Source organism: Mumia sp. zg.B53 (assembly GCF_019550935.1).
Classification (GTDB): Bacteria; Actinomycetota; Actinomycetes; order Propionibacteriales; family Nocardioidaceae; genus Mumia.
In genome coordinates, this window is sequence record NZ_JAHWCK010000001.1 from 1 (window position 1) to 115343 (window position 115343).

102 protein-coding genes (1 of these 102 running past the window's edge) are annotated in these 115343 nt (G+C 68.7%); 60 read left to right on the forward strand and 42 right to left on the reverse strand.

Annotation, left to right across the window (positions count from 1 at the left end; all coding sequences use genetic code 11):
- Window positions 1-179 precede the first annotated feature (179 nt).
- Together KV102_RS00005 and KV102_RS00010 are read left to right on the forward strand one after the other, a co-directional pair.
- Window positions 180-1457: a hypothetical protein gene (locus tag KV102_RS00005; RefSeq protein WP_220344909.1), complete on the forward strand. Its 1278-nt coding sequence runs from the start codon at window positions 180-182 to the stop codon at window positions 1455-1457.
- Window positions 1454-2686, forward strand: coding sequence for a hypothetical protein (locus KV102_RS00010; protein ID WP_220344910.1), 1233 nt, complete (start codon window positions 1454-1456; stop codon window positions 2684-2686). Before KV102_RS00005 ends, KV102_RS00010 begins: the two co-directional genes overlap by 4 nt.
- Window positions 2687-2712: 26 nt before the next feature.
- On the opposite strand, the gene KV102_RS00015 is transcribed toward KV102_RS00010, so the two are convergent.
- Genes KV102_RS00015 through KV102_RS00025 form a run of 3 tightly spaced genes read right to left on the reverse strand, consistent with a single transcriptional unit; the run spans window position 2713 to window position 4744 of the window.
- Complete coding sequence (locus KV102_RS00015; protein ID WP_304610783.1) at window positions 2713-3327, reverse strand: sugar O-acetyltransferase; 615 nt, start codon at window positions 3325-3327, stop codon at window positions 2713-2715.
- 56 nt (window positions 3328-3383) lie between these two features.
- A complete protein-coding gene (locus KV102_RS00020; protein ID WP_220344911.1) occupies window positions 3384-4124 on the reverse strand; it encodes a hypothetical protein in 741 nt (246 codons plus the stop codon).
- Window positions 4125-4174: 50 nt separating this feature from the next.
- Window positions 4175-4744 (reverse strand): DUF6318 family protein, encoded by a 570-nt coding sequence (locus tag KV102_RS00025; protein ID WP_220344912.1) that lies wholly within the window; start codon window positions 4742-4744, stop codon window positions 4175-4177.
- 101 nt (window positions 4745-4845) lie between these two features.
- Between KV102_RS00025 and KV102_RS00030 the strand changes: the two genes are divergently transcribed.
- Both KV102_RS00030 and KV102_RS00035 read left to right on the forward strand, forming a co-directional pair.
- Window positions 4846-5256, forward strand: coding sequence for an MmcQ/YjbR family DNA-binding protein (locus KV102_RS00030; protein ID WP_220344913.1), 411 nt, complete (start codon window positions 4846-4848; stop codon window positions 5254-5256).
- A 25-nt stretch (window positions 5257-5281) separates the two neighbouring features.
- A complete protein-coding gene (locus KV102_RS00035; RefSeq protein ID WP_220344914.1) occupies window positions 5282-6016 on the forward strand; it encodes a M50 family metallopeptidase in 735 nt (244 codons plus the stop codon).
- Window positions 6017-6023: 7 nt separating this feature from the next.
- Here the strand turns inward: KV102_RS00035 and KV102_RS00040 are convergent, their stop codons facing one another.
- A complete protein-coding gene (locus KV102_RS00040) occupies window positions 6024-6905 on the reverse strand; it encodes an NAD(P)-dependent oxidoreductase (RefSeq protein ID WP_220344915.1) in 882 nt (293 codons plus the stop codon).
- Window positions 6902-7795: an NAD(P)-dependent oxidoreductase gene (locus KV102_RS00045; RefSeq protein WP_220344916.1), complete on the reverse strand. Its 894-nt coding sequence runs from the start codon at window positions 7793-7795 to the stop codon at window positions 6902-6904. The genes KV102_RS00040 and KV102_RS00045 overlap by 4 nt, the downstream gene beginning before the upstream one ends.
- 112 nt (window positions 7796-7907) lie before the next feature.
- Here KV102_RS00045 and KV102_RS00050 point away from each other — a divergent pair, with 112 nt between their 5' ends.
- From KV102_RS00050 to KV102_RS00065, 4 genes are all read left to right on the forward strand, one after another.
- Window positions 7908-8282 carry a helix-turn-helix domain-containing protein gene (locus KV102_RS00050; RefSeq protein ID WP_304610784.1) on the forward strand — a complete coding sequence of 125 codons (375 nt, stop codon included), beginning with the start codon at window positions 7908-7910 and terminating at the stop codon, window positions 8280-8282.
- 114 nt (window positions 8283-8396) lie between these two features.
- On the forward strand, window positions 8397-8636 hold the full coding sequence (locus KV102_RS00055) for a DUF6343 family protein (RefSeq protein ID WP_220344917.1): 240 nt from the start codon (window positions 8397-8399) through the stop codon (window positions 8634-8636).
- Between the two features lie 234 nt (window positions 8637-8870).
- The gene (gene nrdR / locus KV102_RS00060) at window positions 8871-9359 is read left to right on the forward strand and encodes a transcriptional regulator NrdR (RefSeq protein ID WP_220341425.1); all 489 of its coding nucleotides are present in this window, start codon (window positions 8871-8873) and stop codon (window positions 9357-9359) included.
- Window positions 9360-9404: 45 nt separating this feature from the next.
- Window positions 9405-12341, forward strand: coding sequence for a vitamin B12-dependent ribonucleotide reductase (locus KV102_RS00065; protein WP_220344918.1), 2937 nt, complete (start codon window positions 9405-9407; stop codon window positions 12339-12341).
- Window positions 12342-12444: 103 nt separating this feature from the next.
- Here KV102_RS00065 and KV102_RS00070 read toward each other — a convergent pair whose 3' ends face one another.
- Window positions 12445-13068 carry a LysE family translocator gene (locus KV102_RS00070; RefSeq protein ID WP_220344919.1) on the reverse strand — a complete coding sequence of 208 codons (624 nt, stop codon included), beginning with the start codon at window positions 13066-13068 and terminating at the stop codon, window positions 12445-12447.
- An 81-nt stretch (window positions 13069-13149) separates the two neighbouring features.
- On the opposite strand from KV102_RS00070, the gene KV102_RS00075 reads away from it, so the two are divergent.
- From KV102_RS00075 to KV102_RS00090, 4 genes are all read left to right on the forward strand, one after another.
- Entirely contained in the window at window positions 13150-13602 is a 453-nt protein-coding gene (locus KV102_RS00075; protein ID WP_220344920.1) for an Lrp/AsnC family transcriptional regulator, read from the forward strand.
- Between the two features lie 518 nt (window positions 13603-14120).
- Entirely contained in the window at window positions 14121-15641 is a 1521-nt protein-coding gene (locus tag KV102_RS00080) for an ATP-binding protein (protein ID WP_220344921.1), read from the forward strand.
- Complete coding sequence (locus KV102_RS00085; protein WP_220344922.1) at window positions 15638-16630, forward strand: PD-(D/E)XK motif protein; 993 nt, start codon at window positions 15638-15640, stop codon at window positions 16628-16630. The genes KV102_RS00080 and KV102_RS00085 overlap by 4 nt, the downstream gene beginning before the upstream one ends.
- A gap of 92 nt (window positions 16631-16722) precedes the next feature.
- Entirely contained in the window at window positions 16723-19572 is a 2850-nt protein-coding gene (locus KV102_RS00090; RefSeq protein WP_220344923.1) for a Z1 domain-containing protein, read from the forward strand.
- 445 nt (window positions 19573-20017) lie between these two features.
- On the opposite strand, the gene KV102_RS00095 is transcribed toward KV102_RS00090, so the two are convergent.
- A complete protein-coding gene (locus KV102_RS00095) occupies window positions 20018-21172 on the reverse strand; it encodes a NaeI family type II restriction endonuclease (RefSeq protein ID WP_220344924.1) in 1155 nt (384 codons plus the stop codon).
- 40 nt (window positions 21173-21212) lie between these two features.
- Window positions 21213-22352: a DNA cytosine methyltransferase gene (locus tag KV102_RS00100; RefSeq protein ID WP_220344925.1), complete on the reverse strand. Its 1140-nt coding sequence runs from the start codon at window positions 22350-22352 to the stop codon at window positions 21213-21215.
- A gap of 210 nt (window positions 22353-22562) precedes the next feature.
- On the opposite strand from KV102_RS00100, the gene KV102_RS00105 reads away from it, so the two are divergent.
- Entirely contained in the window at window positions 22563-23018 is a 456-nt protein-coding gene (locus KV102_RS00105) for a very short patch repair endonuclease (RefSeq protein WP_220344926.1), read from the forward strand.
- Between the two features lie 237 nt (window positions 23019-23255).
- Window positions 23256-24560, forward strand: a complete 1305-nt coding sequence (locus KV102_RS00110; protein ID WP_255560540.1) for a restriction endonuclease — start codon at window positions 23256-23258, stop codon at window positions 24558-24560.
- A gap of 623 nt (window positions 24561-25183) precedes the next feature.
- Here the strand turns inward: KV102_RS00110 and KV102_RS00115 are convergent.
- Window positions 25184-26497 carry an RNA polymerase sigma factor RpoD/SigA gene (locus tag KV102_RS00115; protein WP_220344928.1) on the reverse strand — a complete coding sequence of 438 codons (1314 nt, stop codon included), beginning with the start codon at window positions 26495-26497 and terminating at the stop codon, window positions 25184-25186.
- A gap of 91 nt (window positions 26498-26588) precedes the next feature.
- Here KV102_RS00115 and KV102_RS00120 point away from each other — a divergent pair, with 91 nt between their 5' ends.
- From KV102_RS00120 to KV102_RS00145, 6 genes are all read left to right on the forward strand, one after another.
- The gene (locus KV102_RS00120) at window positions 26589-28205 is read left to right on the forward strand and encodes a nuclease-related domain-containing DEAD/DEAH box helicase (protein ID WP_220344929.1); all 1617 of its coding nucleotides are present in this window, start codon (window positions 26589-26591) and stop codon (window positions 28203-28205) included.
- On the forward strand, window positions 28202-31444 hold the full coding sequence (locus tag KV102_RS00125) for a helicase-related protein (protein WP_220344930.1): 3243 nt from the start codon (window positions 28202-28204) through the stop codon (window positions 31442-31444). The genes KV102_RS00120 and KV102_RS00125 overlap by 4 nt, the downstream gene beginning before the upstream one ends.
- Window positions 31444-33318 (forward strand): DUF1998 domain-containing protein, encoded by a 1875-nt coding sequence (gene drmB, locus KV102_RS00130; RefSeq protein WP_220344931.1) that lies wholly within the window; start codon window positions 31444-31446, stop codon window positions 33316-33318. Before KV102_RS00125 ends, drmB begins: the two co-directional genes overlap by 1 nt.
- Window positions 33315-34415, forward strand: coding sequence for an AAA family ATPase (locus KV102_RS00135; protein WP_220344932.1), 1101 nt, complete (start codon window positions 33315-33317; stop codon window positions 34413-34415). Before drmB ends, KV102_RS00135 begins: the two co-directional genes overlap by 4 nt.
- Window positions 34412-35968 carry a hypothetical protein gene (locus KV102_RS00140; protein ID WP_220344933.1) on the forward strand — a complete coding sequence of 519 codons (1557 nt, stop codon included), beginning with the start codon at window positions 34412-34414 and terminating at the stop codon, window positions 35966-35968. The genes KV102_RS00135 and KV102_RS00140 overlap by 4 nt, the downstream gene beginning before the upstream one ends.
- Before the next feature lie 1578 nt (window positions 35969-37546).
- Window positions 37547-37735: a hypothetical protein gene (locus KV102_RS00145; RefSeq protein WP_220344934.1), complete on the forward strand. Its 189-nt coding sequence runs from the start codon at window positions 37547-37549 to the stop codon at window positions 37733-37735.
- A 39-nt stretch (window positions 37736-37774) separates the two neighbouring features.
- On the opposite strand, the gene KV102_RS00150 is transcribed toward KV102_RS00145, so the two are convergent.
- Window positions 37775-38320, reverse strand: a complete 546-nt coding sequence (locus KV102_RS00150) for a CGNR zinc finger domain-containing protein (RefSeq protein ID WP_220344935.1) — start codon at window positions 38318-38320, stop codon at window positions 37775-37777.
- Between the two features lie 26 nt (window positions 38321-38346).
- Between KV102_RS00150 and KV102_RS00155 the strand changes: the two genes are divergently transcribed.
- A complete protein-coding gene (locus tag KV102_RS00155; RefSeq protein ID WP_220344936.1) occupies window positions 38347-38559 on the forward strand; it encodes a hypothetical protein in 213 nt (70 codons plus the stop codon).
- A 60-nt stretch (window positions 38560-38619) separates the two neighbouring features.
- On the forward strand, window positions 38620-38964 hold the full coding sequence (locus KV102_RS00160) for a YciI family protein (protein WP_220344937.1): 345 nt from the start codon (window positions 38620-38622) through the stop codon (window positions 38962-38964).
- Window positions 38965-38993: 29 nt separating this feature from the next.
- Here the strand turns inward: KV102_RS00160 and KV102_RS00165 are convergent, their stop codons facing one another.
- Window positions 38994-39785 (reverse strand): hypothetical protein, encoded by a 792-nt coding sequence (locus tag KV102_RS00165; protein ID WP_220344938.1) that lies wholly within the window; start codon window positions 39783-39785, stop codon window positions 38994-38996.
- Window positions 39786-39968: 183 nt separating this feature from the next.
- Between KV102_RS00165 and KV102_RS00170 the strand changes: the two genes are divergently transcribed.
- From KV102_RS00170 to KV102_RS00180, 3 genes are read left to right on the forward strand one after another with little or no spacing between them, the layout of a single operon-like run.
- Window positions 39969-40940 carry a hypothetical protein gene (locus tag KV102_RS00170; protein ID WP_220344939.1) on the forward strand — a complete coding sequence of 324 codons (972 nt, stop codon included), beginning with the start codon at window positions 39969-39971 and terminating at the stop codon, window positions 40938-40940.
- A 35-nt stretch (window positions 40941-40975) separates the two neighbouring features.
- Complete coding sequence (gene ppk2 / locus KV102_RS00175) at window positions 40976-41797, forward strand: polyphosphate kinase 2 (protein ID WP_220341452.1); 822 nt, start codon at window positions 40976-40978, stop codon at window positions 41795-41797.
- 60 nt (window positions 41798-41857) lie between these two features.
- Entirely contained in the window at window positions 41858-42439 is a 582-nt protein-coding gene (locus tag KV102_RS00180) for a GNAT family N-acetyltransferase (RefSeq protein WP_220344940.1), read from the forward strand.
- A 3-nt stretch (window positions 42440-42442) separates the two neighbouring features.
- On the opposite strand, the gene KV102_RS00185 is transcribed toward KV102_RS00180, so the two are convergent.
- From KV102_RS00185 to KV102_RS00195, 3 genes are read right to left on the reverse strand one after another with little or no spacing between them, the layout of a single operon-like run.
- Window positions 42443-42871, reverse strand: a complete 429-nt coding sequence (locus KV102_RS00185) for a hypothetical protein (protein ID WP_220344941.1) — start codon at window positions 42869-42871, stop codon at window positions 42443-42445.
- Window positions 42872-42904: 33 nt separating this feature from the next.
- Complete coding sequence (locus tag KV102_RS00190) at window positions 42905-43843, reverse strand: hypothetical protein (RefSeq protein WP_220344942.1); 939 nt, start codon at window positions 43841-43843, stop codon at window positions 42905-42907.
- Complete coding sequence (locus tag KV102_RS00195; RefSeq protein WP_308290185.1) at window positions 43840-44178, reverse strand: PadR family transcriptional regulator; 339 nt, start codon at window positions 44176-44178, stop codon at window positions 43840-43842. Before KV102_RS00195 ends, KV102_RS00190 begins: the two co-directional genes overlap by 4 nt.
- A 159-nt stretch (window positions 44179-44337) precedes the next feature.
- On the opposite strand from KV102_RS00195, the gene KV102_RS00200 reads away from it, so the two are divergent.
- Complete coding sequence (locus tag KV102_RS00200; protein WP_220344944.1) at window positions 44338-45417, forward strand: HIRAN domain-containing protein; 1080 nt, start codon at window positions 44338-44340, stop codon at window positions 45415-45417.
- A 32-nt stretch (window positions 45418-45449) separates the two neighbouring features.
- Here KV102_RS00200 and KV102_RS00205 read toward each other — a convergent pair whose 3' ends face one another.
- Window positions 45450-45971: a GNAT family N-acetyltransferase gene (locus KV102_RS00205; RefSeq protein WP_220344945.1), complete on the reverse strand. Its 522-nt coding sequence runs from the start codon at window positions 45969-45971 to the stop codon at window positions 45450-45452.
- A gap of 41 nt (window positions 45972-46012) precedes the next feature.
- Window positions 46013-49441, reverse strand: coding sequence for a helicase-related protein (locus tag KV102_RS00210; protein ID WP_220344946.1), 3429 nt, complete (start codon window positions 49439-49441; stop codon window positions 46013-46015).
- A gap of 135 nt (window positions 49442-49576) precedes the next feature.
- Here KV102_RS00210 and KV102_RS00215 point away from each other — a divergent pair, with 135 nt between their 5' ends.
- Window positions 49577-52240, forward strand: a complete 2664-nt coding sequence (locus tag KV102_RS00215; protein WP_220344947.1) for a DEAD/DEAH box helicase — start codon at window positions 49577-49579, stop codon at window positions 52238-52240.
- 74 nt (window positions 52241-52314) lie between these two features.
- On the opposite strand, the gene KV102_RS00220 is transcribed toward KV102_RS00215, so the two are convergent.
- The gene (locus KV102_RS00220; protein WP_220344948.1) at window positions 52315-55716 is read right to left on the reverse strand and encodes a M14 family zinc carboxypeptidase; all 3402 of its coding nucleotides are present in this window, start codon (window positions 55714-55716) and stop codon (window positions 52315-52317) included.
- Between the two features lie 158 nt (window positions 55717-55874).
- Between KV102_RS00220 and KV102_RS00225 the strand changes: the two genes are divergently transcribed.
- The 18 genes from KV102_RS00225 to KV102_RS00310 all read left to right on the forward strand — a co-directional run bounded on the left by KV102_RS00225 (window position 55875) and on the right by KV102_RS00310 (window position 74015).
- On the forward strand, window positions 55875-56972 hold the full coding sequence (locus KV102_RS00225; RefSeq protein WP_220344949.1) for an NAD(P)H-binding protein: 1098 nt from the start codon (window positions 55875-55877) through the stop codon (window positions 56970-56972).
- A gap of 69 nt (window positions 56973-57041) precedes the next feature.
- Complete coding sequence (locus KV102_RS00230) at window positions 57042-57617, forward strand: dihydrofolate reductase family protein (protein ID WP_220344950.1); 576 nt, start codon at window positions 57042-57044, stop codon at window positions 57615-57617.
- Window positions 57618-57679: 62 nt separating this feature from the next.
- Complete coding sequence (locus KV102_RS00235) at window positions 57680-58609, forward strand: MurR/RpiR family transcriptional regulator (RefSeq protein WP_220344951.1); 930 nt, start codon at window positions 57680-57682, stop codon at window positions 58607-58609.
- A gap of 13 nt (window positions 58610-58622) precedes the next feature.
- A complete protein-coding gene (locus tag KV102_RS00240) occupies window positions 58623-60554 on the forward strand; it encodes a hypothetical protein (protein WP_220344952.1) in 1932 nt (643 codons plus the stop codon).
- Between the two features lie 89 nt (window positions 60555-60643).
- The gene (locus KV102_RS00245) at window positions 60644-61309 is read left to right on the forward strand and encodes an excalibur calcium-binding domain-containing protein (RefSeq protein WP_220344953.1); all 666 of its coding nucleotides are present in this window, start codon (window positions 60644-60646) and stop codon (window positions 61307-61309) included.
- A 42-nt stretch (window positions 61310-61351) separates the two neighbouring features.
- The gene (locus KV102_RS00250) at window positions 61352-62101 is read left to right on the forward strand and encodes a VOC family protein (RefSeq protein WP_220344954.1); all 750 of its coding nucleotides are present in this window, start codon (window positions 61352-61354) and stop codon (window positions 62099-62101) included.
- 203 nt (window positions 62102-62304) lie between these two features.
- Window positions 62305-63468, forward strand: coding sequence for a substrate-binding domain-containing protein (locus KV102_RS00255; RefSeq protein ID WP_220346212.1), 1164 nt, complete (start codon window positions 62305-62307; stop codon window positions 63466-63468).
- A 30-nt stretch (window positions 63469-63498) separates the two neighbouring features.
- A complete protein-coding gene (locus KV102_RS00260; RefSeq protein ID WP_220346213.1) occupies window positions 63499-64083 on the forward strand; it encodes an ABC transporter ATP-binding protein in 585 nt (194 codons plus the stop codon).
- The gene (locus KV102_RS00265; RefSeq protein ID WP_220344955.1) at window positions 64080-64814 is read left to right on the forward strand and encodes an ABC transporter ATP-binding protein; all 735 of its coding nucleotides are present in this window, start codon (window positions 64080-64082) and stop codon (window positions 64812-64814) included. Before KV102_RS00260 ends, KV102_RS00265 begins: the two co-directional genes overlap by 4 nt.
- Entirely contained in the window at window positions 64811-65686 is an 876-nt protein-coding gene (locus KV102_RS00270) for a branched-chain amino acid ABC transporter permease (protein WP_220344956.1), read from the forward strand. Before KV102_RS00265 ends, KV102_RS00270 begins: the two co-directional genes overlap by 4 nt.
- A complete protein-coding gene (locus tag KV102_RS00275; RefSeq protein ID WP_220344957.1) occupies window positions 65683-66759 on the forward strand; it encodes a branched-chain amino acid ABC transporter permease in 1077 nt (358 codons plus the stop codon). Before KV102_RS00270 ends, KV102_RS00275 begins: the two co-directional genes overlap by 4 nt.
- On the forward strand, window positions 66756-68333 hold the full coding sequence (locus tag KV102_RS00280; RefSeq protein WP_220344958.1) for a class I adenylate-forming enzyme family protein: 1578 nt from the start codon (window positions 66756-66758) through the stop codon (window positions 68331-68333). Before KV102_RS00275 ends, KV102_RS00280 begins: the two co-directional genes overlap by 4 nt.
- The gene (locus KV102_RS00285) at window positions 68330-69001 is read left to right on the forward strand and encodes a TetR/AcrR family transcriptional regulator (RefSeq protein WP_220344959.1); all 672 of its coding nucleotides are present in this window, start codon (window positions 68330-68332) and stop codon (window positions 68999-69001) included. Before KV102_RS00280 ends, KV102_RS00285 begins: the two co-directional genes overlap by 4 nt.
- Complete coding sequence (locus KV102_RS00290) at window positions 68998-69750, forward strand: 3-hydroxybutyrate dehydrogenase (protein ID WP_220344960.1); 753 nt, start codon at window positions 68998-69000, stop codon at window positions 69748-69750. The genes KV102_RS00285 and KV102_RS00290 overlap by 4 nt, the downstream gene beginning before the upstream one ends.
- Window positions 69747-70685 carry an alpha/beta hydrolase gene (locus KV102_RS00295; RefSeq protein WP_220344961.1) on the forward strand — a complete coding sequence of 313 codons (939 nt, stop codon included), beginning with the start codon at window positions 69747-69749 and terminating at the stop codon, window positions 70683-70685. Before KV102_RS00290 ends, KV102_RS00295 begins: the two co-directional genes overlap by 4 nt.
- 42 nt (window positions 70686-70727) lie before the next feature.
- Window positions 70728-72755: a sulfatase gene (locus tag KV102_RS00300; protein ID WP_220344962.1), complete on the forward strand. Its 2028-nt coding sequence runs from the start codon at window positions 70728-70730 to the stop codon at window positions 72753-72755.
- Between the two features lie 94 nt (window positions 72756-72849).
- Window positions 72850-73134, forward strand: a complete 285-nt coding sequence (locus tag KV102_RS00305; protein WP_220341472.1) for a Fe-S cluster assembly protein HesB — start codon at window positions 72850-72852, stop codon at window positions 73132-73134.
- A gap of 569 nt (window positions 73135-73703) precedes the next feature.
- A complete protein-coding gene (locus tag KV102_RS00310; RefSeq protein ID WP_220346214.1) occupies window positions 73704-74015 on the forward strand; it encodes a pentapeptide repeat-containing protein in 312 nt (103 codons plus the stop codon).
- Between the two features lie 117 nt (window positions 74016-74132).
- Here the strand turns inward: KV102_RS00310 and KV102_RS00315 are convergent, their stop codons facing one another.
- The 3 genes from KV102_RS00315 to KV102_RS00325 all read right to left on the reverse strand — a co-directional run bounded on the left by KV102_RS00315 (window position 74133) and on the right by KV102_RS00325 (window position 78007).
- Window positions 74133-74537 (reverse strand): hypothetical protein, encoded by a 405-nt coding sequence (locus KV102_RS00315; protein ID WP_220344963.1) that lies wholly within the window; start codon window positions 74535-74537, stop codon window positions 74133-74135.
- 653 nt (window positions 74538-75190) lie between these two features.
- Window positions 75191-75877 (reverse strand): hypothetical protein, encoded by a 687-nt coding sequence (locus tag KV102_RS00320; protein ID WP_220344964.1) that lies wholly within the window; start codon window positions 75875-75877, stop codon window positions 75191-75193.
- 225 nt (window positions 75878-76102) lie between these two features.
- On the reverse strand, window positions 76103-78007 hold the full coding sequence (locus KV102_RS00325) for a hypothetical protein (protein WP_220344965.1): 1905 nt from the start codon (window positions 78005-78007) through the stop codon (window positions 76103-76105).
- Window positions 78008-78479: 472 nt separating this feature from the next.
- Here KV102_RS00325 and KV102_RS00330 point away from each other — a divergent pair, with 472 nt between their 5' ends.
- The gene (locus KV102_RS00330; RefSeq protein WP_220344966.1) at window positions 78480-79175 is read left to right on the forward strand and encodes a peptidoglycan DD-metalloendopeptidase family protein; all 696 of its coding nucleotides are present in this window, start codon (window positions 78480-78482) and stop codon (window positions 79173-79175) included.
- Window positions 79176-79378: 203 nt separating this feature from the next.
- On the opposite strand, the gene KV102_RS00335 is transcribed toward KV102_RS00330, so the two are convergent.
- Window positions 79379-79993 carry a hypothetical protein gene (locus KV102_RS00335; RefSeq protein ID WP_220344967.1) on the reverse strand — a complete coding sequence of 205 codons (615 nt, stop codon included), beginning with the start codon at window positions 79991-79993 and terminating at the stop codon, window positions 79379-79381.
- A gap of 108 nt (window positions 79994-80101) precedes the next feature.
- Entirely contained in the window at window positions 80102-80377 is a 276-nt protein-coding gene (locus KV102_RS00340) for a hypothetical protein (RefSeq protein ID WP_220344968.1), read from the reverse strand.
- A 74-nt stretch (window positions 80378-80451) separates the two neighbouring features.
- Between KV102_RS00340 and KV102_RS00345 the strand changes: the two genes are divergently transcribed.
- A complete protein-coding gene (locus tag KV102_RS00345; RefSeq protein WP_220344969.1) occupies window positions 80452-80658 on the forward strand; it encodes a hypothetical protein in 207 nt (68 codons plus the stop codon).
- A 38-nt stretch (window positions 80659-80696) separates the two neighbouring features.
- Here KV102_RS00345 and KV102_RS19700 read toward each other — a convergent pair whose 3' ends face one another.
- Window positions 80697-81581, reverse strand: coding sequence for a zinc-ribbon domain-containing protein (locus tag KV102_RS19700; protein ID WP_374197333.1), 885 nt, complete (start codon window positions 81579-81581; stop codon window positions 80697-80699).
- 164 nt (window positions 81582-81745) lie between these two features.
- On the opposite strand from KV102_RS19700, the gene KV102_RS00355 reads away from it, so the two are divergent.
- From KV102_RS00355 to KV102_RS00380, 6 genes are all read left to right on the forward strand, one after another.
- Window positions 81746-82450, forward strand: a complete 705-nt coding sequence (locus KV102_RS00355) for a M15 family metallopeptidase (RefSeq protein WP_220344971.1) — start codon at window positions 81746-81748, stop codon at window positions 82448-82450.
- A 233-nt stretch (window positions 82451-82683) separates the two neighbouring features.
- Entirely contained in the window at window positions 82684-82887 is a 204-nt protein-coding gene (locus KV102_RS00360; protein WP_255560541.1) for a DUF6112 family protein, read from the forward strand.
- 32 nt (window positions 82888-82919) lie between these two features.
- The gene (locus KV102_RS00365; RefSeq protein WP_220344972.1) at window positions 82920-83225 is read left to right on the forward strand and encodes a DUF6112 family protein; all 306 of its coding nucleotides are present in this window, start codon (window positions 82920-82922) and stop codon (window positions 83223-83225) included.
- 32 nt (window positions 83226-83257) lie between these two features.
- Window positions 83258-84535 (forward strand): conjugal transfer protein TrbL, encoded by a 1278-nt coding sequence (locus KV102_RS00370; RefSeq protein ID WP_308290187.1) that lies wholly within the window; start codon window positions 83258-83260, stop codon window positions 84533-84535.
- A gap of 6 nt (window positions 84536-84541) precedes the next feature.
- Window positions 84542-85234 carry an SCO6880 family protein gene (locus KV102_RS00375; protein WP_220344974.1) on the forward strand — a complete coding sequence of 231 codons (693 nt, stop codon included), beginning with the start codon at window positions 84542-84544 and terminating at the stop codon, window positions 85232-85234.
- A 156-nt stretch (window positions 85235-85390) separates the two neighbouring features.
- Complete coding sequence (locus KV102_RS00380) at window positions 85391-86074, forward strand: TIGR00266 family protein (protein WP_220341474.1); 684 nt, start codon at window positions 85391-85393, stop codon at window positions 86072-86074.
- Between the two features lie 7 nt (window positions 86075-86081).
- On the opposite strand, the gene KV102_RS00385 is transcribed toward KV102_RS00380, so the two are convergent.
- Window positions 86082-86465: a hypothetical protein gene (locus tag KV102_RS00385; RefSeq protein ID WP_220344975.1), complete on the reverse strand. Its 384-nt coding sequence runs from the start codon at window positions 86463-86465 to the stop codon at window positions 86082-86084.
- A 38-nt stretch (window positions 86466-86503) separates the two neighbouring features.
- Window positions 86504-87469 carry a hypothetical protein gene (locus KV102_RS00390; protein WP_220344976.1) on the reverse strand — a complete coding sequence of 322 codons (966 nt, stop codon included), beginning with the start codon at window positions 87467-87469 and terminating at the stop codon, window positions 86504-86506.
- A gap of 144 nt (window positions 87470-87613) precedes the next feature.
- Between KV102_RS00390 and KV102_RS00395 the strand changes: the two genes are divergently transcribed.
- The gene (locus tag KV102_RS00395; RefSeq protein WP_220341477.1) at window positions 87614-88351 is read left to right on the forward strand and encodes a D-Ala-D-Ala carboxypeptidase family metallohydrolase; all 738 of its coding nucleotides are present in this window, start codon (window positions 87614-87616) and stop codon (window positions 88349-88351) included.
- Window positions 88352-88399: 48 nt separating this feature from the next.
- Here the strand turns inward: KV102_RS00395 and KV102_RS00400 are convergent, their stop codons facing one another.
- Together KV102_RS00400 and KV102_RS00405 are read right to left on the reverse strand one after the other, a co-directional pair.
- Window positions 88400-88789 (reverse strand): PIN domain-containing protein, encoded by a 390-nt coding sequence (locus tag KV102_RS00400; protein ID WP_220344977.1) that lies wholly within the window; start codon window positions 88787-88789, stop codon window positions 88400-88402.
- On the reverse strand, window positions 88786-89070 hold the full coding sequence (locus KV102_RS00405; RefSeq protein ID WP_220344978.1) for a type II toxin-antitoxin system Phd/YefM family antitoxin: 285 nt from the start codon (window positions 89068-89070) through the stop codon (window positions 88786-88788). The genes KV102_RS00400 and KV102_RS00405 overlap by 4 nt, the downstream gene beginning before the upstream one ends.
- Before the next feature lie 153 nt (window positions 89071-89223).
- Here KV102_RS00405 and KV102_RS00410 point away from each other — a divergent pair, with 153 nt between their 5' ends.
- Window positions 89224-89997, forward strand: a complete 774-nt coding sequence (locus KV102_RS00410; protein ID WP_220344979.1) for a hypothetical protein — start codon at window positions 89224-89226, stop codon at window positions 89995-89997.
- A 27-nt stretch (window positions 89998-90024) separates the two neighbouring features.
- Here KV102_RS00410 and KV102_RS00415 read toward each other — a convergent pair whose 3' ends face one another.
- From KV102_RS00415 to KV102_RS00475, 13 genes are all read right to left on the reverse strand, one after another.
- Window positions 90025-93318, reverse strand: a complete 3294-nt coding sequence (locus KV102_RS00415) for an exodeoxyribonuclease V subunit beta (RefSeq protein ID WP_220344980.1) — start codon at window positions 93316-93318, stop codon at window positions 90025-90027.
- Window positions 93315-96437, reverse strand: coding sequence for a PD-(D/E)XK nuclease family protein (locus KV102_RS00420; protein WP_220344981.1), 3123 nt, complete (start codon window positions 96435-96437; stop codon window positions 93315-93317). Before KV102_RS00420 ends, KV102_RS00415 begins: the two co-directional genes overlap by 4 nt.
- Before the next feature lie 59 nt (window positions 96438-96496).
- Window positions 96497-97066, reverse strand: coding sequence for a hypothetical protein (locus KV102_RS00425; protein ID WP_220344982.1), 570 nt, complete (start codon window positions 97064-97066; stop codon window positions 96497-96499).
- Complete coding sequence (locus KV102_RS00430) at window positions 97063-98277, reverse strand: heparan-alpha-glucosaminide N-acetyltransferase domain-containing protein (RefSeq protein WP_220344983.1); 1215 nt, start codon at window positions 98275-98277, stop codon at window positions 97063-97065. The genes KV102_RS00425 and KV102_RS00430 overlap by 4 nt, the downstream gene beginning before the upstream one ends.
- 75 nt (window positions 98278-98352) lie before the next feature.
- Window positions 98353-99204: a fumarylacetoacetate hydrolase family protein gene (locus tag KV102_RS00435; RefSeq protein ID WP_220344984.1), complete on the reverse strand. Its 852-nt coding sequence runs from the start codon at window positions 99202-99204 to the stop codon at window positions 98353-98355.
- 13 nt (window positions 99205-99217) lie between these two features.
- Complete coding sequence (locus tag KV102_RS00440) at window positions 99218-100123, reverse strand: dihydrodipicolinate synthase family protein (RefSeq protein ID WP_220344985.1); 906 nt, start codon at window positions 100121-100123, stop codon at window positions 99218-99220.
- Window positions 100120-101343: an L-2-hydroxyglutarate oxidase gene (gene lhgO, locus KV102_RS00445; protein WP_220344986.1), complete on the reverse strand. Its 1224-nt coding sequence runs from the start codon at window positions 101341-101343 to the stop codon at window positions 100120-100122. Before lhgO ends, KV102_RS00440 begins: the two co-directional genes overlap by 4 nt.
- Window positions 101340-102086: a glucosamine-6-phosphate deaminase gene (locus tag KV102_RS00450; RefSeq protein ID WP_301021790.1), complete on the reverse strand. Its 747-nt coding sequence runs from the start codon at window positions 102084-102086 to the stop codon at window positions 101340-101342. The genes lhgO and KV102_RS00450 overlap by 4 nt, the downstream gene beginning before the upstream one ends.
- Complete coding sequence (locus KV102_RS00455) at window positions 102083-104917, reverse strand: sugar-binding protein (protein ID WP_220344987.1); 2835 nt, start codon at window positions 104915-104917, stop codon at window positions 102083-102085. Before KV102_RS00455 ends, KV102_RS00450 begins: the two co-directional genes overlap by 4 nt.
- Window positions 104918-104965: 48 nt before the next feature.
- On the reverse strand, window positions 104966-105775 hold the full coding sequence (locus KV102_RS00460; protein WP_220341489.1) for a carbohydrate ABC transporter permease: 810 nt from the start codon (window positions 105773-105775) through the stop codon (window positions 104966-104968).
- Window positions 105772-106725: a sugar ABC transporter permease gene (locus KV102_RS00465; RefSeq protein WP_308290188.1), complete on the reverse strand. Its 954-nt coding sequence runs from the start codon at window positions 106723-106725 to the stop codon at window positions 105772-105774. The genes KV102_RS00460 and KV102_RS00465 overlap by 4 nt, the downstream gene beginning before the upstream one ends.
- Window positions 106722-108089 carry an ABC transporter substrate-binding protein gene (locus tag KV102_RS00470; RefSeq protein WP_220344988.1) on the reverse strand — a complete coding sequence of 456 codons (1368 nt, stop codon included), beginning with the start codon at window positions 108087-108089 and terminating at the stop codon, window positions 106722-106724. The genes KV102_RS00465 and KV102_RS00470 overlap by 4 nt, the downstream gene beginning before the upstream one ends.
- A gap of 14 nt (window positions 108090-108103) precedes the next feature.
- Window positions 108104-109261: a carbohydrate kinase family protein gene (locus tag KV102_RS00475; RefSeq protein ID WP_220344989.1), complete on the reverse strand. Its 1158-nt coding sequence runs from the start codon at window positions 109259-109261 to the stop codon at window positions 108104-108106.
- 38 nt (window positions 109262-109299) lie between these two features.
- Here KV102_RS00475 and KV102_RS00480 point away from each other — a divergent pair, with 38 nt between their 5' ends.
- From KV102_RS00480 to KV102_RS00490, 3 genes are all read left to right on the forward strand, one after another.
- Window positions 109300-110112 carry a DeoR/GlpR family DNA-binding transcription regulator gene (locus tag KV102_RS00480; protein WP_301022015.1) on the forward strand — a complete coding sequence of 271 codons (813 nt, stop codon included), beginning with the start codon at window positions 109300-109302 and terminating at the stop codon, window positions 110110-110112.
- Entirely contained in the window at window positions 110109-111446 is a 1338-nt protein-coding gene (locus tag KV102_RS00485) for a 6-phospho-beta-glucosidase (RefSeq protein WP_220344990.1), read from the forward strand. Before KV102_RS00480 ends, KV102_RS00485 begins: the two co-directional genes overlap by 4 nt.
- Before the next feature lie 104 nt (window positions 111447-111550).
- Window positions 111551-112063 carry a hypothetical protein gene (locus tag KV102_RS00490; protein WP_220344991.1) on the forward strand — a complete coding sequence of 171 codons (513 nt, stop codon included), beginning with the start codon at window positions 111551-111553 and terminating at the stop codon, window positions 112061-112063.
- A 74-nt stretch (window positions 112064-112137) separates the two neighbouring features.
- On the opposite strand, the gene KV102_RS00495 is transcribed toward KV102_RS00490, so the two are convergent.
- Window positions 112138-112488 carry a DUF4352 domain-containing protein gene (locus KV102_RS00495; RefSeq protein WP_220341495.1) on the reverse strand — a complete coding sequence of 117 codons (351 nt, stop codon included), beginning with the start codon at window positions 112486-112488 and terminating at the stop codon, window positions 112138-112140.
- A 238-nt stretch (window positions 112489-112726) separates the two neighbouring features.
- Here KV102_RS00495 and pepE point away from each other — a divergent pair, with 238 nt between their 5' ends.
- Window positions 112727-113446 carry a dipeptidase PepE gene (gene pepE / locus KV102_RS00500; protein WP_220344992.1) on the forward strand — a complete coding sequence of 240 codons (720 nt, stop codon included), beginning with the start codon at window positions 112727-112729 and terminating at the stop codon, window positions 113444-113446.
- 56 nt (window positions 113447-113502) lie between these two features.
- Here the strand turns inward: pepE and KV102_RS00505 are convergent, their stop codons facing one another.
- Complete coding sequence (locus tag KV102_RS00505; protein WP_220344993.1) at window positions 113503-113988, reverse strand: nucleoside deaminase; 486 nt, start codon at window positions 113986-113988, stop codon at window positions 113503-113505.
- A 106-nt stretch (window positions 113989-114094) separates the two neighbouring features.
- Here KV102_RS00505 and KV102_RS00510 point away from each other — a divergent pair, with 106 nt between their 5' ends.
- Window positions 114095-115343: the 5' portion of a flavin monoamine oxidase family protein gene (locus tag KV102_RS00510; RefSeq protein ID WP_220341498.1), read on the forward strand. Its footprint extends 347 nt past the window's final position; the window shows 1249 of its 1596 coding nt (coding positions 1-1249); it begins with the start codon at window positions 114095-114097; its stop codon lies off the right edge, out of view.

Sequence of the window (115343 nt, forward strand, 5' to 3'; positions counted from 1 at the left end):
AAGGGCTCGAAGGTGCTCAAGCGGGTGACGCTCAAGCCGGGCCGGCGGTCGTACACGGTGCGGAAGTCGGCGCTGCGTCGCGGGAAGCTCACGGTGACGGTACGGGCGAAGACAGCGAAGGGCTGGAGCCCGAAGGCCGTCAAGCGTTTTCGGGTTCGGTAGAGGGGAGAAGCGAGATGATGAGGACCACACGAGTGGTGACCGTGGCAGTGACCGCGGTCGCGATGACAGGGGCAGCACTTCTCGGCGCGACGTCAGCGTCCGCGGACACCGTCGACTACGGGCCTGACCGGGTGATCCGGCCGGTGCCTGGGTTCAACTCCGCGGCGGGTCTCGCCGCGCGGTCCGACGGGACGGTGTATCTCGCCGACTTCCGACCAGGCGCAGACGCCGTCTGGATCTTCGGGCCGTCAGCCGACGGGGTGCAGCGCCGTACGCGGACCATCGCCGGAGCGAAGGCGGCTCTCGGAGAGGTCGCCGACGTCGGCGTCGACGCGGCAGGACTCGTCTACGTCCTGTCCGAGGACGACCGCGTGTCGGTGTTCCGGAGAGGTGCGTACGGCGACGTCGCTCCGATCCGAACCTTCGACACCGGCGAGTTCTCGAGTCACCTTGCGGTGTCGCGAGACGGCAAGGTCGCCGTCGCCCACGATGCCCTGGGTGAGGTTGCCGTGTACGCGGCGGGTGCCTCGGCCGGTGCGACTCCCGCGCAACTCATCACCGGCCCGCGGACCGGGCTGGGCGAAGGTGTGACGGAGCTGGCGTTCACGTCGACCGGTGCACTGTGGGTCGATGCCGACGACGTCCTGCGCGCCTTCGCGGCCGGGGCGACAGGCGACACGCCGCCGCTGCGGAGCCTGACTCCCGTCACGGGCGCCGCCGGCGGGGTCAGCGACGTCGCGGTCGATGCCAAGAACCGCCTCTACGTGGCGCAGTCCTACGACGGCTTGGGCGGCAGCGGGACGGTCGTGAACGTCTTCCCGGCCGACGCGCGTGGTGAGATCCGCCCGATCCGGTCGCTGGAGGGCTCGCGTTCCCGGTTGAGCACCGTCGAGACCGGGGCGCAGATCGCGGTCGACGGACGGGGAGAGCTGGCCGTCACCGGGTATCCGCGTGACGACGTGCTGGTGTTCCGGACGTTGTTTCCGGGGCGTCCGTCGGTGGTGCGGTCGGTGCGGGTCACGGGGAAGGCGTCGGCGAAGAAGCGGACGGTGCGGTGGAGGAAGCCGGCTGATGACGGTGGCCGCGACGTCCGCTCGTACAAGGTGGTGTTCCGTAAGGGCTCGAAGGTGCTCAAGCGGGTGACGCTCAAGCCGGGCCGGCGGTCGTACACGGTGCGGAAGTCGGCGCTGCGTCGCGGGAAGCTCACGGTGACGGTACGGGCGAAGACAGCGAAGGGCTGGAGCCCGAAGGCCGTCAAGAAGTTCCGGTTCGGTAGGGGGAGGGAAGACGAATGAGGACAAGACGATCGATCGCCGCCGCGGGGAGCATCGTGCTCGTCGCGGGCGGTGTGACCATGGCAGGAGCGAGCGCCGCGGACGCAGACACCGTCGACTACGGCCCGGGCCGGGTCATCGGTGGCTCGCGCGCCCAGGTCGAGAACGCTCAGGCGGTGGGGATCGCTCCCGACGCGACGACGTTCGTCGCCCGGGCGCTCTCCGACCGCGTACGCGTCTTCGGTCCCCGTGCAGACGGCAACGTCAGTCCGTCTCACGTCGTGGCTCCGGGGCCCGCAGGAGACGAGGTGGACATCGACCTGGCGTCGGATGGCTCGGGCAACACCTACATGCTCAGGTCCATCATCGAGGGCGAGGCGAACGTCCTCACGTATGGCCCGCGCTTCTCGGGGACGAACCCTCTGAGGCGCCTTTGGGTTCCGACCTACTCCCGAGCGTTGGCCGTCTCGCCGAGGGGTGATCTGGTCGTGGCCACGGCGAACGAGCTGTGGTTGTACCCGCCGGGGGCCACGGACCAGGAGGACGTCGGTGTCATCCTCGTGGACCAGGTCCCCGGGCAGCCTGCGGGCGGCGTGCGGGACGTCGCTGTCGACCGTCGGGGCTGGATCTGGGCGGCGACTGCCAACGGCGTGCTCGGGTTCGCGCCCGGCGCGACGGGCGACGTCGCTCCGGCCGCGCGTATCTGGGGGTCTCGTACGGGCCTCAGGGCGCCGCGCCACGTCGACGTCGACGCGGCGAACCGGGTGTACGTCACAGATGCGGCACGCCGGAGCATCAGCGCATTCGCACCGACGGCGAACGGCAACGTCCGCCCGCTGCGGGTGCTGCGCGGCACGAAGGCGAGCATCAACCCGCGTGAGGCGGCCGTCGCACTGAACGGTCGGATCGTCACGACCCGTGGGTCGCGGGCGATCCAGGTGTTCTCGACGATGTTCCCGAAGCGACCCTCGGCCGTGCGCTCGGTGCGGGTCACCGGGAAGACACGCGCGGCGAAGCGGAAGGTGCGCTGGGCCAAGCCCGCCGACAATGGCGGTGGAGCGGTGCAGAAGTACAAGCTGGTATTCCGCAAGGGCTCCAAGGTGGTCAAGCGAGTGACGCTGAAGCCGGGACGGCGGTCGTACACGGTGAAGAAGTCGGCCTTGCGCCGCGGGAAGCTCACCGTGACGGTCCGTGCGAAGAACATCAGCGGCTGGAGCCCGAAGGCCGTCAAGAAGTTCCGCGTGCGCTGAGCGCCATCGCCGGCGTCGTCCGCGAGTCAGAGCTCGCGGACGACGCGGGCCGGCGTGCCTGCCGCGAGGACCCCGGCGGGGAGGTCTCGCGTGACGACCGAGCCCGCGGCGACGACGGTGTCGCGGCCGATAATGACGCCGGGGCAGACGATGACGCCCCCGCCGAGCCACACGTTGTCGCCGATCACGATCGGAGCAGCCGACTCCCACTTGCCGCGCCGCGGGCCGGGCTCGAGCGGGTGCGTCGCCGCGAGCAGCTGGACGTACGGGCCGATCTGCACGTCGTCACCGATCGTGACGGTCGCGACGTCGAGGATCACGAGCCCAAAGTTCGCGAAGGTCCGTGCTCCGATCGTCGTGTGGTGCCCGTAGTCGACGTGCAGCGGTGGCCGGATCACACTGTCCTCGCCGAACCCTCCGAACAGCTCCGACAGGAGCTCGCGTCGCCGCTCGCGGTCGGTGGGGTCAGCCGTGTTGGTCGCGTGCGTGAGGCGTAGAGCGCGTTCGTGGTCGCGGATGAGCTGCGGGTCGTCGGCGACGTAGAGGTCGCCGGCGAGCATCCGTTCGCGCATCGAGGGTTCGCGGTGATCGGTCGGGTCGGTCATGTCGGAAGGGTGGGACGGGTCGGTCGGCGCGGTCATGCGGACCACCGTACGAGGCAGCGGTCGGCACCGTCGTGGCGTTCGTCCGTTCTGGGTTAGTCGATGAGCACGGGCACGGCCTCGTGCGTCGTGAGCGCTACGGGCACGCCATCGGTGGTGATCGTCTGCCCGAGCGTCTGGGTCGGGCCGCCGCTGACGGCGTAGCTGATCGTGAAGGTGACGTCGACGCGAGGGCGGTGGGTGCGGTCGGCCTTTGCGTATCGGTGGGTGACGTCCAGAGCTGGGTAGGGGCGACCCGGGCCCGTGGTGGCGGTCGTCGCGCCGTCGCCGAAGTGCCAGGTGTATCGGCTCGCGGTCCCTGTCACGTGTACGCGCTGGCCGAGGATCGTCACTGTCCGGTCGAACGCCGGCGGCACGGTCGAGAACACGGTGTCCAGGTTGACGAGGGTACGGTCGGCGGGCTGGATGCTCAGCGACGCCTTCGGTAGGGGTAGGCGACGGACTTCGCGAAGCACATCGCCGGGCGTGATGACCGGCGCGACGGAGCCGGCTCCGCCCGGTTGCCCGCCCCGGCAGATCGTCCCCGAAAGCTGCCACTCGCCACCCGGTTCCCGACGCCACACGTTGAATCGGATCTGTTCAGGAGGACAGGTGTAGGCGGCGCTGCAGGTCGCGTCCGTGCCGGCGCCGGGGGTGCAGGTGGGTTCGTAGCGGTACTCGGTTGCCGGGGCAGCCTGCCCCGGTGATCCGTCACCGGAGCCGTCCGGATTCGAAGCGTCGCCACCGCGCTGTTCACGGTCCTCAATAGCAACGTGATCATGCGGATCGTTAGGCATGACGTCAGGCGGGCCAGCAAGCGCGAGTGCGAGAAGTAGCGGGCCGAGACTCATCGCGGAGTATCTTGCTCGCTGAGCAGGTCCACGGCCCATTGGGCGTTCACCCAGTTCAGTCGGTAGATGTCGTGATAGGTCGATGCCTTGACCCTCTGATGTGGAGCGTTTTCTGAGACGCGATAGCGATGTGAAGCGGTCAAGACGTCTACCGTGACGTGGAAGTCACCCTTCACCAATTGGCTGCTCGTGACTCTGGGCCTCCAGCCTGGGCTCTCAGACGTGCCGCCGTCCCGATAGATGGTTTCGTACCGTTCAACAAGCCGCGCACATGCTCCGCAGTTGTTCGTTGCCGCCGCAGCGAGTGCTCCCGTGTCCCCGCTGACTGCGGCGTAGTTAATGAGCGAGACGTAGTACTCGACGAAAGCGGCGGCGCCTTGGGCGCTGTGCTCTTGAGCCTCGGGCGGGATCGTCGGCGGAGCGAGCGTCGGGGTGGGGGAGGGCGTCGCGCGCGGAGAGGCAGAGGACGGCGGATCGCTCGGGTCACCGCCGGCCGGGTCGCCTCCCGTGCACCCCGCAACCGCAAGCAGGACAAGGCCGGCGAGGGCCGCCCGGGCGTACGTCATGGCGAGAAACGTAGTGGCACCGCGGGTTCACACGGAAGGCGTCGTCCCACGGCTTGTGGAAGACCCGTGCGGTGTCCCCGGCAGGTGGTTGACTTCGGTTCATGGCGCACCCGGTGATGTTCAGCGACGACGACCCCGGCCTGGCCGAGCTGCGTGAGATCTGCCTCGCCTTCCCGGGTGTGGAGGAGCGCGTCTCGCACGGCCGGCCGACGTTCCGGTGCGGCAAGATCTTCGCCGCGTTCGGAGGCTCCGAAAAGCTGCGCCCGGGTGAGCACCGCCAGGTGCCCAGTGCGCTCATCGTCAAGGTCGACGAGTCCGAGCTCCCTGCGCTCGACGACGACGAGCGGTTCTTCGTCCCGGCCTACTACGGCCCGTTCGGCTGGCGCGCGCTCGACCTCGCCGCAGCGGATGTCGACTGGAGCGAGGTCAGGGAGCTCGTCGACGCCTCGTTCCGGCTCATCGCCCCCAAGCGCCGCGTCGCGGAGGCCGACGCCCGCTCTCAGGAGGCGTGAAGGCACAACGCCTAGGGTTCGGAAGGTGACCTCCGACGACTTCTCGTCGCGCCTCGCGACCGTGGACCCCGCCGCCTACACCTCGGCGGACCTTCTGGTGTGGGTCCTTGCGCTCGCCCTGGCCGTCGCCGCAGTCGCCAACCCGCTGTGGCGCCGTACGAGCGTGGTCGTCACCGTCGCGCACGAGCTCGGGCACGCGTTGGGCGGAGTGTTCGCCGGCCGCAAGCTGACCGCGCTCCGCGTACGCCTCGACGCATCCGGCGTCACCCACACCCGCGGCAAGGCCAGCGGCTTCGGCATGGTCGTGTGCGCGTGGGCGGGCTACCCGGCGCCGGCGATCGCGGGACTGCTCGCCGTGCTCGTGGCGGTGAAGGGGTGGGCGGCGCCGGGCCTGTTCGTGATGGCCGTCGTGTTCGTCGGCTGCCTGCTGTGGGCGCGCAGCGCATTCACCGTGCTCGTGCTGCTTGCGTGCGCAGGCGCCTCCGCCGCCCTGTGGTGGTGGGCTCCGCCCGTCGTCCAGAGCGGCGCCGCCGTGGGCGTCGGTGCGTTCCTGCTCCTCGGCGGCCTCCGTACTCTCGCCGACACCTGGCGCAGCCGCGCCTGGCACCGCAGCCGCGGTGAGTCCGACGCGGTGGCGCTCGCGCTCCTCACGCGGATCCCGGCCACCATCTGGCTGGCGTCGTTCTGGCTCGCGACGGCAGCATGCGCCGGGGGAGCGGCGTGGATGCTCGTCGACACCGTCGAGCGCGTCGTCGGCTGAGGCGGGGTCAGCGAGACCTCATCACCTCGATGATGCTCGTCCAGCCGTCCTTGCCGTGCCCGGCGGCGATGGCCCGCTCGTAGTACGAGAGGACCGCCCGCGGCAGCGCGGTGTCGACCCCTGCGGACTCGCTCGCCCCGAGGATGTGCGCCGCCGTCGCGCCCATCATCGTCGCCGTGCTGAGGTCACCCGGATGGACACCGTCGTCGAACGCGGCGGCGCCGGTCTCGCTCAAGCCGGTCATCGCGTCGGTGGTCGCCAGCGTGACGAGAGCGTCAGGGAGGAACTCGGCGGCGCTGACCCCGGCCGTGCCGACCAGCGTCACCGCGTGCGCGATCCCGGACAGCGCGGTGAGGAAGACGTCGAGGTGCGCCTGGTAAAGCAGCTGCGCAGCACCCGGATCCTCGCCGACGTAGCGGGGCGTGCCCAGCAGCCCGAGCGTCTTCTCGTACGAGGCGAAGACGTCGGCGGGTCCGCTGTAGTAGACGTACGCGTCCTCGCCGCCCAGCATCGGAGGCGGCACCATGACGCCTCCCACGAGGAACACCGCCCCGTGCGCCTGGGCCCACCGGGCTGCCTCGTGCGTGGCGTCGGGAGTGTCCGAGCTGAGGTTGACGAGTGTCCGTCCGGCGAGCGCGTCGGATTCGCCTCCGAGGATCGCGTCCATCGCCGCGTAGTCGGTCAGGCTCAGCACGACGAGCTCGCTGGCCACCAGGGCGTCCGCCGGTGTCTCGGCCCGTCGCGCACCCTCGGCGACGAGGGCGTCGGCCCGCGACCGCGTACGGTTCCAGACCGTCACCTCGCGGCCGGCGGCGAGGAACAGGCGCGCCATCGCCTGTCCCATCGGACCGAGCCCGATGACGGTGACCTTCTCCTCCGCCGCGCTCATCGTGCCGCTCCCGTCGGGGCCGGGTGAGCGATGCTCTCGTACAGCCGGGCGAACCCGTCCTTGCCGTGACCCTCGTCGATCTGCCGTCGGATCAGTCCCTGGACCACCGCCACGACGTCCGGCGCGACACCGGCGTCGACGCTCGCCCGGACCATGCCCGACAGGTCGGAGAACGCGAGGCTCTGCTGCCCCGCGCCACCGTAGTCGCGACCGTCGACCACCGCGGCGTACTCCCGGAACGACGGGACCATCGCCGAGACGAACGGCACGGCACTCTCCGCGAACGCGCTCGCCGAGATCCCGGCGGTCGTGACCATCGCCGCGCCGTGGAGGAAGCCCGCGAACATCGTGTACATGCCGGCGAGCAGGGCCAGGTCGTACAGCGCCGCGACTCCCGGGTCCTCGCCGAGGTACGGGCTTGCGCCCCAGGTCTCGAGCACGGCGCGGTGCTCCTCGTACGCGGCAGGCGACCCGCTGTAGAGGATCTGCGCGCCCTCGCGGCCGATCATCGGCGGCGTGGCCATGATGCCGCCGTCGAGGTACGCCGCGCCGTGGGCGTCGGCCCAGGCGGCAAGTGCCCGCGACTCCTCCGGGGTGGTCGTCGTGACGTTCACGAGGGCACCGCCGGAGAGCGCGTCCGCGACCGGCTCGAGGACCTCGCGCATCGAGGCGGCGTCGAGCAGGCACACGACCACGAGCGACGAGGCGGTCACGGCGTCGCGGACGGACGTGGCTTCGATGGTGCGGTCGGGATCGAGGTCGTCGGTGCGGCCGGGCGTACGGTTCCACACCGTGACGGGGTGGCCCGCGGCGGCAAGCGTGGTCGCGAGAGCGCGACCCATGTCCCCGAGGCCGAGTACGGTCACGGGGGAGTGGTTGGTGGAAGTCATGCCTTCCACGATCGCGGCCGAGGCTGCCTCGCGGAAGAACGCACTTCGATGTGAGGTTCTTACCTTCACGTAAGCGGTGCGCCGGCCGACGCACCGAACGACGGGGGACCCGATGACTGGCAGCACGGTGGAGACAGCGAAGCCCGACACCCGACGACGCGGACCGTACGTCTGCGGGCTCGACGCCGCGATGGACGTCGTCAGCGGCAAGTGGAAGGCCCTCATCCTCTGGGAGCTCCACGCCCACGGCACCCGGCGCTACGCCGAGATCCGGCGCGGCCTGCCCGGGGTGAGCGACAAGGTACTCGCACAGCAGCTGCGCGAGATGGAGACCGACGGGCTGCTGCACCGCGAGGTGTTCCCGGAGGTGCCGCCGCGCGTGGAGTACTCGTTGACCGAGCACGGGGTCTCGCTCAACGCGGCCCTGTCCTCGCTCGGCGACTGGGGCAGGACGCGCATCGCGAGACTCGAGGCGGAGACGGTCTGAGCAGTCGTCCTGGCCCCTCGTTTGCCCAGGTCAGAGCGTTGTTTGGGGACGCGTACGAGGGATGGATCGGGGCACCCCTGGTGTTGTACAGGTAACACCGAAGGAGGGTCCCTCATGCACACCGGCTCGGAGCCCAAGAAGGCGCTCAGCGCGTACGGCATGCGGCTCGCCCTGTCCCTGGGCGGGTTCGTCGTCTTCGCCGCGCTCGCGCTGTGGGGACTGCTGCTCCCTGATGCCCCCGACGTGATGGTCGTCCTCGGCCTGGCGTCGGCCGTGATCGCGGTCGTCGCCCTCGTGGACACGGCGGTCATCGTCCGCAAGATGCGCAGCCGCAGGTCGCGTCGCCCCGCGTGACCATGCGACACGCCGCGCCGTACCCGCCAAACACCGTCTGACCTGCAACGACAGAAATGTCGGTCCGCGGAGTGAAGATAAGTTGCATGGGCTTGCGGCGGACGCGTACGGTAGCCACTACATCTAGTACTTACACGGATGTAGTTATCCACATCTAGTCCACAAGGACCAGTGGCGAACCCCACAGAAGACTGGTGGTTCTCCACATTCCGTCCACAGCGAGAGGAGCTCGGGATGCACTGCCCGTACTGCCGGCACACCGACACCCGAGTCCTCGACAGCCGTGTCGCCGACGACGGCGGAGCGATCCGTCGTCGCCGGAGCTGCACCGCGTGCAACAAGCGCTTCACGACCGTCGAGCAGATCCAGCTCACGGTGTGCAAGCGCTCGGGTGCCACGGAGCCGTTCTCGCGCGACAAGGCCGTGAGTGGAGTGCGCAAGGCGTGCAAGGGCCGCCCTGTGGACGAGGACGACCTGGCGCGACTCGGCCAGCAGGTCGAGCACGCGCTGCGTGCGGCCGGGGGAGCGGAGGTGAGCTCGCACGAGGTGGGGCTCGCCGTGCTCGAGCCCCTCAAGGCGCTCGACAAGGTCGCCTATCTGCGGTTCGCCAGCGTCTACAAGAACTTCACCGACGTGTCGGACTTCGCGGACGAGATCGCGACGCTGATGGTGGCCGACGCCAACCACGAGCTCGCCGCGGAGCAGCACTCCGCCGGCAGCTGAGACTCACCAACACATTCACGGGGACACGGGGAGAAGGGGCACACGATGACGGAGACGGTCAGTGGACCGAGCGGGGCTGCGCGCGGGCGCAAAGCCACCAAGCGTGCAGGCAAGGGCCTCACGATCAACCGGGTCTACACGACGGAGGGCGTGCACCCGTACGACGAGGTGACGTGGGAGCGTCGCGACGTCGTGCAGACCAACTGGAAGACCGGAGCCACGGTCTTCGAGCAGCGCGGGGTGGAGTTCCCCGACTTCTGGAGCGTCAACGCCTCCACGATCGTCACCACGAAATACTTCCGTGGCGCCGTCGGCAGCGACACCCGTGAGCAGAGCCTCAAGCAGCTCCTCGACCGTGTCGTCCTGACGTACGCGAAGGCCGGCAAGGACAACGGCTACTTCGCGACGGACGTCGACGCCGAGATCTTCGAGCACGAGCTCACCTACATGCTTCTTCACCAGGTCTTCAGCTTCAACAGCCCGGTGTGGTTCAACGTCGGCACGTCGAGCCCGCAGCAGGTCTCGGCCTGCTTCATCCTCGCCGTCGACGACTCTATGGACTCGATCCTCAACTGGTACAAGGAAGAGGGTCTGATCTTCAAGGGCGGCTCGGGCGCCGGCCTCAACCTCTCCCGCATCCGCTCCAGCAAGGAGCTGCTGCACTCCTCGGGCGGTACGGCGTCGGGTCCGGTGTCGTTCATGCGCGGCGCCGACGCGTCCGCGGGCACCATCAAGTCGGGCGGCGCGACGCGTCGTGCGGCCAAGATGGTCGTGCTCGACGTCGACCACCCCGACATCGAGGAGTTCGTGCAGACGAAGGCGCGCGAGGAGGACAAGATCCGTGTCCTCCGTGACGCCGGCTTCGACATGGACCTCGGCGGGCACGACATCTCGTCGGTGCAGTACCAGAACGCCAACAACTCGGTCCGCGTGACCGACGAGTTCATGCGTGCGGTCGAGGAGGGCTCGGAGTTCGGGCTGCGTGCTCGCACGACCGGCGAGGTCATCGAGACCATCGACGCCAAGAAGCTCTTCAAGGACATCGCGCAGGCGGCCTGGGAGTGTGCCGACCCGGGCATCCAGTACGACTCGACGATCAACGACTGGCACACGACGCCGGAGACGGGCCGGATCACCGCGTCCAACCCGTGCTCCGAATACATGCACCTCGACAACTCGTCGTGCAACCTGGCGTCGCTGAACCTGCTGAAGTTCCTGCAGGACGACGGCTCGTTCGACGTCGACACGTTCGTGAAGTCCGTCGAGCTGATCATCACCGCGATGGACATCTCGATCACGTTCGCCGACTTCCCGACCGAGGCGATCGGTGACACGACGCGCAAGTTCCGTCAGCTCGGCATCGGCTACGCCAACCTCGGTGCGCTCCTCATGGCGTCGGGTCTCGCGTACGACTCCGACGGCGGCCGTGCGTTCGCCTCGGCGATCACGTCGCTGATGACGGGCACCTCGTACCGTCGCTCGGCGGAGCTCGCCGGTGTCGTCGGCCCGTACGAGGGCTACGCCCAGAACGCTGAGCCGCACGCTCGCGTGATGCGCAAGCACCAGGCCGCCAACGACGCGGTCCGCACGATGCACGCGATGGACATCGCCGTGCACCGTGAGGCCACGAAGCAGTGGGCACAGGGCATCGAGATCGGCACGAAGCAGGGCTGGCGCAACGCTCAGGCGTCGGTGCTGGCTCCGACCGGCACGATCGGCTTCATGATGGACTGCGACACGACCGGCATCGAGCCGGACTTCTCGCTGGTCAAGTTCAAGAAGCTCGTCGGTGGCGGCTCGATGCAGATCGTCAACCAGACGATCCCGGTCGCGCTCAAGAAGCTCGGCTACACCAACGAGACGATCGAGGCGATCGTCGAGTACATCGCCGAGCACGGTCACGTCATCGACGCGCCGGGCCTGAAGCCTGAGCACTACGAGGTCTTCGACTGCGCGATGGGGGAGCGGTCCATCAAGCCGATGGGTCACGTCCGGATGATGGCGGCGGCGCAGCCGTTCCTGTCGGGCGCCATCTCCAAGACGGTCAACATGCCGGAGGCGGCCACGGTCGAGGAGATCGAGGACATCTACTTCCAGGGCTGGAAGCTCGGCCTCAAGGCGCTCGCGGTCTATCGCGACAACTGCAAGGTCGGTCAGCCGCTCTCGTCCGGCAAGGGCGAGAACAAGGGTGTCGACTCCAACGCCGCCAAGCCGGCCGAGGTCGTCGAGACCGTCAAGACGGTCGTCGTCGAGAAGCCGATCCGCAAGCGTCTCCCCAAGACGCGGCCGTCGCTGACGACGTCGTTCACGGTGGGTGGCGCCGAGGGCTACATGACCTCGGGCTCGTACCCGGACGACGGTCTCGGCGAGGTGTTCCTCAAGCTCGGCAAGCAGGGCTCGACGCTGGCTGGTGTGATGGATGCGTTCTCGATCGCGGTGTCGATCGGTCTGCAGTACGGGGTGCCGCTCGAGACGTACGTCCAGAAGTTCACGAACCTGAAGTTCGAGCCGGCCGGTCTGACCGACGACCCGGACGTGCGGATGGCGCAGTCGATCATGGACTACATCTTCCGCAGGCTCGCGCTGGACTACCTGCCGTTTGAGGTGCGGTCGCAGATGGGCATCCACTCGGCCGACGAGCGCCAGCGCCAGCTCGATACCGGGTCTTACGCGCCGGTGGAGGAGGAGGTCTCGGAGTCGGAGTCGCTGAAGACGAAGCCGTCCGAGTCGGCTCCTGCCGTCACCGCTGCGGCGGAGGCGGAGATCGAGCGTGAGGCGCAGGTCGACGCGGCCGATGCGGAGATCGTGGCCGAGTCGGCTCGTCCGGCGCCGAAGCAGGCGCACACGAGTGCGGAGCTGCTGCAGGTGATCTCGGGTACGGAGGTCGACGCGCCGCTGTGCTTCACCTGCGGCACGAAGATGCGGCCTGCGGGCTCGTGCCACGTGTGTGAGGGCTGCGGAGCGACGAGCGGTTGCAGCTGAGGCATGACTGAGTGAGTGGGGCGGTCCCGTACGGGGCCGCCCCACTTGCTTTTTGCTACCGCAGTGCCCATCGCGGCTGCGCTCGCGTCGGTGCCGGGCCGTGTCAGTGCGTGAGGAGACGCTCGGCGAGGAGCGCGATGCCGACCACGACCATCGCGACTCCCGACACGCGCGTGAGGACGCGCGAGGCGGCCGGTCGCGCGCCGAGCACGGCGCGGGCGCCGAGGCCGAGGGCCGTGTAGAAGAGGCCGCAGGTGGCGACGAACGGGAGGCCCAGGGTGCCGAGCTGTACGGGTGCCGACCACGTCCCTCGGGGGTCGGTGAACTGCGGGAGCATCGCGAGGAAGAGCAGGAGGCCCTTGGGGTTGAGCCCGCTGACTCCCATGCCGCGCAGCATCCAGCCGCGCCAGCCGCCCCTCGGCACAGAAGCGGGGGAGGCCTGCGCGGCGCCGGGGTCGGAGAGCACTCGCCAGCCGAGGTAGATCAGATAGGCGGCTCCGACGAAGGTCAGGACGTCCAGGACGGGCGGGGTCTGCGTGACGAGTGTGCCGACGCCGGCGGCGACGAAGCCGGTCAGGACGACGTAGCCGAGCATGAGGCCGCCGACGGCAGGGAGGACGACGCGGTCGCGGATCCCCGAGGCGAGCGTGAATGCCCAGTCGGGGCCGGGGACGGCGATCAGGGCGAGCGTCATCACCCAGAAGGCGAGGACCAGGCTCATGCTCATCAGTCGAAAGTACGCCGGAAATGTCCGAACGTGTTCCTGTCTCTTCCCTCAGAACGGGGGAGTGGTGGAATGATCTTGCCGATGGACTCCATAGACCGGAAGATTCTTGCGGTGATGCAGACGGACGGGCGTCAGAGCGTCACCGAGCTGGCGGTCGAGATCGGCCTGACGGTGTCTCCGACCCACCGCCGGCTGCGGGACCTTGAGCGGACCGGCGCCATCCGCGGTTACCGCGCCGTCATCGACCCGGTCGCGCTCGGGTTGACGTTCGAGGCCCTCGTCTTCGTCACGATGAAGCAGGAGGACCGGGACACGCTCCTCGGCTTCGAGGCGGCCGTGCAGGAGATCCCGAACGTCGTCTTGGCGCAACGCCTGTTCGGGGACCCCGACTACATGCTTCGGGTGGTGACCACGGACCTCGCGGCGTACGCGCAGCTAGAGGACGACGTCCTCTCCGCGATGCCCGGAGTGCTCCGCATCAACTCGACGCTGGTCATGAAGCACGTCGTTAGCGACAGGCCGCTCCCGGCGTAGGGAGTGTGGCTCGGCGCGTGGCAGTACTGAAAGTGACAGGCCCAGGCCTCGTGAGGACCACGCCGCACAGCTGGCCACACGGTGGTCGTGAGCACCGAGGAGAGTGTCCGGTGTCAGCGGCTCCAGCGGCTCCAGTTCGGCGCGCACACGCCGGCGCCCGGGCTGTACGTCCGGGAGGGGAGACGCGAAGCCCGCCGCTTGTGACGCGTGCTTCGAGCGTTGGGATGCGGCGATCGCGGCTGGATAAGCGATCGAGGGCACCGGCCGGAACGCACGTTCGCTCCTTGTGACGAATAGCGGTACTACTCCGTTGGGAAGGCGCCCGATCCCATCCCGGGTAGAGTGAATGAGGTGATCGAACAGGTCGTTCGACCTTCCTTGTCGGCCCGGAGCGCGGACCTCACGTTGTCAGTAGCCCGCGCCCGGCAAAGCGTCGGGTACGCAGGATCCCTCGTACGAGGGATTTCTCAGAGCGGCAAAGTTCCTCTTTCTGACCCCAGCTATCTAATGGTCGTCGGATGGTGACCGCGTCGGACGACGTCGTCGAGCGAATCACATTGGCTCCCGACGCCGGACTCGTCAAGAGCCTTGGTGCGAACCACACACTAGAGTCAGCGATTGCCGACCTCGTCGACAACAGTATCGACGCCGGGGCAGCCCGAGTCTCGATCCGGCTCCTAACTCGCAACGATCGCCTGAGCCAGGTGGAGGTCCTGGACAACGGTAAGGGCATGGACGCCGCAACCATCAACTCGGCGATGACCATCGGCCGGCGGCGGGACTACGCCCAGGGAGATCTCGGACACTTCGGGATGGGATTAAAGGCGGCCTCATTCGGGCATTGCGACGCCCTCACCGTGTGGTCCATGAGCGACAGTGCCACCCCGGTCGGTCGGCGAATTCGGCGCGTCGACTTCTCCAAGGATTTCACGTGCGAAGTGTTGTCTTCCGATGCGGCAACTAAACACACGTCCCACCGAGAGGCCATCCTCGGCTCGCGGAAGGGAACGTCGATCGTGTGGACCGTCATTCGCAACGCATACCGAGGACGAAATCAAGTCGAGGCGCGTAGCTGGTTGGCAGCTCGTAACGAGGCGCTCCGATCGCACCTTGGCGTAACGTTCCACCGCTTGCTCGCGGCCAATCGACTCGAGATTGACGTGCTGGTCGACGAACTCGGGGAAGCACTTACCGAGCCAGGAGTCCCGATCTTGCCGATCGATCCGTTCGGGTACGCGGTCTCCGGGCATCCCGAGTACCCCAAGGACCTAACCGCTAAGGCGGGAGAGACGCGGGTAAAGCTGACGTGCCATATCTGGCCAGCCAAGGTCGACGTCACGGGATTCCGCATTGGCAACAAGAGGGGCGAGCAGTTCCAGGGGTTCTATATCTACCGGAACGATCGGCTGCTGCAGGTTGGCGGCTGGTGCGACACCGCGACGCCGACGCGTGCGCGTCAGCTCGCGCGCGTAGTGTTGGACGACACGAAAGCCATCGGTCCGTTCCTGACTATGAACCCCGAGAAGAGCGGGTTGAAGTTCGAGCCTGCCTTCCACGACGCGATCAATAGGGCCGAGGCTGCGGACGGCACGACCTTCTCGACTTTCCTCCAGGATGCGGAGGCGGTGTACACAGAGGCCAACAAGCGGAAGCGTCGGCGCAAGCCCGCTATCAAACCTGGCAAGGGCATGGCGCCCCCGGTTCGCAAGCGCATCGGGTCCGAACTGGCGTTTCTCGGCGGAGATGCACTAGATCTCAAATGGAGGCGTATGCCGGTCGGTGATTTTCTCGAGGTGGATCATTCCAGCAAGACCTTGTGGCTCAACAATCGTTATCGGGAATTGTTCGCCCCCGATCGCGGGAGCCTGAACGATGCCCCGGTTCTCAAAGCGCTGCTTTATCTGTTGACTCACCACGTGTTCGAGGGCCAGCACCTCGGGGCGCGGGATAAGGATGAGATTGCCCTTTGGAAAAGCGTCTTGGGGGCGGCTGTTGTCACCGAGGAACAAATGCGTGGCGGCCGAGGTGCCAGCATATGACGGTTTCGCCTGACGATGCTCGACATCTGACCGTCGCGACCCTGGATGAGTTGTGGAACAGCGGTTCACCCATGGTGTTGCCCATTCGGGGCGAGCCAGCCTGCCGACTACGGCTCGACCCCAAGAACCGTCTCATCACGTTGGTGACGCCATACGAGAGCCCTGAGCCGGATGTCGCAAATCTGAAGAATATCGGCTTCTGCGGGGTCTCAGACGGGGAGGATGAATTCGCCGAACTCACTGTCCGGATCGAGGACAGCGTGCACGGGGCTTACGCGCTTTTCGCAACCGTCGTCGATGGGCTTCAGATCGATAAAATGCCCCTTGCGGCAGCTGTCGCCGCGGGCCTGGCTCGTCATCGGCACGTACTTGCGAGCCGTGGCCCCATGAGCACCGAGAAGGAAGTCGGGCTGCTGGGAGAGTTGCTCTTTCTGGAGTTCCTCATCCATCAGATCGGTGCGGGGCCTGCCACAGCCGCTTGGCAGGGACCACTGTCGGAGGAGCACGACTTCACATTCGACTCGGTACACGTCGAGGTGAAGACAACGAGCAGCGACCGCCGCCGTCACGTAATCCACGGCCTCGATCAGCTTGTGCCTCTGAATGGGGTTCCACTTAGTGTGTTGTCGATTCAGCTCACCAGAACTACCCCGCAGAGCGGCCGAACGCTCTCCCAGGTCGTCGCCCACATTCTGAAGACAGCGCGTGGCCATCGGGTCGCCGTCGAGACGAGGTTGACGAGCGTTGGGTGGCAGGCCGATGACGCGGACTTGTACCCGACCTTCTGGACCCTTCGCTCCCAGCCGCGCGCCTACAGTGTCACGGGCGACTTTCCCGCAATAACCCCAGACTTGATAAGTCCCGTCGTACCCAACTTCCCACTTCTGTCGGACGTCTCCTACACAGTGGACCTGACCGACCTGCACTACGACAGCCTTCCTGACCCCATGCGTGAGTACGTGGAGTCAAAGATGGGCCAGCAAGCATGATTGGTCAACGCCCGGTATGGGCGGACGCTTTCGCGAATGCATTCGGTGCTCTGAAAAACCAGCAGCCAGCGCCGCTCGGTCCGCTGTTGACCGTGCTGGCTGGCACGCCGGTCGGCGATGCAGAGGTCGCCGCATTTATCCAGCAGGCAGATGAGAACGATGCGGCCCTGACCCAAGCCCGCATGGCACTGGCGAAATGGGACAACCAGGATGAGGACCGGGAGCGGGACGGTGTTGCGGGGTCGCCTCGCACGCAGGAACGCCGAGCCTCGATCTACGCGAGGCTCGAACTCTCGGCCGATGTTGCGGCCGCGTTCACGGCGAGGGTCGAAGTCTTCGAGGTCCCCGCGATCGTGATCTCTAAGGTGTTCGAGCCTTGGTACCCGATAGAGCGGAAGCTGCGGAGCGATGTCTACTGGGACGACTATGAGTCGTACCTCCGCGATGTGAAGAAGTGGCCGGCTTCCTCCATCTCATCGCTGGAGGAAACGACGACTGAGGTGGTCGAACGGCTCAGCCGTCCGACGCGGCTCGAGGCAAAGCAAACCAAAGGGCTGGTCGTCGGCTACGTCCAGAGCGGGAAAACTGCGAACTTTACGGGCGTCGTCGCCAAAGCGATCGACGTTGGCTACAGGCTCGTTATTGTCCTCACCGGCACCATCGAGATCCTGCGCGCCCAGACCCAGCGGCGCCTGGATATGGAGCTCATGGGTGTCGAGAACATCCTGGCTGGCCAGGACCCGAACGATCCCGCCGTGGCGAAGGAGCTCGACTACCAGCAGGACGATGAGTGGAGGGCAGGACGCTTCGTCAAGCATGGTGAGTCTCTTAACCTGCCGGGCGTCGTGGAGATTTCCCGCATGACGAGTCACCGGAGCGACTACAACCGCCTCCCCCAAGCGATGACCAGGCTGAGGTTCGCGCGCAAAAACAAGCAGAAGCCTCTCAATGCCGAAGAAAACCTCTTCCACTCAGATGCCTACGTAGCGGTCATCAAGAAGCACCCCACGCCGCTGAGAAAGCTGATCCAAGACCTGAAGCCGCTTAAGAACGACCTCGCCGAGTTGCCGGTCCTGATCATCGACGACGAATCCGACCAGGCATCGGTCGACACTACGAATCCGGCCAAGTGGAAGAAGGGGTCGGCCGAGCACCGCAGGCGGACGACGATCAACAGGCTCATCACCGAGATTCTAGCGATCTGCCCGCGTGCGCAGTACGTCGGATACACGGCGACCCCGTTCGCGAACGTCTTCATCGATCCCGACGACGAACGCGACCTATTCCCAGCAGACTTCGTTCTGTCCCTCCACCGCCCGCCCGGTTACATGGGCGTGCAGGAGTTCCACGACGTCGGCAAGCGCTGGGACGATGAGAGGAAGACTGTCGCCAATTCCAACGAACTGGCGCACGTCCGGTCGCTCGTCGGCGATGCCGACACCGACCCTGGCGGACGTATCGAAGAACTGCAGGGAGCACTCGACGCGTGGGTTCTCTCGGGCGCAGTAAAGAAGTACCGCGAGGCCAACTCAGACCTCGAGTATCGGCATCACACGATGCTCGTGCACGAGTCGGTCAAGCGGGATGACCACGCCGACACGGCCGCCGACGTCCGTTCGATCTGGCGTAAAGCCAAGTTCAACTCGTCAGAGGGTTTCGTGCGCCTGAAGAAGCTTTATGATAATGACTTCTTGCCTGTCATGGAGGCACGTGCGACTGGCGCACCGATTCCAACTTTCTTCGACGAATTGAGGCCTTTTATCGGAAGGGCGCTCGCCGAGATCACTATTGACGGTGACCCTGTGCTCATTGTCAACTCTGACAAGGAGATACAAGCACAGCAGAAGAAGCTCGACTTCGAGGCGGACAAGGTTTGGAGAATCCTTGTCGGAGGTGCGCAGCTCAGTCGAGGGTTTACCGTTGAGGGTCTCACGATCTCCTACTTCCGCCGTAAGGCCGGACAAGCCGACACGCTCATGCAGGCGGGTCGTTGGTTCGGCTTCCGTTCCGGCTATCAGGATCTCGTGCGGCTCTATATTCGTCGGGATGCCCATGTTGATCTCTATGAGGCATTCGAGGCACTCTTGATGGACGAGGAGGCGTTCCGGGCAGAACTCAACCAGTATGCAGGGTTTGATGACAATGGCATGCCACTGTTGGAGCCTCGCCACATCCCGCCACTCGTGAGTCAACACCTTCCGTGGCTCAAGCCGACCGCTCGGAACAAAATGTGGAACGCGGTCATCGCGAGCAAAGCGCCAGCCGACGTCCAAGACTTGTATGGCCTGCCGGAACGCGGAAGCGAAGAGAATAGGTCTAACTTCGACGGTGTCGTTGTGCCGCTCCTAGAACACGCGACCAAGGAGGTGAGGCTTCCATACGAGCTTGACGGGAAGTCGGGGTTCCAGCGCGCCCGGGTGGGTCTTATCGGAGCCGCCGAGTTCATCTTCCTCTTCAACAAGCTTGCGTGGAACACCGATTATGACGCCAACATCAACGCCTTCCGCGAGTTCATCGAGCGAGCCACCCGCGACGAGAAGATCACCGACTGGGCGGTTGTATGGCCATGGCCCAACGATGGCGGACGTATGATCGATGTCCCGGAACTTGGCGGAGATGTTCCGATTGTCAAGCGGAAGCGTCGCGCTGGCCGGGCCGACTTCGTCGGCTCGGATCGCAAACATCGTGCCGCTGCGAGGCCCATCGCTCGCGGCGGGGCGGAAGCCCAACTGGGCGCGTCCTCGACAAGGGGCGTCGTCCTGGTATCAATCGTCCCGGACCGGGAGCCAGACGATGCGACGGAACCGGTCGAGCGCAAAGACTTGGTCGGATTGATATCGATCGCCGTACCGGCCAAGGCAGTTCCCCGAAACCATCTGATCCAATGGACGGTTATCAACTCTGCCAAGCCACACGATGTGGCGGTGGATCAGCCTGTCTGATGGCGCCCCGGAACGGGCGCGACCAACCGACAGCGGGTGAAGAAGGTCGCCGCTCTCGTGCCAGTGCGCGGGCGAAACAGTTAGCAGCTGCGGCAATCATGCCTGATTTGGTGCCAGCACTGGCTGGTTGATGGGGAAGGCAGCGGCGCCAAGCAGATTGGCGACGCTGCGATTTCTGCGCTCGCTGCTCGAACACTCGTCAGACTGTCCCGAACCCGGCGTTCTCCTCTTGCACGCGGCGACTGCGGCCCCCTACGCACGCGCACGCCGGGGGCGGGGGACCCGAGTGCCTCCACGTCGTCGCGGCGAGAGCTAGTCGCTCGCGCACTTGTCCGTGTACCTAATCGGATGCTGCTCACGCTAAGACCGCGGCGAGCCTGCCTGGTCGGCCCGGCTTTCGTTGCCGCGCTTGCTTTCACGCCGGTGCTGGCGCGCTTCAGCAGATTCAGGTCCAGAACGCGTCGAGACGCTGCGGTAGCTTCGGCGCTGCGACGACGGGCTCGTCTGGTTGAGCCCTCGCCCACCGTTGCTCTGCCACGCTGAAGAATGGACGACTATCGGTCGCCTCCACTGGCACCACTCGGGTGGCGATCCACTCGCCTTTGACCGGAACCGGCAGGCGCAGCGCCTTCGCTACGTGCGGGTGTGATTCTTGGTGCCCGAGAACCAGCAGCCCTTCATCGCGAAGGTTCAGCCGTGCGTCGCGGGCGCGCTTGGGAGCATCGTCCTGCTGAGCCACTGTGAGTACAGTCTGCCGACTGACAATCGACTCCTGAACTTCACGGAAGAGCTGGTTGACGCGCGCTTGACCTGAGCGGGGAAACGAGAAGATGCGATCTCGCGCTGGTGTGCTCAGATGCAGCAGCAGGTTTCTCGGAAGGTCGTTCTGACGGCCGCCCCACAGCCAGTAGATGCTGGCCGCCGACGCGTCCGCCAGCCTTCGCTTGTTGTCCCGGTTGTACGCCCGCCCGACTTCGCCGGTCATCTTGTCGGTCCGCCAGCGAAGAAGGTCGTCGGTGATCGTGATGAGTCCGGCAGCCCATCTGCTGGTGTCGTCGTTGAGCCAGGTCAAAAGCGCTGCGTGGTCCGCCTTGCCCTGTCGACCCTCATGATCCGCGCAGCGGTACATCTCCATCGGGATCTCCCAACCGCCGAGATCCTTCGAGAACTTGCAGTCGACATCTCTGCCCGCGATTCGCCAGTCGAGGTCGTCACCATCTGCGAAGTCGAACTCTTTTGTCAGGTTCACCTCTACCGCCGTGCCGAGGTAGGTCTTCTCAGTCTTGGAGAGCTGCTGGTAGGCCCATCGTCCCGTTCGCTGACCGTCGAGCAGTTCGTCAAGTGAGTCGCGCAGGGCCCAACGAAACCGCTCGCGTGCGTCGGGCGCCGTCTCGAACCACTCGATGATCTCTGTCAGCGGCCTCGGCACGCTTAAGCTTCGGCCGCTGTGGATAGTCCATGCGGCCGGGGCCTTACCCATGGGCGCCCTCGGCGCGGCGTGGGTGCGGAAGAGGTTCCGGCGGCGACGGATCGCCCGCGCACGCGAGTCCTGTGTCGGTGTTTTCGGGTGATCCTCGAGGGCAAGGGTGTCCTGATTCACGAGGGCAGTCTGTCAGTCGGTGAGCGGCTCCGTGCGATCCTCAGTCAATAAACGGGCGGACCTGCTTGGCGATCGCGCGGGCCAGTCCCGAGGGGACGGCGTTTCCGATCTGCTTCGCTATCGCGGTCTTCGTCCCCATCCACAGGTAGTCCTTCGGGAAGTCCTGGATTAGGGAAGCCTCGTAGTGGGTGATGACTCGGTCGACCGACTTCTTGGGATCACCCTTGATGTATTGCGGGTCACCGTCGCGCCTCTGGCGGGCAGGCGCCCACTGCGGGTGGAGGTATGCGCCCTTCTCGGGTTTGAAGAACTCGGTGCGAATCGTTAGCGACGGCGCATCCCAACGCATGCGCCCCATGACGTCAGTAGTTCCTGTCGGCTTCTCGCGCCAGCACCGGGGGAGTAACTCGACCGGCACGTCGAAGCGACCACCGCCCGGCGGCACGTACGAGTATCGATCGAGCGACAACTGGTTAGGATTGCGGCGGAAGTGGATGTCGAGTCCTTTGAAGATCCCGGGCATGGGATCACCGAAGAATTCGGTCACGGATTCGGGCAGTTCGGTTGATTCCGGGCGAGCGGGGAGTCCTTCGATAACGTCGCGAACCGTTCTCCACGGCAGCAGGCCCGAACCCGGCTCGGGCACTCGCGCGTGTGTAGGGCTAGGCAGATCGATCCTGCCGACTCGCGACCCGATGACGATGGTCCGACGACGTCGTTGGGATACGCCGTAGTCAGCGGAGTTCAGGACGCCATATGTGATCTCGTAGTCGTTAAGAGTGCCGTGATCGACCTCCTCGACGAGCATTTGGAATTCTGGGGATTTCGAGAATCGGTCAACGTTCTCGATCACAAAGACCTGTGGCTTCGCCGTCCGAATAAACCGGATGTACTCGCGCCAAAGCTGGTTTCGCGGGTCGTCCAGCCTTTTCAAACCAAGGTTGGAGAAACCCTGGCACGGCGGGCCGCCGATCATCAGGTCAGCGCGCGGGATCTGGCGTTCCTCGACCGCGGCGATGTCGCCGGCGATCACATGATCCTCGCCCCAGTTGGCGGCGTACGTCGCAGCGGCGTACCGGTCCCACTCGACGGCGAGTACCGGCTTGAAGCCTTCGTCGTGGAAACCGACGGTCATGCCCCCGCATCCCGCGAAGAGGTCGATCATAGTCGGCTTGGTCATGGTACGTAGCGTAAGGTCCAGCACGGACCGTTTTCGACAGCAACGCCGTGACGTGGCTCGAGCGGCCCGAGAGTTGGATCTGGAGCTCCTTCGTCAGGCTTCTTGGCTTGGCGGTCTGTGTGAGGGCCGCTGGCGTCGAGGCTCCGCAGTCGAGGCTGGCACTGGCCACGGCGTCCCATCGGCACACGTGCAATCTCAACGGAGTTGACGATGCCTGATTCGCCCTCCTGGGCCACCTCCGAGGCTACGCGTCGGTCGATGAAGGGCAATCGCGGGCGCGACACGGGGCCTGAGCTTGCAGTGAGGCGGATCATCCACGCACGTGGGCTCCGGTACCAGGTGGACGCCCGGCCCCTTCCCGAGTTGAATCGACGCGCCGATTTGGTCTTCTCGCGGGTCAAGGTGGCGGTATTCATCGACGGGTGCTTCTGGCACGGCTGCCCGGCGCACCACACCGTGGCGAAAGCGAACGCGAGCTACTGGGCCGAGAAAATCGCGAACAACCGCCGGCGAGACCTCGACACGGCGGAACAATTGCGTGAACAGGGATGGCTCGTCCTTCGCTTCTGGGAGCACCAGCCTGCTAGCGAGGTCGCGGACGTGATCGTCGGAGCCGTGAAGGAACGAGGGACATCAGGGGGGCACTGTGCGAAACGGACGCGGTGACTCAGACGCACACGACTTCGAAGTTCCCGTCAAGACGTCCAAAGCTGCCTGGCGAGGGGCGAGGGGCGAGGGGCGAGGGGCGACGCTCGGACACCGCCTGGTGTGCAAGGCATTCTCCCGAGGTGATCGATAGTTTGTAACCCTTACCACGAGAACCAACTGGAGGAAGCTGTGACGGATCGGTCGCGCGTAGACATTGTGTGGCCGCGTATGTCAGGCGAACCGAGCCCTCGGTACTTGTTCATCCACGACGAACTGCGATACGCCCGCAAGGCGAACCAGATCGATGTCGAACACGACGGTATCCTTAACTACCACTGGCTGATGAGCCCGGGGGATCTGGGCCGCCCGATGGTGATGCTCGAGGCAGGCATCAACTCGCCAGCCCAGGTGGCAGGCCCGGACGGCAGTAGACGAGCGCTCATCGCCATCCGATCGAGCCCTTGGAAGGCGGGCCACGAAACAAACCCATGGCACGACGAGTTCGACCTCGACCACGGTCACGTCAGGTACTTCGGAGACCACAAGCCCGGAACTGTCGGTCTGCCAGGCGCGACGAAGGGAAACCGGCTCCTACTCGAAGCCGCGCAGTTCCATGCCGGCACCAGTCGTGACGAACGGCTCCTCGCCCCGCCACTGCTGTTGTTTCGCAGCGTCACGGTGCATCGAGCGGGACGCGCTGTAGTCAAGGGACACGTGGAGTTTTGCGGCGCTGCGATCATCGAACGCCTCGAGCACGTTGTTCAGCGCGACCCGGAGACAGGGCGAAGCTTTCCGAACCTGGCGCTCGACCTGGCTGTGGTCTCCGGTGGCGAGTTCGACGGCCTCGACCTGCGGTGGATTGACGACCGACGCGATCCTGGGCTCACGGCTGAGCAGACACTGCGACATGCTCCCGAAGCCTGGGCTCGTTGGGTGAAGCAAGGTCGGATCGCATTGCCGGGAGTCCGTCGGCGCGTTCTTGCAAGTTCAGTGAGATCGAGCAAGGAGCAGCAGCCTCCACTGGGCAGCCCAGAGGAGGAGGTTCTGCAGCATGTGTACTCCTTCTATGACGGCCGCAAACATGCATTCGAGCTGCTCGCATCGAGGGTCGCCGCCGAGGTGCTCCGCGAGTCCGGCGCTCGGTACAAGGAGGGTTGGCTTTCGAGGTCCTCAGGCGATGGAGGAGTCGACTTCATTGGACGCATCGACTTGGGCTCGCTCGCGGCGAGCACACCTGTCGTCGTGCTCGGCCAGGCGAAATGCATTCTGCCGACCTCATCGATCTCTCCCGAACAGGTCGCACGCGTGGTCGCACGACTTCGCCGAGGCTGGATCGGCGTCTACGTCACGAGCGGGTCGTTCTCACGGCAGGCCCAGATCGAGATCATCGATGATCAGTACCCGGTCGTGTTGATTTCCGGTGGCACGCTCGCGACCACAGTCCGACAGTTAGCGCAGGCCAACTACGACGGCGATCTCAGCGCCCTGCTGGAGTCCACAGTCGACGGGTACGGGAGCGCGGTCACGCATCGCAGGCCCGAGGAAGTCCTGTCGATGTAGTCGCGTGAGTCGCCTCGCGAGCCGGGCGCACACACCAGAACTCGGCGCCTGTGCGACTGGCCTCGCGACGCGGATCTGGTGGAATCGTTCCACGACCTCGACGAACTCCGGGCTCCTCCGCAACAGGTGGGCGATCACGAGTGAGTCCGCGCGCAGTCCAGCGGACGCCGGGCTGCCATCACATATCCCGCGTGTCGCTATCGACTGCGAGAATCCTGAGTTGTCGGCGTCGATGCGCATTGGAGGCTAATAACGCGGTGGGCAGCGTTTCACCGAGGACTACTACGACCGTGGCGTCGACCCGCACACGGTCGAGTGACCGCGCGCCGCCAGCTGTGATGTGCGGGCACCATGGTCGAGGTCGTTGACCACACGGTCTGAGGTGTCCATGGGTGAAGGCCTCCCGGTTTCTTCACTCCGCTCAGTCACGATGGTGGGTCTGTGATCTCGGGTGGCGAACGACTCAGAACTGTCTAACGCGCACGTGCCGTCTGATCGTCGCGGGCGGTCGTCCCAGAGGAGCGCGTCCTTCTTCTACCCTTGGCGCGACGAGGGGCTGATGCTTCACCGCTGCCTGCAGTCGATCTGACGTGAAGAACTTCTTCATCGAGTGACACACGAGCCTAGACCGAGCTTCGGAAGGTTCCTTTGGGCTCCGGCTCGCCCCCGCCCTCCGCCTCCGCGGCTCCGCCGTCCGCTGGCTTCCCCTTGGGGCGCGGCCGTTTGCCCCCGCCGTAGAAGAACGGCTCCAAAACCTGGCTGCGCGAGCGGTGCTTGAGCTTGTCGAGGGCTTTGGACTGGATCTGGCGAATGCGCTCCCGCGTGACGCCGTAGACCTTGCCAATCTCCTCCAGGGTCATCTGTTCGCCTGTGGTCAGTCCGAAGCGCATCGCGATGACGCCGGCCTCGCGGTCGCTGAGTGTGTCGAGGACTACGCTCAGCTCCTCCTGGAGCAGCAGGTGCTCGACCAGGTGGGCGGGGTCGAGCTCCGGGTCGGCCGTGTCGAGCACGTCCGCCAACGTCGCCTCGCCATCGCCGATCTTCATGTCGAGCGACGGCAGATCGGGCGGGCCGAGCCGCAGGCATTCGAGCACTTGCTCCTCTTGTAGTTCGCAGGCTCGCGCCAGCTGGTAGATGCTCGGCGGGACGCCGCCAACCATCAGGCGCGTCCGAACGCCCCAGACCTTGTTCAGCCTGTCGACCATGTGGACAGGCAGCCGTATCAGCCTCGCCTCGTTGGCGAGGCCGCGCGTGATCGACTGCCGGATCCACCACGTCGCGTAGGTTGAAAACTTGTTGCCCCGGGCGGGGTCGAACAGTTCGACGGCGCGGACGAGGCCGGTCATGCCGTGCTGGACGAGGTCGTCATAGCTCATGCCGGTCTGTGGGTACCTCTTCGCGATTGAGTGCACCAGGCGCTGGTTGTGCAGGAACAGGCACTCCGCCGCCGCGCGTGCCTCGCCGGTCAGGGAGGCGAGCTCACCTTGCTCCAGAGGTCGACCTTCGCGGCCCCGGATGAGGAGGGCAAGGCCCACCTCTTGCTGGGCCGTTAGGAGGATCGCGGCGTGGTTCGCGATACAACGATCTGCCGTGATACGGCTCCGGGCGGCCTTCACCGCTAGCTGACGCTCGCTCCAGTCGAGGGGCTCACTCGGCCCTGCTTCAGGGACGGGAGGACCGTCTTCTCGGTTCTCCTCGGGCTCCCCATTGCGGGGCTGCTCAGGAGCGATCGGCGCGGCCGCGGGCAGGGCCCTGACCTGGTCCTCATCGATCCGGATCTTCGCCTTGGCGAGCAGTCGCTCGACCTCTGGCCGGATCGCGTCGGGAGGTATCTCCAGGGCTCGTAGCACTCGCTCGAGACGCGTGCGGCGGATGACTCCATCGCGCACGAAGGGTCGAAGGCGCATAAGGACGCGGGACAGGTAGTTAGTTTCCATCCCGGCCTCTTCCTTTCCGAAACGTCCCCAGCGGCGGACTCATACCGGCATTATTAGCGTCAGACGAACGTTAGGGAGCAGATCATTGCGGATGGTGCCGACAGAACTCGGGACAGAGGAGATCACGACCTCGGAGCGCCGGGTATTTGAGGGCTTGGCGAGCAGCCCACTCAGTGGGGCTGCATTGCACTCGCTGAACCTGCCGGACCACGAATACAAGCTGACGGCCGAGCTGGACTTTGTGTTGATCCTCGATGACCTGATCCTCGCGGTCGAGGTCAAGGGCGGGCAGGTCTCCTGCCGTGATGGCTTGTGGACGTACAGCGACCGAGCCGGTCACCGGCGGACGTCGCGCGAGGGCCCGTTCAAGCAGGTTCAGACTGCGATGTATGCCCTGCGGGAGCGCCTGAAGGAGCGTCTTGGTGTCGAGATCGACGATGTGGCGTTCGGCTATCTCGTCGTCACGCCCGACGTGGATCTTGCGAGCAGCTTCGAGTGGGACGACGAGACCTACTGCGGCAGAGGTCCGTTCAACCGTGGCATCGGGAAGGCGATCGACCGAGCGCGCAAGTACTGGCTCGGCAAGCAGGCGAACAAGTTCCCGATCGGCAAGGAACTACACGCTCGGCTCATGCAGGATCTGCGGCCGTCGTTCGACCGCTCGCCGCTTCTCGACGCTCGGGCGAACCTGATCGACGCAGCGATGGTTCGCCTGACCGATGAGCAGTACGCCCGCCTCGACCTGATCAGCGAGGAGCCCCGGGTCATCTGCAGCGGTGGAGCAGGAACCGGCAAGACCTTCCTCGCGGCTGAGGTGGCCCGACGGCAGGCGCTACTCGGTCATCGCGTGCTCTTCACCTGCCGCAGCGAGGTCCTGGCGGCGTTCGCCACCCGCACGCTGGAAGGCACAGCGGTCGAGGTAAAGGCGGCCTCGAAACTGGGCGATGTAACTCCGTACGACGTGCTGGTGATTGACGAGGCGCAAGACCTCATGACCTTCGACATCTTGGAGGACCTGGAGCATGCTGTTGTCGGCGGCTGGGCCGACGGTCGCTGGACGATGTTCCTCGACCAGAACAGCCAGGCCCACCTCTACGGCGACTTCGATCCGGACGCCCTGGCCTACGTCCAGTCGTTTGGACCGGTGAAGCCGAGCCTGAAGTTCAACTGTCGGAACACTCGCGAGATTGCCTTCCAGACTCGGGCCTACACCGGCGCCGACACCGGGGTGGCAACCGCTGGCACCGGTCCTGAGGTCGCCTTTGTCGCGGTCGATGACCAGCAGGCCGAGCTGGCGGCCCTTGAGAAGCACCTGCGCTCCCTCGCGGAGCAAGAGGTAGCCCCCGAGCACATCACGATCGTGTCGCTGCGTGGTGAGTGGGGGACCTCGGTCGCCAAGGGTCTGCGCGCTGCTCGGAAGGGACGACTCACACAGATGTCGCCCGCTCTCGCATCGGTGTGGCCAGGGGGCGGCATGACTTGGTCGTCGGCGATGGACATCAAGGGGATGGAAAACCGCTTCGTCTGCGTGATCGACATCGACTCAGTCACCACCGAGACCGAGCTGGACCTGCTCTACGTCGCCCTCAGCCGACCGCGGGCCGGACTCTGGGTGGCGACCTCGCCACACGTAAAGGAACAGCTCGGCGAGCTGTTCAAGCAGCACCTCGATGGTGCGATGGATGCATACAAGAAGGCAGCCGTATGACCGACCTGACTCAGACCAGAGACGACTTCGTGGCCTACGTCAGGCGACAACTGGTCGGCCCCTTTGATGGGCCGGCGGAGATCATCTTCGATCCGCCGAACCGTCGCTACCTCATGGGTATCCTGTTCCCGCGTCAGGTCGCCTTCGAGGGCTACGTCGAAGCAGAGGGAGAGGAGCGCGACGAGACCTCAGCCACCGACACCGGTGAAGAGAGTCAGTTCAGCGACGACCCCGTCTCGGCGGCCAACGACTTCCTGCCGGCTTCTCAGGGGCTGTCCTTCTTCACGACGGCGCCGGAGCTCACGGTGCGAGCTCGCGCTGCGGAGTACGAGACGCTCAGCGGTGCCGTCGCCGAGGAGGCGCTCAACGAGCTGTCGGTTCAGGGCCGGGCGACGGAGGAACTCGAGGAAGAGGATCCACGCCAGAAGATCAAGGGCTCCTCGAAGATCTGGCGTCGTCACCAGTTGGATGAGGCGACCGTCAAGGTGAGCGCCACCGACAAGGAGCCCAACAAGGTCTGGGGCGACAAGGCAGAGGTGCACGTCCGCTGGCGCAGCTACCCGCATGGCTCGCTGGTCACGATCACGCTGGTCAACGCACGCAAGGCGGATGACGAGCGGCCGGAGCGCCACTGGGATGAAATGCTCATGCAGGTGGAGTTCGACGTGACGGTGCCGGCTGGGTTCCAGGTGCTGGAGTACCCGAGCGTTGCACTGGCGTCTCATGACCCGGAGGAGGACGAGCTCCGCCTGATCCACCGCGACGCCAAGGTCTACGCGATTGGGCATGGTTGCTCCCCTGAGTGGTCGACCACTGACGGCGTCGTGTCCTCGGTGCGCTCCGAGGTGATGCCGTCGCACGTCGTGCCGCGGGTCAGTGCCGACGGTGACGCTGCACAGGCGTTAGACGTCGCCTGGCTGGCCGACGAGGCGATCTCGGCGGATGTCCTGCAAGCCGAGCTGAACGCCTTCATCGATCCGTACGAAGACTGGATCGGCAAGGTCAAGAAGAGGGCAGCCGGACTCGATGGTCGCTATCAGGGAGCCACCACCCCGATCATTCAGCGTCTGGAGCGTGCGCTGGAGCGCATGCGCGACGGGGCCCGCGTCTTCACGGACCATCCAGATCGGGTCAAGGTGCTCCAAGCATTCCGTCTGGCCAATCGCGCCATGCTGTTCCAGATGCGCCACAGCCAGAAGGACATGGCGGGCTCCCGCCGACCGCTTGGCGCGGCTCCCGACATGCCCACGGCCTACGGGCCGGGCGCGAGCTGGCGACCTTTCCAGCTCGGCTTCTTCCTGACGACGCTGCGTGGGCTGGTCGACGACCAACACGACGATCGCGAGGTCGTCGACCTGATCTGGTTCCCGACTGGTGGAGGCAAGACCGAGGCGTATCTGCTCGTCGCGGCGTTCGAGATCTTCCGACGCCGCTTGGTGCTCGGTGACACGGGCGGTGGCACTGCTGTCGTCAGTCGGTACACGCTGTCGCTGTTGACCGCCGACCAGTTCAAGCGCACCGCTTCCACCACGGCTGCGTGCGAGTACCTGCGCCGCCAGCGCTCCGATCTGGGCGACGAGCCGATCTCGGTCGGACTCTGGGTCGGCGAAGCGACATCGCCCAACCGGTACGCCAAGGCACGTGAGCGCTTCGAGGAATTGCGGGATGCAGGCGAGACGGACGAGCGGTTCCTGCTCGACCGCTGTCCCTGGTGCGGCACTGAGATCGTCCCGCGCGAGCACCATGAGAACGACGCCCTCTACGGAATCACGTCGACCGACCGCTCGTTCGCGTTCAACTGCCCGTCGACCAAGTGCGAGTTCCACGAGCAGATCCCAGTGCAGGTCATCGACGACGGGCTATACGACGCGCCCCCAACGTTCCTGCTGGGGACGGTCGACAAGTTCGCGCAGCTCGCGTGGGTGCCCGAGTCCGGGGTGCTGTTCGGTCGCAGCGCAGGCAACCGCCCACCGACCCTGATCATCCAGGACGAGTTGCACCTGTTGACCGGACCGCTCGGCACCACCGTCGGTCTGTATGAGGCGGCGATTAATCTGCTGTGTGAGGTCGATGACCATCCGCCGAAGGTCATCTCCAGTACGGCGACGATCCGGCGCGCCTCCGCGCAGATCATGGGCCTCTTCGGGCGGCGGGTCGACCTCTTCCCGCCGTCGGGCATCGACGCCGACGACTCCTATTTCGCCCGTGCCGACGAGAAGACACCGGGGCGGCTCTACGTTGGCATGATGGCGCAGGGCCACACCTCTGACACTGCCGTCGTGCACACCGGCACGGCGCTGCTGCAGGCGCCGGTGGATCTTGGTCTGACAGGGGACGCCCAAGACGCCTACTGGACGTTGGTGGCCTACCACAGCTCGCTCCGCGAGCTCGGCCGTACCGTGACCATCGCGCGCGACGACATCAATGCCCGGCTGGGCAGCCTGGTCGTCGGCAGGCCCCGCCGAGAGTACGACGTCGAAGAGTTGTCGTCGTCCGTGCCGCGTGCCTTGCAGCCCCGCCTGTTGGAGCGCCTCAATCTGCCGGTTTCGAGCGGCTCGGTGATCGACTTCCTTGCCAGCACCAACATGTTGTCGGTCGGTGTCGACGTGCCGCGTCTCGGTCTGATGCTCGTGAACGGGCAACCCAAGGCGACAGCCGAGTACATCCAGGCCACCAGCCGAGTCGGTCGCTCGACGGCCCCGGGTCTGGTCTTCGGGCTGTTCCGCTCAACCAAGCCGCGCGATCGCTCGCACTATGAGAACTTCCGTGCCTTCCACTCGGCGCTGTATCGCCACGTGGAGCCCACGAGCGTGACGCCGTACTCGCCGCCGTCGCGTGACCGCGCTCTCCACGCCGCACTGGTCATCCTGGCCCGCCATCGCCTGGGCATGCAGTCGGACGGGAGCGCGGGCAAGATCCTGGACCGACGGACCGAGGTCGAGGACATGGCCGCCAAGCTGGTCGACGTCGTCGAACGCGTCGAGCCGCGTGAGAAGCAGGGCGCCAAGCAGTACCTCGACCACTTCATCGAGGACTGGGTCGAGCGCGCTGAACGGGCTGACGAGGAGAGCAAGCTCCTGTACTACAAGCCCAACGGCAAGGGTCAGATCAACCTGATTCGTCAGTTCAACACCAAAGCGGTCGGCTGGCAGACGCTCGGATCGATGCGCAACGTGGACATGGAGTCGCTCATCGAGGTCGCGCGCAGCGGCGGCGGCGCGGCCGCCAAGGGGGATTGATGCAACGCAAGATTCGGCAGTCGCAGACCATCGTCCCGTTCGGTGTCGGCGCCATCTTCGATTTCCAGGGTGAGTCGCTCGTCGCGTGTGACACCTTCCGCTGGGGTCCGCGCGGTGAACGGATCCAGAGTGATCGACTGGCCGCTGTCCTCGGTGTCTCGGAGTTCCGCGCCGCCCCGGCCGTCGCCAGTAATGCCTGGGCTGCTCCGTCCGCAGGTGTGCCTTACGCCCGCTTCCCAGCGTGGCTGTTCTGCCAGAAGTGCCGACGCATGACCCGCTGGACGCGGGCGCTCGAGCAATCGGACAAGGCGCCGACTTGCGGAAGCTGTCCCGGCAAGAAGCAGCTGGTGCCCATGCGCTGGATCCAGATCTGTCCGAACGGGCACATGGACGATCTGGACTGGAAGCGATGGGCGCACTCACGCAACACCAACCCCGAAGCGCGGCAGTGTCAGAAGGACAACCTCTTCTTCGAATCCGTCGCGGGCAAGGGAGCCGGTGGTCTCGACACGCTCCAGGTCCACTGCCACAGCTGCCACAGCCGACGGAACCTGATGGGCATCACGAGCAAGGGATCGCTCAAGTCGATCGGCGTGACCTGTATCGGCCGGCAGCCCTGGCAGCGCTGGGACGAGCGCGCGGACTGCGACGAGGTCCCGCTCGCAGTCCAGCGAGGCGCTTCCAACGTCTACTTCCCACTGGTGCACTCGTCGATCGAGATCCCCAACGCCTCACGGGCAGACTCCCAGAGCGAGAAGGCCCTCGCGATCAAGGCGGACGACTTCTTCCGGCCTCTGCTGGGTGTCAACGAGGACGCTCCGATGTTCGACATGATGGTCGAGACCCTGGTCAAGTCGCACGACGTCACGCCTGAGTACGTCAAGGGCCTGGTCCGTGACGAGAAACAGCGTGAGGCCGGCAAGGCCACCACGGTCGAGGCGACGCCGGGTGACCTCCTGGGAGAGGAATGGGCGGCCTTCCTGACAGAGCTCGACAACTCCGACGACCCGCACTTCCGTACCCGGCACGTCGACCTGGTGCAGACGGCCAAGACCAAGGTCACCTCGGTCCTGGCGGATCGAGTCGACAAGGTGGTGTTGGCCGACCGCCTTCGCGAGGTGCGAGCCCTCGAAGGGTTCCACCGGGTCACCCCGGCGGGTAGCGACAAGCTGGTGCCCGTGGCGCTCAACCACAAGGCCACGGTCGACTGGCTGCCCGCCATCGACGTGCGCGGCGAAGGCATCTTCCTTTCGCTGGACGAGGGGCGTCTGGCCGTCTGGGAAGAACAGGACACAGTTCGTAATCGCGTCCTGGAGCTGGAGAAGCGGCTCAATGCGTCGTTCATGGAACCGCGACTGCGTGAGCGGACCGGTCCGATCCTGGCGCCCCGGTACGTCCTGCTGCACACATTCGCCCACCTTTTGATTCGTCGGCTCGCGTTCGAGTCCGGCTATGCCGCCACAAGTCTCCGCGAGCGCATCTACGCGCGGAGTGCGGTGGAGCCAGGCGGCACTTCCAAGCAGGCCGGCATTCTGATCTACACCGCCGCCGGGGACTCGGAAGGCACGCTGGGCGGTCTGGTGCGCCAAGGCGAGCCGCCGCAGTTGCAGAGCACCATGCTGGAAGCCCTGCAGGACGCCATGTGGTGTTCTTCCGATCCGCTCTGCAGCGAGAACCTTGCCGCGACCTTCGCCAGCCTAAACTTCGCGGCCTGCCACGCCTGCACACTGGTCGCAGAGACGAGCTGCGAAAGCGGCAACTACCTCCTCGACCGGGTCCTCGTCGTCGGGAGCGACAAGGTGCCTGGCTTCTTCCAGGAGCTGCTCGACGCAGCCGTCGAAGCAGCCGGAGAAGGGATCCGAGGGATCTCGTGAGACTGCCAGCCTTCGAGGACCTCTCCAAAGAGCAAGACCTCATCTACAACCTCGACCTCGACGGCAACTACGTCGTCTCGGGGCCACCTGGCACCGGCAAGTCGATCATGGCGCTCTACCGAGCTCAGGTACTGACGTTTGACGAGCGCGAGCCGGCCCTGCTCATGTACAACAACGTGCTCCAGCAATACACCGCGCAGGCGGCCGACACCCTCGAAGTCGCCGGCTTCGTGCGGACCTTTCACAGCTGGATCTGGCGTTTCTGGCGCGAGCACTTCAAGCAGCAGCCACCGACGCTGGAGGGCAACTCCTACGCGCACGACTGGGCCGAGATGACCAGCCAGTTCTTCGCGGCGTCACCAGCCCTCGGCACCCTCGCCGACCTCCTGGTCGACGAGGGACAGGATCTGTCGCTCGGATTCTTCAGGCTGACGCGATTCTTCACCAAGAACATCACCGTCTTCGCTGACGAAAACCAACAGTTGTCTGACCAGAACACAACTCTCGACGAGATTGCGAAGGCCATCGGTGCGGACGAACAGCTCGAGTTGAAGCGGAACTACCGCAACACCGCTGAGATCGCTGCCGTCGCAGCCAAGTTCTACTCAGGCACACCCACGGGCATCCCGGAGATGCCCAGCCGGCACGGTGAGAAGCCGACCCTGAGTCGCTACGACGCGGATGCCGATCTGGCCGATTTCGTCGCTCGCTACGCCAAGGCGCGCAGCAACCTCACTATCGGCATCGCCTGCGAGAACAAGCGGATGCAGTACCGACTCCTGCGCCTCCTCGAGGAGCGCAAGCTTCCGGTGCCGGTGCAGATGTACGCCTCGGGCAACAGTCAGCACAAGACGCTCAGTTTCGATCACCCCGCCGTTACCATCCTGAACTTCCGTTCGCTCAAAGGTCTGGAATTCGACACGCTCTTCGTGCCGGAGCTGCAGCAGCACTCCGCTGATCCGACGTCGGCGGCAACGAGGATGATGTTCTACGTGGTGATATCCCGCGCCCGGGACGAACTGCATCTCTCTTACAGCGGGAATGGGGGACTCCCGCCAATCCTGAGCGACGTGAAAGGCCTGGTGCGCGAACTGTGACCGAGGACGATCAGCTTCCATTCGACGGTCCGAGCGATGATCAGCAGAGCCAAGCCACACTCGACGCCGCGAAGACGCCCGATGGAGCGGAGGCTATGTCGAGCGCCAGCGATGGTGACGACTCCGTCGACGACTCGTCGGACCCAACGGCCCGGGCGCTCGAAGATCCGGTAGCTGAGCCACGCGACGAGCCGCTCACGGTCGAGGAGCGCGAAGTCGCGGCGGAGCCATCAGCGCCCGGGGCTGGCCTGGTTGAGACGAACGAGTCATCGCCTGCTGGGGCCGCGCCCGTAAGCGAACCTGTCGCCCCTGCTCCGACGCTGTACCTCCTGACCAACCGCATGAACCTCAACGCCATCCTGAGTTCTCGGCTCGTCGCGCCCCGTGAGTCGTTCCAGAAGTACTACACCGACCTGCTGCAGCAGACCCCCGGCTGGGTTCCGCTACTTCGTGAGGCGCCGACCTCTGTGCAGATCGAAGCGGTAACCACCGAACGCGGCGCGGGAGCCCCGGTCATAGTCGAGTTCCCGCGCGACGTGGCCGGAAAGTTGCGGCTGGACGCCCCGGTCGTCTTCGTGCCCGCGGTCGCCCTCTCAAGGGCTGTTGCGATTCACCTCCCGTCCGAGCGCGACCTACGCGAACACCGAGCCCGGGGCTATAGCAACGTTCACGCACACGACGAGCTGCTGCGAGTGACTCCTGAGCTGTTTGCCTCGGAGACAGTAGATACGCAGGCCCTTATTCCGCCCAAGGCTGCTCCAGCAGTGGATTGGCGCCGCATTGACCGAATCCGTGGAGCCGTTAACGCTGCGGTCAGAGCTGCGAGCTCCGGCGAGCAGTTGGCCCTGGTGGCGGCGCTGGTGGGTGCCCCGAAGTTGCCAGCCGCAATGACTGTGCCACCGTGGCTCGCGTGGTCCGAAGTCGATGATCACAATGCTCGTGTTATTCGACCTCAGCCCGACAGAGCGGTGCCGGACCATACTGTTTTCCGAGCCGCCTATGAAGTACTGGGCGAACGAGACGTAACAGAGGCGTGGAGCCCTAATGCGGTGCTCGACGCAGTAGAAGCGCGAGTCCGCAAGGCCGACTTGGCCGACGACGCAACCGACGCAATGATCCGGAATCTTGGCCGAGTCCGTTCGATCGTCAATGTCGAGGTCGACTTCGAGCCGTTTCGCCCATCGGCTCGGGCGCTTGTCAGTGCCAAGGCGCTACTCCTCGTACTGCTCCGTCAGGAACTCGATCAACTGCTCGCGTGGTCGGACGAGGAGACCGGCGCCGACGATGCCACCCGAGTCGTGGCAGCTGTGCTTGCTGGCCGGCTTCGCGGTCTGTCGCGAGAGTCGACCGAGCTCCGCTCGCTGGAGCTGGACGACCTGACCGCGTCCTGGGCCGTACATGTCGCTCGCGGAAGGCCCGCGTTACTCGGAAAGGCCCATTTCGTAGCCAATAGCCGCGGAACTTCGCTGCAGATCGATGGCACCGAGGTGGCCACGCAGAGCGCCCTGCTGCCGGACCTGCTGTCCAAGTATCAAAAAGACCGCCGATGCTAAGAAGGAAGCGACCCGCATAAAGGTATCTTGGGCGATGGGATGGCCTGTCGAGCACCGTGTTCAGGTACCCGCAGGCGCTGCGATCGAGATGGGTGACGAATTCATTACTATCAGTTCTTCAGACCAGGTTGTAATGGAGGTTGCCGTGGACGAGCGCGCGTTCGTTCGTCGTCTGGGGTTACTGACAGGTGGGGAGCGTCGCCGCGCCGCCGAGGCATTCGGAGCTCGACCGTGAGTCATTCCCCTTCCAGTCGGGCTGGCTGCGTCCAGGCGAGCCGGCCAATGTCGGTGGAGTACTGCACAGTGTGCTGGAATGCTGGCCGGATATTTTGGGCAGGACTGTAAGCCCTGATGAGTGCGCTCCGCTGTAATGTCAAAACAGCGGAGCACACTCAACGGTTTGATGTCCGATCCCAAGCGCCGCGGTGAGCGCTCCGCTATCGATCGGTGTTGACTACGCGCTGCCTAGGAAAAGCGCGGATAGCTCGCGGCCTGCTGCCGACGATGGTCCCGCGTGGCCGCGCATGTCGAAGCGAGAGTTAGCGCCGCGCCACCGCAGGCTAACTGGATCAACGGCAACGGCGGCGGTCACTGCGGTCGAACGCTGCAATCATCACCGTCTAGCCGCGGGTCGTCACGGCGACGGCGCCATGGTTGTCGCGCGTGTGAACCGGCGCCTCCTGAGCGCGTCAGGTGGCCGCACACCTTCTTCGTCATGTCGGTGTGCACCGGAGTCCGGCGGCGGTCGCACGCTCCGCCCAGACGCTCTGGGTTCGTCGAACTCGCCGGTGAACACCACCAGGTCAGCGACGGTCAGACGCAGTTCCGAAGTCACCGGACCGCGCATCGCGCGTGCAAGCGATTCCGCGTCCGTACCCGCCGGCAGGTTGAGCGGCGTCACGATCGTCGCGAACTCGGCCCGCTCGTCAGTCAGGACGTGGTCCGCGAGCGCAACTCGAGCGAGCGCGTCGAGTTGGTCGCGGTGGAGGCGCTCAGTGTCCGCGGCAGTCAACCCAAGTGAATCCGCGAGCGCACCTAGGGCGGCGGATCTCGTCGGCGCTGAGGTAGCGGTCGGCGGGGGCGGCGGCGAGGACCGCCAAGTTAGGTTTCGCGACCCTCGGAGTCCGAGGCGCGGCGGGTAGTCGCCACCCCGCCACCAGACCGCCGCCCCCGCCTCCCGAAACGGTCATTGCCCGAGTTGCGCGTGAAGCGGTCGAGAACGCTTTGCGTCACAAGCTGCCCCACGACGAGGTGATGGCTCGTTCAGCGATCGAGCTCCAGGACACGAGGGCTGGCTGTGATCGAGGAAGTGGCCCAGGGGTTCGGCAGTGGCACGGGCGTCGCGCTTGCAGAGTGCCAACCCCCGAGCGGAATGCCGGCGGCGGCGCAGCACTCAGCGAGTGATCGGCCGGCGCCGGGGAGCTTCGACGCGGTGACCGTAAGAAATGCCTAACAGGCTGACAAGCCGCGCGCGTTTCAACGCGTGGTCTTTCATAAGCAACGCGAAGTCTTGACCGTGGCGCTCGAGCGTCACTAGCGTCCGGTGTGCGAAATGTTCACCGCGCAGTTGGGGTTGGCATGACACGTCGCCGGGTGCTGATCCTGACCGTCCTTGCGGTGGTGATTGCGGTGTTCGGCACGTGGCTCGTGCTGTTCCTCACCCGCGGGGAGACGTCGTCGGCTTCTCGGTCCATCACGTTGGCTGAGAAGGCGGGTGCCCTTGCTTTCATCGACGAGGCGATCGTGACGACGACCTCAGGCGAGTGATGGCAACCCCTGAGGCTGGTCGGGTGGCGGCGTTGTCCGCTACCCAGCTGCGGTGAGGGCACGGGCGCGGTGGCGGCGTACGGCTGCGCGGTTGGCGCAGCGGACTGAGCAGTAGCGCTGGCGGCCGTTGCGGGTGACGTCGACGACGACGTTGGTGCAGGGATCGTCGGGAGCGGTGCCGGCTTCGCAGCGGCCCAGCCGGTGCATGCCGCGGGTGGTCAGGTGCAGTGCCGTGCCGACGCTGATGACGGCACGGAGCACATGGGGGAGCGACTCGTTGTCGTCGCGGTAGTGCAGGTGCCAGCCTTCGTCGTCGTGGTCGGTGAGTCTCGGGTAGGCGGCGGCGACCGCCATCTGCTCATTGAGCAGGCGGGCGCGTTCAGTCGGCTCGGTGGCGTCGACGATCGCCAGCCAGTCGTCGATGACGCGGCGGGCCCCCGCATGGTCGTCGGGCCCCACGGGGAAGGTCATCGTCATGCCCAGCTCGCGGGCCCGTGCGGCGATGCCGTCACGGTCGTCGGGCCAGTCGTTGGCGAGTGAGGCGGCCAGCAGCACCGCGTACTCGCCGTAAGGGTTGAGATGCATAAGACCATTACACCACCGTGGGCCCTATGAGCACATGCCACCGCACAGACACCACGGCGCAGGCTCCGGTCAGCACCCACGAGCACGCCTGGCTGACGGAGTCCCAGCACGCCACCTCCGATGGGACGGTTCGCTACGTCCGGTGCCCGGAGTGCGGCGCGCGGCGGGTCGATCTCCAGCGCCACCCGGACACGCCGCCGGCCGGGACGAGCCGCGTGGTCGACGCGCGCCACCGATGACTTTTGCAACCCCACGCCGTCTTCTCACCACCTGAAGAACCGACGAAGTGGAGCCTGGGGATGGCGCGTTATCTGATCTCGTTCGCCGACGGCACGATGAACCTCTCGCCAGACGAGCTCGCGCAAGCCGCCATCGACTCGCACGCCGTGGTCGACGAGGCGAAGCAGGCGGGGGTGTGGGTCTTCGGCGGCGGCATCGACAGCGGTGAAGTCTCGGGGGTGACCGTCTCCACCGACGGTCGGGCCGTCCCGATCACCGAGCCCGCACGCCGACCGCCCGTCGGAGGGTTCTCCATCGTGGACGTCGCCTCGTACGAGGAGGCGTGCGGGTGGGCCGCCAAGATCGCCGCTGGGTGTCGCTGCGAGCAGGAGGTGTGGGAGTTGATGCCGGACGACGCGATGTAACCGCCGCGTCGCGGGGTGCGTGTCATCCCTCAGGCAGAGTCGTCCATCACGCTTCCGAGGCGACTCACAGCAGTCGAGACAAGACCCGCGAACTGCTGTGGGTCGGAGGGGCCAAGATCGATCAGCGAGACGTACGCGAGGTTGTTGCCCATCCGTACGAACGCCCATCGAAACGTGATCGGGAACCGAACGTCGCGATATATTGCTTTCCCGCGGACGAGGACGTTCAGCTGCTGATCAACGCCGTCAATGGTCATGTCTGTATTCGTCGTCACCTTCCCCTTCAGCGTCACCCCCTCCTCAGAGATCGCGAGCTTCCGGCACTCCGCGAAGGCGTTGGCCATCTGGTCGAGCATCTTCTCGGCGACATCAGGGGTCGACAGCGACGTCACACTGTTGTCGATCTCGCTCGAGCTGATGTCACCGGCCTTCTCGAAGGCAACCTCGACCTCCGGAGCGTCTCCCTCCGGCTCTTCGATCGTGTCGAGTTTCTTGAGGCAGCCGATGTCGCTGGGATCTGAGCCTTCTGAGTCTTCGGACCCATCCGACGTGTCCGCTCTGGTCTTGCGATATCTCGCGCCGACATCCGCGCGAGTCAGGAGCGCGGTCTTGAGCTGTGCCTTCGTCAGGGCCGCAACCTTCTCCTCGGGCTCCCCGCTCTGGCTCGGGTCGCTCGCGTTGGGGTCGCCCTGAGTTTGACCGCTTGGTTTCGCGTCGCTCGTGTTCTGGTCACTGCCGTCACACGCGGCGACCAGGCACAGCGCGGCGCAGACCATGGCGAGAAGCCACGGCGATCGCGTGCGGTTCGATGAGCGGTGCATGGCAGGCAGCGTCGCACGACAGAGGGTCTCGACCGACAATCCAGATCACCCTCGCGCCCCTCAGGTGACCCCGCGCGCTGCTAGACATGTGCCGTCCCCGGTGCTGATGGCCTCGTCCGCGAAGGAGACGCGATGCTCGACGAACCGCGCACTGACCCTTCGGCCGATCCACGGAGTACGGCCATGATCGTTCGAGGGGTCATCGCCGCACTCGTGCTCGTCATCGCCGTGTTCGTCGCTCGCAGCGTCATCAACGCGACCCAGTTCTCGCCGACGGGACCCGTCGAGGACTACATGGCGGCGCTCGGTCGTGGTGACGCCGAGGCCGCGCTCGCGATCGCGGAGTCGGAGCTGCCCTTCTCGGAGCAGGCCCTGCTGAGCAACGAGGTGTACGAGAAGGTCGAGGGACGTCCGGACGACGTCGAGGTCCGGACTGTTCGGCGCGACGGTGACGCGGCCGTGGTCGAGGCGTCCTGGGAGCTCGACGGAAGCACCGTCGAGCAGGAGTTCAGCGTCGTCCGCGACGGCAGCAGCTATGGGATCTTCGACCGGTGGAAGCTGAGCCCGCCCGAGGTCCCCGTCGTCGACCTCACGAACTCGATGGACGGAGGCACGCCTGCTGTCGTGGTGAACGGCGTCGAGATGAAAATGCCCGACCCTGACTCGCCGCGGTTCGCCGCGCTCCCCGGGATGTGGGAGGTGACCCTGCCCGACCGAGCACCGTTGGTCACTGCGCCGACGATCAGGGCGCCTGTCGGGGGCGTCGCGCAGGAAGGACTGCCGGTCTACGTCACCGACACGCTGGAGTACACGATGACGCCCGCCGCACTCGACGCGGCAGAGGGCCTTGCCCGGGCCGAGCTCGACACGTGTCTTGCCAGCCGGAAGCCCGATCCGCCGGGCTGCCCGTTCCGAGACGTGAACGCCCAGGTCGCTGGTGCGCCCCGGGTGACCTGGACCTTGACCACAACGCCGACGATCACCGCCACGGCGTACGACTCGACCACGATCCGTGTGGCGGTGGCGGACGGCATGGCAACGACCAGAGGTGGGGAGGCACAGCCCGATGCGGGCGCGGCGGGCATCGACTACACCGTCGAGTACACGATGAAGGACGGCCGCCTGGTCAAGACTGAAAACTTCGGGGCTTCCTGAGCGCCATCGAAGGCCACCAGCGCTAGTGTCCCGTCATGAGCGCCGCAGCGAAGAAGCATCCCAAACTCGACAAGAAGGTGTACGAGGCCGAGCTCGCCCGGCTGCAGATCGAGCTGGTGAAGCTCCAGGAGTGGGTGCGCCACAGCGGGGCGCGCATTGTCATCCTCTTCGAGGGCCGCGACGCCGCCGGCAAGGGCGGCACGATCAAGCGCGTCGCCGAAAACCTCAACCCGCGCGTCGCGCGCATCGCCGCGCTCCCCGCACCGACCGAGCGCGAGAGGACGCAGTGGTACTTCCAGCGCTACGTCCCGCACCTGCCCGCAGCGGGGGAGATGGTGCTGTTCGACCGCTCTTGGTACAACCGCGCAGGAGTCGAGCACGTGATGGGCTACTGCACCGAGGAGCAGTACGCGCTGTTCATGCGGCAGGCGCCGACGTTCGAGCAGATGCTGATCGACGACGGGATCCTGCTGCGCAAGTACTGGTTCTCGGTGTCCGACGAGGAGCAGCTCAAGCGGTTCCAGTCGCGGGCCGCCGATCCGATCCGACGGTGGAAGCTGAGTCCGACCGACATCGAGTCGATCAACCGGTGGGAGGACTACTCGCGGGCCAAGGACGAGATGATGGCCTACACCGACACGGTGACGAGCCCGTGGTTCGTGATCGAGTCCGACAGCAAGAAGCGCGCACGGCTCAACATGATCGCCCACTTCCTGTCCACCATCCCGTACACCGACGTCGAGCCTCCCGGCATCGAGATCCCCGACCGGCCGGCCGCCACCAGCTCGTACGAGCGACCGCCGCGGGAGCGGGCGACGTACGTGCCGGACCACGTCGCTGACGTGCTCGAGAGCTGACCCTCGCCGTCCCCCGCAGAGGGGTGCGCGTGTCGGTGGGTCGTTCTACGCTCGTGGGCCATGGGGATCGAGGTGCGACCGGCCACGTCGTTCGAGGACGTGGCGACGATGGTGGGGCCGAAGCGCCCTGACGCCAACGTGTGCTGGTGCCTGAGCTACCGGCTCACGACGTCGAAGGAGAACCAGTCGCTCGCCGGCCCCGCCCGGGGTGAGCGGGTGCGCGACCTGGTCAAGGAGGACCCGCCGCCGGGTGTCCTGGCGTACGACGGGGACGAGGTCGTCGGGTGGGCGGGCGTGCACCCGCGTGCCGACACGAGCTTCGCGGGCAACCGCAGGATCCCGCACGTCGACGACCTCGACGTGTGGTCGCTGTGGTGCGTGCGGGTGCGGCCGGGCCACCGCGGCCAGGGCATCGTGCGCCCATTGATCGAGGGCGCCGTCGACTTCGCCCGCAATCACGGCGCGCCGGCGGTCGAGGCCTATCCGGTCGACAACGGCGGCGCGAAGGTCGACCTCACGATGGCGTACGTCGGCACGCTCGCGATGTTCGAAGGAGCGGGCTTCGAGAAGGTGGCCGACACGGACTCGGTCCTCAACGGCTTCCCCCGCGTCCTCGTACGCCGCGACCTGCGTTCCTCGTGATGCTCAGCGCGATGGCTGCGACGGTGCGCGCGTCGCGAGATACACGGGCCGCACGCGCCTCCTCGCCACCGCCCCGAGCACCGCGAACGCGGCGAGCAGCAGGACCAGCGGCAGGTTCCGACCGATGCCGAGCCACCCTGACCCCACGGAGTACGCCGCCCAGGCGTTGACAGCGACGAACCCCCCGAGGCCGACGCGCCCCACCGCCCAGCCCCGAGCGGTCCTCGTGCCGACTGGCAGGACGAACACGATGCCCAAGCACGCCGCGCCAGCCGCGCTCAGTGCGGCAGTGAACCATCCCGCGTGCCAGAGTCCGAGTTCGATGATCAGCCAGCCGAAGTAGACGGTCCACGCCATGGCGACGAGCCCTTCGATGAACGCCACCCCGCTCAACAGGTAGAGGAGGCGTCGCGTGGTGCGGTCCAGGTCCATGGCCGTCATCGTCGCACCCGAAAGGTTCCCTCCTCAGCGACTGGCGCGCCGCGCCTTGAGGACACCGTCGATGACGTCCCACGCGGTGACGACGAGCACGCCGACGAGGATCCCCTGTGTCACCTGGTCGAGTGTCGAGGTATCCCACCCGAGACGATCGACCAGCTCGGGGTTGAGGAAGTCGCCGCTCTTGAGGACCGGCACGGTCACCGCAGCGAAGGCCACGCCGAGCGCCGCGTTGATGCCGGCCGCCGTCCATGTCCAGCCCTTGACGTGCACCCAGAGGGTGAACACGATCTCGAGCGCGATCAGGCCGAGCACGATCGGGATCCACGACCCCCACAGAGCCGGGTCGAGTGCCGGGATGCGCTCGCCGTCGATACGGACCGGCGAGTTTGTCTGCTGCCCGATCAGCAGGAACGCCATGACGGCCAGGAACACAAGGCTCGCGATCGTCTCCGCGTACGGCCGGCCGGAACGGGTCGCGGCCGCGGCCGGCAGCTTGTCCACGGTCCAGCGCTCGGTCACCTCGCTCTCACCGACGCCTGACCATTCCACGACGGCGAAGACAGCCGTGACCCAGAATGCGACTTGGATGGCGGCGCCGATCATGACGCCGAATGCGCCGATCAGCGTCGTGGCGATGTTGTCGTCGGACGTGACGCCGCTGATGATGTGCACCGTACCGACGATCGGGAGGACGATCACGAGCACCAGCACGAGGAGGCGCAGCCATGGCATGAAGAGCCGCGGACCGATCAGACGCGGCTCCCGACCGGTGTACTCCACCGCGACGAGCAACGGATCGCCCATCTCCTCCAGCACCTCGCGCTCGGCGTCGGTGGAGTCGCCGCGCGCCGCGACCGTGTCGGTGATGCGCTCGCGCAGCTCCGCCTCGACCTCGCGCCGGGTCTGCCCCGGCAGCCACCGAGTGGCGGCGCGGACGTAGCTGTCGGTCAGGGCGGTGGTCATGGGGTGCCTCCGGTCGTGAAGCGCGAGAGCGCGGTGTCGATGTCGTGCCAGGCGGTGACGAGGATGTCGGCGAGCCGGTCGCCGTCGTCACTGGTGCGGTAGAACTTCCGGGGCCTGGCTTCCTCGGTGTTCCACTCGCTGGTGAGCAGGCCGTGCTTCTCCAGGCGGCGCAGCAGCGGATAGAGGGTGTTGCCGTCGACCGCGATGCCCGCCTCGCTGAGCGACTCGAGCAGGCCGTAGCCGTAGCCGGGTTGTCGCAGGGAGAGCAGGCTCGCGAGCACGACCGTGCCGCGGCGCAGCTCCTGCAGGTGCTGTTGGATCAGTTCATCGTCCACACGTTGCACTATACAGTACGACACACACTATGCGCACGTCACACGTCACTGTCCAACGCTCGGCCACCAGACTGCCGCGGAGACTGACGGCCCTGACCGGGTCCGGCGTGTGCAGCTGTTTTTCTGCGGCGTGAGCCGTCAGCCTGCCAAGATCGCGGGATGACGCTGACTCCGTTCGACCTCTGGGGAACCATCACCTGGCCGAACACGGAGGTCGTCGGCGAGTCGAATCACGAGCGCGAGCTGCGCTCACTGTTCCCCGGGCGGGTGCGCGAGAGCGGCGCGGAGCTCGAGGGGAAGGCGACGCTCGTAAGCGAGCCGCGAAACGCGCACGATCCCAGCGCTGTCGCAGTCTTTGTCAACGGTGCAAAGGTGGGCTATCTCTCCCGCGACGAGGCTAGGCGCTACCAGCCGGTGGTCGTCGAAGCCGAGAGCCGAGGGCTGGCGCCTTCGGTCGTCTGCCGCGTTTGGGGCGCTGAGTGGGACGACATCTCTTATGATCGTCGCGGCCGCGAGGTGTCTCGGAAGGTGTTCCGCGGAAGCGTCACGGTCGCTCTTGACCAACCACACCTCTGCCTTCCGCTCAACCAGTCACCGGCGGGCGCAGAGCTGATTCCTCGAGGACGTGCCGTCCAGGTCACCGGCGAAGAGAACCATATGGACTGGCTCAGCCGCTACGTTCGTGACGACGGCGCGTGCTGGACGTACGCCGAGCTTCGAGAGGTAATGGAGGAACGCCCGCGGTCGAGCGTCGAGTTGATCGAGGTGACGATCGACGGCGAGCCCGTCGGTCGTCTGACTCCTGGGATGAGCAGTGACTATCTGCCGACCGTCCGTCACCTGGCAAAGAATGGGCGTGGCACGGCGGTACGGGCGATGGTCAAGGGCAACCGCCTCAAGATGGATGTCGTGCTCTACGCGATGCGCGCGGCCGACCTTCCCGACGCCTGGGTCGACTCCCTCTCGGCTGACTCGAAGCCGCAGTCGGCACCTGTTAAGACGCCTGTTGTGGAGGAGGCCCGCATCGAGCGCGTGGGGGTTGCATCGTCGACGGCGGGGGCTGAATCAGCCCCATCGGCTCCGCATCGGGCCATCCCTCCGAAGCCGAGTCGGATTCGCTTCAACCCGGCTCCGGGTTGGCCCTCGGCTCCCGCCACCTGGGAGCCTTGGCCTGGCTGGGAACCCGAGGCCGCTTGGCCGCCAGCACCGAACGGCTGGGTGTTCTGGGTCGCGGAGTGAGGCTGAGAGCGTGACAACGCCACGCCCCAGGCTCAGAGCGTGATCCAGTAGCGCCGCTTCACGCCGACGTGATTCTCGAAGACACCGCCCTGACTCTCGATGGTGCGGGCCGAGGCGGTGTTCGACTCGTCGCAGGTCACGAGTACGCGATCGAGCTGACGCTCGCGGGCCCGGTCGAGGACGAGCCCGAGGGCGCGCGACGCATGACCCTGCCGGCGGCGGCTCGGGCGTACGGAGTAGCCGATGTGGCCGCCCTCCGTACGGAGGACGTCGGTCGCGAGCGAGTGACGCAGCGCCATGAAGCCGATCACGGTCTCGGCGGGGTCGGTGATCCAGTAGGTGTCGCAGTGGACCAGGCCTTCGGGCAACGTCCGGCTGGCGTCGGCCTCGGCGGCGGCGATCTCCAGGAGGGCATCGAAGCTCGCACGGTCAGGGCCGAACCCGTCGACCTTCCATGAGCCGGAGCCATCCAACCCGTCCCCGTCGAACTCGGTCACGCACTCGGCCCAGGAGTCGTACAGCGCGGGGGAGGGGATGGTCAACGCTGTCGTCATCGGGGTATTGAAGCAGAGCACCGCACCGCCGCACGTGCGCTTTAGTGCGGCTCGCGCCCCTTCGCCCACATCTTGTCCCAGCTCCCGCGGTGCCCGGTGGTCTCGAAGCCGCCCAGGTCCACGCCGGCGAAGGGGTCGTCGAGATAGCGGACCTCGTCGTACGCCGCGCCGCGTGGATCGACGCGCACCATCGCGAGCCGATAACGCGGCGCCGCGTTCTTGCCCGTCACGACCTCGTTGTGCGTCACGAAGAAGTCGTCGGCGCCCGCGATCCGCGCCTTGACCTCGATGCGGAGCGTGTCGCCGTTCGGCTCGGTGCTGAGGACGTCGTATCCGGGGTTGTTGAACGCCTGCTCCTCCGGTGACCTCCCCAGCCGGCGTTCGCACGCGAGGACGAGATCGACGCCGCGTCGCTCGACCTCCTTCGTGGCGACGGCGTGCATCGGCGCGTGGCGGGGGAGGTCGCCGTCCACGAACCCGAGCGGGAGAACGAGCGCGGCGGTGACGATGCGAGGCGGCTTCGTGGACATCGTGGCCTGCTTGTCGAGGGTGGCGAGGCGGCGTTCGAGTCTCGCCTGCAGCTCGTGAGCCTTGCGGCGCAGACTGTCCGACGACTCCGCGGGCCTCTCGCCGACGCTCTCGCTCTGCGCGGCCAGGAAGGCATCACGCTCGAGCCGCTCACACTCGCTCTCGAGACGTCCACTGACCAGCATCCTCGCCCGGGCGAGGTCACGGGCCCGGGCGGGCTGCACCTCGGCGAGGTACGAGGGGAGCTGGTGGGCGATGATCCAGCTCATCGCCTTGGCTTCGGCGTCGACGAGCCACGGCCAGCGGCGCGCGCTCAAGGTGTCGGCCGTCGGAGGTGCGGCGACGCAGTCCAGGTACGGGGCCGGCCCGGCGCCCGTCACGACGCCCAGCTCGTCGACGTAGGCGTATCCGAACCGCCGCGCGACAGAGCCGCCCGTGCCGTCGACGATCTCCTCCACGACCCCGACGAGCAGCTGGGGTCGGTCCAGCGTTGCCGACACGAGTACCGTCCCGCGCTCCAGACAGCCGCTGAGCAGGGTGATCGACTCGGCCATCACCGCGTCGTGGAGCGGATGACCGGGAGCCAGCAGGTCTGCTCGCTCGAGACCGTCCCCCTCCATGCAGGCGAGGTCGAACGTGACGCGGTGGTAGCGCGACGAGATCGGTCCGTGCCCGCTGCTGCGGACCTGCGCCGGCACGTGCGCGATCTCGTACCGGCCCGGCTCCCGGCGCGTGATGCGCCCACCAAGGCGGGTGAACGCGGCGGTGAACGCCAGCTCGATGTAGTGCGGCTGGAGTCGGCGTGCCCGGGCCTCGTCCATCTGCCGTCGCATGGCCGCGACGTCGGCCTCCGTGAGGGAGTTGTCGGCGAGCGCCTGCTCCGCGAGGATCTCCGCGATCCCGTCGGCGACTCGGTGGTCGATGACCTCCTCCATGCTGGCGCGCACCGCAGGATCCTCGCCGTACCGGATGGCGTTCATCAGGAGATCGCGCAGCGGTGTCTCGTCGAAGGCGGCGCCGAGGACGTCGAAGACCTTGCCGCCGTACGCCTTGCGCTGCTCGTCGACCTTGTCGAGGAGGCGCTGGAAGACCTGCCCCTCCCGGGTGTTGCTGGCGACGAGGTTCCAGAGGTGGCAGACCTCCGTCTGGCCGATGCGGTGGATGCGTCCGAAGCGCTGCTCGAGACGGTTCGGGTTCCACGGGAGGTCGTAGTTGACCATCAGATGGGCGGCGTGGAGGTTCAGGCCCTCGCCGGCGGCGTCGGTCGCGAGAAGGACCTGCGCGCGGCTGTTGGTCGTGAACTCCTCGGTGATGCGCCGCCGCTCCGACCGCGGCACGCCGCCGTGGATGGCGAGGACGGCGTCCGGCCTGCCGAACAGCGCAGTGATGCGGCGTTCGAGGAAGGCCAGGGTGTCGCGGTGCTCGGTGAAGATGATGAGCTTTCGCGGACGTCCGTCCGGCGCGGTGGCGAGCGTCTCGGTCTCGAGGATCGTGCGCAGCTCGCTCCACTTGCGGTCGATGTCGGCGTCACGCACCTGCTGTGCGGCGCGCGTGAGTCCGGCGAGCTCGACCAGCTCGGCGTCGAGCTCGACGATGGTGCGGGACGCGGTCGCGGCGTCGACCAGCTCGTCCTCCAGCTCCTCGATCTCGGCGGCCGCGTACTCCTCGTCGTCGGGGATGTCAGGCAGGTCGCCGATGTCGATCTCGACACCCGCCTCGAGCGCGTCCGCGAGGATCTCCTCCTTGCGGCGTTCGAGGCGCGCAGTACGGCGGACGAGGGACTGGTAGATCGCCTCGGAGCTCGACGCGAGGCGCCGCTGCAGCACCGTGAGCGCGAAGCCGACGGTGGTCCGGCGCTTGCCCTCGAGCCGGTCGGCGCGGTTCATCCCGTCGCGCACGTAGGCGGTGACGTCCTCGTACAGGTCGCGCTCGAGCGACGTCAGCGCGTACGGGACGGTCTCGGCGATCCGCTCGGGGAAGAGTCGCTTGCCCTCGAAGCTGAGCAGGTCCTCCTTGACCATGCGCCGCATGAGGCCGGAGGTGTCGCCGGAGTGGGTGCCCTTGCGGAACCTGCCCTCGAACCGGTCGCGGTCGAGCAGCGTCAGGAAGAGCTGGAAGTCCTCCTCATTGCCCGAGTGCGGGGTCGCCGTCATGAGGAGGAAGTGGCGCGTCGTGCGTGCGAGGCGCTCGCCGAGGAGGAACCGCTTGGTCTTGTGGACCTTGCCGCCGAAGTAGCGGGCACCCATCCTGTGCGCCTCGTCGACGACGACGAGGTCCCACTCGGTGTCGACCAGCTGGCGCTGGAGGCCCTCGTTGCGCGCGAGGTGGTCCATCCGTGCGATGAGCAGCGGGTGCCGCTCGAACACGTTGCCGGCGCCGTACGCGTCGACCGCCTGCGGCGTGAGCAGGTCGAAGCACAACCCGAACTTGAGGAACAGCTCGTCCTGCCACTGCTCGACGAGCCCGCCCGGCACCACGATGAGGCACCGCCTGACGTCGTCACGGAGCAGGAGCTCCTTGATGTAGAGGCCCGCCATGATCGTCTTGCCGGCGCCGGGGTCGTCGGCGAGCAGGAAGCGCAGCGGCGTGCGCGGGAGCATCTCGCCGTACACGGCACGGATCTGGTGGGGGAGCGGCTGCACGTCGCTGGTCGCGACCGCGAGCATCGGGTCGAAGAGACCGGCGAGCGTGATGCGCTGCGCCTCGGCGACGATCGCGAAGTCGGAGGCGGGCGCGTCGAACGGGCGTCCTCCGGCCTCCGCGGACCCGAGCGCGGCCTCGTCGTCGCGGAAGAGCACGCGCTGGGCGAGGCCGCCGGAGCCGAGCTTGTAGGTCACCTCGAGCGCGTCGCCGCCGTGCCACTGCGCCGCGAGGACGAGCACTGCCTCACCAGGCACCAGACCGGCGAGGCGTACGCCGGCGGTGACCTCTTCGAGCGTCAACGACCATGTCCTTCCCGAGAGTGGCAGCCGCCTGACTCTAGCCAGCACCGCTGACACGAACGGGGCCGTCGGACCGTCCGCGCGCGTCACTAGCCTTGCGTCGGGAACCCGCCGACGCACGAGCCGTGAGAGGTCATGAACCGAGACGAACGCAAGCAGCTGCGCGCCCTCGTGAGCGACGTCGAGCGGTGGGGTGCGGCCGCCGACGCCGTCACGCGCCGGCGCGAGGAGATCGACGTGCAGGTGCGCGCGTACGTCGACGACCTCCGTTCGCGTGTGGTCACGGTCGCCTATGACGGCCGCGCCGCGTGGCGGGCGATCCCGCTGACGCGCGCCGACGCTCGGCTGGTCGAGCTGCTCGCCCACCGCGCGAACCTGCCGGCCCTCACCGACGCCGATCACGCGATGCTGCGGCGCCTCGGCGACCAGCTGCACGTGGCCCACGACGTCGCGCCCCTGGTCTCGGCCCGGCGCTTCTTCGCCGGGCGCGAGCGCAAGGCGGAGGCGGGGGCGTCCGCGGACGTCCTGAGATCACTGCATGCCTGGGGCTCCGCCCTCGGTCTCGGGTCACGGCTCGAGCACCTCGCACGCTCGACGGACATGCACGACGTGACGCGGATGACCGTGTCCGACCTCCTCGAGCCCTCGCTCGGCCTGGCCGACGACCTCGCCCACCTCGGCCGCGCTCCGGAGATCGTGCCCGGCGAGGTGCTGCACCCGCTCGCAGGGGCAGTCGCCGTGATCACCCGCGCCGTCGCCGCGGAGTCGTCGTACAGGGACGCGGCGAAGGAGGCCGGCGAGGCCGTACGAGGCGCCGCGGTCGACCGGCTGCTCGCGGAGATGCCGATCGACGCTCTCAAGGACGCGACGCGAGACCGGCTCCGCCTCGGTCCGCTGCGGGACGCCCAGGTCTCGACCGTCGCGCAGGTCCTCGCCGCCGGCCGCGAGCTGGCCTCGCTCCCGGGACTCGGTCCGACGACGGCGACGCAGATGGTCGGCGCCGCCCGCACCCTCTGGCAGATCACGTACGACGAGACGCCGGTGCGCGTCGACGTGGCCAGGCGCGACGGAGAGACGACACGCCTGCTCGACCACCTGGCGAGCTGGGACGCCGCGCGCGCGACCCGGGGCGCGACCGCCGACCTCGCACGGACCGAGGAGCTCGGGCCGCTGGCCTCCGCCGTGCGCGGTCACGTGACCCACGTGCTCGTGCTGCGTGTCGCAGGGCACGAGGTCGTCGACCTCCTCGCCGGCGCGGACGCGGTCGTACGGAGGGCAGCGATGATCGCCACGGGCGGCCGTGGTCCCGCGCGGTCGCGCGTCACCGACGACCCGTGGGACGACTTCCTGGCACGGCCCGCCGACTACTTCGCGATGCTCGCCGAGCTCGGGTTCCTCGTCGAGGACGACGCCAAGACGCACGGTGACCTCCCGGACGAGATCATCGAGGCCGTACGCGCCCTCGAGCTCAAGGGCGACGCGCTCAACGCCTCGCTCCGCGGTTACCAGAGCTTTGCGGCGCGGTTCGCGCTGGTGCAGCGCAAGGTGATCATCGGTGACGAGATGGGCCTCGGCAAGACCGTCGAGGCGCTGGCGGTCTTTGCGCACCTGCACAGCGCGGGGGAGACGCACTTCGTCGTGGTCTGTCCCGCGGCCGTCGTGACCAGCTGGACCCGCGAGGTCGCGAGCAAGTCGACCTTGCGGGCATTTCGCGTCCACGGGCCGAACCGCGACGGGGCCGCCCAGGCCTGGGTACGCCGCGGCGGCGTCGCCGTCACGACGTACGAGACCCTCGGTCGCCTTGACCCGTACCTCGACCAGGTCGACACGCTCAGCTGTGTCGTCGTCGACGAGGCGCACTACATCAAGAACCCAGCCGCGCAGCGCTCCCAGCGGACGGCGGCGCTGCTCGACCGCGCCGAGCGTGCCGTGCTGCTCACCGGCACGCCGCTCGAGAACCGCGTCGAGGAGTTCCGCAACCTCGTCGGCTACGTCCGCCCGGACCTCGTCGTCGACGTCCATGGGCTCGCGCCGCACCGGTTCCGGCGCCAGGTGGCACCGGCGTACCTGCGGCGCAACCAGGAGGACGTCCTCGACGAGCTTCCCGGGCTGGTCGAGGTGGACGAGTGGCTGCCCATGACGCGCGACGACGAGCGGGCGTACCGCGAGGCCGTGGTGGCGGGCAACTTCATGGCGATGCGGCAGGCGGCGATGCTCGCGAGCGACAGCCAGAAGATGGAACGCCTGATCGACGTCGTCGAGGAGGCCGAGGCGAACGACCGGCGCGTGATCGTGTTCTCGCACTTCCGCGAGGTGCTGTCACGGGTCGCCCGCGAGCTCCCCGGCCCGGTCTTCGGACCGCTGACGGGCTCGGTGCCGGCGGCCGCGCGGCAGGACATGGTCGACAAGTTCGCCGCCGCCGGCAACGGTGCGGTGTTCGTCGCGCAGATCGTCGCGGGCGGCGTCGGCCTGAACATCCAGGCGGCCTCGGTCGTCATCATCTGCGAGCCACAGCTCAAGCCCACGACCGAGGCGCAGGCGGTGGCGCGTGCGCACCGGATGGGGCAGCTGAAGTCCGTCCAGGTCCACCGGCTGCTGTCGGAGGACGGCGTGGATCGCCGCATCACCGAGATCCTCGCCGAGAAGCGGCGGTTGTTCGACGACTTCGCCCGGGTCAGCGACACCGCGGAGAGCGCACCGGAGGCCCTCGACATCTCCGAGGGAGAGCTGGCGCGGGAGGTCGTGGCCACCGAACGCAAGCGGCTGCTGACGCACGACCCCGATGCGCCGGGGGAGTGAGACCGAGCCTCCGCCGAACGACGAAGGGCCGACCGCCTCGCGGCGACCGGCCCCTCCCGTGCGTTCTCAGACGGTCATCGCCGGACCTGGATCCGCACCACCTTCTTCGCCGAGGTGAGGTTCGCGTTGCCGAGATAGCGCACGGTCACCTTCTTGGTGCCGCGCGACAGGCGGGGGAGTCGCACCGACCCCTTGCCCTTCGCGTTGACACGGACGGCGAACGACCGCGTGCCGACCTTGACCAGCGCCGTACCGCGAGCGTTCACACCCTTGGCCCTGACCGTGATCGCGACCTTCGCGCGCCGCGAGGTCGTCACGCGCTTCGGCGTCACCGTGACGCCGACTTTGGCCCTCGCCTTGGTCACCCGCAGCACCACCGGCCCCGCAGTGGTGGCACCGACGGTGGCCGTCCCGCGATAGCGAGCAGTCACGATCCGCGGCCCCGCCGTACGGAACGGGCCGAGCCTCACGCTCGTACGGCCCTGTCGGTCCAGCGTCCCCGTGCCGACCCGCCGGCCGTCCACGAGCACGTCGACCGCCCCCGAGCCGGCCGTCGTCCGGCCGTCCTCGGTCACCCGGACCCCGACCGTCGCCACGGCGGTCGACCTGCCGGCGGCGATGCGCGTCGGCTTCACCGTCAGCGTCGCCGCAGCGACCGGCACGCTCGTCGCGGCCGTCACCTTGAGAACGACCGGCAAGGACGTGCTCGGCGCCAGCTCCGCACTCCCGCCGTACGTCGCCGTCACGAGGTGGCTGCCCGGCGTCGCGATCGCCGCGAGCGGGACCGTGGCGCGACCCTGCGCGTCGATCTCCGCCGATCCGGACGCCTCACCGTCGACGTACACGGTGACGACCCCCTCCGGAGTCGGCTGGTCACCGGCACCGGGTGTCGTGACCTGGACCGAGGCGGTGACCCCGGTCTTGCCGGCGACGACCGTCGTACGGTCGAGCGTCAGCGACGTGGCGGACGCGGGCAGCGGCGGCTCGTACCCGACCTCGGCGATCCAGGTCCGGTAGTTGCCCTCGCGGCCCGGCACGAAGTTGCGCTCCACGTTGCCGCGGCTGTCCACCGCGATCCAGCGGATCTCGGCGCCCTTGTCGACCTTGAGGCGTTCGCCGCCTTCACGCAGGCCGGCCGCCGCGTACATCGGCGACCGCAGGTTCGGCACCGTACCGTCGGTCGTGTAGAAGATGCTCGCGGGCTCGTTCGTGGAGAACTCCACGTTGACCTTGCCCTCGACGGTGCTGGAGGTGACCTTCACGTCGCTGACGGGCGGCACCGTGTCGGTGTCGTAGTCCCGCGCGATGCGGAGCATCTCGACCAGGCCGTTGGAGAACTCCATCGCCTCCTGGTGCGCGCCCGGCCCGGTCGGGGTCTCGGCCTCGAACGGCGGCTGGAACGTCGAGCCGACCTCGAAGTCCCACGCGTAGATGCCGTACTTGTACCAGAGCATGTCACCGGAGTTGCCCGCCGCCGAGTAGAGCGTGTCGACGACCCGCCCGGTCCGCGCCGGAGTCACCGACAGGCCTCGGTGCCGCTTGATCGCGGTGAGGATCCGCGAGGAGGCGCCCTGGAAGAGCGACTCCTCCTCGAGCGTGGGCTCCGGAGCGGTGATCCGCCCCGGCACCTTGTACGCCGCCGGCGACCACATGAAGTAGTTGCCGGAGCTGTGCACGTTCATCGACCACTGGATGTTGGACCGTGCCGCGACCCAGTCGACGTTGCGCGACTCCGGCTCGCTGAGCTCCGACGGCCCGGCGAACGTCCCGCTGGTGCAGACCGGCGAGGCGCCGGAGTAGCCGTCGAACAGGCTGTACTCGTCGTAGTTGCGGTTGACGTCCACGCCCCAGGAGTTGCGGGCGTTCGCGTCGGCGGTGCCGGTCTTGTCGCAGTAGTTGACGAGGTTCTTGCGCTGCGAGTTGAAGTCGTAGAACGAGTAGTGGCCGCCGTCGGGGTTCACCGACGGGAGCACCCAGATCTCCAGGTTGTCGAGGAGGTCGCGGGTCGCCGGATGGGTGCCGTAGTTGCGCAGCAGCCGTTCGGCGGTCTCGATCGTGACGAGGGGCGGGACCCACTCGCGTGCGTGCTCCTGGGCGTAGAAGAAGACACCCGGCTTGGACCCGTCGCGCACCTTGCCCATCTTGATCGCATAGACCTGCTGTGGCGCACGTGCGACGGTCGCCGGGGCGTTGAGCCCGTCGGTGAGCGTCGTCGCCGCCGTCGCGGGCACTACACCGGCACCGGCGTTGCCGCGGTAGGTGTACGCCGACACGAGCGCGCTCGCGCCCGTGCTGGCGTTGATGGCCGCGGCGACCTGAGCCGCCGTGCTCGTGGCCGTACCGCTGGCGTCGGTGGCCGAGGAGACGGTGATCGCCTTGTCGGCAACCGTCACGGTCAGCGGCTGGTCGGCCGTCGTCGGGTGCACGACCGTGACGGTGATCCCGTTGCCGCCCTCGGAGCCGAACTGCTTCGAGTCGATCGCCACGCGGCGGTCGTCGTCCGCGGCGGCACCGCCAGCGGGGATGACGGACTGCGCGAGACGCCGGTAGCCGTTGGTCTTGTACGGCAGCTCGACGATCTCGGCCAGCTCGGGGTAGTCCGTCGCCAGCTGCTTGATGCGGTCGTACAGCTGGGTCGGGTCGAGGTAGGAGCTGACGAAGTCCTGCTGGTAGCCCGGACCCTTGAACGGGTCCTCCTCGTCGCCCGTCGGCAGCCAGTCGGTGACCTTGGCGATCGCCACGTCGCCGGTCGGGCTGGTGATCCGGATCCGGTCTGGCCGCGAGGTCAGCGCCTCGGTGCCCGTGGTCGGGCTCGCGCCGCGGTGATAGAGGTAGACGTCGGCGTCGACGAAGCGGCTGATGGTCTGCGTGCCGCCGCTGCCGAACGCCGTGCCGGGGCCGCTGTCGCGCTCGACGGTGAGCGCGTCCGTGGCGTCCTGCCCGTTGGCCCACTTGGCCTCGACCGAGAGGACCGGGATGCCGAACGCCGTGTAGTACTGCGCGCGGGTGATCTTGACGTCGGAGACGTCAGGGTGGGTCGCCTCGTCGGCGAACGCCTCGTTCTCCGCCTTCGCCGCGTCGATCGTCGCGTCGCGCTCGGCGAGCGCCGCCTCGGTGTCCTCCGAGGTGTAGAGGACCTCGCCGGTGTCGAAGCCGGCCTTCTTCAACGTCTTGATCTCGTTCGGCGTGACGACGGCGCGGACCTCGAGGCCGTCGGAACGCTGCTCGACACCGTGGTCGAGGTCGACGCCGGTGGCGACGAGCTGGTCGAGCTTGGCCGCGCTGGGCACGGTGATCTCGACGACGGACGGCACCTCGTCGGGGAGGCGCTCGAGGGTGACGGCGCTGTCGGGACCGGGCGTGGACGGCTCGGCGAAGGCAACCGGTGCGGTGGTGGTGGCGGCGATGAGGCCGGGAACCGTCAGTGCGAGCGTGACGGCGGCGACCTTCCGGCGCAGGGGCGACGATCTCTTCATGCGGCTACGTCCTTGCTTCTGGTGATGAAGAGTGGATGAAGGTCACCGTAAGGTGAAATGCGTCACACCGCCGCTCACCTCCCGGCCGGCCGCTCGGACGCGTGGGAAAGGGCCACGAAACCGGCCCGGCGAGGCGCAATAAGATATACGATTCGCCTATGGCCTACAGCACGATCACCTCCCTCGATACCGACGCAGCCCTCCAGCACAGCGAGGACCTGCGAGCCCGACTGCTCGCCACGTCGTCCGACACCTACGTCACCGGTCCGGCCGGCCAGGGCAGCGGCGAACGCGTGCTGGTGCTCGGGGGCACGGGCTACATCGGCCGGGCGCTCGTGCCCGAGCTGGCTCGCCGGGGTTACCGACCGGTGGTGCTGGCGCGTGACGCGTCGGTGAAGGACGACGCCGAGTTTGCTGAGGCCGAGGTCGTCGCCGGCGACCCGACGCGGCTGGACGACGTCGTGAACGCGGTGGCGGTGGCCCCGACCGCCGTCGTCATCTCCCTGCTCAGCGGGCGCCGCCCGAACGACGCCGAGGAGTGCGAGCTCGTCGACTACCAGGCCGTCGTCAACGGCATCAAGGCCGCCGTCGCCCAGGAGGTCCAGCAGTTCATCCAGGTCAGCGACTTCGGCGCCTACCGGCCGGAGCTGATCCCGCAGGTCTACAAGCTGCAGGTCGAGGGCGAGCTCATGGGGCAGCACCACGGGGCGCTGCCGTGGACCATCGTCCGGCCGACGGCGTACTACCCCTATCTGTCGATGACGTTCGGCGACGTCAAGAACGGGCTGCCGTACCGGATCTTCGACCACGGCGAGTACAACGTGGTCAACCCGATCGCCCGCGAGGACCTCGCGGAGTTCATCACCAACCAGGTGCTGGCGGCCGACGCGTACGGTCGCGTCCTCCCCGTCGGCGGCCCCTGGGTCGAGGACAACGTGGTGACCCTCAAGGACGCCGGGCAGATGATGTTCGACATCACCGGCCGCGAGCCGCAGTGGGATGTCGTGGCGATGACGACGTGGGACAAGAAGATCGCGCGGCTGCGGCGCATCGGCAAGATGAGCAAGAAGGTCGCGCCGGTGGCCTACTACCTCGAGGCCGCGAAGTACTGGTCGGTCGTCGACCACGTCGCCCCGGCGTACGGGACGCGCACGTTGCGGGGCTTCATGGAGAAGCTGAAGGACCGGGAGTTCCCGACCGGCAGCTTCCGCGAGCGGATGAAGAGCGGCACGGCGATGATGCCGACCGACATCTGAGGCGATGAGTTGAGCCGGGGGAGCCGGTCGGGAGCAGTACAAACACCGACCGCTCCCCAGGAGGACACCATGACCGCCACCTACACCGCCGACGTCTTCTCCAGCCTCGACGGCTTCGGCACTGCCAGCGGTGACTGGAGCGGTTACTGGGGCAAGCAGGGCCCAGAGCTGCTCGATCACCGCCTCCAGCAGTACGGCGAAGACCAGCGGATGGTCTTCGGAGCCAACACGTACCGCACGTTCGTCAACTTCCTCGCCTCCAGCGACGTGCCGGAGGTGCGTGACCCGTGGGTCACGCGGATGATCGACCTTCCCGCGACGGTCGTGTCGACCACGCTCGACGGCCCTCTCGACTGGCCCGACGGGACGCTCGTCAGCGGGGACGCCGTCGACGTCGTCGCCCGCCTCAAGGAGGAGTCCGAGGTGCCGTTGCGCTCGCACGGCAGCCTCTCGATGAACCGGGCGCTGATGGCCGCTGGCCTGGTCGACCGGCTTCAGGTCACCGTCTTTCCTGTCATCACCGGCGAGAACGGGTTGGACCGGATCTTCGAGGGTGCGGCCGACTTCGATCTCGAGCTGATCGAGAGCCGCCTGCTCGACGGCAGCATCCAGGAGCTCGTCTATCGGCCGACGCTCCATGCCTGAGACGTACTGAGAATCCCTATCGCCTCTTGCGCGTACGACGACGGCGCGCGATAGTCCTTGTCATGAATGTGACCGGCATCACAGCAGCGACGGACGGGGTCCTCGCCCGGATGCGCATGCTCGTGCCGGACCTGCCCGAGTCGACGCGTCTCACCGCGGAGTGCATCCTCGACGACCCGCACTCCGCGGTGGCCGGGACGATCAGCGATCTCGCCGCCAGCGCCGGCACCTCGACGGGGGCGGTGTCTCGCCTGTGCCGCACGCTCGGTCTCGACGGCTATCCCAGCCTGCGGGTCAGTGTCATCAGGGAGGCGGCCGCGACGGCGTACGGCAGCTGGAACGCCGACATCAGTCGCGAGATCGCCCCCGGCGACTCGCTCGCCGACGTGGCCCGCACCCTCGAGGCGGTCGGCGCCCGTGCCGTGCACTCGACCCTCGCGGGACTCGACCTCGACGCCGTCGCGGCAGCAGCCGGAGCGATCAGCGGCGCCAAGCGCGTCCACGTGTACGCGGTCAGCGGCAGCGGGGTGATGGCCCGTGAGCTCGAGCTCCGGTTGAGCCGTATCGGCATCGCGTGCTGGACGTACGCCGATGTCCACGACGGCCTCGTCGCAGCCGCGCAGCTCGGCGACGGGGACGTCGCGATCGCGATCTCGTACTCGGGAGAGACCGACGAGACGCTCGACATGCTCGCCACCGCACGAGACCACGGCGCACTCACGGTCGCGATCACCGCGGGGCCACGGTCGCGGCTGGCCGCGCTCGCCGACAACGTCCTGGTCACCGTCGCCGAGGCGACGACCTTCCAAGACGGTCCGCTCGCGTCCCGTCACTCCGAGCTCGCTGTCGTCGAGATGCTCTATCTCGCCGTGGGACAGCACGACTACGACCGCACCGTCCAGCTCCTGTCCGTGACCGAGCGTGCCGTCCGGCCACGCCGACCCGAACGACGCCGCACCCAGACCCGTACCGACACGACCGGCCAACACTGACCCAGGGGGACCCATGACCGCAGAATCCGACCCGCCCGCCGACGGACTCAGTCGCAAGTCCTTCCTCGTACTCGGCGGAGCCCTGGTGGCCGCCGGGGTGGCGTCGCCGTTCGGCGGCGGAGCGGCGAGCGCGACGACCGGAGCCACCACGGCCACCGCGGCCGCCGCTGGTGCCGCCACCGCGGCAGCCGCACTCGCCCGCGCTGCGTCGGCCACGACCGGCGGCCCGATCATGAACGACGGGCGGTTCCCGATCGGCCTGTTCTGGCCCCCGCCGCCGACCGAGACGACGGTCGAGCGCTACCGCGAGATCGCCGAGGCGGGCTTCACCTATGTCCACGGTGGCAACTACTCGAACTCCGACGTCCAGATCACGACGCACATGCTGCGGGTCGCCGACGAGGCCGGCGTCTACGTCCTCGTCGAGGACCCCGAGATCAAGTGGCTGCTGCAGACCATGAACGTCGGCGACCCGGCCCAGCCGTTCACGATCAGCGAGGACGAGCTGCGCCAGCGGATCACCAACGCCGTCAACCGCTACGCGCCGTCGTGGCGCACGGTCGGCGGCCGCCTGCACGTGCTGCGGGGCAGCGGCAGCGGCTCGATCGGATGGGTCGCGGACGGTGCGGCGTGGCAGGACTACACGTTCGCCTTCGACACCGAGCCGCTTCGTACCGGTGCGGGCGGCTATGCGCAGGCCGGGTGGGCGTTCCGGATCAAGGACGAGGCCAACGCGTACGTGTGGCTGCTCTCCACCCAGGGGAGCGACGGCAAGGCGGTGCTCAAGAAGGCGGTGTTCGTCAACGGCAACCCGATCGTCACGCAGGTCGCGCTGCCGTATCAGCTCGAGGAGGGTCGGACCTATCACGTCGAGACGGCGCTGAGCGGATCGACGATCACCACCCGCATCGACGGCGTGCTGGTCGACACGACCACCGACAGCACGCACGCCGCCGGCTCGGCCGGATTCCGCGAGGCGGGCTCGGAGTCGGCGTACTTCGACAACGTCGTGATCACCGGCGCCGGGGGAGCGACGCTGTTCCGCGACAGCTTCGACGAGGGTCTCGGCGCGTGGCGGTTGCCCGCTGGATCGGGGTACGGCGCCTTCGCCGGCCTGCACCTCTTCGACGAGCCAAGCGTGGCCCGCCTGCCGCTGGTGGCGAAGGCGGTGGCGATGGCCAACGACGCGTACGCCGACGCGTTGTCGTACGTGAATCTCTTCCCCGGTTTCGGCGCCGGCTACGAGCAGGCGGCCCGCGACATCGACTCGCCGGTGCTCTCGTTCGACCGCTATCCGATCCTGGCCAGCGGGGAGGACCTGGGCTACTTCGACAACTGGGCGCAGGTGCGGGCTGCCGCGCTCAAGCACGGGCGTGACCCGTGGATCTACATCCAGAGCGTCGGCTATGCGAACCACGCGATCCCGACCAAGGCGGACCTGCTGTGGCAGATCTCGATCAGCCTGGCGTACGGCTGCAAGGGCATCCAGTACTTCACGTACTGGACCCCGGACCCCGCGCGTGGCGAGGCGTTCACGAACGGCCTCATCACCGTCGAGGGCAAGCGCACCGGTCTCTATCGCGACACGAAGCAGGTCAACGCCGACTATCTCGCACCGCTCGGCAAGCAGATGCTGGAGCTGACCTCCACCGCCGTGCAGGTCGCCGGGCTGGCGAACCCGCCTGCGGGACTCGCGCCGTTCGAGGGCGACGCGCTCGTCTCCGCCGTCAGCGGTGACCCGGTCGTCCTGGGCCGGTTCGTCGATGCCGACGACCGGCTGCACACGCTCGTCGCCAACTACTCACGACGCGACCGCGCTCGCGTCAGCCTCACCCTGCCCGCCGAGGCGGAGGCGTACGACCCGGGCGACGACGACTGGTCGCGTCAGCGCTCTGGTGGTCTGACTCTGCGGGCGGGGGAGGCGCGGCTGCTGCGGATGCGGTGAGGCGCGGCGGCGCGGCGCGCGACTGTCTCTGATTGAGTCGATTGACCGAAATGCCCGTGCTGACCCCTGGCGGTGCTTACGATCCGTGGATGAGCGGCAACGACAGTCCTCGACCACTCCCTCCGCCGGGGTGGTATCGGAGCGGTGACGCGCTGCGGTGGTGGGACGGACTGCGGTGGACGGACCGGACCGAGCCATTGCGCAAAGACGTGGCGAGCACGGGGGACGAGCGGTCGGGGAAGAGCAAGACGCTTCCCGTCGCCATCGTGGTCGGGCTCGTCGCGTTCGTGCTGGGGATCGGCCTGGGTGCTGGATCCTCCACCGACCCTGACGTCGCCGCGTCCAAGCCCTCGGCCACCCCGCCTCCGACCTCGGCCGCAACGACGCCTCCAGCGACGACTTCGCCGCAGACGACAGCGTTGACGGCGCGGCTGAAGGCGAAGACGGCGCAGGTGTCGGCTCAAGAGCGGCGACTCGCTCAGCGGGCCGCCTCCCTGAAGACGCTCGAAGCGAAGCTCGCCAAGAAGGCAGCGTCGCTGAGGGCGCGGGTCACGGAGGTCCGGTCCCGCGAGCAAGCGGTCGCGAGTGCGGAGGCTACTCGCGGTGACGATGCGGGCGACGTCGGCATCGATCCGCTCTTCGGCACCTGCGGGGAGGCGAACGACAACGGCTACGGGTCGTACGAGGCCGGAGTGGATCCGGAGTACTCGCACTACGACGACCGCGACAACGACGGGGTCGTCTGCGAGTACTGACATCGGTCGACCGGCCCGCCGCACCACCGATAGGTTCCGGGCATGGAGAACGCCGGGCGGATCGTCGCTCTCAACCACTTCGGCATCAGCGTGGCCGACCTCGAAGCAGCGCGACGCTTCTGGGCCGAGGGCCTCGGCGCGATCGAGCACGGTGCCTTCGGCTGGCCGGTCGGGACGGCCCCTGCGGACGAGTCCCTGGCCACCGAGGGGACCGCGGCCGACGTGGTGCTGCTCCGGACGGATGCGGCGTTCATGGAGCTCTTCGCGTTCTCGTCGCCGACCCCCGCCGTACGGCCTCCTGGTGCGCCCGGCGTCAAGGGTTTCGCGTGGGCGGTAACGGATCCGGACGAGGCGTACGCCCGCGCGGTCGACGCGGGCGGCACGCCCCTGGGCGACCACCGCGTACGGTGCCCCGATGGCACGCCGGTGACCTTGGTCGCCGCAGAAGGGGTGAGCGGCCTCGTCGGGGTCCTCGTCCAGGTCGCCGACGCCGCGGCGCACGCGGTCCCGCCCATCCCCGGTCCGGTCACGGTCGAGGTGAGCGGTGGCGCCGAGGATGCACCCGCGCGTCCGGTCGACCTCGGGGTCAACCACCTGTGCGTGGACGTCGAGGGCATCGACGCCGTACGGGGCAGCCTCGACGCGACGACGTGGCACCACCCGGTCACCGAGTCCAGCGGTGGCATCGCCGCGGTCTGCTACGGCACCACGAGCGACGGTGTCCTCCTCGAGCTCCTGGAGTCGCGCAGCCCCGACGCGTTCCTGTCCCGGACCCGGCTCACCCACCCCTAGGCTCCGCTCGTCCCGCTCCCACCTGCCCAGGGCGGGTGCTGGGTGCTGCCCGCGCCCCAGCGCGACCAGCCATGTGGTTGACATCACATCCTCCGGAGCCCTACGTTTCTGGAACCCGAATCAGGTTTCAGGTTCGGTCCTTTCAGGGAGGAAAGGCACGGAGATGAGCACACGGAAGAACACTCGCCGCACCCTCGCGGCCCATCGCAGCGCTCGCCGCAGCGCTCACCCTCGCGGCATGCGCTCCGTCGTCGGACGACGACGCCGCGGCTGACGGCGACACGGTCGAGGTCGGAGTCATCACGTCCAAGTCCGGGCCCCTCGCCGCGTACGGCAAGGCCTACCTCGAGGGCTTGGAGGCAGGTCTCGACCATGCGACCGACGGCACGAACGAGGTCGACGGCACCACGATCGAGATCACCGAGGGCGACGACGCCGGCGACGTCGACAAGGCCGTGCAGCTCTCCAAGGAATACATCGGCGACGGTGTGAAGATCATCGCCGGCACGGCGTCCTCCGGCGTGGCGCTCGCGCTGGCCGAGCAGGCCGAGCAGAACAAGGTCCTCTACATCGCCGGGCCCGCAGCAGCCGATGCCGTGACCGGCATCAACGACTACACGTTCCGATCGGGACGGCAGAGCTTCCAGGACGTCGCGACGGCGGCGACCTTCCTCGAGGAGGTTCAGGGCAAGACGATCACCGTCCTCGCCCAGGACAACGCCTTCGGTCAGGGCAACGTCGCCGCGGTCCAGGCGGTGCTGGGTGCCGGCGGCAAGGGTGGGACCGTCAAGCCCGTCCTGGTGGCGGAGGACGTCACGGAGTTCACCTCCTTCGCCCGCCAGGTGGTCAACAGCAAGCCCGACCTCGTCTTCGTCGCCTGGGCCGGTGCGAGCTCGGGCAGCATGTGGCAGGCACTGGAGCAGCAGGGAGTCTTCGACGCTGCACCGGTGGTGACCGGCCTCGGGGACGTCGCCACGTACGGCGCCTACGGACCGGCCTCGGCGAAGATCAACTTCCTGAGCCACTACTTCGGCACCGCGACCGACAACGAGGTCAACAAGGCGCTCGTGTCCTACCTCGAGGAGAACGGCAGCCAGCCCGACCTCTTCTCGCCGGACGGATTCGTCGCCGGACAGATGATCGTCCGCGCGGTCGAGGAGGGCGGCGACGACGTCGACGCGATGGTGAAGGCGCTCGAGGGCTGGTCGTTCGACGGTCCCAAGGGCGCGACCACCATCCGTGCCAGCGACCACGCGCTGGTCCAGGACATGTTCCAGGCCAAGCTCGTCGCCGATGGTGACGCGTTCGTGCCCGAGGTGGCCAACGTCGTTCCGGCCGACCAGGTCGCCCCGCCCGAGGCGTCGTGACGGCGTGACGCAGAGGAGGACGGCGGCGAGATGACGGCAGCAGCAACGCCCGCGCTCGAGGTCCGAGGGCTCGGTCTGCGGATCGGGGGAGCGACCATCCTGGAGGGGATCGACCTCACCGTCGACCGGGGAGCGATGGTCGGGATCATCGGCCCGAACGGCGCAGGCAAGACCACCCTGTTCAACGTGATCTCCGGCCTGACCGCTCCCACCGAGGGCGCGGTGCTGCTCGACGGCGAGGATGTCACCGCGATGTCGGTGCCGAAGCGAGCGCGTGCGGGACTGGGGCGCACCTTCCAGACGTCGAGCCTGTTCCCCGATCTCAGCCTGCTCGAGAACGTCAGGCTGGCGGCGCAGGTCTCACGCGGAGGCAGCCTCTCGGTCGTCCGGTTCCCGCAGCGCAGCGACGCCGCCAGCCGGGCAGCCGTGGACCACCTCGACGAGGTGGGGCTCGCCGGCAAGGCTGACGTCGCCGCCGGCGGCCTCTCGCACGGCGACAAGCGAAAGCTCGAGATCGCCGTCCTCCACTTCGGCCACCTTCTCGCGTACGACACACCCGCGGCCGTGATGGCTGATCCGACCGTCCAGAACGCCTACCTGGGGGCGAGCGCATGACCAGCACGCCCGGTGAGCCGGTGCTCGCCGTCGAGCATCTCCGAGCCGACATCGACGGACAGCAGGTGGTAGAGGACGTCAGTCTCACCGTGCCGTCGTCCGGAGTGACGGCGATCCTCGGTCGGAACGGCGTCGGCAAGACGAGCACGCTCCGCGCCATCCTCGGCCTGATCCACCGCACGGGAGACGTACGGCTCGCCGGCGAGCGCATCGATCGCCTTCCGACGCACACGATCGTGCAGCGGGGCGTCGGCTACGTGCCCGAGGACCGGGAGGTCTTCGCGAAGCTCACGGTCGCGGAGAACCTCCGGCTCGCCGTACGCACGGCGCAACCCCGCCACGATCTCGTGGACGCGCTGTTCCCCGACCTCGTGGGCCGTCGCGACCAGATGGCGGGAACGCTGTCCGGAGGTCAGCAGCAGATGGTGTCGCTCGCCCGCGCCCTCGTCAACGACAACCGCATCCTCCTCGTCGACGAGCCGACCAAGGGGCTCGCGCCACGCGTCGTCCTGGAGGTCACCGACGCCCTCGAGGAGGCGGCGAAGACGGTGCCGATCCTCCTGGTCGAGCAGAACCTCGACGTCGTACGCCGCCTGGCCGGCCCGGCGATCGTCATCGAGGGTGGTCGCGTCGTCCACACCGGCGACGCCACCGCACTCCTCGACGACGCCGACCTCACGACACGGCTCCTCGGCGTCCACGGTGACATCTCGAGCGAGGTGGCGCGGTGAGCACCGTGGTCCTGCTCGCGGTGACGGGTCTCGGACTCGGTGCCCTCTACTTCCTCGTGGCCTCCGGGCTGTCGCTGATCTACGGCCTGATGCACGTGCTGAACTTCGCGCACGGCAGCTTCCTCACGCTCGGGGCATTCCTCGGCTGGATGGTCGCGCAGCGGATCGACGCGACGAGCTGGCTCGGGTTCGCGGTTTCGATGCTGGTGGGAGCGGCCGTCGGTGCGCTGGTCGCGGCACTCACCGAGCTCGTCCTCATCCGCCCGCTCTACGAGCGTCACATCGAGCAGGTCCTGGTCACCGTCGGACTGTCCCTGGCGACGGTGGCCCTCTTCGAGGGCATCTGGGGGTCGGACGCGCGCTTCATCCGCGGGCCGGAGTGGCTGGACCGTACGACCTCGATCGCCGGCGCTGCGATCCCCAACGACCGGTTCGTGGTGATCGCGGTCGCCGGCGTCGTGCTGGTCGCGATCGTGATGTTCCTGCGGCACACCCGCTACGGGATGATCATCCGCGCGGGTGTGGAGAACCGCGCGATGGTCACCGCGCTCGGGATCGACGTCCGTCGCTCGTTCACGCTCGTCTTCACCATCGGCGGGGCCGCGGCCGGACTCGGGGGTGTCCTGGCGTCGCACTACTTCGGCTACGTCTCGCCGAGCCTCGGCGGCTCGCTGCTGATCTTCGCGTTCATCGTCACGGTGATCGGCGGACTCGGCTCGCTCACCGGTGCGGCGGTCGCCTCGGTGCTGGTCGCGCTGCTGCAGCAGTTCGCCAACTACTACCTCTCGGGCACGGGTGACTTCGTCGTCGTGCTCGCGCTCGCTGCCGTCCTGCTCGTACGCCCCACCGGATTGATGGGAGCCCGCGCATGACCCGCCCACCGATCCCCGCCGCCGTCGGCGGCACGGCGCTGATCGTGCTCATGGCGGTGCTGCCGCTGCTCAACGTGCGCGTCCCCGGCATCCTGCCCGGTGCCACCTACCAGCCGGGCGCGTTGAGCCTGCTCGCTCTTTGCATGGTCTTCGCCGCGCTCGCGCTGTCGTACAACCTCATGCTCGGCACTGCGGGACTGCTCTCGTTCGGTCACGCGCTCGCCTTCGGCGCCGGAGCGTACGGCTTGGGGATCGTCCTCGAGCGCACGGGCCTCTCGCTGTGGTCCGCGCTGCTGGTCACGCTGGTCGGCTGTTTCGTGGTGGCCCAGGTGGCGGGCGCGATCAGCCTCCGCGTCACGGGGATCCCGTTCGCCATGGTCACCCTCGCGTTCGCCCAGGCCGCGTCCGTCCTCGTCCGACGTAATCCCGGGGGTTCCACCGGTGGCGACGAAGGACTCAGCCTGGCCACCGCCCAGGTCCCGGAATGGATGGTGGGCGTGGCGAACACGCGGAACCTCTACTGGATGACGCTGGCGATGCTGGTGCTCGTCTACGCGGTCGTCGTGTGGATCGACCGTTCGAGGGTCGGCCACGTCGCGGCGGCCACGCGCGAGAACGAGCTGCGGGTGCGCGTGCTCGGGATCCGGCCGTACGCGGCGAAGCTGGTCGTCTTCACCGTCGCCGGCGTGCTCGCCTCGTTGACGGGTGCGGTCTATCTCCTGCTGCAGAGCGGGACCGTGCCCCGGGTGGTGTCCGCCGATCTCACGATCACGATCCTCGTCATGGTCGTCCTCGGCGGCGTCGGGTCGCGCTGGGGGGTGATCGTGGGCGCCGTCGTCTACACGGTGCTCAACCAGCGGCTGTCCCTGCTCGCACACTCGGACACCGTGGAGTCGCTGCCGGCGGTGCTGCGCGTCCCGCTCTCCGAGCCCATGTTCATCCTCGGCACCGTGTTCATCCTCGTGGTGATGTTCTTCCCCGGTGGGATCGCGGGCGCAGCCCGGGCCACGACCCGCACCCGGACGCGTCGTGAGGGTCGCGACGAGTCTCCGCTGGCAGAGTCGGCAGCATGACGCAGAAGCCGTGGCCGAGCTCCGACGAGGGCGCCCACACGCTCGGGCGGTGGCTGGTCGACCGGTCCCGCCAGGACCCCGACGCCGTGGCGATCGACGACCGCGGCGTCACCATCACCTACGGGGCGCTCGCCCGACGGTCGAGCGATCTGGCGTGTGCCCTGCAGGACGCCGGGTACGCCCCCGGTGACCGCATCGCGACGCTGACCGGCAACTCCATCGACCACGTCGTCGTCTTCTTCGCCTGCGCACAAGCCGCTCTCGCGCTGGTGCCGCTCTCGTGGCGGTTGACCGCGAGCGAGCTCGCAGAGCTCGTCGCGACGGTCGATCCGGCGCTCCTGCTGGTGGAGGACGAGTACTCCGCACTCGGGCGCGAGACCCTGACCCGGCTGCCGACGGTGCCACCGGTGGCCGAGCTCGGCACCACCGGTGTCGAGGCAGCCGTCCCACCGTCGATGGGACTGAGGGGCACCGTCGACGGCGACCTGGTGGCACCACGCCCTGCCCGTGACGACGACGCTCTGCTGGTGATCGTCACCTCGGGGAGCTCCGGACGACCCAAGGCGGTCGTCCTCACCCACGCGAGCTGTTTCTGGAACAACCTGGCGCTCGGCCAGGCGGTGGAGATCACCTCGTCGGACGTCGTGCTCGCGACCCTGCCGCAGTTCCACGTCGCCGCCTGGAACATCCAGCCGCTGCTCGCCTGGCGGGCCGGCGCCACGGTGGTGATCGAGCGCTCGTTCCAGCCCTCCCGGGTGTTGAGCCTGATCAGGGAGCGCCGGATCACGGCGATGATGGGCGTGCCGACGCAGTACCACCTCCTGGCGGAGGATGCGCTCTTCCCCGAGGCCGACGTCTCCAGTCTCTGCGTGGCCATGTCGGGCGGGTCGGCGATGCCGTACCCGCTCTGGCGCCGATGGGCCGACCGCGGCGTGCGGATCACCCAGGGCTACGGGCTCACCGAGGCCGGTCCCAACGTCCTGATGCTGCGTGCCGACGAGGCGGAGGCCCACCCCGGCGCGGTGGGGCGGCCCTATCCGTACGTCGACGTGGGACTGCGGGACATCGCGACCGGCGAGGACGTCGTCGGTCCCGGCACGGGTGAGCTGTGGGTCCGCGGGCCGAGCCTCTTCGCCGGATACCTCGGCGATCCGCGCTCGACAGCCGAAGCGCTTGTCGCCGGCCGGTTGGCGACAGGCGACCTCGCGAACCGCGACGCAGACGGGTGCTACCGCATCGTCGACCGGTTGAAGGACATCTACATCAGCGGTGGCGAGAACATCGCACCCGCCGAGATCGAGGCGGCGATCGCTGCGCACCCGCTGGTGGCCGACGTTGCGGTGGTCGGCGTCCCCGACGACGTGTGGGGCGAGGTGGGTGCCGCGTTCGTGGTGCCGCGGTCGGGGGCTCGCCTCACCGCGGACGAGATCCAGACCTACCTCCGCGGGAGCATCGCGGGTTTCAAGGTCCCCAGGGACGTACACGTGCGCGAGGTGCTCCCTCGCAGCGCTCTCGGGAAGATCGTCCGGTCGCGACTGCGTGAGGACGCCATGACGACAGGGGGACAGAAATGAGCAGTGCCGCCGACGACTTCCGGCTCGACGAGGTGGAGACGGTGTCTTCCGCCCAGGGCCGGCCGCTGGGCAAACGAGGGGAGGCGACCCGTTCTCGGCTTCTCGTCGCGGCCGAGGCGGTGTTCGCCGAGCTCGGCTACCACGACGCCTCCATCGTGAAGATCACCGAACGGGCAGGATGCGGGCTCGGCACCTTCTATCTGTACTTCGATTCCAAACAGGCCCTCTTCGAAGCGCTCGTCGTCGACCTGAACCGCCGCGTCCGGCACTCGATGGCCGAGGCGATGAGCGGCGCGCAGAACCGCCTGGAGGCCGAACGTGCCGGCTTCGAAGGGTTCTTCCGGTTCACCGCCGAGCATCCGGCGCTCTACCGGATCGTGCGGGAGGCCGAGTTCGTGTCACCCGAGATGCTCCGGCTGCACTACACCCGCATCGTGGAGGGCTATCGCGCCGGACTCGCCAAGGCGCAGGCGGCGGGGGAGATCAGTGACATCGATCCCGAGGTCGCGGCGTGGGCGTTGATGGGGATGGGGGAGCTGCTCGGCATGCGCTATCTGCTGTGGGAGCGCGACGCCGACGGAAACCCTCCGGCCGCCGTCCCGGACCACGTGATCGACGAGATGATGCGCCTCGTCAACGGCGGCCTCGCGCCGAAGGAGAGGTCATGACCGACCACCCGCTCGAAGGACGCCGCGCTGTCGTCACGGGAGGGGCCAGCGGGATCGGCCTCGCCTGTGCGCGCGCCCTCGCGGTTCGCGGCGCTGACGTGACGGTCGCGGATATCGACCGGGAGGCGACCGCCCGCGCTGCCGATGCGATCGACGGCCACACCTGGGTGGTCGACCTGGCTGACACGGAGGCCCTCGAGAGCGTGGTCCTCGACACGGACATCCTGGTGAACAACGCGGGGATCCAGCGGGTGGCTGCGATCACGGAGCTCGCTCCCGACGACTTCCGCCTGATCCAGCGCCTGATGGTCGAGGCGCCGTTCCTGCTCGTCCGCGCCGCCCTTCCCTGCATGTACGAGCGGGGATGGGGACGCATCGTGAACCTCTCGAGCGTGCACGGCCTGCGCGCCAGCGCGTACAAGGTGGCCTACGTCGCGGCCAAGCACGGGCTCGAAGGGCTCTCGAAGGTCACGGCGCTCGAGGGTGGTCCGTACGGGGTGACGAGCAACTGCGTGAACCCCGCGTACGTCCGGACACCGCTCGTCGAGAAGCAGATCGGGGACCAGGCGCGGGCGCACGGCATCCCCGAGGAGGAGGTCGTCGAGAAGGTGATGCTCACCGAGACCGCGGTCAAGCGGTTGATCGAGCCGGAGCAGGTGGCGTCGCTCGTCGCGTGGCTGTGCTCCGAGGACGCAGCGATGGTGTCCGGTGCCTCGTACACGATGGACGGCGGGTGGACCGCGCGATGACGCAGCGCTACCGCACCGTCGACGTCCCGGTACGAGGGGGTGACCTGCGCGTCGGGATCTGGGATGCGACCGACATCGCGGCGCCCACGCTCCTGCTCGTCCACGGCGTCACGGCGTCGCACCGGTCGTGGGACCTTCTCGCTGCGCGCCTTCCCGGTGTCCGGCTCGTCGCTCCCGACCTTCGAGGGCGGGGCCGCAGCAACGCCGTCACGGGACCTGCGGGCATGACGGCGCACGCGGACGACCTGGCCTGCGTACTCGATGCCGTCGGTGCCCAGGCGGTGACCGTGGTCGGGCACTCGATGGGCGGCTTCGTCGCCTGCGTCCTCGCTGACCAGCACGCGGAGCGTGTGCGCAGCCTGGTCCTGCTGGACGGAGGGCTGCCGCTGGACGTCCCCGCAGGGCTCGATGCGGACCAGGTGATCGCGATGGTGCTCGGGCCGACCGCGGAGCGCCTCGCCATGGAGTTCGCCGACACCGACGCCTACCTCGGGTTCTGGCGGCGGCACCCGGCGTTCACCGAGGCCTGGTCCCGCGAGCTCGAGGACTACCTGGCGTACGACCTGGTCGGGGAGCCGCCGCGCCTACGGGCGGCGACGAGCTACGCGACGATGGCCGAGGACACGGTGGACCTCAACGGCGGCGCCGCTCCGGTGCAGGCACTGGCACGTCTTCGCCACCGGACCCTGTTCGTCACGGTGCCGCGAGGCCTTCTCGACGACGAACCCGGGCTCTATTCCGACGACCGCATCCCCGCCCTGCTCGCGGGCACCCCGAGCGTCCGGCACTGCCGCGTCGACGGTCTGAACCACTACACCCTGGTCCTGTCCGCGCCCGGGGCGGACGCCGTGGCGGGTCTCATACGCGAGGAGATCGCCGCAGCCTTTCGCTCATCCCGACCGAGAACCTCGACCCCTGACCCGACGCGTCACTAGCCTCGAACGGCTGCACGACTCACCTCGTGCCAGAAGTGAAAGGTGACCACGCCCATGTCGATTCCCGAGGCCTCCGAGCACGTCCCCGAACCCACCCGGCGCACCGTGCTCCGCGGCATCGCTGCGGGTGCTCTCACGCTGACGGTGGCGCCGAGCGCGGTCACCCGCGCGGACGCCGTGACGTGGCGACGCCGGCGGCGACCGAACGTCCTGGTCATCTCGATCGACGATCTCGGCTGGGACGAGATCGGCTGCTGCGGGACGAGCTTCAACGAGACCCCGCACATCGATCGTCTGGCACGCGAAGGCCTGAGGTTCGAGTCGGCGTACGCGGCGGCGTCGTTGTGCTCGCCGACCCGCGCGGCGCTCGTCACCGGCCTCTATCCCGCGCGGACGGGCATCACCGACTTCCTGCGCGGGGAGCCGGCGCCGAGCGACAAGCACCTCTCGACCGACTTCCGCACGGTGCCCGACGTTCTCGGACCGTACGGATACACGACCGGCCTGATCGGCAAGTGGCACCTGACCGAGCGCTACTCCGGCGACTACCGGAGCCGTCCCGGCAACCCCTTCGCGCACGGCTTCGACGAGGCGATCGCCTCCGAGGAGCTGTACATCGGCGACGGCGACTACTTCCACCCGTACTCCTTCATGCCGAGCCTCCCGGCGCGTGAGCCGGGCGAGTACCTCACCGACCGGCTGGCGCAGGAGGCCGTCGACTTCGTCACCCGCCACCGCGACGAGCCGTTCTTCCTCCACCTGTCGAACTACGCGGTCCACACGAGTCTCGACGCGAAGCCCGAGCTCGTGGCGAAGTACCGCGCGAAGCCCGGCGCCGGGGAGTCGCCCAACAGGCCGGTGCTGGCGGCGATGCTCGAGAGCATCGACGACCAGGTCGGGCGCATCGCCGCGACGCTCACCGATCTGGGGATCGCCGAGGACACTCTCCTCCTGGTCACCGCCGACAACGGTGGCCCGTACCGCGACGCCAACGTGCCGCTGCGTGGCGGCAAGGGCGAGCTGTACGAGGGCGGCATCCGTGTGCCGCTGATCGCCTCGTGGCCCGGGACGATTCGCCCCGGACGCCAGGACACGACGCCCACCAGCACGATCGACATCCTCCCGACCGCGCTCGACCTCGCGGGTGGCCGGCCCGGACGCGAGTTCGACGGGAGGAGCATCGCGCCGCTGCTCACGGGTCGAGGCCGGCTCCGGCGCGACACGTTGTTCTGGGTCTATCCCCACTTCATCGGACGGACCCATCCGCACGCTGCGGTGCGGCACGGTCGGCACAAGCTCGTCCAGTACCTGCGTGACGGACGGACGGAGCTGTACGACCTCGCGCGCGACCCCGGCGAGACGACCGACATCTCCGCCGACGAGGTCGTGACCGAGCGGATCCTGCGGGCGATGCTCCGCGCGCACATGGCCGATGTGGACCTGCTTCCGCCAGCGCCGTCGAGGCGCGCCTACCCACGACGCGAGCTCGTCGAGACCTTCGACGGCGACCTGTCGCGCTGGACGACCCTGCCGGTCGGCGCGCGGCTGGGGGAGGTGGGCGTACGGGACGGGCAGCTCGCCGTCTCCGCCTCGCGGCTGACGCACCTCGTCTTCCTCTCCGACGTGTCACCGAACTCCGACGAGGTCGCGCTCGTCCTGGACCCCGGGACGTTCGCGGAGGCGGGCAACCAGGACACGGTGTTCGTCGGATTGGCTGAGGATGCCGACAACTACCTGCTCTTCCGCTACCACAACGGGCTGAACCGGGTCGGCTGGGACCTTCGGGTGGACGGCACGCTCATCACCGCCGGCGCCGAGCCGCTGGGGAACCTCGATGGGACGGTCGACCTCGCGGGAGCAGGTGCTCGGTACGCCTTCGTGCTGCGCGGCACCACCGCGACCGCGTACGCCGACCAGGGGAGCGGGTGGGAGTTCCTCTTCTCCGTCGACGTCGGGGGAGCGATCGACCTCGCGGACCCGGCCGTACGGGCGAGGTACCGGTACGCGACGAGCGTCCGCCTGGACGACGGCACGATCACGCTCGACGGGGTCACCGCGCACCGCCGCTAGGCGAGTCGAGTGTCCACCCAGTGGACGCCCGACTTGAACGGGCCGGCATCCCGACGAACGGTGGGGTGATCTGACCGCCACGGAAGGAGAGCTCATGCTCACCCTCACCGAGAACGCCAGCGACATCGTCACGACGCTCATCAACAAGCAGGTCCCGTCCGAGGACGGAGGGCTCCGCATCAGCGGACCGACGGACGAGGGGTTCGCCATCTCGGCGGTCTTCGTCGGAGAGCCGGGCGACACGCTCGTCGAGTCGGGAGACGCCAAGGTGTACCTCGACGGCGCCGCCTCGCAGGTGCTCGACGACAAGATCCTCGACGCCCAGGTGACCAGCGAGGGCGCCGTTCAGTTCCAGCTCGCCGAGCGTCCGGAGCAGTAGGCACGCCGTACGACACCGTCGTACGAGAGAGCCGCCCGCGGCCTCGGCATCCGTCGAGACCGCGGGCGGTTTCGTCTCGTCACTGCCGATCTGGCCGCAACCGGTCACTTCGTTGTCCACGTCACATCGGGTGGTTACGTTCCCTCGTTGAATCGTTTCTCTCTGAGGAATCGTGCCCAGACCCGCGCCGGATCGCCGTCGCTCTCTCGATCGGGGCCGCATCACCGCTGCTCTCGTCGTGGTGCTCGCACTGCTGTTCCCCGCACTCAACGCCGCCCCCGCTGCCAGAGCCGCTGATGCGAGCGCGTCGTCGAAGAGCGTGACGATCGTCGACCTCCAGGTCGAGAAGAAGGCGGCGCCGATCGGTGTCGACGTCGACAAGCCGCGCTTCAGCTGGGCATTCGCGACCAGACCAAGACAGCTCCTGCCAACCCGCCCGATACTGACGTCGCAGCCGCGCTCGCCCTGCTCACCCGCAAAGCGAGCTGGGTCACGGCAGACAGGGTGCGGGCCGGCCTCAACCTCCAAGGGGCTCGCCTCGTCGGCGCTGACCTCGTCTTCACCAGGCTCTGGGCGCCAACCTCTGGGGCACCGACCTCACCGCCGCCAACCTGTACGGCGCCGACCTGCAGCCGGCCTTGCTCGTCGACGCCAAGCTCCCCGACTCCAACCTCAGCGATGCCAACCTCACCGCCGCCAACCTCACCGGCGCTGACCTCACCGGCGCTGACCTCACCGGCGCCGATCTCACCAACGCCAACCTCACCAACGCCAACCTCACCGGTGTCACCGGTTTGGGCAGCGTGACCGGTTTGAAGAGTGTCACCGGGCTGGAGAGCGCTAAAGGGCTGCCGCCGGACTTCCTGCCGTCGACGACATGACCCTGACCTCAGTGACGAACCCCTGGTCGTCGGCAGCCAGTTGTCAGGCTGCGGCGCCCATGCGGATGCGGTGGACCCGCTCGAGGGAGGCCGCACCGTGCCGCCAACGCACGAACTTCACCAACGGTTCAGCAAGGCCCGCCGGGCGACCGTCTGATCTGCTTCACGCTCCACCACCGTGCGCCTGGCCCGATCGGCAGCTGGTGCGATGTAGCTGGCCGCGACCATTGATGCAGTCGTAATCCCTAATGCCACGTCGCCGCCGCGCTGGAAGCCCTGCACCAGCGCAACGATGCCGAGCACGATCCGCAGGTGCCAGGCCAGACCGCCGCCGGGCACCCACGCGAACACACGCGCCACCTGACGGACTGCCAGAACCACGAGCGTCAACGGGAACGCCCACAGGCGTGCGGCGAGATCGAACCGGGCGGGACCGACGTGCTGGCTGGCAACGGCATGCCCGATCGCGGTGGCCGCATCCACCGTTGTGGTCGGTGCTCGTACAGGCTTGTCAGCAGCCATGGCTCGACGATGACGGTGTTTCGTCCGATCGGGGTGGCAGGTCTCCCGTCGGTGACGGTCACGCGCACCAACACCCGCAGCGGGGCGAGGTCGAGCTTCCCGACACGGAGCAGGGCCGGGCCGAGGAGCGCCCGTTCGCCCGGGCGCAGGCCACGGGCGAACCCGAACACCCGAGCCGCCGCCGGCTCCCACCTGCCGCACGCCAGGATGACAGAGGCCAGCAGGGTGCCGAGGAACGCGAGTACCAGGCCTGCACCTGGCGGCATCCCCAGTCCGAGGACACCGATGAAGCCGCTCGCGAGGCCAGCTGGGACGACCGCGCAGAGCCTGATCAGCGTCGTCGAGGTTCGCATCTCGCCCTCCTTCTGCAGCACCGTTGGAGCTGGTTCGTGCCACAGTCTGGACCGGCGCGCCGGCATCGTCGCCCGGCCGCTCAGATGCCTGTGGACACCGCTGCGTTATCCACAAGAACCAGCCGTCCAGGCGGGTGTCATGGGCGGTCCACCGCCCTCGGTGATGCGACGGGCATGCTCTCAGGCGAGGGTCTGAACCGCGGGTGGATCCAAGGACCAGACCTTTGTTCGGCTGCGACGCCCGCACGAGGTGCGAGTCGTCGCAGCCGGATCCATGGCCATCAACGCGGGCGCAGCCGATCACATGGCGAGGAGGTAGGTCATGCCTTCCTTCCAGTGATCCCTGATGAACTTCAGGACCACGTCAGTGAGCTGGTCCACGAGGGTGGTGCTACTGGGCCAGCCGATCTCCCCACCGAGCTCCCGGGGGAAGTGGATGAGGGGTTCCTTGGCGACCCGGTTGTAGATGGCGACCCAGTCACCGGACCGAACCGGGGTTCCCCGAGGTCCACCGAGGATCTCCCACTCGAACTTGGGCTTCGTCGACCACTTCAGGTCGACGCCCACTGACCGCTGTGCGTTGCGGATGTAGGAGGGATCGGCGCCGTAGCCCAGAGCGAACACGTCGCCGTACCTCAGCGGCGACTCGTCGTTGTGCGGGCGGGTGAAGAACCAGCGCCTCACTCGCTCCGCGGTCGTCGCGGAGGCGTCGGAGGTAAAGCCGAGGTTGATCCCGAAGAACATGTGCTCCCACTGCAGGAACTTCTTGGTGTTGCTGTTCTTCAGGTTGGTGTTGCGCGATGCCGGCCCCTCGAAACTCCTCTTCGGGAGCAGTGCGTGGTGCTGATGGTTCGGATCGAACATCCACTGCTTGAGGTGGCTGGCGGCTTTCACAGTGGTCGCCGGGACGGCCTGTGCAGTGAAGGACGGGTTCGGGTGTCCGGAGACAGCGTTCGTCGCCGCCTGGGTGGTCGTGTCGGTGGTCATGATGTTCTCCTGTGTGAGGACCGGGATCGGAGGCAATGCCTGTTGTCCCGGTCTGGGATGGGTTCGGCATCCGTGTGGTTGCCGAGCTTCTATCCCTAAGGCGTGACTCGCTGTGCCCTGTTGTGACCGACGTGACGGGGTTGGACACCGTGTGCCGCCCACCACCCGGTTCGACACCTCGAGACGGGGCGAATTCTCCGCGAGCTGCTCGAGAGTCTTGGGGTCTTAGGTGGGCCGGTAAGAGCAACACGCGCCGGTGCTGACGGCGACCTTGAAGTGGTCGCCGACGACCGGGTCGGCCTGCCCGATGCGGGCCAGGGCCCGACGGATCGCCTTCTGCACCGAGGAGCGGGCTCGCTCGGCGTCCTCTGTGAACCCTCGTGTGCGACCGCCCAGGCCGGTGGCGTGACTGAGCTCGCGCAGCAGCCAGTCGAGCTCGGACCTGGCCTGCTCGGCATCGCCGTCCAGCTCGGCGTCCTCGATCTGCTGCTCGAGTTCACTGATCCGCTGGCGGTAAGCATTTCGCGCCTCGTCGTCGATGAGCTCCTGGGCTGGTGCCGTCTGGCGCAGCTGCCCTTGGACCAGGGTGAGGACAGGAATCTCGACGCCGGGGTTCGCGACGAGTGTCGCTAGGTAGGTCACGCCGAGACTGTCAGGCACCTGGACCTGTTTGCCTTTGGCACGGATCCGCCAGCCGGCGCCGGACCGGACGCATGTTGCCGTCGCGAAGCCCGCACGTTCGTCAGTGTTCCTACCGCCCTCGCTGTGATGGTGCTTGGACGATTGTTCGGCTGTGTCCCACCGGGCGACCCAGCCGTCCATTCCGAGCGCGGCCGCCTCAGTGCGGGCTTGGGTCCAGTGCCGTTGCGCATCGTGACGGTCGCCGAGGATGGACAGCGACTCTGCGAGGCCAGCTTCGGCCAGAACGTGGGCCGGCCGGTGTCCGAAGTCCTCATTGGCAGCTAGGGCGGCCCGGTAGTGCACGGCCGCATCGTCGGTCCTGCCGAGCGCCATGGCAGCGGCTCCGAGCGGGTAGTGGGTCGAACCGAAGCAGGTGACGGCCAAACTCGCCATGATCGGCAGATGCGCATACGGCAGCAGCAGGGCGTATGCCTCCTGCGCCGCCTCCGCGTCGTGCAGGAGGCGTGCCGCGATTACGGCGCCGTACATCGTGGACAGCCACAGGCTGTTGTGCCGCAGGGTGCCCAACGTCGGGCGTCGTAGGCGCCGCAGCGCCGTCGCCGCCGACCACGTCTCACCTGACATGGCCGCCACGGTTGCCAGCGCCCCGAGGAACGCGTCGTTCGGCTCAGAGAGCACCGGGGAGGCGACCATGTCGCGCAGGAAGGGAACGAGTTCGGCTGCGCGTCCCTGGTAGTACCGGATGGTCGTCAGGTGGGCTCCGTGCCAGCCGAACACATCGGGGTCACCCGCTCGACGTCCCAGGTCTGCGCACTCCTCGGCGAGCATCTCCGCGCGTTCCAACGAGCCTTCGCGGATCGAACCCATGACTTCCATAGCTGAGAGGACGTAGCTCATCGCCACGTGGGGCCGCGCCTCCAAGGCCGCACGAAGCATCGTCAGCGCCCGTTCCGCGTGCGGGTGGCCTGCCAGGTAGAGGTTCGTGGCACGCCACAGCAAGCCGCGGCACTCCTCGAAGGCGTCCTGCTCTGCGCCGGCGACAGCGAGCAGTTCCTGGCCCAGCTCCAGGCGTAACCCGATGTGTGCGGGTCCCAGCAGGCAATGCTGGGCGAGGTGGAGGGTCTCGGCGAGGATCGTACGGTCGCCGCAGGCGCGCGCGTCCTCCAGCGCCTGCATGACCGCGGTGCGCTCGCCGGTCTCGTAGTCGTCCTCGGCGGCCCCCCGTGCTCGGAGACGAAAGGCAAGAAGCGAGGACTCGTTGAGGCCGTCAAGGGCGATGCGGCGCCAGGACGCAACCAGCGCCTGCATGACCGGGTCGCGTTGTTCATGGATCCAGAACCCGCCGATGCCGATCGCGGCGAGCCCAAGCTCGGGCATCATTTCCCGCGCAGATGCCAGGCGGCCGGCCTGCTCGAACTGCTCGCGCGCGCGCTGCAACTCACCCGACCCGCGAAGCGCTTGGAGTCCGCCCGCGAGGAGCCGGGCCACCTGCTCGGCATCGCCGTCGCTCGGTGAATCTGACGTCCGACCACTCCTCGCACCTGTGGCGTCTCGGCGTGTCCCACCAGAGACTCGTGATCCCATTCTGCTACACGTGGAGACAATCGCGAGCGCCCGTCGACGCTGGTCTCCGGCATGTTTGAGGCTTCTCGGTCGTCCATGGTTCGCAGCCGGTGTAGTGCGGGCTCGGTCGGGCCATCACGTCACCGCCTCGAAGTGGAGGAGGTCCCGGTCTGGCCTGAGGGGTAGACGACGTCCACTTTCAACCCGGCCGGGGGCGTCGTGGGGAGCGGGGGAGTGACAGCGACGAGTCGGGTGAGGCGCAACTCGAGGCGCGAACGGCTCTTCATCAGGTCTCCTGCGTGGCTAGCGGTCCGTGAATGGGCGGGGGAGATCCTGGCCGGCGCCGGGGACGCTGGGCCTCGCCGAGGCGGGGTCTTCTGTCACCTGTCGCGCCGGCGTGACAGGGGCACCGCTCCCAGCGCAGGCGGCCGCGGCCGCGGCGAGCACCGATCCCGAGCGTGTGGTCGTACGCTCCGGCGACACGTTGTGGGCGATCGCCGGCTACACCCTCAACGACCCGACCCGCTACCGCGAGATCGTCACCGCGAGTCGGTCCAAGCAGCCCGACGGTTCACACCTCGTCGACGCCGACCGCATTCAGCCCGGATGGACCCTCGCGGTACCGCTTGGTGCCGTTCGCGCCCGAGTCGCATCCCAGCGATCCAGCACGCGATCGAGCAAGCGCAGCGCACGAGCCCAGCGACCGAAGGCGGCGCACATCGTGTCGCCGGTGAAGCGCTACCGGATCACCAACACCTTCGGAATGCGCAAGAGCTACTACGCCTCCGGCCAACACACCGGCCTCGACCTCGCCGCACCTACCGGCACACCGGTGCGCGCCATCAGCGCCGGCACCGTCACCGAGGTCGGATGGGGAGGCGCCTACGGCAACCTCACCCAGATCCGTCACCAGCGAGGGTTCTCCAGCTGGTACGCCCATCAGAGCCGTCAGAGCGTCACCGTCGGACAGCACGTCGAAACCGGCCAGAAGATCGGGACCGTCGGCTCCACCGGCAACTCCCAAGGCCCGCACCTGCACCTCGAGATCCGGGTCAACGGCCGTCCGGTCAACCCTGCCGCATACCTGCGCTGAGCAGCCCTGCGCCGGTCCACGAACGGTTCATCCGACCGAGTGAGCGGGGCCGACACACAGAAGCGCCCTCGGCTGGTGGCTGAGGGCGCTTCTCGCGGCTGGCTGGTGAGGACTCCGCGAAATCCCCTTGGCGCAGGTCAGCACCGTGACGGCCTTGTGCCCAACGATCGGCAAAGCCGGCTAGCGTGGACCGGAAGTGATTCTCAGGGTCGCTCGTCCTCGACGATGACCCTAGTGGGCTCATTGCCGTCGAGGAGGTCGACGACACCGGGGACAACAGTGGCCACGAATGTCACCGCGACGGCTACTCCGGCGATCAAGTTCGAGATCTTCGCGTGTCGGTTCGAGATCTTCGCCTGTCGGGCAGACTCCTTGGCGGCAGCATCGGCATCGACGGCGAGGACCGCTGCCTTACCGGTGACCTCGTCGCGGGCAGAGTCGAAATCACGAGCGGCGTTCGACTGGAGTGCCTCGAACTCATCGCCCGACGGCGACTGCACTACATATGGCGGCGCGTCCGCGTCCACGTCCGCCGACGCGGACGTCGCCTCACCGAACGTCATCTCATCGGACGCGATCGCGTCGAGCGCATCACGCTTCTCGCGGGCTCGCCCGAGTCGATTGAGCGACGCGAGCAGGTCAGCGCGCGGATCTGGACGCGGATTCACGAATGCCTCGGGGTAGTCCTGGCGGAGTCGCTCCTCGAGGGCTTCGCTGAGGCTGTGCCATGCCGCCCGGGTCGGCGACACCGGGTCTTCGGCCGGATTGTCGTCGTCGGGGTCCTCAGGCGTAGTCGTCATGGGCACGACGTAGGGCACCTGCCGCCTCTTTGAGGAGCGCTTGTGCAGCTCGGCGCCCGGACATGGAAGACCCCGCTCCCCAGACCTCGTTTGGAGTGGGGAGCGGGGTAGTTCGGGAGTCGCGCCTTACGGCCGTCGGATCTCGAGGCTGCCGTCGGTGCCGACGGTCGCCTCGAGGTGCTGGCCCTGGCACTGGAGCGGGCCGAGAGCAGAAGCGGCCCATTCGACAACTTCGCCGACAGTGAGCGGGGTGACTGGCGCCCCGCCGATCGTCATGCCGGTAGCGAGGGCCGTCGCACCGGCGCACTCGACACACACGAAGGGGTCATAGGCGCAATAGAGCCGGTCCGGCTTGAGCGCGGGTTGAATATCGGGGTGCGGAGTCCGTGTCGTCTTCGTCATGTATAGGACTATACATCTTTGTATAGTCCTATATAACCCCGTATAGTGGTGGACGTCGACCGGAAGGGGCTCGAATGGAAACCAGGGACCTGATCGGCGAGGCGAACAGCCTCGCCGACGAAGCACGTCGCGCACGCGCGGCGCTCGAGGAGGTTCGTGGGCGCCAGCGAGCACACGCACGCACGATGCTTCACAACGGGGTGATGAAGTCGAGAGTGGCCCGCGAGCTCGACATCACCCGCGCCACCCTCGACTCCTGGATCGACGAGGACAAGTCCTGACGAGGCCCGTCCTGTAGGCCGCGGTGCAGCAAGTGAGTTCAATGGTGCGACTCGTCGACCCGTGAGTAGGCAGGTCGCGTGGATGGCGTGCGGCACGCGGCGAGGTGGTCCACTCGCAAGCTGCGTGGGCACTCCGGGCATCCGGTTCCGCCGCGAGTGCGATTGCTCACGGTTGTTTCCCACTCGTGTCCCCACGCGCATCGCCAGCGGCATCTGTCGTGGCTGGCGGCCTTAAGCCGGTCTGGCTCGCGGTCAGGGTGTGTGAGGTTTTCGAGGAACTGCTTTGCGACATCGGGAAACAGATCGAGCAGGGAACGGCCCGGTGCAGGTACTGACCGGGCGTGCCCCGTACGGCGGCGACCGCACGCCGGACACCCCGTCCCGGCGAGCGCACGAGAGGCGACCGTGGTCGTCCATTCGTGTCTGCACTCTGCACATCGCCACTTGGCTTTCAAGTTGGAGCCGACCGAAATGTCGGCAGGGGAGCGGTGCGGCCGGCCGATGATTTCCACGAACTCATCGGACAGTCGCGACGCGTGGTCGGCGAGGCTCGTGCCACGAGCGGCGTCTCCGCGGCTGCGACAGTCACCTCTCTTTGCCGGGGCGCACCGCGGGCAGCCCCGACCACGGACACGCGCCGCCGGCGCGGCCTTGTACTCGTGGCCGCAATCTGGGCAGCGCCAGACACAGATGAAGTTGCTCGAGGGCCGGAGATCAGCAGGTGAGCGGTCGGGCCGGCTACAGGAGACGAACTCGACCGCGATCTTCGGATGGAGGTCTGCCAGTGATCCGCCGGCCGGTGCAGTAGAACGGCTTCGACCCACCTTCTTGGCGGCACACTCGGGACAACCGGAGCTACCCAGGCGCCGGTGGCCCGCACCACGTCGCGATCTACGTCGGCGGTGACCGGATCCTCCATGCACCTCGGACCGGTGACGTCGTGCGCTACGGGACGATCGGCGAGTTCTCGGGCGAGGTCATCACCGTTCGCCGGCTCACCTAACCCAGACTGCGGCAGCATCTCGAACAGATTCGCGACACCGCGCCTGAGCCTTCGCCTGCGCGCAACTTGCACCGGATCAGGCCCGTGTTCGGCGCGGTCGTGCCGAGATCCGATCATCGGCATGGCAACGTGGCGGCCATGGCCTCGCTGATCCTGATGGGCGATCCACGCGTCGCGGAAGTACCAGCCGAAGATTGTGGGGAGAAACTTGTCGACTCGCGTGAGTTGTCCTTGGCCACAGACCCCGATGAGAACCCTCAGAACCCGCTGTACTTTCTTCTCCGCGCCTCAGTCGCCGAGCGCTTGCTCAAGGCCGAAGAGCAACTGCCCACCGGGATACGGCTACTCCTTGTGGAGGGTTACCGGCCCTACGAGCAGCAGGCGTTCTACTTCAACCGCCGTAAGCAGCGCTTGATGGACGCCGAACCGGAGCTGTCTGAGTCAGGGGCACATATGGCAGCAAGCGAGTTCGTATCGCCACCGGACATCGCCCCCCACGTGTCTGGAGCGGCCGTGGACCTGACGCTGATTGACGCGCAACGCATGCGCTTGGACATGGGCACGGCAATCGATGCGCGACCCGAAGACTGCGACCAAGCCTGCTACTTCGCTGCGAAGAACATCTCGCAGGAGGCACGCCAGAACCGCCACGTCCTGGCATCGGCCATGCACGCGGCCGGATTCGTGAACTACCCGACCGAGTGGTGGCACTGGTCCTACGGCGACCGATACTGGGCCCTCCTCACAGGTCGCTCGCAGGCCATCTACGGCGCGGCGAGAGTCAGTTGATCCGCTCGGACAGCCGTGATCCGCACACATCCGCTGAGTCGCTGACGTCCCCCTCATACGGGCTCCCGGGCCGAACATCGGCCGCCTGACACCAACAGAAGCATCAGAAATCGATCGGGATTCGATGCTCACCTCAGGGACATGCCATTCCGATCCGCGATTCGCAGCAATGTCGGGCCCGACTTCGGCGCGATGGAGGCGCCGGTGACCTCCGAGCTGTCGTCGGCGCATTGTTGACGTACGGCCTGATCATCGCCGTGCTGATGCTGATGCTGATCGTCTCCGCGATGACATGGGCCATCTCATCGAGCTCGGGCAGCTGGCACACGGCGCAGAAGGCCAAGCTCGGCTGCTTCGTCGCGATCGGTGGCGCCACCCTCACCGGCGCTGCACTCACCTGGGCCAACTGGCTGCTGGATATCGGACCGCACCTCTAATACGTCCGCACATGACGTCAGGAGTCTTTCCGATGAACCTTCCTGCAGCAGCCCTCCTGCTTCCTCTCGACATCGAGATCGACCCGAACTCCAACGGGCTCCCCGGCATCGGCGAGCTCAAGCAGCTCGTCGGCGCCTCGATGACAGTCGGGCTGATCCTGGCCGTACTCGCTCTCATCATCTCCGCGATCGTGTGGGCGCTCGGCGCGAACTCGGGCAACCCGCACCTCGCGGGCCGCGGCAAGCTCGGCGTACTCGTCGCCCTCGGAGCCGCGATCGTCTGTGGCGCCTCGGTGACGCTCGTGAACTTCTTCTGGAACGTCGGCCAGCAGGTCTGAGGGAGAACGTCATGGGTGTCTGCGATGTGCCGGTGATTCACGAGGTCTGCAACGCCGCCGGGGACGCGGCCGGTGCGGTAGTGACCGCGCCGTTCGACTGGCTCGCGCAGGGCATGGGCGGCGCGGCCGAATGGATGTTCACGTCCGTCTGGAAGGTCATCGACACCACGACGTACGTCGACGTGACCAGCGGCGCGTACACGAAGGTCTACAACATCATGTTCGGTGTCGGGGTCTTTGTGATGCTGGGGTTCTTCATGCTCCAGGTCATCGGCGGCATGATCCGCCGCGAGCCGGCCGCGCTGTCCAGAGCCGCACTCGGGCTCGCGAAATCGATCCTCGGCTCCTTCGTCGCGCTCGCCCTGCTCGCGACCGCGCTCGAGATCACCGATCGGCTCTGCATCGGCATCGTCAACGCCGCCGGCACCAATATGAACGAGATGGGCGACAAGGTCGCCGTACTCGCCGCCGGACTTGGCACAGTCAATCTCGCCGCGCCCGGGGCCGGCGCGATCCTGACGATCTTCCTCGCCAGCCTCGCCATCATGGGCGCAATGGTGGTGTGGATCAGCCTCCTCATCCGCAAGGCGCTGCTGCTGATCGCGATCGTTTTCGCGCCGATCGCTCTCGCCGGATCGACCTGGGACCACACACGCTCGTGGCTGGCCCGGTGGGCGAGCTTCGTGATCGCGATGATCCTCTCCAAGGTCGTCCTCGTCGTGATCTTCCTGCTCGCGACCGCACAGGTGTCCGCGCCGATCGACGCGGACCTGGAGTCGGTGAGCCAACCGATGGCCGGCGTCGTGTTGATGCTGATGGCCGGGTTCGCGCCGTACCTGACCTACAAGGCCATCGCCTTCATGGGCTTCGACACGTACCACGCGATGTCGGCCGAGCAGGAGGCCAAGGCGTCCCTCAACCGGCCGATGCCGATCCCGCTCTCCCGGCGCACTGGCAGTGAGCCGGCCAAGGTCCTGGGCGACAGCGGCGCAGGAGGCGGTGGCACTGGCGGTACGGGGACTGGCAGCTCGCCCGTGACCGCGGGACCGTCCGCTGGCGGCCCCTCGAGTGGTGCAGGTGGCGTTGGCGCAGGGACCGGGAGCGCCTCGGGAGGCGCAGCGGCAGCAGGCGGAGCGGTTGCTGCCGGGGCGGTGGTCGCGAAGGAGGCGGCAGCAGCCGGTCCTCGGCTCGGCAACTTCGTCGCTGCCCAGGCGACCGGACACGCAGAGGCGCACGAGTCGGCCGCACCATCGACCGTCCCGCCCCCGGTCGCAGATTCGACACTGGCCGACACCGCTGGAAAGAAGTGATCGGCTGTGGCCACGACGACCGGTGAGCCGAAGCTGACCCCGATCAAGTTCTCGCGCCTGACCAAGCGCGGCGTACTGCTCGGATTGTCCGGACCTCAACTCGTGATGGCCAGTCTCGCCTCCGGCACCTTGATCATCGGTCTCTACGTCGGCGCCGTGGTGATGACCTTCCCGCTCATCCTGCCTTTCGTCGCACTGGCATTCGTCGGCGTCGGAGGGCGCAAGCTCATCGAGTGGGCGCCGATCGGCGCGCGGTGGCTCTGGCGATCCACCGGCGGACAACTGCTGTACCGCCGCCGGATCGTGAAGCCGCGCCCCGCCGGCGCACTGGCGCTGCCGGGCGATGCGGCTCGGCTGCGGCAATGGGTCGACCCCGAAACCGACGCCGTCATGGTCCACGACCCGCACGGTTCGACCCTGACCGCGATCGTCGGCGTCTCCCACCCCGCGTTCGTGTTGCTCGACCCTGCGGAGCAGGAGCGTCGCGTTGTCTCGTGGGGCCGCGTCCTCGCGACGGCATGCCGCTCCGGGCGCACTGGCCGGCGCCGGATGCGCTCGCTGTGGCCCACCGAGGAAACGGCGCAGGCCCTGGGGTCCGCGGCCGCGTTGTGGCGGCAAACCCTTCGAGGTCGTCCGAAGCGTCGCCACCTTGCCCCCGCCCGTACGGCCCGAGCGGTGGCGGACGTCGCGACGACCTGAGCGGTGGGGAGGCCGTGCTGACCGCGTCGATGGACCACCATGCACCGGTACCCCAGGGCGGCACGCCGCCGAGCCGACGACGGACCGGGGCAGACCCCCGTGACCGCGACGCGTGGTTCCGCAGCGTGAGGCGGTAGGAGTTGGCACACTGCCCACATGGACATCGATATCACCAGCCGCCCTGGCTACGCCGCTGCCGTCTGCACCCTCTCGCCCGGCGAGTCGGTCAAGGCCGAGGGTGGAGCGATGATGGCGATGTCGTCCAACGTCGAGATCCAGACCTCGACCGGCGGCGGCATGCTCAAGGGTCTGCGTCGAGCGGTGCTCGGTGGCGAGTCGTTCTTCGTCAACACCTTCACTGCGCAGGGTGGGCCGGGCACGATCACCTTCGCGCCCGTGCTGCCCGGCGACATCGTGACGTGGACGTTGAGCGGAGAGACCGTGTTTCTCCAGTCGGGGGCCTACCTCGCCGCCGGACCCGAGATCGAGGTCGACAGCAAGTGGGGCGGCGCGAAGACATTCTTCGGTGGCGAGGGTCTGTTCATGCTCCGCTGCACGGGCACTGGGCCGTTGCTCGTCGCGAGCTACGGCGCGATCGAGACGATGGACCTCGCGCCGGGGGAGCGGCACGTCGTGGACACCGGTCACCTCGTCGGCTGGAGCGAGGGGGTCGACTTCAAGGTGCGCAAGGTTGGCGGCTGGAAGTCGACGCTGCTCAGCGGGGAGGGTTTCGTCGTCGACCTGACCGGCCCCGGACGGGTCTATCTGCAGACGCGGAGCCAGGATGCGTTCCTCGGCTGGCTGATCCCGAAGCTGCCGCGGGACACCAGCTCGAACTGACACCCGCTCACCGTGCCGGGTCGACCGAGGGAGCAGGACCTCGCGTCTCGGGGTCGGCGTTGACCCAGTCGGTGATCGCGTTGCCGATCTCGTCACCGCGAGGTGTCGTGTTGAGCCAGAAGAGGTCCCCTGGCATCACATCGACGTCTCGCCTCGAGCCCCAGTCGCGAGCCACGCGTACGATCGCCTCCCCGTCGGTTGCGTCCCACCGGACGAAACCCTGTCCGCTTCTCACATCTCCCAGCTCGATCAGTCCACCCGCCACGAGCCGTGCGATCACGCCGACGCACAGGTCGCGCAGATCGGCGAGGTCGAGCGGGAGGGACGCTGCCATCACCCGGGCGGTTCCGATCACGTCGCTCGCGTAGACCCAGTCGTCGGACGCACTCATCAGAAGATCCTGTTCGAGCGTCAGTCCCTGATCAGTTCTCACTCGACGTGCACCTTTCCTTTTGCGCCACTGGGATATCGGACGTCGATGGTGGGTCCGCCGCTCTTGGACCCGCCACGGATTCCCACGAGGACGCCGTCGGGTCGCCTCATCATGATCCCGTCGTATCCTGCGACGTCGGCCGGTGTGGCTCCCCTCGCGATTCGAGCGTAGAGCGCGTGCAGCTCGGCATCGTCCCTGACGACGCGGACCTTCTTCTGGATGCCGTGTGGGAGCTCATCGAGGACGTCGGCGACGTCGTCGACGTAGTTGCTGGTGTCCTTGACGTCGTCGGCCTTCTCGAAGGCTCTGAGCAGCTTGCGGAGCTTGAGCAGCTTGCCGACCGGCAGGACCGAGGCGGCCTCGACCAGGCAGTCCGCGACGTTGCCGGTCTCGGGAAGACAGGCGCGTGGATCGCCCAGCAGGACCGTCAGCGCCGTGATCGCGGCGGGGTCGCCGCCGCGCCGGGGCCGTGCCACGGGCGGCGCGTACGAGGAAGGCACGGGGCCGAGCCCGCCGAGCCGTCGCCAGCCGTCGTCCGACGGGCCGGCGTCGAGGAGCCTGGCGAGCTGCCGCGCGGCGTCGTCGAGCGAGCCCTCCAGCACGGCGTGCCGGTGATGAAGGTCGGCGGTCGTCGCCGCGCGAGTATCGGCGGCGGCCGCGTCGTACTTCGCGTTGAGCGCCTCCACACCTGCGTCGTAGATCGTCACGCTGACAGCCCAGGCCCGGACGACGGTCGCCGCGTATCGGGAGCGCTCGTCGACCTGGCCACCCAGCGCCATGACCGGCCCCGCCCCCAGCGGGATGGCTGTGAGGAGCGACCCGTCGACGTGGGACGAGGCCGCCACGACCCGGCGGACCGTCTCGTCCACGACGGAGCCCACGGCAGTGGCGCGGCCCTCGATCTTGCCGGCCGAGGCAAGGATCTGCTCGGGTGACGCGGGGTACGGGTCGAACAGCGGCATGCGCCGAACTGTCCCGCGAACCGACCGTCACGCGTCAGCGTTGTCCACAGCCTCCCTCAGGCGGTGCGCCCGCGGTTGGGGGTTGCCAAGATCGACGAGTGCGACGAACCTTGGCACAACGATCCTCACCCCTGGAGGCAGACCGTGGTCCGATCCATCCGTCATCTCGTCGCAGCACTTGCCCTCGTGATCGCCACCACCACGCTCGGCGTGGTCGCCACGGCCGGTCCGGCCTCTGCCGACGCCTGCTACACGTGGTCCCGCACGCTGTCCCAAGGATCGACGGGTGACGACGTCCGTCAGCTCCAGATCCGGGTGTCGGGCTATCCCGGCTCCGGGGGTGTCCTCGCCCTCGACAGCAGCTACGGCCCCGCCACCAAGGCGGCCGTCACGCGCTTCCAGCAGGCGTACGGTCTCACTGCCGACGGAGTCGCGAACGCCCAGACGTACTCCAAGATCTACGCGCTGCAGGACGACGACTGCACGCCGGCCAACTTCAGCTATGCCGAGCTGAACCGGTGCAACAGCACCTGGTCGGGCGGGGCGGTGTCCGCTGCGACGGCACGGGCGAACGCCCTCGTCACGATGTGGAAGCTCCAGGCACTCCGCCACGCCTTGGGTGATCGACCGCTGACGGTCAACAGCGGCTTCCGCAGCACGTCGTGCAACAGCGCGGTCGGAGGAGCGTCCAACAGTCGGCACCTCTACGGCGACGCCGCCGATCTCGGTGCCGGCTCCCAGGGGTTCTGCACGATCGCGAAGCAGGCACGCAACCACGGGTTCGCGATGATCCTGGGGCCGGGCTACCCAGGCCATGACGACCACGTCCACGTGGCAGCACCCGCGTCGCGCTTCTGGTCCGCACCCACCTGCGGCATCTGATCCGCCCGTCTGGCGGGCGTCACAGATGCCCGCCAGGCGGGACAGCGCTCACGGGTGGATGATGTCGATCTCGGTGATCCGCGAGCCGAAGTCGCGTCGGTTGATCGTCACGAACTGGTCGGCTCCCGCGGTGATCGCGGTGGCGAGGTGCAGCGCGTCGGGAGTCTTGAGCCGGTGCCGGAGCTTGAGGGCGGCAGCCACCACGGCGACGTCCTGAGTGACGGGGAGGAGCGCGAGCCGGCCAAGGATCGCGATCATGCGGAGGCGCTCGTCACGACGGTCGTCGGCGACCGTGAGCGCCTCGGTGAAGAGCAGCGTCGATCCGATCCCGACCGGCACGTCGGGAGACGAGGCGTCGATCGCGTCGAGCAGGATCGCGCCCCGCTGGTCGGCGACCGCAGCACAGATGACGACGCCAGCGTCGAAGGCGACCGTCACCAAGAGTCTCGGTCCGCGCGGAGCGACCGGACCGCGGCGTCCGCATCCGCCTCTCGGGGCGCGCGGGGAAGCGGGAGCCCTCGATAGCTGTCGACCTCGTCGGCGATGGCGTCGGCCGCCGCGAAGAGATGGTCCGCGCGTGCCGCTCGTGCCGTGCGGGGAGGGGAGAGGCGGGCCACCGCGCGGCCGTGGCGGGTGATCGTGATCTCCTCGCCGGCCTCGACGCGGTCCAGCAGCGCCGCCAGCTGGGCCCGCGCCTGACTCATCGTGACGGTGGACATGTACAACAACGTACAGCGATGTACACACGGCGGACGTCGCGGGTCGACCGCGGGAGTGGAACGTGGTGTCCGTGCTCCGATACGGTGACGCGCACCCCCGCCCGCCACGGGAACGCTCGACTCCCGTGACTGCCCTCCGCCAAGGACTCCCGCATGCTCGACGACCACGCCACCACGACCGCGACAGGGCGCTCCGTCCCTGAGCTCGCCCTGGTCGACCTCGATGAGCAGGCCTTGGAGAGATGGGCCAGCAACGGCGTCCTGATCGAGCGTGTGATGCAGCGCTGCAGCGCGCGCGAGGAGTTCCCCGTGGCGTCCGGGTCGTCGTTGTCGGCCGACGACATCACCAGCGGCCCGTACGCCACCAGCCAGACCCTTCGGCGGTGCCTGACCGCGGGGATCGATCACCTGCATGCCGTGAAGACACTCGTGGTCGACGCGCACGCCCCGCACTCGGCGGCCACCTGGTCGCTCGCGCACGGCGCGTTGGAGAACCTCGCCACCGCCTACTGGATCCTCGGACCCGCCAGCCGCGACGACCGCATCGAACGCACCTTGCGATGGCACGCCCAGGACATCGCCGACTCCGAGGCGGCGACCCGGCACCTCCGCCTGCCGAGCCTTCCCCCCGCCGAGGCGCGGCTGATCTCCCTCGAGATGGTCGCGCGTCGCCGTCGGCTCGACGTCGACGAGGTCCGGCGCGGCTATCGCGTCGAGACAGCCGTCGCGTACGCCGACGCGCAGCTCCCGCGGCCGAGCCTCGGGGTGCTCCTTCCGTGGACGCTGGGCTCTGCCTTCGCCCACGGACGCCCGTGGGCCGCGCTCGGCGCTCCGACCAACGCCCTCCTGCCCGCCCTGGCCGCGCTCCAGCTGCTCGAGGCCTTCCTGGCGCTCTACGAGCAGCGTGCCCGCAAGGCGCTGGTCTGACGCGAAGCCGACGTTGCGACGTCGGGCTCACCGACCGACGGGGACCTCCCACGCCTCACGGCCGACGCCGAGGAAGAGCAGCGACGTCGTGACAGAGGCACCGGTCGCCGCGCGGAGGCACTCCTCGTACGCCGCCACCTGCGGGCGGTAGAAGGCCGTCCGTGCGCCGAGCGCAGCCTGCGGGACGTCGTCGGTCTTGTAGTCGACGACGTGCAGCGTGCCGTCGTCGTCGCGGTAGATCAGGTCGACGAAGCCTTCGATCATCGTGCCGTCCTCGCTGACGGTGCCGACGTAGGACTCCCGCCAGTGCTCCCGCTCAGCGGCACGTCTCACCACCGGCGCCTTGAGCGCGGAGGCTGCGAGAGCGCGAACCTCGGCGGAGAAGTCCGTCACGGCCTCGGCGCGGCACTGCGCAGCGACCGCGTCGTCGAGCCCCGCACCGGTGGCCAGGTCGACCGCCTGCAGCACCCCGTGGACCGCACGTCCGACCGCCGACCCGTAACGACCTTTGCGCCACGGGGGGAGCTCGACGTCGCGCCCACCCTTGGCGCGGCCGGCGTCTGCCGGCGGGGTGTCGAGGAGAACGATCTCCGGATCGGTCCCTTCGAGGCCCGAGGCGCTCTGGACCGCGGTGAGTCGGGTTGCGGCACGTGCGTCGTCCAGCAGGGCCTGCCAGGCGGCGAGATCGGGCGGCGGCATGGGAGAAAGGTCACGCCGACGTCCACGAGCGCCTTCGGCAGGAGCGGAGTCGCCGTCGAGGCCGGAAGCGTCGGTCGCCCAGGGATTCTCTCCTGCACCGGCGTCGGCGAGGATGCACGCGTTGGTGTCGGTCTTGTCGGCCACCCGGTGCAACGACACCACGAGATGGTCGCGCGCTCGGGTCGCACCGACGTACAGCAGGCGCCGACGCTCCAGGGCGTCCATCTGCTCGTCGACCGGGGCCGCTTCCTCGAAGTCGTTGGTCTGGACCTGCCCGACGAGCCGCACCTCGTAGCCGTCGTCGGTCCAGAGCAGCTGGACGCCCTTGCGCCGTTGTGAGCGGGTGCTCATGCCGGAGAGCACCACCACGGGGAACTCCAGACCCTTGGCCCCGTGGATGGTCATGATCCGGATGGCGTCCACGTCGGTCTCGGGCAGCACCGCCTCGGCGACGCGCGCCGCGTCGTCGGCCTGACGCCTGGCCCACTCGAGGTAGGCACGGAGCCCTCCGTGCTCCACCTCCGACCACGCGCGGGCCTGGTCCACGACGAAGCGCAGGCGTCGCCACCCGTCGCGGGCGCGGGGGCCGACCGCGGCGGTTTCCAGCATTACCCGCTCGGCCACGATCGTCGTGAGGACCTCGCTCGGCGTCATCCAGCGAGCCCGGCGGACGAGGTCGCGCAACGCGTCCAACCCGGCAGCCACCGGATGACTGGGCCGTTCGAGGCGTTCGAGCGTCTTCGTGGTGGGAGCGAGCACGTGGAACGACCCGCCGGCGTGCTTCCAGGACCAGAGGTCGTCGTCGCCGCACCCGAAGAGCGGCGAGCGCAAGGACTGCACGCTCGCAAACTGGTCGCTGGGATCCGCGATCGTCTGTGCAGCCGTCAGGAGGTCTCGGACCTCGGCCGCCTGGTAGACCAGCGAGCTGGACTCGGCCCGGTAGGGGAGGCCCTCGCGGTCGAGCGCGGTCTCCAGCGCCTCGAGCGAGAGGCGGGACGGGATGAGGATCGCCACGTCCGCGAGCACGACCGGTCGCCACCCCCCGGTCCGCTCGTCCCGCACTGTCCAGCCCTCGTCGAGCGCCCGCCGGATGGTGGCGGCCACGTCGGCAGCCTCGAGGGCACGCAGCGCATCTGCTCTGATCGACTCGGTGTGCTCCACGCGACCGAGCACCGTGACCGCCGGTCCGACGGACGGGTGCTCGCTCCGCGCGGGGCCGAGCGGGGCGTACTCCGGTTGGGAGCGGGGTGACGCCTCGATCACGGTCGCGAAAACGTCGTTGACCCACCCCAGAACGGGAGCGACGGTGCGGAAGTTGGTGGTCAGCGTCACGCGGTCGTCGGCTCCGAACCAGTCTCGGGCGTCCAGGTAGAGCGCGATGCTCGCGCGGCGGAACCGGTAGATCGACTGCTTCGGATCGCCGACGACGAAGAGCGAGCCCGGCGGGACGACGACGTCGTGCCAGTCCCCGGCGTCGGCGTCGCGGCCACCGGCGATGCGGACGGCAAGCTCGATCTGGATCGGGTCGGTGTCCTGGAACTCGTCGAGGAGGATGCGCCGGAACTGTGTCTGCAGAGCGGCACGCACGTCCGCGTCGCGGCGCAGCACGTCGCGCGCCAGGACGAGCAGGTCGTGGAACTCGACGCGGCCCTCCGCGGCCCGGCGCTCGGCGTCGGCGCGCACCCGGTGAGCGATCCAGGATGCGAGCGGCCGCAGCGTCGCCTCGGTCACCTCGTGGGCGACGGAGGCGGCGCGAGCCTGGAGCTCCTTGCACGCTGCCTTCAGACCCGCGAGATCGGGCCAGTTCGCGCCGCGCCCGTACGACGTCTTGAGCGTGTCGGCGCGGAGGAGCGTCGTGTATCGAGCGCGATCGTCGACCGCGGTCCGGAGCTCGTCGCCCCAGGCACCGAAGGCGGCCATACGAGGGAGGAACTTGTCGCTCTCGTCGGTGCACTCGTCAGCCCGCGCCGCGAGTCTGGACGCTGCCTCCCAGAGCGCGGACAGGTCGGGCAGCACGATGGCCGGGGCGCGCTGCGGGACACGGTCGGCGATGAGGTCCCAGTCGGCGTTGAAGGCGCGGGTCAACGAGCGGAGGTGGGCAAGTCGCACGTCGGCGGCGAGGGCGAGGAGCAAGGCCGTGCCCATCGCGTCGTCGTCGAGGAGCTCGCGCTGCATGACCGTCCAGCGCTCCTCGAACGCCACCGAGGACGCGACCTCGTCGAGGACCTCGATCAGCGGAGGGAGAGCCGCCTCGATCGGGTGTCGGGTCAGGATGCGCTGCGCGAAGGCGTGCAGCGTGCCGATGGCGGCGGAGTCGAGGTCCTCGAGAGCTTCGGAGGCGCGCGCCTGGCGCTCCGGCATCACCGACGAGCGTCGCGCGCCCTCGAAGGCGACGCGCAGCCGGTCCCGCAGCTCGGCCCCGGCCTTCTCGGTGAAGGTGACCGCGACGATGTGGCGAAGCGGCACGGGCGCCTCGGCGTCGAGCACCAGGAACGTCACCCGGTCGACCAGTGCTCGGGTCTTGCCGGAGCCGGCCCCGGCGTCGACGAACAGGTTGCGGTCGGTCTCTGTCGTGATCCGGTCGCGGGCGGGCTCGTCGTTCAGGGTCGTGACCGACGTCATGCCAGCGCCTCAGGGTCGACGAGCTCGATCAGGTGCACGAGCGCGGCGTCGCTCCGCTTGTCCTCGTAGCGCTGTCGCGCCTCCTTGTGGCCGAGGCCGCCCGGTGTGCAGAACTCGCACTCGACGAAGCCGTACGCCGGTTGCGCGCTCGGGCGTCCGATGAAGACGCCCGCGGCGATGCCGTCGACGAGCGTCTGGAGCGTCTGGGCGTAGCGCGCCTCGAGATCGTCGTCGAGCGTGACCGGGATCCGCTCACCGGCGTTGCGGCGGACGAACCAGTACATCGCCTCGACTCCGGTGACCGGCTTGTCGGCGACGCGCTCACGCGCCGCCAGCGCGTACACGGGGAGCTGGAGCTTTGTCCCGGCGGCGACCGGGTCCTGCCCCAGCTCACGGAACGGGTCCGCCCGGCCGGTCTTCACGTCGGTGACCAGAAGGACGCCGTCACGTGTCCGGTCGACCTTGTCCGCACTGCCGCGCATCAGCAGCCGACCGTCCGGCAGTGCGACAGCGACGGGGTCTCGATCGCTCCCGATGCCGAACTCGAGCTCGCTTCGGACGACCTCGGCGTCACGCCGCGCCCGATAGACGTCGTCGTCCACGAGCATGCGTGCGACCACCTGCCGCAGGGCGTCCAGCTCGGCCTCCCACAGCCGCCGGTGGCCGGTGAGCCCGCGCTCGACGAGATCGATCGCACGCTCGGTGACGAGCTCCTGCAGCCGCTGGTGCTGCGACGCGGTCCAGGGTTCGGCGTACGACGGGAGAGTGCCAGCGCCGGCGCTCTCGGTGATGAGGGCATCCAGCGCGCCGTGCACCAGGGTGCCGATCTCCGCCGCCGAGATCTGGACGATCTCCTCGGGCTGCTCCAAGGGCTCCACGCGGAGCAGTCGCTGGACGAAGTAGGCGAAGGGACACCGCGCGTACGACTCGAGGGCGGTGGGTGAGACCACCTGATCGCTGTGCGCGTAGTCGGGAAGGCCGGCCGCACCGGCGAGGTTGCCGTCGTAACGGGTGAACCGGGTGCTCGCGCGTGCGTCGATCAGGGCACGTGCCGCGGAGAGCAGCGCAGCGGGCTCCGGCGCGAGCAGGGTCCCGCTGGCTGCGGCGCGGATCTGCCACTCCTGCTCGGACGCCGGGAGGTCGGTCGTGAGGATGCCGTCGGCGAAGGAGCGGCTGCCGACGAGGAGTCCGTCGGTGGACGCGCGGTGCTTGTCCGGGTGGTCCCACTCGGTCGCCGCGAGCTCCTTGTTGCCGGTGAGCTCGCGCAGGCTGGGAAGCAGGAACTGGCTCGGGATCCGCGTGGTGCTGCGCCGCAGGTCGCCCCGCGGGAAGGACGCGGTCGACCTCGGCGCCGCGGCCAGCGCAGCGAGGAGGTGGCGCTGCTTGTCGTCGAGGGTCGAGCGGAGAGGATCCAGCTCGCCGGTGGCCGTGCGGAGCGTGTCGCTGAGCAGCGCGTCCTCGTGCAGGCGGCCCGGGAGCGAGTCCTCGCTCAGACCGAGCACGAACACCTCGTCGAGGTCCATGCCGACCGCTGCCGACACCGGACCGACGAAGACTCCCTCGCCGTAGCGACCGACGCGGGGGAGTGAAGACTCCAGCTCGACGGCAAGGATCTCCGCGAGCGTCTCGACGTCGACCGGGAGCTCGAACGCGTCCAGCGCCGCCAGACCGTGGATCGCCGACTCGACCGCGACCGCGGCGTACTGCTCCTCGGCAGGGAACGCGGCCCACGCCTCGGACGTCCCGTACAGGTCGTGAAGGAGGTCGAGCGCCCACGTGCGCAGGTCCTGCCAGCGGCTGATCCGCGCGGCCTCCTCGAACCGTTGCTCGAGGAGGTCGACGAACTCCAGCATCGCGCCGGCGGCGCCGATCTCCCGATCGGCGGCCGCGACAAGTCCCTCGCGCGGGCTCTCCTGCGCGAGCTCCTGGTCCTTGAGCCGCAGCTGGTCGGCGATGAAGGTGGTCGTACGCGTGCGCCAGTCGCCTCGTCCGACGATGCCCGCGCGCCGTGAGATCCGCTCCCACCGCGAGACCGGGACGCGCCGGTCGGAGAAGGCGAGCACCGGTGCCTCGGCGAGTGCGGTGAACGTGTCCGCCCGGCCGAGACCGGTCCGGCCGGCGTCGAGGATGCCAAGGAGACCGCGTGCGATCGCGCGCTCCTGCACGGCGCGGGTCGCCGGGCCGTTGACGGTGAGCCCGCTCGCCTCGAGGTGCTCGTGGAGCTGGCGCGCGTAGGGGACGCGGGCGCCATAGAGGATGGCGACCCGGTGCGCGGGCGTTCGGTCCAGGGTTGCGACGACCTCGCGCACGACGCAGCGGACCTCGTCGTCGGCATCGGAGGCGTGCAGGACCCGAGAGGCGACAGGGCGAGGGACGGCCGTCTCCTCCGGGACAGCGAGCCCCATGAGATCGAGGCTGTGACGGACGGCGGAGTCCGCGCGCCGAACCCCCGTCATGCCCGCGACGACGACGCAGTCGGACGTCCCGGCCAGCGCACGCGCGAGTCCCGACTCGGCCCGGGTGAGGCGTTGGGGAAGGAAGAGGACGACCGCACCGAGCGGGGCGGCGCCCGGGGCGCCCTGCTCCACGAGACGGGTTGCCTCGCGCAGCAGGTCGGTCGCGTCGTACGACACGGGGTCGGTGAGGGCCACCACCTGCTCGTGCAGGCGGATGAGGTCGGCCGAGAGGCCCGTGGAGTCGCGCGCACGGGCGCGGCCGCCCGGGGAGAGGTCGCGGAGCTCTCGATGAGCGGCGACCAGGGCACGGATCGTCGCGGGATGGTCGGTCACCGGAGCGAAGACGCCGGGGTCCTGGTCGAGCGCCTGGCGCCACGCGGCGGCGAGGACCGGCTGCGTCGCCGGCCGTCGAGGGTCCATCCGGGCCGCGGCGACCTGCTCGGCGAGCCGGGGCAGGGTGGTCACGGTCAGCGCGGCGACACCGGGCGCGCCGTCGCGCAGGCCCAGAGCGAGGTGACGCCGCGCGACGATCCCGGCGACGTTGGTCGGCACGAGCACGGTGACGGGCGCCATGGGGTCGGTGCCCTTGGCCTCGGCGACCACCGCGGTCAGCGCGTCGAGTGCGGCTCGCCCGTAGGGCGCGGTCAGGACCCGAGTCGACATCCGCCCCCCTCTCGTGCTCTCCCGACCGTAGCGGGGTCAAGGGAGGTTCGGGGCGAACCTCAGCCGCAGGAGTCGCACACGCCGGTCGCCGGCATCTCGAGGAAGCACCGCGGGCAGACGACGCCGGGACGCTCGACCTTGCGGAGCGTGGGCTCCCGGCGCGACGTCCGTGGGGCGTGCGCGGCGACCCGGGAGGACGGTCGGGTCCGGCCGCCGTCGGAGGGGAGCGGCGCACCGTAGCGCTGGTAGCACGCGAACCGCTGCGCAGCCGCGTGGCGATCCGGATCGGCGACCGGCGAGCCGGTCACCCGCGCCACGGCCTCGCGGTAGCCGTCGGCGACCGTCCCGTCGGCCCGCACGCACAGCGACGTGATCGCGGGCTCGCCGCGCTCGTGGGCGTCGGCGGCGACCTCGGCGAGGACGTCGCCGATCCAGGTCGCCGACTGACCCTGCGCCTTCACGCCCGTACGCCGTTGCACCTCGGCCGCGAGGTCCTGATCGGTGACGTCACCGCCGTACTCGCGCGCCTTCTCGACGAGCACCTCGCGGGCGCTCTTGACCCAGAAGTGCAGTGCGGTCTCGTACGCGACCGGCTGTCCGTCGCCGATCCGGAAGGTCGTGGCAGTCACGGATCGATCGTACGGCCGCCTCCTCCGACGGCCTGTGCCGCACCCCGGGCGGCGGCTGCGGCGGCCGCTTCGAGCGGCCCGCGACCGACGTAGCGGCGCCACGGGACCGCGATCAGCGCCGCCACGGTGACGTGGACGAGGAGCGCGTGGTCGATCGTGCGGGGGAGCAGCGTCGAGATGAGGACGACGTGCAGCGCGTAGAGCGTGAACGTCATGCTCCCGATCGCGGCCGCCGGCCAGATGAACCGCCCGATCGCGTGCTCCAGGAGCAGCATCAGACCCAGCACGGCCAGCGAGGTCCCGAGGGTGTGGAGGAGGTCCGGCGGCGCGCCGGAGTGTGGGGAGGCGATCCCCAGCCACGCCCACGACGAGGTCGGCGTCGTTCCCGCGAAGCCGACGTGCAGGAGGTTCTCATCGACGGGCACCCACCCGAGGGTGTCGCCCGTGCCGGCCGCCTTCAGCGCCTCGAGTCCGCCTCCAGCGAGCCAGCTCGACGAGCTCACCCAGGCTGCGACCGCCAGGAAGGCGCCGGTCACCGCGATGCCGGCGGCGACACCGATCCGACCGAGCGGGAGCCTGCCGACGCCCATGCCCACGAGGAGGTAGGCCGTCCAGGTCACCGCCGGGTAGTAGCCGGTGAGAAGAAGGTTGACCACGGTGTCGGCGGGATCGGTGACGACCGTGACGATGTCGGGCACCGCCGAATCCAGCGACACGGTCACCGTGTGGCGCAGTGCCTGGCTGATCACCGGCATGACGACCGCGGCGACGAGGCCGAGCCCGATCAGCCAGCCCGCGCTCAGGCGGAGGAACGGCAGCGCGACCAGGAAGAGCACGCCGTAGTAGCAGAGGATGATCGCCAGTCCCGACTCGAACGAGCCGAGGACGAGGCCGACCGCGAAGATCACGCCGGCCCGGGCCGACGTTGCGGCCGCAGCCTGGAGCCAGGAGCGCCCGCGCGGGGGCCGGGTGCCGCCGCTGGCGAGCGCGATGCCGACGCCGGCGAGCAGCGCGAACAGGGCGGAGGCACGCCCTGCCGCGAGGAGATGGGCCGTGGACGTCGAGCCGTCCGGCCCGAGCCGGGACTCCAGGTGGGTCGCCATCATGCCGATCAGCGCGACGGCGCGCGCCGCGTCGACCCCGAGCAGACGCCGCGTGGCGAGGATGGTCGATCGCTCACGTCTGCACGTGTCGGCCGCCGGGGAGGACATCGTCGCCCTTGCTCAGACCACGATCACGAGGGTCACATCGCCGGTCATGCGCTCAGCGTACGGCCGGGGGAGCGCTCACCCGACCGTCCTGACCGGGTTCTCCAGGAAGGAGAGCCCGTCGCCGAGCTCGCACCGCACGGTGTCGCCCGCCTGGATCGCCACGGCGCCCGGTGTCCCGGTCGACAGGATGTCGCCGGGGAAGAACGGCATGACGTGGCTGTGGAAGCTCAGCAGCTCTGCGGGGGAGAAGGTCATGCCGCCCACCACGTCCTCGCGGTGGACCGCGCCGTTGTGGATCGTTGCGACGCGTAGGTCCTCCAGCGGCCCCTCCGCCAGCACCTCGTCGAGGGTGATCAGCTCGGGCCCGAAGGCGAAGAAGGTGGGGTAGTTCTTGACCCGGGTCAGATAGCGGGGGTTCTCGAGGAGGACCTCCTCGGCCGTCTGGTCGAGCACCGCGACGACCCCCGCGACGTACGACATCGCGTCGTCGACGCTGACGCGGTAGCAGGGCCGGCCGACGACCAGACCGAGCTCGGCCTCCGAGGTCACCGTGCCGAGGTCGCCGGGGACGACGATCGGCTCGCCGGGCCCGACGATGGTGTGGTCGGCCTTGAGGAACGAGGCCGGCGACGTACGGGGTGCCTCCTCGCCGAGGTCACCCGCGTGCGCCCGGTAGTTGAGCCCGATGCCGAGGATCTTGCGCGGCCGCGTCCAGGGCGTGAGCACCGCTGCTCCGGGATCGACCAGGGCAGAGGTGTCGACGCCGGCAGCGATCGCGCGGGCGAGCTCGCCGAGACGGTCGCCTTCGAGGAGAGCCATCACGTCGTCCGGCGCCCCGGGGAGCACCTGGTCGATCCGGGCGAGTCCCTCGGCGACGGTCACGCACGCGGTCGGTCGGCCGTTGAGCTGGATGGTCGAGAGTCGCACGGGCGGTCCTCCTTCAGAGGGCGGACGAGAGGGGCCCGGACGCCGGGACGGTGGCCAGGTGGCGTTCGAGGAGCGGGACGAGCTCGGGCGGGAGGGCACGCGCGGGCGGACGGACGCGACTGGTGCCGAGGATCCCGCGCCGGTGCAGGAGCTCCTTGCGGATCGACAGGCCGATGCCGACCTGGCCTTCGAAGGTGGCGAGCGGAAGCCACGGCGCCCACTGCGCCCGGGCGTCCTCGAAGCCGGTGTCCCGGTACGACCTCAGGACGGCGGCGAGCGCGGCCGGATGGCTGAATCCGGTCATCGCGCCGGCCGAGCCCGCCATCAGCTCGTCGAGGAGCCCGACTCCTCCCAGCCCGCCGAAGACCGGCACGTCCAGGGCAGCCGTCAGGCGGGCGACCGCGAGCGACGTCGGGGGAGTCTCGGACTTGACGCCGACGACGAACGGACACGCCCGGGCGATCGCGACGACCGTCTCGTCGGGGACGGTGATGCCGGAGACCACGGGGTAGTCCTGGAGCAGCACCGCTGATCCTGTCTCCTCGTGCAGCCGGCGCAGCGACGCCGCCACCGACCCGGGATCGGGGTCGTTGATCTGAGCCATCACGGCGACCGGCGGTCGGGGCACCGCGGCGAGCAGGCGGTCGGCCTGTCGTACGACCTGCTCGGGGTCGCGCTCCGACAACCCCAGCACGTACGGGCGGTCGGTGCTCGCCGCCACGGTGCGTGCGACGGCGACCGCCTCGTCGTCGGACAGCGCCGCCGCCTCCCCGAAGACCCCGAGCGCGACCAGGCCGTCGCAGCCGTCGGCGACGAACGACCCGACCTCGCGCTGCAGCGAGGGAAGGTCGAGGGCGAGAGCCGTATCGAAGGGCGTGGCGAGCACGCCCCACAGCCCTGGTTCGAGAGTGACGTTCATAGGTCCTCCGTACGGGTGGATGCGGCGACGAGGGTGCCGACGTGCTCGGCGATGGCGAGGGCGGACGTGGCAGCGGGCGAGGGCGCGTTTCGGAGGATCACGAGGCGCTCGCGTGCGGTGATGCGGAAGTCGTCGACGAGCCCGCCGTCGCGGTCGAGCGCCTGGGCTCGGACGCCTGCCCGCCCGGGGACCACGTCGTCGTCGGCGAGCTCGGGCAGGTATGCGCGGGCGGCGGCGACGAAGCGACGCCGGCTCAGCGATCCGGCCGTCTCTCTCACGCCGGTCCGCCAGTGGTGACGCGCGAACCTCCAGAACGCCGGGCTGCGAGCCACCTGGGCCAGGTCGTGCGCGGACACGGTGCGCCAGTCGTACCCCTCCCTGGCGAGGGCGAGCACGGCGTTGGGGCCGACCAGGACCTCGCCGTCGACGCGGGGCGTGAGGTGCACGCCGAGGAACGGGTAGCGAGGATCGGGAACGGGATAGACGAGCCCGTTGACCAGTCTGCGCCGCTCGGGGCGGAGGGCGTAGTACTCGCCACGGAACGGGATGATCACCGGATCGGGGTCGTCGCCCGCCATGGCGGCGAGCCGGTCGCTCTGGAGACCTCCGCACGCCACGACGTGGTCGAAGGCGATGTCGGTGGTGCTTCCACCCGTCGCGACCGCCAGGACGACCTCCGCCCCCCGCCGACCGATGGCGGTGACCTCGTGGCCGAGCCGCAGGCTGGCTCCTGCCGCCACCGCGTCGGCAGCGAGAGCCCGTGTCACCTCCGCGAAGTCGACGATCGAGGTAGACGGCGAGTGCAGCGCGGCGATCCCGGCCACGTGGGGCTCGATCTCCCGGAGCTCGGCCGCGCTGAGGATCCGCACCCCGGGGACGCCGTTGGCGAGGGCCCGACGCTCGATCCCGGCCAGGCGTGCGCGCTCGTCGTCGTCGAGCGCGACCAGCACCTTCCCGCACGTGACGCGCCGGATGTCCTTCTCCTCGCAGTACGCCTCGAGCAGCGCCACCCCTCGCCGGCACATCAGGGCCTTCGCCGACCCGGGCTCGTAGTACAGCCCGGCATGGACCACGCCGCTGTTGCGCCCGGTCTGGTGTGCGGCGAGCTCCGGCTCCTTCTCCAGCAGGGTGACGTGCGCGGCCGGGTCGCGGCGGAGCAGCTCCTGAGCGACAGCGACGCCGAGGATCCCGCCTCCGATCACGGCGTGACGCATGGTCATCGGTCCGCTCCTGGCTCACCCGCGGCCGCCCGGTCGGTGACGAGGTAGGAGTCGGGATGCCGCTGCAGCACCGAGGCTGGGCAGGCGGGGTCGACCGGTCCGTGCAGAGCGGCGCGTACGGCGTCGGCCTTGCGCTCACCGAGGGCGATCAGGACGAGGCGCCGTGCCTGCATGATGGTGCCGAGGCCTTGCGTGATGGCGTGGGTGGGGACCTCGGCGAGGGAGTCGAAGAAGCGAGCGTTGTCGCGCCGGGTGGTCTCGGTGAGCCGGACGACCCGGGTGCGGGAGTCGAGCGCCGATCCGGGCTCGTTGAACCCGAGGTGCCCGTTGCGCCCGATCCCGAGGACCTGCACGGCGACCCTCGCCTCCGCCACCTCGCGCCCGTAGCGCTCGGCCTCGGCGTCGGGGTCGGCGGCCTGCCCGTCCGGGCCCCGGACCTCGAGGCCGAGGGCGTCGGCGACCTCGCGCCGGATGACCGACGCGTACGAGTTCCGGTCGCCTACGGGGAGGCCGAGGTACTCGTCGAGGAGATAGCCGCGTCGCGCCACCCGGCGCGGCGCCGTCCCCGCCCTGACGCGTCGGACGATCTCGTCGTACGCGCCGAGCGGAGACGATCCGGTCGCCAGCCCGACCGAGCACTCGTCGTCGCACGCCTCGAGGATCAGGTCGGCGGCCGTCGCCGCCACCTGGTCCGCGTCGTCGCGGACCAGGTGGCGGGCGGTGGCTCCGAGAGGTTGCGTCACCGCACCCTCACCGACGAGCTCGCAGTGCCTTCGGAGCGGTCAGGACCGAACCCGAGGAGCACCGACGTGGGCCGCGCCGTCACCGGGATGCGGACCTGGTGTCGTCCGGGCCGCAGCGCGACCTCGGTCGAGCCGACCTCGCGAGCATCGGCGCCCGCGACCGCGAAGAGGTGCGCGGTGCCTCGCTGCCGCACGTCCACGGTCACGATGGCCGTACCTCCCCGGACCGTCGCCCGGACCACGCGGGCGGTCCGCCTCGGGTCGAGGGTCGGCAGGCCGGAGAGCCCGACGCCGGAGCGTACGGCCTGCTCGACCGACTGCGGCGAGTCGAGGCTGTCGAGCGCCGGGAAGTCCAGCGTAGGCGGCGTCGTCTCGACCTGCGGCGTCGCACCCCCGCCGAGCTCGACGCGACCCCACCGGTAGGGATCGCCCTGGACGCCACCCCACGTGGACCACCCGAGCCGCGTCTGGCCCGCCTTGTCCTGGGTGTCGGAGTCGTAGACGAACATGTTGAAGCCCATGCGGTCGGGGTCGACCGTCGCCGGCAGCGCCGACAGCGGGATCTTCATCTCGATGACGTAGCCCGTGTAGGGCGCGGTCACGGCTGACGCCATCTCGAACCCTGGCGCCACGTTGCCCGGGTCGAGCGTCGTCTCGTCCGAGCCGCCCTCCCCGGCCATCGGGAACGCTCCGATCGGGCCCTGGCGGTTGTCGGCGTCGCGGGCGGCGCACGACTGACCCTCGGCGGTGAACGGGAGAGCCCCGATCTTGAAGGTGGTGGAGGTGTTCTCCGACGTCCCCGTCGGATCGATGGCGACCTCGAGGGAGTCGACGCGCCAGTGACGCTTGCAGTCCGACGCCGCGAGCACGGCGCTCTTGACGTCGTCGGTCACCTCGGCGGCGACGTAGAGGTCGTCGCCCGCACGGGTGACGTAGCCGGTCGCACTGCAGTCGGCAGGCGAGGTGCAGGCGTCGCCCTCCCACCGCCGCGACAGATCGAGCGTCGAGGCGTACTCCCCGGGGGCGACCGTACCGTCGAGCGTCGGCGCCGCCGTCTCGCCGACCTGTGCCGTCGGCACCAGCTCGAGCGCCGCCGTGGCGGTGGAGGAGCCAGAGGTGCTGGTCGTGGTGATCGTGTAGGCGTAGTCACCGCCGGCCCCGCCCTCGTTGGACGTCGGGAGCGTGTCGTCGGTGTTGGTGACCTCGATCTCGACGCGCTGCGTCGCCCCGGGCGCAAGGTCCTCGTACGCGACGGTGTCGTCGGCCGTCGCGAAGCCGTCGGGCAGGTCCACGGTCACCGTGCCGGACTGCGGGGTGTCGCTGCGGTTGGTGACGTCGATCCCGACCGTACGGCTTCCGCCGCTGGGCAGGGTCAGGACCGGCGCGACCAGCCCACGGAGCTGCGGGAGGCCCACCGTCGGCGCCCAGGCCTCGAACTCTGCGACCTGGGGGAGGAGCTGCTGGGTCCCGGACACGTCCGGGGTCACCGACAGCTTCTGGTTGGTGTAGCCCGTCCGTGAGCCGGAGCGGACGTCGAGCCCGATGAGCGCCCGGGTGTTGGGCGCGGCGTCGGCCGGCGCCGTCACGGTGACCTGGCGGGTGACCGTCCGTCCGCGCGGCACGGTCCCGAACCTGACGGACCGCGTCCCGCGCCACCCCTCGGGGAGGACCACGGTGCCGGTCGCCTGGACCAGGCGGGCGCGCGGGGGAGCGGTGAGGCGCGCGGTGAGCGTCACGCTCTGCCCGGGTACGAGGTCGACCGTCTCGCCAGTGAGCTCGAGTCCGGTGCCGAGCGGAAGCCCGCGCGGAGCCTGGAGCACCGCACCGTGGAGCATCGCTGCCGGGGACGCCGCGGCGGCCGACTGGTCGCCTCGGGCGAACGGCACGCGCGAGGCGACCTGGGTGAAGTAGTCGCACCCGATCGCCTGGGGGTCGGTGCTGGGGTCGGGGAACCCGGCCCAGCCCTGCGAGGCGTACTTGCGCTGCGCCTCGCGCTCGACGAGCGCCCAGGTCTTGCCGCTGGCCGACCGCTCGCCGGCCCACACGCCGTACACGTCGTCGGTCGGGTCGGTCGGGGTGAACGCGCGAGGGCACGTCGACCCGGCGGGGCCGGAGCCGCGGGCGGAGTTCAGGAAGAGCTTGTCCGGCGCGTACGCGCGCAGGCCCTCCTTCGTGATCTGCGAGCGGAAGCGCCGCGGGTCGCCGGCGACGGCGTACGCCTCCGCGGCCAGCCGCGCGGCCTGCTGGTGGCCGCCGTGGTTGCCCGGGGTGGGGGCGGGGGTCATCGTCACCACGACGTCGGGACGGGTCTCACGGACGATCCGGACCAGTCGCTCGAGCGTGTCCTCCTCGTCCCACGCCTGCTGGTGCAGCGGCGCGCTGACGGAGTAGTAGAAGTCGACCTTGTCGAGGTTGAACACGTCCTCGACGCCGGCGGTGCCCACCGCAGCGCGCTCCTCACGCTCGCGGATGAGGCCGAGCGCGGGGCCCTCCTCGGGACCCACCGCGTTGCCACCGCCCTCGCCGCGGGTGATGGTGACGACGCCGACGCGACTTCCGAACTGCTCGCCCCACTGGCCGAAGGTCGAGAGCCGTCCCGACTCGTCGTCGGGGTGGGCGCCCACGAAGAGCACGTCGAGATCGGTCGCCGTCGAGTGCCTCCCCGTGCTGGGCCGGTCGGCGTGACCGGACGACGCCGGTGCCGCGGCGGCCGGGCCGGCGACGAGCCCTGCGCCGAGCAAGGCCGCGGCTGCCGACGTCGTGGCGAGCCTGCGCCATCGTGGTGGTGCGGCACCGCCGGAGTCGATGGTGTTCGTGGTGCGCTGGATCATGAGTCCCCCTCTGGTTCTCGGTCGATCGTCGACGTGCGGCTGAGCGGGTCAGCCCTTGACCGCCCCCTCGGTCATGCCGCGGATGAAGTGCCGCTGCGCGACCAGGAAGAGCACGAGCATCGGCAGCGCCACGATGAGCGCGGCCGCGGCGAGCAGCGACGGCGAGCCGGTGTACTGCCCGCTGAAGAACGTCAGCCCGAGCGGCGCCGTCCGGAGGTCCTCGTTGCTGGGGATCATCACCAGCGGCAGGAGGAACTCGTTCCACGTCCACATCGAGAACAGCACGACCATCGTGATGATCGCCGGACGGCCCATCGGCAGCAGGATCGACCAGAAGACCCGGAAGTGGCCGGCGCCGTCGAGCCGGGCCGACTCGACGAGCTCGCGCGAGGTGCCGCGGAAGTAGGCCCTCATCCAGAACGTGCCGAAGGCCAGCGACTGAGCGACCTGCGGGAAGATCAGCGCCTGGTAGGTGTTGGTCTGGCCGAGGTCGCGGAGCTGGTAGTAGAGCGGGACGACGATGGCCTCGTTGGGGACCATCAGGCCGAGCAGCAGCACGTAGAACAGCACCGAGGACCCGCGGAACCGCATCGTCCCGAACGCGTAGCCGAGCAGGCACGAGAGCGCCGTCGCCAGCACCACCACGCAGACGGTGACGATCACGCTGGAACGCATGTAGGTCGAGAAGTGGCCCTCGTCCCACGCCGTGGCGAGGTTGCTCCAGACGATCCCGGTCTCGTTGGGGTTGTCGGAGACGAACGCCGACGCGACGATCATCGCGATCGGGAAGAGCGCGACCACGGTGCCGAGGGCGAGCACGACGATCGTGACGCTGCGTTCGAGGCGAGGCTCGCTCATCGCTCCTCCCGCTCGGGGATCCGGTTGACCAGCACGGTGAGGAGCATGATGAACGCCGCCAGGATCAGCGCGATCGTGACGCCGGTGCCGACCTCGCCCTGGCGCATCGACTTCATGTAGACCTCGTACGCCGGGACCGCGCTCGCGCCGCCCGGGCCGCCGGAGGTCATGAGATAGACGAGGTCGAACGTCCGCAGCGCGGCGACCATCGTCAGCGTCAGGGCGACGGCGAGCTCGTTGCGCAGCGAGGGCAGGCTGATCGCGAATGTCTCGCGGAAGAACCCGGCGCCGTCGAGACGGGCGGCGTCGTAGATCGAGCGCGGCACCCGCGAGAGGCCCGCGAGGAAGAGCACGGTGCACAGTCCCGTCCCGAGCCACGTCCCGACGACGCCGATGGCGACGAGGGCGGTGTCGGGGTCGCCCAGCCAGCCGCGGGTGAGGCCGTCGAGACCGATCGCGCGGAGGGCCTCGTTGAGCGGCCCGTCGGGGGCGAGGATCCGCTTCCACGCCACCGCGACGACCGTCAGGGCGATCACCTGCGGCACGAACACGACCGCCTGGAAGACGCCTCGGCCGCGGACGGTCGACCGCATCAGAAGCGACGCGGCGAGCAGTCCGAGGAGGACGGGGACGAGCGAGAAGAACACGACGAGGACGAGGGCGTGCCCGAACGGGGCGCGCAACGTCGGGTCGGTCAGCACGTCGGCGTAGTTCTGAAGGCCGACCCAGGTGCCGGGGGAGAGCCCGTCCCACGCGAAGAACGACAGCCACACGGCGTATGCCAGCGGGGCAAGCAGGAAGAGCGTGAGGACGACGAACCCGGGGAGGATGTAGAGGTACGCGACCGCTCGCGGCTCTCCGGGGGGACCGTGGCGCCGCCGACCGCCCGGCCGGGCCCGCACGCTGCGTGTGGGCCCGGCCGGGACGGTCACCGTCTCGTCCGTCGTCACTCGTTCGTGTCCGTGAATTCCGAGTAGTTCTTCTCGATCGCGTCGAGGAACGCCGACGTGTCGACCGATCCGTCGCTGAGCTTCTGGAGCTGCTGGCCCATCAGGTCGCTCATGTCGGGCGTCGCCCAGTCGAGGTACGGCACGAGCGAGTCCTGCTCGGTCACCGTGCCCCAGGCAGCGATGACCTCCTTGGCCGCGCCCTTGGCGATCGCCTCGTCGCCGTCCACGACGGGGAGTCCGCCGTTCGCCTGGATCACCTTCATGGCCTCGGCATCGGTGAGGAAGTCGATGTACGCCGCGGCGGCGTCGGCGTGGTCGCTCGCATCGGTGATCGCCAGCGGCAGTCCCGTGCCGCCGGTGACGGCAGGCTCGCCGACCGGACCCACCGGTGGGAGGGCGAAGCCGAGGTTGTCACCCATCGCCGCCTCGAGGTCGGCCTGGTACCAGGTGCCGCCGATCATGAAGACGCCCTGGCCCTTGGCGAAGTTGCGCCATGCGGTGTCGTTCGGGACGGCGTTGAACTCGGGCGTGAGGTAGCCGTCCTTCACCCACGAGACGAAGAGGTCTGCACCCTCGACGTTCTCCTCCGACGTCCACGAGGCACCCTCGCGCCCGTAGCCGAGCGCACGCGTATCGTCCCGCGGGACGTACTGGTTCATCGCGACGGCGTAGTCGTGGATCGCGGGCCAGGCCTCGGCGTTGCCGAGCTGGACGGGCAGCTCGCCGGCCGCTTTCGCCGCCTTCATCGCGTTGTCGAACTCGTCCAGCGTCGCCGGCGGCTTGAGACCGAGCTTGGCCAGCTTGGCCTTGTTGTACCAGAGGCCGACCATCTCTCCGACCTGCGGCATCCCGAAGAGGCTGCCCTCGCCGAACGTCTTGCCGTCCTTGCTGTACGAGGCGGTGCTGCGCACGGACTCCGGGTAGCGCTCGTCCCAGCCGTACACCTCGGCGTACCCGTCGAGCGACTGGATGAGCCCCGCGGCGACGAACTGACCCATGTCGGCTCGGCCGTTGTTGACCTGGACCACGTCGGGCGCGTCGTCATTGGTGATGGCGAGGCGGACGGTCTTCTGGAGGTCGTCGAACGACTTCGACGTCCGCTTGATCGTGACGTTGGGATACTTCTTCTGGAACGCCGCGTTGAGCGCCTCGATCTGCTTGGCCTGACCGCCGCGAACCTCCTGGTCCCAGACGTCCAGCGTCAGGTCGCCCATGGCGGCGACGTCGGTCTCGATGTCGCTCGCCTTGGCGTCCTTGCTCTCCTGGTCACCTCCGTCGCCGCCCGGCGTGCAGGCAGACAGTGCGAGGACGGCGCTCACCGCGGTGACGGCGAGCACCGACTTCCATGCGGGGCGGTGGGACATGGCGGCTCCTGTGGTCATTCGCCGGTGTCGGCGATACGGAAGTCCCGACGACGAGGCTGGGACGCGTCGTGCCGGGGGTGGTCGTGCTGGGTCCCGACGAAACCGATCGTCGCGACGGCACGACCGTACGTCCTGTGCTCGACGGTGGTCAGAACGTCGTCCAAGAACGCGTAGTCGCGGGCGAGCCAGGAGCCCGGCTCGACGGCCTCCCACCAGTCGCAGACGGCCGCCCAGCCCGGGGCCGCGAGAGCTCCGCCGAAGTCGCGCACCGACAGCGCGGCACAGAGGTTGGCGAAGCGCAGACGCTGGAGCAGCGGCCACTCCCGCAGCGTGCCGGCGACGAGAGCGGCGAGGAAGACGTCACCAGCGCCGGTCGGGTCGAGCGCGGGCACGGTCAGCGCGGGGGCCCAGGCGGTCTCGCCGCTCTCGGCGTCCGCGGCGTACGACCCCGAGCTCCCGGCCGTGACGACGGCGAGCGGAACCCAGTCGCGGATCCTCTCGAGCGCTGCGCCGGGAGAGTCGGTGCGGGTGTAGGTCATCGCCTCGATGGCGTTGGGCACGAAGGCGTGGCAGCCCTCGAGCCGAGAACGCAGCGCGGCGGCGTCCCACGTGTCGGTCGGGTCCCAGCCGACGTCGGCGAAGACCAGGGTGCCGTCCGCGATCGCGTCGTCGACCCAGTCGGGACGCTCGGCGGCGAGGTCGGCGAACGCCGCCCGGGCCCGCGGGCGCGGCGGCGTGCGGTCGTCGGTGCGCGGAGGGTTGTGGGCATGGGTGATCATCGCCCGGTCCTGGTCGTAGGCGAGCGACACCGTCACGGGGGAGTGCCAGCCGGCCCAGCGGCGGGAGGTCGTGAGGTCGATCGCCTCGTCGTCGGCGAGGGTCGACCAGAGGTAGTCGCCGTACATGTCGTCGCCGAACGCCGCGCCGAGCGAGGTCCGCAGGTCGAGGCGCGACGCCGCGACCGCGAGGGTGGCCACGCCGCCGGGGCTCGATCCCATGCCGGACGTGAGAACCTCCCGCCCTCCGACGGGCGCCTCCTGCAGGCCGGTGAAGATGATGTCGAGAAAGACCGGACCTGTGACGAAGAGGTCGAACTCCGCATCTGCCGCCGCCTGAGCCATCCCGTGAGTCTCGCTCAACCGCGCATATCCGCGCAAGTAGTGATCGGTCATGAGTGCGCATGCGTAAAAGTGACTGTTATGGTCACCGAGTGCGCGCAAATCTCCGCCATGAACGGCTGCTCGACCTGCTCGAGACGAGCGGGCCGGTCGACGTCGCCACCCTGGCGCGTGTCCTCGACGTGAGCGACGCGACCATCCGCAGGGACCTCTCGGCGCTGGAGCGCACCGGCCGTCTGAGACGGCTCCGGGGCGGAGCCGCTCCCGCCCTGGAGCGCGAGGCGCCGTTCGAGCGCGTCGCCACCCAGAACCCGATGGAGAAGCGGGCGATCGCCGAGCACGCGGCGACGCTCGTGCCCGACGGCGCGGTGGTCCTGCTCGACATCGGGACGACGACGAGCCTGGTCGCGCGGCTGCTGCGCGGGCGGACGGTCACGGTCATCACGTCAAGCCTCGCTGTCTACGACGAGCTGCGCGACGACCCGGTCGTCGACCTCATGCTGCTCGGCGGTCTCGTCCGCACCAACTACCACTCCATGGTCGGCTTCATGACCGAGCAGGCGATCGCCCAGGTGCAGGCCGACGTCCTCTTCCTCGGCACGAGCGGGGTCCGCGAGGACGGGTCGGTGTTCGACACGACCGCCGTCGAGGTCCCCGTCAAGAAGGCGATGCTGCGGGCTGCCGACCGGGTCGTGCTGCTGGCCGACCACACCAAGCTCCCCGGCGGCGGATACGTCCGCGTGTGCGGGCCCGACCAGTACGACGCGCTGGTCACCGACCGCGACGTCGACCCCGACGCAGCCCGCGTCTTCGCCGAGGCGGGTGTCGAGCTGCACGTCGCTCGCGCGCTCGCCGCAGCCGGCTCGTCGTCCGAGGACCGCGCCATCGTCCAGGAGGCCCTGTGAGACTCACGATCGTCGGCGGCGGAGGCTTCCGGGTCCCGCTCGTCTATCGCGCCCTCGCCTCGGACGCAGGGGCGTCCCGGGTCGACGAGCTCGTCCTCCACGACACGAGCGACGCCCGGCTGCGTCGCATCGCCGCCGTCCTCGCCGACCTCGCACCCGGACTGCCGCACGCGCCGCGGATCAGGGTGACGACCGATCTCACCGAGGCCGTCACGGGCGCAGACTTCGTCTTCTCGGCGATGCGCGTCGGAGGCCTTGCCGGTCGCGTGTGCGACGAACGGTCGGCGCTCGGCGTCGGGCTCCTGGGGCAGGAGACGACCGGGGCGGGCGGGGTCTGCTACGGCCTGCGCACGATCCCCGTGGCGCTCCGGCTCGCTGAGGTCGTACGGCGCGCCGCGCCCGAGGCGTACGTCATCAACTTCACGAACCCCGCGGGCATGGTGACCGAGGCGATGTCGGCGGTGCTCGGGCGCCGCGTGATCGGGATCTGCGACTCGCCGGTCGGGCTGTTCAAGCGTGTGGCGCGCGTTCTCGGGTTGCCGCGGGAGACCATCACCTTCGACTACGCCGGCCTGAACCACCTCGGTTGGCTCCACCGCGCCGTGGTCGACGGCCAGGACGTGCTCCCCGATGTCCTGTCTCGGCCGGACCAGCTGATGCAGATCGAGGAGGGCCGGCTGTTCGGCCCGGAGTGGCTGGCCTCGCTGGGGACCGTGCCCAACGAGTACCTCTGGTACTGGTACTACACCTCCGACGCCGTCGCGGCGATCACGGAGGCGGGCACGACGCGCGGGGAGTACCTACTCGATCAGCAGGAGCGCTTCTACCGCGGCGACGGTGACGCCCTCGGTGGCTGGGAGCGCACCCGGCTCGACCGGGAGGAGACCTACATGGCCGAGGGACGCGCGAGCACCGACGCCGGTGAGCGCGACGACGAGGACCTGGACGGCGGTGGCTACGACCGCGTCGCGCTGGCGCTGATGGGAGCCATCTCGGCCGACGAAGGGGCCGAGCTGGTCCTCAACGTGCCCAACGACGGCACGCTCGACGCGGTCGACGATGACGCCATCGTCGAGGTGCCGTGCACCGTCGGTGCTGACGGTCCGCGACCCGTGGCGGTCTCGCAGCTCCGTCCGCACGAGCGAGGCCTCGTGAGCACCGTGAAGGACGTGGAGCGGATGACGATCGAGGCCGCCACGTCGGGTTCGCGGTCGGCGGCGCTGAAGGCGCTCGCGCTGCATCCGCTGGTCGACTCCGTCACTCACGCGCGACAGATCCTGGACCGCGAGCGGGAGGCTCTCCCCGAGCTCGCCCGCGTGCTGGTCAACCCCTGATCCCGGGGCGGTGGAGCGTCGCCGTGACGGCTTCCTGCAACGGTGCCGTCCGCTGGCCCTATCGCGGGCGACAGTGGAGGAGCCCTCGGGGAAGGAGCACCGTCATGAGGACTCAGATCATGACCATCACCGTCGGGATGGCCTGCACCGCAGCGCTCGCCCTGACCGCGTCACCGGCCGGCGCCGACACGCGCGCCCGGACCGACGCACGCCGTGACGCACCGGCGTCGATCGACATCTCCCGGGCCACCTATCGTCACACCGGCAGCCGCGTGTCCACGACGATCCGCGTCCCGCACCTCGGGAAGCAGGGCCGGGCGAGTCTCGCGATCAGCCGGTACGGCATCTTCGAGGCGGGCTACGTCGCCGTGGTCCGCAAGATGCCCGGGCAGCGCGCCAAGGCCCGGTTGTTCTTCTTCGACCACTTCCAGAACAGGCCCCGCGCATGCATGGGTCTGCGAGGCACCTGGAAGCGGTCGACGGGCACGATCACGGTCTCCGTGCCACGCACCTGCCTCCCGGGTCATCGGACCCGCCGGCTGTACGTCGCCGCCCGCACGATGAGAGGCGACGCGTTCGACGACGCGCCTGCGGTCACGCGCCTTCGTCGAGGCTGACCGGCGTGACGCGTCACATGTCGCGGTCACGCTTCGCCTCGGCGAGCCGTACCCAGCGTCCGTTCTTGCTGCGCTCAGGAGGCGAGGTGGAGGCGACGTCCTGTCGGGCCGTCACCGCGGACGATCCGTACGGCGCCGCCGGCGGCCTTCGTCCGCGGGACGTCGAAGACGACCTTGACCCTCTCCTTGGAGTACGGCGCGACCACGACCTCGTCGGCCGGCCAGAGTGCAGGCACGGCCGGGTCGTGCTGGGTGCCGTCGGCCGCGAGGAAGACGGCCGGGACCGTCGAGACGGCGACCGCACCGTCGCCGCGGTTGCTCACCTCGACCTCCGCCACCACGAAGACGTGGTTGGGGCCGGGTCGTCGTCCGTCGAGGCTCCGCCGTACTGCTGAGCCGGCGACGCTCAGGTCGATGCCGTACACGTCGTGCTCCTTCGCTCAAGATCCGGGAGCAGCCGTCCGAGCGAGCGCTGCTCCTTCACTTCTACAACGTCTGGAGCGATCCCACAGGACGGGGGTCGACGGTGTGAAAACGGTCATACTGGTCTCGGGTCGGTCCGTAGACCCGAGATCGCCGCGCCGCATGAATTCACCAGGCGGTGACTCGCGGCCTCGAGCGTGGAGCGGGACAATCGCCCGAGCCGCTTCACGAGGAGGCCCTGTGCGACTGCTCCTACTGTCCACCTCGACCCTGCACGGCGAGGACTACCTGGCGTACGCGCTGCCGACGATCGCGGGCCACGTCCCGAGCGGTGGGAGGGTCGCCTTCGTCCCGTACGCGCTGGCCGACCGCGACGCCTACACGGCGAGAGCTGCCACAGCGCTCGCGTCGGTGGGCATCACCGTCCAGGGGGTCCATCGTGCGTCCGACCCGCGGGCCGTGGTGGACGCCGCCGACGCGATCTTCGTCGGGGGAGGCAACACGTTCCGTCTTCTGCGCGCGCTGCAGCGGACCGGCCTGCTCGCCACCATCGGCGACCGCGTGCGCGACGGCGTGCCGTACGTCGGATCGAGCGCCGGCACGAACGTCGCCTGCCCGACGATCCGTACGACCAACGACATGCCGATCACCGAGCCGGCGGGACTCACGGCCCTCGGGCTCGTGCCGTTCCAGATCAACGCCCACTACGTCGACGCGGACCCGGCAAGCACCCACATGGGTGAGACGCGGGAGGAACGCCTCGAGCAGTTCCTCGAGGACAACGACGTCCCGGTGCTGGGCATGCGTGAGGGTGCCTGGCTCGAGGTGACCGAGACGACGGCACGTCTGGGCGGGGTCTCCGGATCCCGGCTGCTGCGACGAGGTGCCGAGCCGGTCGAGCTGCCCCCGGGCGCGGACATGAGCGACCTCCTCGAGGTGTCGACCCGCTACGACACGTGAGGAGCGTCGTTCTCCGGTCGCACGTCGTCACGCGGGCTTAGCGTCGTCAACAATCGTCACACCGGCCGGAAGCACCGCTCGTACAGTGCCTCCATCTCGGCGGCGAGCGCCTCGACCGGTCCTTCGACCGCGAGGCCCGGGGCGACCGTCGTGATCGGCAGCGGCGCGACGGGGGAGGGACCGACGCCCCACTCCTCGAGCAGCGCGGCGAGCCGCGTCGACGCGACGACGTAGACGATGCGGCCGAGGCCCACCCAGGCATGGGCGGCCGAGCACATCGCGCAGTGCTCGCCGGAGGTGTAGACGGTTGCGGACGCGCGGTCCTCGGGCTCGAGGTTCGCGACCGCCCACCGGACGATCGCGAGCTCGGGATGACGGGTGTGGTCACCGTCCTTCTCGCGGTTGTGGTCCTCGAACAGGACGGTGCCGTCTGCGCTCACCAGCACGGACCCGAAGGGCTCGTTGCCCTCGTCGAGCCCGATGGCCGCGAGCGCGACGCAACGGCGGAGGTGGCGGAGGTCGTCCTCGGAGAAGCTGCTCATGCAGGCAGTCTTCCGCGCTCGGTGACCGAAACGAAACACGTGACCGGAGGTGGCGGAAACATGACGTTCCTACGGTCGGCGCAACACCTTCAGCAAGGAGCGCGCCATGCCCCAGACTCGACGCGACTTCCTCAAGCAGGTCGGCATCGCCGGCGGCGCAGGAGTCATGCTTCACTCGATGGGGGCGCTCGGGCTGAGCCCGGCCGCCGCCGCGGAGACGCCACCGTTCACTCCTCCCAAGGCCTCCGAGCTCGCTCGGCACGGCCGCAAACGTGTCCTCATCCTCGGTGGCGGCATCGCCGGCCTGACCACCGCGTACGAGCTGGGCAAGGCCGGCTACCGGTGCACCATCCTGGAGGCCCGTGACCGCCCCGGCGGCCGCAGCTGGAGCGTCCGGGGCGGGACGACGGAGACCGATCTCAAGGGACAGACGCAGAGGGCGCGTTTCTCCCGAGGGCAGTACATGAACGCAGGCCCGGCCCGGCTCCCGCAGCACCATGTGACCGTCGACTACTGCCGCGAGCTCGGGGTGGAGCTCGAGACGTTCGTCAACCAGAACGCCGACGCCTACCTCTATCGGACCGGCGCGCACAACCTGGCAGGGCAGCCGATCCGCCACCGCGCGGCGAAGGCCGACGTCTACGGCTACGTCTCCGAGCTGCTCGCGAAGGCGACCGACCAGGGTGCCCTCGACACCTACCTCACCCAGGCCGACAAGGACGCCCTGATCGCGCTCCTCCGCAACTTCGGCTCGCTCGGGGCGAAGGTCGCCGGTGACCCGTCCGCGAGCTACCGCTACACCGGCAGCGGACGGCGAGGCTACGCGATCGAGCCGGGAGTCACCGCCGGGGAGCCGATCGCGCCGTACGCCTTGTCGGACGTGCTCGCGTCGGGGATCGGCAACTACTTCTCGTTCGAGCTCGGGTTCGACCAGGCGATGCAGATGCTCCAGCCCGTCGGCGGCATGGACCGGATCGCGTACGCGTTCGAGCGGGCGATCGGGCGCGACAAGATCGAGTACGGGGCGGAGGTGTCGGCCTTCGGCAACACGAGCACCGGTGTCGAGGTCGAGTACTCGACGGGCGGCCGCCGCACCAAGAAGGCCACCGCCGACTTCCTCGTCTGCACGATCCCGCCGCACCTCGCGGCGACGATCCCGAGCAACCTGCCGCCCGAGGTCGTCTCGGCTCTGGCGTACGCCCGGCCCAGCAACGCCGGAAAGATCGGGCTGGAGTACGACCGACGCTGGTGGGAGCTCGACCACAAGATCTACGGCGGGATCACGAACGCCGACAACGAGCTGGGCAACGTGTGGTACCCGTCCTCGGGCTTCCACGGAGAGCGAGGCACCATGA

What these genes read in the sequence shown, in the direction of transcription:
- KV102_RS00005 (WP_220344909.1), top strand. Translation starts at nt 180, where the DNA reads ATGAGGACCACACGAGTGGTGACCGTGGCAGTGACCGCGGTCGCGATG.
- KV102_RS00010 (WP_220344910.1), top strand. Translation starts at nt 1,454, where the DNA reads ATGAGGACAAGACGATCGATCGCCGCCGCGGGGAGCATCGTGCTCGTC.
- KV102_RS00015 (WP_304610783.1), bottom strand. Translation starts at nt 3,327, where the DNA reads ATGACCGCGCCGACCGACCCGTCCCACCCTTCCGACATGACCGACCCG.
- KV102_RS00020 (WP_220344911.1), bottom strand. Translation starts at nt 4,124, where the DNA reads ATGCCTAACGATCCGCATGATCACGTTGCTATTGAGGACCGTGAACAG.
- KV102_RS00025 (WP_220344912.1), bottom strand. Translation starts at nt 4,744, where the DNA reads ATGACGTACGCCCGGGCGGCCCTCGCCGGCCTTGTCCTGCTTGCGGTT.
- KV102_RS00030 (WP_220344913.1), top strand. Translation starts at nt 4,846, where the DNA reads ATGGCGCACCCGGTGATGTTCAGCGACGACGACCCCGGCCTGGCCGAG.
- KV102_RS00040 (WP_220344915.1), bottom strand. Translation starts at nt 6,905, where the DNA reads ATGAGCGCGGCGGAGGAGAAGGTCACCGTCATCGGGCTCGGTCCGATG.
- KV102_RS00045 (WP_220344916.1), bottom strand. Translation starts at nt 7,795, where the DNA reads ATGACTTCCACCAACCACTCCCCCGTGACCGTACTCGGCCTCGGGGAC.
- KV102_RS00050 (WP_304610784.1), top strand. Translation starts at nt 7,908, where the DNA reads ATGACTGGCAGCACGGTGGAGACAGCGAAGCCCGACACCCGACGACGC.
- KV102_RS00055 (WP_220344917.1), top strand. Translation starts at nt 8,397, where the DNA reads ATGCACACCGGCTCGGAGCCCAAGAAGGCGCTCAGCGCGTACGGCATG.
- nrdR (WP_220341425.1), top strand. Translation starts at nt 8,871, where the DNA reads ATGCACTGCCCGTACTGCCGGCACACCGACACCCGAGTCCTCGACAGC.
- KV102_RS00065 (WP_220344918.1), top strand. Translation starts at nt 9,405, where the DNA reads ATGACGGAGACGGTCAGTGGACCGAGCGGGGCTGCGCGCGGGCGCAAA.
- KV102_RS00070 (WP_220344919.1), bottom strand. Translation starts at nt 13,068, where the DNA reads ATGAGCATGAGCCTGGTCCTCGCCTTCTGGGTGATGACGCTCGCCCTG.
- KV102_RS00075 (WP_220344920.1), top strand. Translation starts at nt 13,150, where the DNA reads ATGGACTCCATAGACCGGAAGATTCTTGCGGTGATGCAGACGGACGGG.
- KV102_RS00080 (WP_220344921.1), top strand. Translation starts at nt 14,121, where the DNA reads ATGGTGACCGCGTCGGACGACGTCGTCGAGCGAATCACATTGGCTCCC.
- KV102_RS00085 (WP_220344922.1), top strand. Translation starts at nt 15,638, where the DNA reads ATGACGGTTTCGCCTGACGATGCTCGACATCTGACCGTCGCGACCCTG.
- KV102_RS00100 (WP_220344925.1), bottom strand. Translation starts at nt 22,352, where the DNA reads ATGACCAAGCCGACTATGATCGACCTCTTCGCGGGATGCGGGGGCATG.
- KV102_RS00105 (WP_220344926.1), top strand. Translation starts at nt 22,563, where the DNA reads ATGCCTGATTCGCCCTCCTGGGCCACCTCCGAGGCTACGCGTCGGTCG.
- KV102_RS00115 (WP_220344928.1), bottom strand. Translation starts at nt 26,497, where the DNA reads ATGGAAACTAACTACCTGTCCCGCGTCCTTATGCGCCTTCGACCCTTC.
- KV102_RS00120 (WP_220344929.1), top strand. Translation starts at nt 26,589, where the DNA reads ATGGTGCCGACAGAACTCGGGACAGAGGAGATCACGACCTCGGAGCGC.
- KV102_RS00125 (WP_220344930.1), top strand. Translation starts at nt 28,202, where the DNA reads ATGACCGACCTGACTCAGACCAGAGACGACTTCGTGGCCTACGTCAGG.
- drmB (WP_220344931.1), top strand. Translation starts at nt 31,444, where the DNA reads ATGCAACGCAAGATTCGGCAGTCGCAGACCATCGTCCCGTTCGGTGTC.
- KV102_RS00145 (WP_220344934.1), top strand. Translation starts at nt 37,547, where the DNA reads ATGACACGTCGCCGGGTGCTGATCCTGACCGTCCTTGCGGTGGTGATT.
- KV102_RS00150 (WP_220344935.1), bottom strand. Translation starts at nt 38,320, where the DNA reads ATGCATCTCAACCCTTACGGCGAGTACGCGGTGCTGCTGGCCGCCTCA.
- KV102_RS00155 (WP_220344936.1), top strand. Translation starts at nt 38,347, where the DNA reads ATGAGCACATGCCACCGCACAGACACCACGGCGCAGGCTCCGGTCAGC.
- KV102_RS00160 (WP_220344937.1), top strand. Translation starts at nt 38,620, where the DNA reads ATGGCGCGTTATCTGATCTCGTTCGCCGACGGCACGATGAACCTCTCG.
- KV102_RS00165 (WP_220344938.1), bottom strand. Translation starts at nt 39,785, where the DNA reads ATGCACCGCTCATCGAACCGCACGCGATCGCCGTGGCTTCTCGCCATG.
- KV102_RS00170 (WP_220344939.1), top strand. Translation starts at nt 39,969, where the DNA reads ATGATCGTTCGAGGGGTCATCGCCGCACTCGTGCTCGTCATCGCCGTG.
- ppk2 (WP_220341452.1), top strand. Translation starts at nt 40,976, where the DNA reads ATGAGCGCCGCAGCGAAGAAGCATCCCAAACTCGACAAGAAGGTGTAC.
- KV102_RS00180 (WP_220344940.1), top strand. Translation starts at nt 41,858, where the DNA reads ATGGGGATCGAGGTGCGACCGGCCACGTCGTTCGAGGACGTGGCGACG.
- KV102_RS00185 (WP_220344941.1), bottom strand. Translation starts at nt 42,871, where the DNA reads ATGGACCTGGACCGCACCACGCGACGCCTCCTCTACCTGTTGAGCGGG.
- KV102_RS00190 (WP_220344942.1), bottom strand. Translation starts at nt 43,843, where the DNA reads ATGACCACCGCCCTGACCGACAGCTACGTCCGCGCCGCCACTCGGTGG.
- KV102_RS00200 (WP_220344944.1), top strand. Translation starts at nt 44,338, where the DNA reads ATGACGCTGACTCCGTTCGACCTCTGGGGAACCATCACCTGGCCGAAC.
- KV102_RS00205 (WP_220344945.1), bottom strand. Translation starts at nt 45,971, where the DNA reads ATGACGACAGCGTTGACCATCCCCTCCCCCGCGCTGTACGACTCCTGG.
- KV102_RS00215 (WP_220344947.1), top strand. Translation starts at nt 49,577, where the DNA reads ATGAACCGAGACGAACGCAAGCAGCTGCGCGCCCTCGTGAGCGACGTC.
- KV102_RS00220 (WP_220344948.1), bottom strand. Translation starts at nt 55,716, where the DNA reads ATGAAGAGATCGTCGCCCCTGCGCCGGAAGGTCGCCGCCGTCACGCTC.
- KV102_RS00225 (WP_220344949.1), top strand. Translation starts at nt 55,875, where the DNA reads ATGGCCTACAGCACGATCACCTCCCTCGATACCGACGCAGCCCTCCAG.
- KV102_RS00230 (WP_220344950.1), top strand. Translation starts at nt 57,042, where the DNA reads ATGACCGCCACCTACACCGCCGACGTCTTCTCCAGCCTCGACGGCTTC.
- KV102_RS00235 (WP_220344951.1), top strand. Translation starts at nt 57,680, where the DNA reads ATGAATGTGACCGGCATCACAGCAGCGACGGACGGGGTCCTCGCCCGG.
- KV102_RS00240 (WP_220344952.1), top strand. Translation starts at nt 58,623, where the DNA reads ATGACCGCAGAATCCGACCCGCCCGCCGACGGACTCAGTCGCAAGTCC.
- KV102_RS00245 (WP_220344953.1), top strand. Translation starts at nt 60,644, where the DNA reads ATGAGCGGCAACGACAGTCCTCGACCACTCCCTCCGCCGGGGTGGTAT.
- KV102_RS00250 (WP_220344954.1), top strand. Translation starts at nt 61,352, where the DNA reads ATGGAGAACGCCGGGCGGATCGTCGCTCTCAACCACTTCGGCATCAGC.
- KV102_RS00260 (WP_220346213.1), top strand. Translation starts at nt 63,499, where the DNA reads ATGACGGCAGCAGCAACGCCCGCGCTCGAGGTCCGAGGGCTCGGTCTG.
- KV102_RS00265 (WP_220344955.1), top strand. Translation starts at nt 64,080, where the DNA reads ATGACCAGCACGCCCGGTGAGCCGGTGCTCGCCGTCGAGCATCTCCGA.
- KV102_RS00275 (WP_220344957.1), top strand. Translation starts at nt 65,683, where the DNA reads ATGACCCGCCCACCGATCCCCGCCGCCGTCGGCGGCACGGCGCTGATC.
- KV102_RS00280 (WP_220344958.1), top strand. Translation starts at nt 66,756, where the DNA reads ATGACGCAGAAGCCGTGGCCGAGCTCCGACGAGGGCGCCCACACGCTC.
- KV102_RS00285 (WP_220344959.1), top strand. Translation starts at nt 68,330, where the DNA reads ATGAGCAGTGCCGCCGACGACTTCCGGCTCGACGAGGTGGAGACGGTG.
- KV102_RS00290 (WP_220344960.1), top strand. Translation starts at nt 68,998, where the DNA reads ATGACCGACCACCCGCTCGAAGGACGCCGCGCTGTCGTCACGGGAGGG.
- KV102_RS00295 (WP_220344961.1), top strand. Translation starts at nt 69,747, where the DNA reads ATGACGCAGCGCTACCGCACCGTCGACGTCCCGGTACGAGGGGGTGAC.
- KV102_RS00305 (WP_220341472.1), top strand. Translation starts at nt 72,850, where the DNA reads ATGCTCACCCTCACCGAGAACGCCAGCGACATCGTCACGACGCTCATC.
- KV102_RS00315 (WP_220344963.1), bottom strand. Translation starts at nt 74,537, where the DNA reads ATGGCTGCTGACAAGCCTGTACGAGCACCGACCACAACGGTGGATGCG.
- KV102_RS00320 (WP_220344964.1), bottom strand. Translation starts at nt 75,877, where the DNA reads ATGACCACCGACACGACCACCCAGGCGGCGACGAACGCTGTCTCCGGA.
- KV102_RS00340 (WP_220344968.1), bottom strand. Translation starts at nt 80,377, where the DNA reads ATGACGAAGACGACACGGACTCCGCACCCCGATATTCAACCCGCGCTC.
- KV102_RS00345 (WP_220344969.1), top strand. Translation starts at nt 80,452, where the DNA reads ATGGAAACCAGGGACCTGATCGGCGAGGCGAACAGCCTCGCCGACGAA.
- KV102_RS00365 (WP_220344972.1), top strand. Translation starts at nt 82,920, where the DNA reads ATGAACCTTCCTGCAGCAGCCCTCCTGCTTCCTCTCGACATCGAGATC.
- KV102_RS00380 (WP_220341474.1), top strand. Translation starts at nt 85,391, where the DNA reads ATGGACATCGATATCACCAGCCGCCCTGGCTACGCCGCTGCCGTCTGC.
- KV102_RS00385 (WP_220344975.1), bottom strand. Translation starts at nt 86,465, where the DNA reads ATGAGTGCGTCCGACGACTGGGTCTACGCGAGCGACGTGATCGGAACC.
- KV102_RS00390 (WP_220344976.1), bottom strand. Translation starts at nt 87,469, where the DNA reads ATGCCGCTGTTCGACCCGTACCCCGCGTCACCCGAGCAGATCCTTGCC.
- KV102_RS00405 (WP_220344978.1), bottom strand. Translation starts at nt 89,070, where the DNA reads ATGTCCACCGTCACGATGAGTCAGGCGCGGGCCCAGCTGGCGGCGCTG.
- KV102_RS00410 (WP_220344979.1), top strand. Translation starts at nt 89,224, where the DNA reads ATGCTCGACGACCACGCCACCACGACCGCGACAGGGCGCTCCGTCCCT.
- KV102_RS00415 (WP_220344980.1), bottom strand. Translation starts at nt 93,318, where the DNA reads ATGACGTCGGTCACGACCCTGAACGACGAGCCCGCCCGCGACCGGATC.
- KV102_RS00420 (WP_220344981.1), bottom strand. Translation starts at nt 96,437, where the DNA reads ATGTCGACTCGGGTCCTGACCGCGCCCTACGGGCGAGCCGCACTCGAC.
- KV102_RS00430 (WP_220344983.1), bottom strand. Translation starts at nt 98,277, where the DNA reads ATGTCCTCCCCGGCGGCCGACACGTGCAGACGTGAGCGATCGACCATC.
- KV102_RS00440 (WP_220344985.1), bottom strand. Translation starts at nt 100,123, where the DNA reads ATGAACGTCACTCTCGAACCAGGGCTGTGGGGCGTGCTCGCCACGCCC.
- lhgO (WP_220344986.1), bottom strand. Translation starts at nt 101,343, where the DNA reads ATGACCATGCGTCACGCCGTGATCGGAGGCGGGATCCTCGGCGTCGCT.
- KV102_RS00455 (WP_220344987.1), bottom strand. Translation starts at nt 104,917, where the DNA reads ATGATCCAGCGCACCACGAACACCATCGACTCCGGCGGTGCCGCACCA.
- KV102_RS00460 (WP_220341489.1), bottom strand. Translation starts at nt 105,775, where the DNA reads ATGAGCGAGCCTCGCCTCGAACGCAGCGTCACGATCGTCGTGCTCGCC.
- KV102_RS00470 (WP_220344988.1), bottom strand. Translation starts at nt 108,089, where the DNA reads ATGTCCCACCGCCCCGCATGGAAGTCGGTGCTCGCCGTCACCGCGGTG.
- KV102_RS00475 (WP_220344989.1), bottom strand. Translation starts at nt 109,261, where the DNA reads ATGACCGATCACTACTTGCGCGGATATGCGCGGTTGAGCGAGACTCAC.
- KV102_RS00490 (WP_220344991.1), top strand. Translation starts at nt 111,551, where the DNA reads ATGAGGACTCAGATCATGACCATCACCGTCGGGATGGCCTGCACCGCA.
- KV102_RS00505 (WP_220344993.1), bottom strand. Translation starts at nt 113,988, where the DNA reads ATGAGCAGCTTCTCCGAGGACGACCTCCGCCACCTCCGCCGTTGCGTC.